Origin of the sequence: Streptomyces sp. NPDC020681, assembly GCF_044334895.1 — a bacterium.
Classification (GTDB): Bacteria; Actinomycetota; Actinomycetes; order Streptomycetales; family Streptomycetaceae; genus Streptomyces.
On record NZ_JBIRTX010000004.1, the window covers coordinates 504,802 to 620,144 of the forward strand.

Annotated in this window: 95 protein-coding genes and 1 pseudogene (1 of these 96 running past the window's edge); 53 read left to right on the forward strand and 43 right to left on the reverse strand. The window is 69.6% G+C overall.

Going from position 1 to position 115,343, the window contains the following annotated elements; genetic code table 11:
- Positions 1–138: 138 nt before the first annotated feature.
- Complete coding sequence (locus ACH4YL_RS12470; RefSeq protein WP_398507231.1) at positions 139–651, reverse strand: hypothetical protein; 513 nt, start codon at positions 649–651, stop codon at positions 139–141.
- A 494-nt stretch (positions 652–1,145) separates the two neighbouring features.
- Between ACH4YL_RS12470 and ACH4YL_RS12475 the strand changes: the two genes are divergently transcribed.
- The 3 genes from ACH4YL_RS12475 to ACH4YL_RS12485 all read left to right on the forward strand — a co-directional run bounded on the left by ACH4YL_RS12475 (position 1,146) and on the right by ACH4YL_RS12485 (position 5,333).
- On the forward strand, positions 1,146–2,141 hold the full coding sequence (locus tag ACH4YL_RS12475) for an SCO0930 family lipoprotein (protein WP_398507232.1): 996 nt from the start codon (positions 1,146–1,148) through the stop codon (positions 2,139–2,141).
- 220 nt (positions 2,142–2,361) lie between these two features.
- Complete coding sequence (locus ACH4YL_RS12480; protein ID WP_398507233.1) at positions 2,362–3,171, forward strand: SAM-dependent methyltransferase; 810 nt, start codon at positions 2,362–2,364, stop codon at positions 3,169–3,171.
- Positions 3,171–5,333: a putative bifunctional diguanylate cyclase/phosphodiesterase gene (locus tag ACH4YL_RS12485; protein WP_398507234.1), complete on the forward strand. Its 2,163-nt coding sequence runs from the start codon at positions 3,171–3,173 to the stop codon at positions 5,331–5,333. The genes ACH4YL_RS12480 and ACH4YL_RS12485 overlap by 1 nt, the downstream gene beginning before the upstream one ends.
- A 57-nt stretch (positions 5,334–5,390) precedes the next feature.
- Here ACH4YL_RS12485 and ACH4YL_RS12490 read toward each other — a convergent pair whose 3' ends face one another.
- The gene (locus ACH4YL_RS12490; RefSeq protein ID WP_398507235.1) at positions 5,391–6,281 is read right to left on the reverse strand and encodes a LysR family transcriptional regulator; all 891 of its coding nucleotides are present in this window, start codon (positions 6,279–6,281) and stop codon (positions 5,391–5,393) included.
- A 94-nt stretch (positions 6,282–6,375) separates the two neighbouring features.
- On the opposite strand from ACH4YL_RS12490, the gene ACH4YL_RS12495 reads away from it, so the two are divergent.
- From ACH4YL_RS12495 to ACH4YL_RS12520, 6 genes are all read left to right on the forward strand, one after another.
- The gene (locus ACH4YL_RS12495; protein WP_398507236.1) at positions 6,376–7,095 is read left to right on the forward strand and encodes a succinate dehydrogenase; all 720 of its coding nucleotides are present in this window, start codon (positions 6,376–6,378) and stop codon (positions 7,093–7,095) included.
- Position 7,096: 1 nt separating this feature from the next.
- Complete coding sequence (locus ACH4YL_RS12500; protein ID WP_398507237.1) at positions 7,097–9,040, forward strand: fumarate reductase/succinate dehydrogenase flavoprotein subunit; 1,944 nt, start codon at positions 7,097–7,099, stop codon at positions 9,038–9,040.
- Entirely contained in the window at positions 9,037–9,783 is a 747-nt protein-coding gene (locus ACH4YL_RS12505; protein WP_398507238.1) for a succinate dehydrogenase/fumarate reductase iron-sulfur subunit, read from the forward strand. Before ACH4YL_RS12500 ends, ACH4YL_RS12505 begins: the two co-directional genes overlap by 4 nt.
- 336 nt (positions 9,784–10,119) lie before the next feature.
- Positions 10,120–10,518 (forward strand): tyrosinase cofactor, encoded by a 399-nt coding sequence (locus ACH4YL_RS12510; RefSeq protein ID WP_398507239.1) that lies wholly within the window; start codon positions 10,120–10,122, stop codon positions 10,516–10,518.
- A 16-nt stretch (positions 10,519–10,534) separates the two neighbouring features.
- Positions 10,535–11,362, forward strand: coding sequence for a tyrosinase family protein (locus ACH4YL_RS12515; protein ID WP_398507240.1), 828 nt, complete (start codon positions 10,535–10,537; stop codon positions 11,360–11,362).
- A 49-nt stretch (positions 11,363–11,411) separates the two neighbouring features.
- Positions 11,412–11,813 carry a hypothetical protein gene (locus tag ACH4YL_RS12520; protein WP_398507241.1) on the forward strand — a complete coding sequence of 134 codons (402 nt, stop codon included), beginning with the start codon at positions 11,412–11,414 and terminating at the stop codon, positions 11,811–11,813.
- Positions 11,814–11,817: 4 nt separating this feature from the next.
- Here the strand turns inward: ACH4YL_RS12520 and ACH4YL_RS12525 are convergent, their stop codons facing one another.
- Both ACH4YL_RS12525 and ACH4YL_RS12530 read right to left on the reverse strand, forming a co-directional pair.
- The gene (locus ACH4YL_RS12525; protein WP_398507242.1) at positions 11,818–14,157 is read right to left on the reverse strand and encodes an ATP-binding cassette domain-containing protein; all 2,340 of its coding nucleotides are present in this window, start codon (positions 14,155–14,157) and stop codon (positions 11,818–11,820) included.
- A 59-nt stretch (positions 14,158–14,216) separates the two neighbouring features.
- The gene (locus tag ACH4YL_RS12530) at positions 14,217–15,236 is read right to left on the reverse strand and encodes an LLM class flavin-dependent oxidoreductase (RefSeq protein WP_398507243.1); all 1,020 of its coding nucleotides are present in this window, start codon (positions 15,234–15,236) and stop codon (positions 14,217–14,219) included.
- 77 nt (positions 15,237–15,313) lie between these two features.
- Between ACH4YL_RS12530 and ACH4YL_RS12535 the strand changes: the two genes are divergently transcribed.
- Positions 15,314–15,805, forward strand: coding sequence for a hypothetical protein (locus ACH4YL_RS12535; RefSeq protein WP_398507244.1), 492 nt, complete (start codon positions 15,314–15,316; stop codon positions 15,803–15,805).
- A gap of 36 nt (positions 15,806–15,841) precedes the next feature.
- On the opposite strand, the gene ACH4YL_RS12540 is transcribed toward ACH4YL_RS12535, so the two are convergent.
- The 3 genes from ACH4YL_RS12540 to ACH4YL_RS12550 are packed head-to-tail and all read right to left on the reverse strand — an operon-like array spanning position 15,842 to position 17,742.
- Complete coding sequence (locus ACH4YL_RS12540; RefSeq protein WP_398507245.1) at positions 15,842–16,054, reverse strand: dodecin; 213 nt, start codon at positions 16,052–16,054, stop codon at positions 15,842–15,844.
- A 25-nt stretch (positions 16,055–16,079) separates the two neighbouring features.
- Positions 16,080–16,868 carry a GntR family transcriptional regulator gene (locus ACH4YL_RS12545; RefSeq protein ID WP_398507246.1) on the reverse strand — a complete coding sequence of 263 codons (789 nt, stop codon included), beginning with the start codon at positions 16,866–16,868 and terminating at the stop codon, positions 16,080–16,082.
- Positions 16,869–16,914: 46 nt separating this feature from the next.
- Positions 16,915–17,742 carry a GntR family transcriptional regulator gene (locus ACH4YL_RS12550; protein WP_398507247.1) on the reverse strand — a complete coding sequence of 276 codons (828 nt, stop codon included), beginning with the start codon at positions 17,740–17,742 and terminating at the stop codon, positions 16,915–16,917.
- A gap of 207 nt (positions 17,743–17,949) precedes the next feature.
- Between ACH4YL_RS12550 and ACH4YL_RS12555 the strand changes: the two genes are divergently transcribed.
- From ACH4YL_RS12555 to ACH4YL_RS12590, 8 genes are all read left to right on the forward strand, one after another.
- Positions 17,950–19,206, forward strand: a complete 1,257-nt coding sequence (locus ACH4YL_RS12555) for an extracellular solute-binding protein (protein WP_398507248.1) — start codon at positions 17,950–17,952, stop codon at positions 19,204–19,206.
- Positions 19,203–20,171, forward strand: a complete 969-nt coding sequence (locus tag ACH4YL_RS12560) for a carbohydrate ABC transporter permease (RefSeq protein WP_398507249.1) — start codon at positions 19,203–19,205, stop codon at positions 20,169–20,171. The genes ACH4YL_RS12555 and ACH4YL_RS12560 overlap by 4 nt, the downstream gene beginning before the upstream one ends.
- Positions 20,168–21,016, forward strand: coding sequence for a carbohydrate ABC transporter permease (locus tag ACH4YL_RS12565; protein ID WP_398507250.1), 849 nt, complete (start codon positions 20,168–20,170; stop codon positions 21,014–21,016). The genes ACH4YL_RS12560 and ACH4YL_RS12565 overlap by 4 nt, the downstream gene beginning before the upstream one ends.
- An 11-nt stretch (positions 21,017–21,027) precedes the next feature.
- Positions 21,028–22,539, forward strand: a complete 1,512-nt coding sequence (locus ACH4YL_RS12570; protein WP_398507251.1) for a beta-N-acetylhexosaminidase — start codon at positions 21,028–21,030, stop codon at positions 22,537–22,539.
- Positions 22,536–23,936 (forward strand): cellulose binding domain-containing protein, encoded by a 1,401-nt coding sequence (locus ACH4YL_RS12575; RefSeq protein WP_398507252.1) that lies wholly within the window; start codon positions 22,536–22,538, stop codon positions 23,934–23,936. Before ACH4YL_RS12570 ends, ACH4YL_RS12575 begins: the two co-directional genes overlap by 4 nt.
- Before the next feature lie 153 nt (positions 23,937–24,089).
- Entirely contained in the window at positions 24,090–25,343 is a 1,254-nt protein-coding gene (locus ACH4YL_RS12580; protein ID WP_398507253.1) for an extracellular solute-binding protein, read from the forward strand.
- 161 nt (positions 25,344–25,504) lie between these two features.
- Positions 25,505–26,329 carry a GNAT family N-acetyltransferase gene (locus tag ACH4YL_RS12585; protein WP_398507254.1) on the forward strand — a complete coding sequence of 275 codons (825 nt, stop codon included), beginning with the start codon at positions 25,505–25,507 and terminating at the stop codon, positions 26,327–26,329.
- A complete protein-coding gene (locus ACH4YL_RS12590; RefSeq protein ID WP_398507255.1) occupies positions 26,329–27,198 on the forward strand; it encodes a lysophospholipid acyltransferase family protein in 870 nt (289 codons plus the stop codon). The genes ACH4YL_RS12585 and ACH4YL_RS12590 overlap by 1 nt, the downstream gene beginning before the upstream one ends.
- Here the strand turns inward: ACH4YL_RS12590 and egtD are convergent.
- Genes egtD through egtA form a run of 4 tightly spaced genes read right to left on the reverse strand, consistent with a single transcriptional unit; the run spans position 27,093 to position 31,391 of the window.
- Positions 27,093–28,055, reverse strand: a complete 963-nt coding sequence (gene egtD, locus ACH4YL_RS12595) for an L-histidine N(alpha)-methyltransferase (protein ID WP_398507256.1) — start codon at positions 28,053–28,055, stop codon at positions 27,093–27,095. The two genes, ACH4YL_RS12590 and egtD, sit on opposite strands and share 106 nt — an antisense overlap.
- Positions 28,052–28,807: an ergothioneine biosynthesis protein EgtC gene (gene egtC, locus ACH4YL_RS12600; RefSeq protein ID WP_398507257.1), complete on the reverse strand. Its 756-nt coding sequence runs from the start codon at positions 28,805–28,807 to the stop codon at positions 28,052–28,054. The genes egtD and egtC overlap by 4 nt, the downstream gene beginning before the upstream one ends.
- Positions 28,807–30,120, reverse strand: a complete 1,314-nt coding sequence (egtB, locus tag ACH4YL_RS12605; RefSeq protein WP_398507258.1) for an ergothioneine biosynthesis protein EgtB — start codon at positions 30,118–30,120, stop codon at positions 28,807–28,809. The genes egtC and egtB overlap by 1 nt, the downstream gene beginning before the upstream one ends.
- A complete protein-coding gene (gene egtA / locus ACH4YL_RS12610) occupies positions 30,117–31,391 on the reverse strand; it encodes an ergothioneine biosynthesis glutamate--cysteine ligase EgtA (protein WP_398507259.1) in 1,275 nt (424 codons plus the stop codon). The genes egtB and egtA overlap by 4 nt, the downstream gene beginning before the upstream one ends.
- Positions 31,392–31,526: 135 nt before the next feature.
- Here egtA and ACH4YL_RS12615 point away from each other — a divergent pair, with 135 nt between their 5' ends.
- On the forward strand, positions 31,527–32,369 hold the full coding sequence (locus tag ACH4YL_RS12615) for a TIGR02452 family protein (RefSeq protein WP_398507260.1): 843 nt from the start codon (positions 31,527–31,529) through the stop codon (positions 32,367–32,369).
- On the opposite strand, the gene ACH4YL_RS12620 is transcribed toward ACH4YL_RS12615, so the two are convergent.
- Positions 32,354–32,803, reverse strand: coding sequence for a type II toxin-antitoxin system PemK/MazF family toxin (locus ACH4YL_RS12620; RefSeq protein ID WP_398507261.1), 450 nt, complete (start codon positions 32,801–32,803; stop codon positions 32,354–32,356). The two genes, ACH4YL_RS12615 and ACH4YL_RS12620, sit on opposite strands and share 16 nt — an antisense overlap.
- A gap of 56 nt (positions 32,804–32,859) precedes the next feature.
- On the reverse strand, positions 32,860–33,558 hold the full coding sequence (locus tag ACH4YL_RS12625) for an alpha/beta fold hydrolase (RefSeq protein ID WP_398507262.1): 699 nt from the start codon (positions 33,556–33,558) through the stop codon (positions 32,860–32,862).
- Between the two features lie 214 nt (positions 33,559–33,772).
- On the opposite strand from ACH4YL_RS12625, the gene ACH4YL_RS12630 reads away from it, so the two are divergent.
- Together ACH4YL_RS12630 and ACH4YL_RS12635 are read left to right on the forward strand one after the other, a co-directional pair.
- Positions 33,773–34,795 (forward strand): LacI family DNA-binding transcriptional regulator, encoded by a 1,023-nt coding sequence (locus tag ACH4YL_RS12630; RefSeq protein ID WP_398507264.1) that lies wholly within the window; start codon positions 33,773–33,775, stop codon positions 34,793–34,795.
- A gap of 10 nt (positions 34,796–34,805) precedes the next feature.
- Positions 34,806–35,078 (forward strand): hypothetical protein, encoded by a 273-nt coding sequence (locus ACH4YL_RS12635; protein WP_398507266.1) that lies wholly within the window; start codon positions 34,806–34,808, stop codon positions 35,076–35,078.
- Positions 35,079–35,194: 116 nt separating this feature from the next.
- Here ACH4YL_RS12635 and trxA read toward each other — a convergent pair whose 3' ends face one another.
- The gene (trxA, locus tag ACH4YL_RS12640) at positions 35,195–35,590 is read right to left on the reverse strand and encodes a thioredoxin (RefSeq protein WP_398507267.1); all 396 of its coding nucleotides are present in this window, start codon (positions 35,588–35,590) and stop codon (positions 35,195–35,197) included.
- A 127-nt stretch (positions 35,591–35,717) separates the two neighbouring features.
- On the opposite strand from trxA, the gene ACH4YL_RS12645 reads away from it, so the two are divergent.
- The 3 genes from ACH4YL_RS12645 (at position 35,718) to ACH4YL_RS12655 (ending at position 38,593) form a co-directional block, all read left to right on the forward strand.
- Positions 35,718–37,148, forward strand: a complete 1,431-nt coding sequence (locus tag ACH4YL_RS12645; RefSeq protein ID WP_398507268.1) for a dihydrolipoyl dehydrogenase family protein — start codon at positions 35,718–35,720, stop codon at positions 37,146–37,148.
- A 95-nt stretch (positions 37,149–37,243) separates the two neighbouring features.
- Positions 37,244–37,603: a VOC family protein gene (locus ACH4YL_RS12650; RefSeq protein ID WP_398507269.1), complete on the forward strand. Its 360-nt coding sequence runs from the start codon at positions 37,244–37,246 to the stop codon at positions 37,601–37,603.
- Positions 37,604–37,669: 66 nt separating this feature from the next.
- On the forward strand, positions 37,670–38,593 hold the full coding sequence (locus ACH4YL_RS12655) for an AEC family transporter (RefSeq protein WP_398507270.1): 924 nt from the start codon (positions 37,670–37,672) through the stop codon (positions 38,591–38,593).
- A gap of 69 nt (positions 38,594–38,662) precedes the next feature.
- Here ACH4YL_RS12655 and ACH4YL_RS12660 read toward each other — a convergent pair whose 3' ends face one another.
- Positions 38,663–38,998, reverse strand: a complete 336-nt coding sequence (locus ACH4YL_RS12660; RefSeq protein ID WP_398507271.1) for a tetratricopeptide repeat protein — start codon at positions 38,996–38,998, stop codon at positions 38,663–38,665.
- A gap of 133 nt (positions 38,999–39,131) precedes the next feature.
- Between ACH4YL_RS12660 and ACH4YL_RS12665 the strand changes: the two genes are divergently transcribed.
- A complete protein-coding gene (locus tag ACH4YL_RS12665) occupies positions 39,132–40,097 on the forward strand; it encodes a pirin family protein (protein ID WP_398507272.1) in 966 nt (321 codons plus the stop codon).
- A 567-nt stretch (positions 40,098–40,664) separates the two neighbouring features.
- Here the strand turns inward: ACH4YL_RS12665 and ACH4YL_RS12670 are convergent.
- Genes ACH4YL_RS12670 through ACH4YL_RS12685 form a run of 4 tightly spaced genes read right to left on the reverse strand, consistent with a single transcriptional unit; the run spans position 40,665 to position 51,315 of the window.
- A complete protein-coding gene (locus ACH4YL_RS12670) occupies positions 40,665–42,230 on the reverse strand; it encodes an FHIPEP family type III secretion protein (protein WP_398507273.1) in 1,566 nt (521 codons plus the stop codon).
- Complete coding sequence (locus ACH4YL_RS12675) at positions 42,227–47,854, reverse strand: FHIPEP family type III secretion protein (RefSeq protein ID WP_398507274.1); 5,628 nt, start codon at positions 47,852–47,854, stop codon at positions 42,227–42,229. The genes ACH4YL_RS12670 and ACH4YL_RS12675 overlap by 4 nt, the downstream gene beginning before the upstream one ends.
- Before the next feature lie 3 nt (positions 47,855–47,857).
- Complete coding sequence (locus tag ACH4YL_RS12680; protein WP_398507275.1) at positions 47,858–50,998, reverse strand: SUMF1/EgtB/PvdO family nonheme iron enzyme; 3,141 nt, start codon at positions 50,996–50,998, stop codon at positions 47,858–47,860.
- A 14-nt stretch (positions 50,999–51,012) separates the two neighbouring features.
- Entirely contained in the window at positions 51,013–51,315 is a 303-nt protein-coding gene (locus ACH4YL_RS12685; RefSeq protein ID WP_398507276.1) for a trypco2 family protein, read from the reverse strand.
- 884 nt (positions 51,316–52,199) lie between these two features.
- Between ACH4YL_RS12685 and ACH4YL_RS12690 the strand changes: the two genes are divergently transcribed.
- Together ACH4YL_RS12690 and ACH4YL_RS12695 are read left to right on the forward strand one after the other, a co-directional pair.
- Positions 52,200–52,793, forward strand: a complete 594-nt coding sequence (locus tag ACH4YL_RS12690) for a carbonic anhydrase (RefSeq protein ID WP_398507277.1) — start codon at positions 52,200–52,202, stop codon at positions 52,791–52,793.
- Between the two features lie 62 nt (positions 52,794–52,855).
- On the forward strand, positions 52,856–54,334 hold the full coding sequence (locus ACH4YL_RS12695; RefSeq protein WP_398507342.1) for a SulP family inorganic anion transporter: 1,479 nt from the start codon (positions 52,856–52,858) through the stop codon (positions 54,332–54,334).
- Positions 54,335–54,435: 101 nt separating this feature from the next.
- On the opposite strand, the gene ACH4YL_RS12700 is transcribed toward ACH4YL_RS12695, so the two are convergent.
- On the reverse strand, positions 54,436–54,846 hold the full coding sequence (locus tag ACH4YL_RS12700) for a Fur family transcriptional regulator (protein WP_398507278.1): 411 nt from the start codon (positions 54,844–54,846) through the stop codon (positions 54,436–54,438).
- 182 nt (positions 54,847–55,028) lie between these two features.
- Between ACH4YL_RS12700 and ACH4YL_RS12705 the strand changes: the two are divergent.
- From ACH4YL_RS12705 to ACH4YL_RS12715, 3 genes and pseudogenes are all read left to right on the forward strand, one after another.
- Positions 55,029–55,137: pseudogene (locus ACH4YL_RS12705) on the forward strand (transcriptional repressor); the annotation flags it as partial.
- A gap of 106 nt (positions 55,138–55,243) precedes the next feature.
- The gene (gene katG, locus ACH4YL_RS12710; RefSeq protein WP_398507279.1) at positions 55,244–57,472 is read left to right on the forward strand and encodes a catalase/peroxidase HPI; all 2,229 of its coding nucleotides are present in this window, start codon (positions 55,244–55,246) and stop codon (positions 57,470–57,472) included.
- A 291-nt stretch (positions 57,473–57,763) separates the two neighbouring features.
- The gene (locus tag ACH4YL_RS12715) at positions 57,764–61,141 is read left to right on the forward strand and encodes a pyruvate carboxylase (protein WP_398507280.1); all 3,378 of its coding nucleotides are present in this window, start codon (positions 57,764–57,766) and stop codon (positions 61,139–61,141) included.
- Between the two features lie 81 nt (positions 61,142–61,222).
- On the opposite strand, the gene ACH4YL_RS12720 is transcribed toward ACH4YL_RS12715, so the two are convergent.
- From ACH4YL_RS12720 to ACH4YL_RS12730, 3 genes are read right to left on the reverse strand one after another with little or no spacing between them, the layout of a single operon-like run.
- Positions 61,223–63,532: an FtsX-like permease family protein gene (locus ACH4YL_RS12720; protein ID WP_398507281.1), complete on the reverse strand. Its 2,310-nt coding sequence runs from the start codon at positions 63,530–63,532 to the stop codon at positions 61,223–61,225.
- Positions 63,533–63,534: 2 nt separating this feature from the next.
- Entirely contained in the window at positions 63,535–64,326 is a 792-nt protein-coding gene (locus ACH4YL_RS12725) for an ABC transporter ATP-binding protein (RefSeq protein ID WP_398507282.1), read from the reverse strand.
- Positions 64,323–64,829, reverse strand: coding sequence for a PadR family transcriptional regulator (locus ACH4YL_RS12730; protein ID WP_398507283.1), 507 nt, complete (start codon positions 64,827–64,829; stop codon positions 64,323–64,325). The genes ACH4YL_RS12725 and ACH4YL_RS12730 overlap by 4 nt, the downstream gene beginning before the upstream one ends.
- Positions 64,830–64,997: 168 nt before the next feature.
- On the opposite strand from ACH4YL_RS12730, the gene ACH4YL_RS12735 reads away from it, so the two are divergent.
- From ACH4YL_RS12735 to ACH4YL_RS12755, 5 genes are all read left to right on the forward strand, one after another.
- A complete protein-coding gene (locus ACH4YL_RS12735; protein WP_398507284.1) occupies positions 64,998–66,266 on the forward strand; it encodes an ABC transporter substrate-binding protein in 1,269 nt (422 codons plus the stop codon).
- Positions 66,267–66,465: 199 nt separating this feature from the next.
- On the forward strand, positions 66,466–68,139 hold the full coding sequence (locus ACH4YL_RS12740; protein ID WP_398507285.1) for a glycoside hydrolase family 13 protein: 1,674 nt from the start codon (positions 66,466–66,468) through the stop codon (positions 68,137–68,139).
- Between the two features lie 39 nt (positions 68,140–68,178).
- The gene (locus ACH4YL_RS12745; RefSeq protein ID WP_398507286.1) at positions 68,179–69,507 is read left to right on the forward strand and encodes an ABC transporter substrate-binding protein; all 1,329 of its coding nucleotides are present in this window, start codon (positions 68,179–68,181) and stop codon (positions 69,505–69,507) included.
- A 10-nt stretch (positions 69,508–69,517) separates the two neighbouring features.
- On the forward strand, positions 69,518–70,855 hold the full coding sequence (locus tag ACH4YL_RS12750) for an ABC transporter permease subunit (protein WP_398507287.1): 1,338 nt from the start codon (positions 69,518–69,520) through the stop codon (positions 70,853–70,855).
- The gene (locus ACH4YL_RS12755; protein WP_398507288.1) at positions 70,852–71,796 is read left to right on the forward strand and encodes a carbohydrate ABC transporter permease; all 945 of its coding nucleotides are present in this window, start codon (positions 70,852–70,854) and stop codon (positions 71,794–71,796) included. Before ACH4YL_RS12750 ends, ACH4YL_RS12755 begins: the two co-directional genes overlap by 4 nt.
- 62 nt (positions 71,797–71,858) lie before the next feature.
- Here ACH4YL_RS12755 and ACH4YL_RS12760 read toward each other — a convergent pair whose 3' ends face one another.
- The 3 genes from ACH4YL_RS12760 to ACH4YL_RS12770 all read right to left on the reverse strand — a co-directional run bounded on the left by ACH4YL_RS12760 (position 71,859) and on the right by ACH4YL_RS12770 (position 77,199).
- Positions 71,859–74,132, reverse strand: coding sequence for a M9 family metallopeptidase (locus ACH4YL_RS12760; RefSeq protein ID WP_398507289.1), 2,274 nt, complete (start codon positions 74,130–74,132; stop codon positions 71,859–71,861).
- Positions 74,133–74,448: 316 nt separating this feature from the next.
- Positions 74,449–76,530, reverse strand: a complete 2,082-nt coding sequence (locus ACH4YL_RS12765; protein WP_398507290.1) for a SpoIIE family protein phosphatase — start codon at positions 76,528–76,530, stop codon at positions 74,449–74,451.
- 192 nt (positions 76,531–76,722) lie between these two features.
- Positions 76,723–77,199 (reverse strand): RrF2 family transcriptional regulator, encoded by a 477-nt coding sequence (locus ACH4YL_RS12770; protein ID WP_398507343.1) that lies wholly within the window; start codon positions 77,197–77,199, stop codon positions 76,723–76,725.
- A 153-nt stretch (positions 77,200–77,352) separates the two neighbouring features.
- Between ACH4YL_RS12770 and ACH4YL_RS12775 the strand changes: the two genes are divergently transcribed.
- Positions 77,353–78,084, forward strand: coding sequence for an SDR family oxidoreductase (locus ACH4YL_RS12775; protein WP_398507291.1), 732 nt, complete (start codon positions 77,353–77,355; stop codon positions 78,082–78,084).
- Here the strand turns inward: ACH4YL_RS12775 and ACH4YL_RS12780 are convergent.
- Positions 78,063–78,362, reverse strand: coding sequence for a YkvA family protein (locus ACH4YL_RS12780; RefSeq protein ID WP_398507292.1), 300 nt, complete (start codon positions 78,360–78,362; stop codon positions 78,063–78,065). The genes ACH4YL_RS12775 and ACH4YL_RS12780 overlap by 22 nt on opposite strands.
- A gap of 96 nt (positions 78,363–78,458) precedes the next feature.
- Entirely contained in the window at positions 78,459–78,794 is a 336-nt protein-coding gene (locus ACH4YL_RS12785; RefSeq protein ID WP_398507293.1) for a hypothetical protein, read from the reverse strand.
- Between the two features lie 328 nt (positions 78,795–79,122).
- On the opposite strand from ACH4YL_RS12785, the gene ACH4YL_RS12790 reads away from it, so the two are divergent.
- The 5 genes from ACH4YL_RS12790 (at position 79,123) to ACH4YL_RS12810 (ending at position 85,110) form a co-directional block, all read left to right on the forward strand.
- A complete protein-coding gene (locus ACH4YL_RS12790) occupies positions 79,123–80,565 on the forward strand; it encodes a PHB depolymerase family esterase (protein WP_398507294.1) in 1,443 nt (480 codons plus the stop codon).
- A gap of 213 nt (positions 80,566–80,778) precedes the next feature.
- Positions 80,779–82,107 (forward strand): ABC transporter substrate-binding protein, encoded by a 1,329-nt coding sequence (locus ACH4YL_RS12795; protein ID WP_398507295.1) that lies wholly within the window; start codon positions 80,779–80,781, stop codon positions 82,105–82,107.
- A complete protein-coding gene (locus ACH4YL_RS12800) occupies positions 82,104–83,048 on the forward strand; it encodes a carbohydrate ABC transporter permease (protein WP_398507296.1) in 945 nt (314 codons plus the stop codon). Before ACH4YL_RS12795 ends, ACH4YL_RS12800 begins: the two co-directional genes overlap by 4 nt.
- A complete protein-coding gene (locus ACH4YL_RS12805; RefSeq protein ID WP_398507297.1) occupies positions 83,048–83,881 on the forward strand; it encodes a carbohydrate ABC transporter permease in 834 nt (277 codons plus the stop codon). Before ACH4YL_RS12800 ends, ACH4YL_RS12805 begins: the two co-directional genes overlap by 1 nt.
- A 38-nt stretch (positions 83,882–83,919) precedes the next feature.
- Complete coding sequence (locus ACH4YL_RS12810; RefSeq protein ID WP_398507298.1) at positions 83,920–85,110, forward strand: ABC transporter ATP-binding protein; 1,191 nt, start codon at positions 83,920–83,922, stop codon at positions 85,108–85,110.
- Between the two features lie 19 nt (positions 85,111–85,129).
- Here the strand turns inward: ACH4YL_RS12810 and ACH4YL_RS12815 are convergent, their stop codons facing one another.
- From ACH4YL_RS12815 to ACH4YL_RS12845, 7 genes are all read right to left on the reverse strand, one after another.
- Positions 85,130–85,783: a DUF4389 domain-containing protein gene (locus ACH4YL_RS12815; RefSeq protein WP_398507299.1), complete on the reverse strand. Its 654-nt coding sequence runs from the start codon at positions 85,781–85,783 to the stop codon at positions 85,130–85,132.
- A gap of 513 nt (positions 85,784–86,296) precedes the next feature.
- Positions 86,297–86,923, reverse strand: coding sequence for a hypothetical protein (locus tag ACH4YL_RS12820; RefSeq protein WP_398507300.1), 627 nt, complete (start codon positions 86,921–86,923; stop codon positions 86,297–86,299).
- 30 nt (positions 86,924–86,953) lie between these two features.
- Positions 86,954–88,051, reverse strand: a complete 1,098-nt coding sequence (locus tag ACH4YL_RS12825) for a chemotaxis protein (RefSeq protein WP_398507301.1) — start codon at positions 88,049–88,051, stop codon at positions 86,954–86,956.
- A gap of 52 nt (positions 88,052–88,103) precedes the next feature.
- On the reverse strand, positions 88,104–88,595 hold the full coding sequence (locus ACH4YL_RS12830) for a DUF1269 domain-containing protein (RefSeq protein WP_398507302.1): 492 nt from the start codon (positions 88,593–88,595) through the stop codon (positions 88,104–88,106).
- A 38-nt stretch (positions 88,596–88,633) separates the two neighbouring features.
- Complete coding sequence (locus tag ACH4YL_RS12835; RefSeq protein ID WP_398507303.1) at positions 88,634–89,629, reverse strand: YhjD/YihY/BrkB family envelope integrity protein; 996 nt, start codon at positions 89,627–89,629, stop codon at positions 88,634–88,636.
- Positions 89,630–89,682: 53 nt separating this feature from the next.
- Positions 89,683–91,101: a DUF2252 domain-containing protein gene (locus ACH4YL_RS12840; protein ID WP_398507304.1), complete on the reverse strand. Its 1,419-nt coding sequence runs from the start codon at positions 91,099–91,101 to the stop codon at positions 89,683–89,685.
- A gap of 128 nt (positions 91,102–91,229) precedes the next feature.
- Positions 91,230–91,871 (reverse strand): GAP family protein, encoded by a 642-nt coding sequence (locus ACH4YL_RS12845; RefSeq protein ID WP_398507305.1) that lies wholly within the window; start codon positions 91,869–91,871, stop codon positions 91,230–91,232.
- Positions 91,872–92,073: 202 nt separating this feature from the next.
- On the opposite strand from ACH4YL_RS12845, the gene ACH4YL_RS12850 reads away from it, so the two are divergent.
- From ACH4YL_RS12850 to ACH4YL_RS12860, 3 genes are read left to right on the forward strand one after another with little or no spacing between them, the layout of a single operon-like run.
- Positions 92,074–92,526, forward strand: a complete 453-nt coding sequence (locus tag ACH4YL_RS12850; RefSeq protein ID WP_398507306.1) for a DUF6325 family protein — start codon at positions 92,074–92,076, stop codon at positions 92,524–92,526.
- A 41-nt stretch (positions 92,527–92,567) separates the two neighbouring features.
- Positions 92,568–92,846, forward strand: a complete 279-nt coding sequence (locus ACH4YL_RS12855) for an SHOCT domain-containing protein (RefSeq protein ID WP_398507307.1) — start codon at positions 92,568–92,570, stop codon at positions 92,844–92,846.
- A 24-nt stretch (positions 92,847–92,870) separates the two neighbouring features.
- Positions 92,871–94,718, forward strand: coding sequence for a glycoside hydrolase family 15 protein (locus tag ACH4YL_RS12860; protein WP_398507308.1), 1,848 nt, complete (start codon positions 92,871–92,873; stop codon positions 94,716–94,718).
- On the opposite strand, the gene ACH4YL_RS12865 is transcribed toward ACH4YL_RS12860, so the two are convergent.
- From ACH4YL_RS12865 to ACH4YL_RS12885, 5 genes are all read right to left on the reverse strand, one after another.
- Positions 94,696–96,048 (reverse strand): chloride channel protein, encoded by a 1,353-nt coding sequence (locus tag ACH4YL_RS12865; RefSeq protein WP_398507309.1) that lies wholly within the window; start codon positions 96,046–96,048, stop codon positions 94,696–94,698. The two genes, ACH4YL_RS12860 and ACH4YL_RS12865, sit on opposite strands and share 23 nt — an antisense overlap.
- A 37-nt stretch (positions 96,049–96,085) precedes the next feature.
- Positions 96,086–96,721 carry a potassium channel family protein gene (locus tag ACH4YL_RS12870; protein WP_398507310.1) on the reverse strand — a complete coding sequence of 212 codons (636 nt, stop codon included), beginning with the start codon at positions 96,719–96,721 and terminating at the stop codon, positions 96,086–96,088.
- Positions 96,708–98,114 carry a hypothetical protein gene (locus ACH4YL_RS12875; protein WP_398507311.1) on the reverse strand — a complete coding sequence of 469 codons (1,407 nt, stop codon included), beginning with the start codon at positions 98,112–98,114 and terminating at the stop codon, positions 96,708–96,710. Before ACH4YL_RS12875 ends, ACH4YL_RS12870 begins: the two co-directional genes overlap by 14 nt.
- A gap of 158 nt (positions 98,115–98,272) precedes the next feature.
- The gene (locus ACH4YL_RS12880) at positions 98,273–100,051 is read right to left on the reverse strand and encodes a VanW family protein (RefSeq protein ID WP_398507312.1); all 1,779 of its coding nucleotides are present in this window, start codon (positions 100,049–100,051) and stop codon (positions 98,273–98,275) included.
- 144 nt (positions 100,052–100,195) lie between these two features.
- The gene (locus ACH4YL_RS12885; RefSeq protein ID WP_398507313.1) at positions 100,196–100,666 is read right to left on the reverse strand and encodes a hypothetical protein; all 471 of its coding nucleotides are present in this window, start codon (positions 100,664–100,666) and stop codon (positions 100,196–100,198) included.
- 109 nt (positions 100,667–100,775) lie between these two features.
- Between ACH4YL_RS12885 and ACH4YL_RS12890 the strand changes: the two genes are divergently transcribed.
- From ACH4YL_RS12890 to ACH4YL_RS12900, 3 genes are all read left to right on the forward strand, one after another.
- Positions 100,776–101,321, forward strand: coding sequence for a hypothetical protein (locus ACH4YL_RS12890; protein ID WP_398507314.1), 546 nt, complete (start codon positions 100,776–100,778; stop codon positions 101,319–101,321).
- A 121-nt stretch (positions 101,322–101,442) separates the two neighbouring features.
- Positions 101,443–101,649 carry a hypothetical protein gene (locus ACH4YL_RS12895; protein ID WP_398507315.1) on the forward strand — a complete coding sequence of 69 codons (207 nt, stop codon included), beginning with the start codon at positions 101,443–101,445 and terminating at the stop codon, positions 101,647–101,649.
- A 23-nt stretch (positions 101,650–101,672) separates the two neighbouring features.
- Positions 101,673–103,070, forward strand: coding sequence for a protein kinase (locus tag ACH4YL_RS12900; protein WP_398507316.1), 1,398 nt, complete (start codon positions 101,673–101,675; stop codon positions 103,068–103,070).
- A gap of 29 nt (positions 103,071–103,099) precedes the next feature.
- Here the strand turns inward: ACH4YL_RS12900 and ACH4YL_RS12905 are convergent, their stop codons facing one another.
- The 3 genes from ACH4YL_RS12905 to ACH4YL_RS12915 form a co-directional block, all read right to left on the reverse strand.
- Complete coding sequence (locus ACH4YL_RS12905) at positions 103,100–103,753, reverse strand: hypothetical protein (RefSeq protein ID WP_398507317.1); 654 nt, start codon at positions 103,751–103,753, stop codon at positions 103,100–103,102.
- A gap of 173 nt (positions 103,754–103,926) precedes the next feature.
- On the reverse strand, positions 103,927–105,636 hold the full coding sequence (locus ACH4YL_RS12910) for a lysyl oxidase family protein (RefSeq protein ID WP_398507318.1): 1,710 nt from the start codon (positions 105,634–105,636) through the stop codon (positions 103,927–103,929).
- Between the two features lie 194 nt (positions 105,637–105,830).
- A complete protein-coding gene (locus ACH4YL_RS12915) occupies positions 105,831–106,355 on the reverse strand; it encodes a SixA phosphatase family protein (RefSeq protein ID WP_398507319.1) in 525 nt (174 codons plus the stop codon).
- 327 nt (positions 106,356–106,682) lie between these two features.
- Here ACH4YL_RS12915 and ACH4YL_RS12920 point away from each other — a divergent pair, with 327 nt between their 5' ends.
- The 6 genes from ACH4YL_RS12920 to ACH4YL_RS12945 all read left to right on the forward strand — a co-directional run.
- Entirely contained in the window at positions 106,683–107,669 is a 987-nt protein-coding gene (locus tag ACH4YL_RS12920) for a chitinase (RefSeq protein ID WP_398507344.1), read from the forward strand.
- A gap of 293 nt (positions 107,670–107,962) precedes the next feature.
- Complete coding sequence (locus tag ACH4YL_RS12925; RefSeq protein WP_398507345.1) at positions 107,963–109,948, forward strand: APC family permease; 1,986 nt, start codon at positions 107,963–107,965, stop codon at positions 109,946–109,948.
- A 204-nt stretch (positions 109,949–110,152) separates the two neighbouring features.
- A complete protein-coding gene (locus ACH4YL_RS12930; RefSeq protein ID WP_398507346.1) occupies positions 110,153–112,039 on the forward strand; it encodes a glycosyl hydrolase family 8 in 1,887 nt (628 codons plus the stop codon).
- A 161-nt stretch (positions 112,040–112,200) separates the two neighbouring features.
- Entirely contained in the window at positions 112,201–112,710 is a 510-nt protein-coding gene (locus tag ACH4YL_RS12935) for a DUF664 domain-containing protein (RefSeq protein ID WP_398507320.1), read from the forward strand.
- Positions 112,711–112,765: 55 nt separating this feature from the next.
- Complete coding sequence (locus tag ACH4YL_RS12940; protein WP_398507321.1) at positions 112,766–114,637, forward strand: DUF2264 domain-containing protein; 1,872 nt, start codon at positions 112,766–112,768, stop codon at positions 114,635–114,637.
- 201 nt (positions 114,638–114,838) lie between these two features.
- Positions 114,839–115,343, forward strand: the 5' portion of a protein-coding gene (locus ACH4YL_RS12945; RefSeq protein ID WP_398507347.1) for a family 20 glycosylhydrolase. 1,337 nt of this gene lie beyond the right edge of the window; the window shows 505 of its 1,842 coding nt (coding positions 1–505); the start codon lies at positions 114,839–114,841; the stop codon falls past the right edge of the window.

Sequence of the window (115,343 nt, forward strand, 5' to 3'; positions counted from 1 at the left end):
TGGCCTGCCCGCCCTACCCCCCGGGTCGGCAGTGGGGGGGCCCCCAACCGCCCGTCGCCCCGAGTCCTGGCCAGGACTCGGGGCGACGGGCGGTTGGGCGTTGCGGGGGCCGCGGGGCCGGAGCCCCGCGGCCTGGGATCAGTGCTGGCGGCTGCCGGAACGGCGGCGCAGCACATAGACGGTGGCGGTGGCCGCGGCCAGGACCAGTCCGGCACCGGCGGCGACCTCACTGGAGTTCAGCTCACCGACGCTGCCGCCGAAGCCGCCCCGGACGCCCGCCGGCGTGGTGGAGCTGGTGGTCGGCGTGGAGCGGCCGCCCGCGATGGTCAGGTTGAACGAGCCCTGCGCCTGTCCCGGGCAGTTGAACTGGACTCCGAACTGCGCGCCCGGCCTGGCGTCCGAGTCGACGATGGCGGTGGCGGTCCTGCCCGGACTGATGAACACCGTGTCGAAGACCCCTGACGAGGCCGTGGCCGTGGTGTTGCACCCGCTGGCGGACAGGGTGACGCGGCCGCCCGGCTGGACGGTCGAGGGGCTGACAGAGAAGACGGGTGTCGACTGTTTGGCGTCGTCGCCGGCCGCAACGGGCGCGGTCAGGGCGAGAGACGCAGCTGCCAGCAGAGCAGCGGATGCGGCAGGTATCGCGCGCATGGTGATTCCTCCGGTCCCCGAGGAGCAGCCGCGGAACCGATTTCCACACAAGGCAGAGAATGCCCCTCGATGTCCGAAACGCTATGAGGGGCCGTGGTGCCTCGCGATCCCTGTCGCGCGAATGGGGCATCGGTGTCCGCCGACCGGGTCATGCCGCCGTGTGCCGGGGGACTGCGCCCGGGTACTCCGAATGGCTGATGGAGATCCGGTGCGAGGCGATACGCCCGTCCGGGTGTTGCAGGGGTGCGGATCGCTTCATTCGCGTCCGGCCCGCGCACGCATGTGACGGGTGGAACCAGTTGGGGCGGATGAGATCAAGCCAATCCGGGGTGGGGCGAATTCCCCTGGTGGAAGCGGAAATTCAACCATTCGCGACTGCGACTCGGAAGAATTTTTCGGACGCGTTGAACACTCCACGCATCCCCGTCCGTACCTAGGGCCATGAACGGCGCACCCAGGCGCTGCAACAGTCTCGATGGACTTCAGGAGTGGACATGAACACCTGGCGGAACGCTTCGCTCGCGGTGACTGCGGCGGCCGTACTCGCGCTGACGACGGCGTGCGGTCAGGAGAAGGGCAACGAAACACCCAACGGTCAGGCGGTCGGCGCGGCCAATCCGGCCCAGCAGCCCGGCAGCGGAGGCTACGGCGCCGACTACGGCTCCGACACCGGCGCCCAGGGCGCTGCCGCCAAGCCCGCCGGACAGCTCGCCGTCTGGGACAGCAAGGACCTCGGCAAGGTCGTCACCGACAGCGCCGGCTTCACCCTCTACCGCTTCGACAAGGACACGGCCTCCCCGCCGAAGTCGAGTTGCGAAGGCGAGTGCGCGAAGACGTGGCCAGTGGTCGCCGCGGGCGGCGCGTCGGCGGCGCCCGGCATCGACGCCTCGCTCATCGGCGAGGTCACCCGCTCCGACGGCACGAAGCAGCTGACCATCGGCGGCTGGCCGATGTACCGCTACGCCAAGGACGCCAAGCCCGGTGACGCCAAGGGCCAGGGTGTGGGCGGCACGTGGTACGCCTCGGCCCCCGACGGCAAGAAGGCCGGCGGCGGTGCGGCCGGCGACGCCGGATCGGGCGACGGCTACGGCGACGGTGGCGAGGAGGCCGGCGGCGAGCAGGCCGACCTCGCGGGTCTCTCCACCCGGAAGGACGCCAAGCTCGGCGAGATCGTCATCGACAAGAACGGCATGACCGTCTACCGCTTCATGAAGGACTCGGCCTGGCCGATGAAGACGGCCTGCACCGGTGACTGCCTCAAGAAGTGGCCGGTTGTCGCTCCCGTGGACAAGAACGACACCGAAGGCGTTCTCAAGAAGGGCTTCGTCACCTTCAACCGTCCCGACGGAATCAAGCAGCAGACAATCGACTGCTGGCCGATCTACACGTTCGCGGGCGACTCCAAGCCCGGTGACACCAACGGGCAGGGTGTCGGCGGCACTTGGTACGCCGTCTCTCCGGAGGGCAAGCCGGTCGGAGCGCCCAAGTAGTCCCCACGCAGCGCACCGGCCCAACCGGCCCGTCTCACGCCCCCCGCGTGATGGCGGGCCGGTTGCTGTGACACCGGCCAGTAACCAAGATGTGTGACCAAGAACGGACCGCTAATTTCCGTTTGGGCTCGCTCTCTTGGCGGGCGATCAGTAGCCTCGGCTCGAACACTGGCCATGGACATGGCCGGACTTCCTCCGTGGCGACTTGTTGGAGACATCAATGGAGCGTCCCGCCTGGGCCCCGCAGGGCATCGACATATCGGTGCCGAGCGTGTCCCGCATTTACGACTACTACCTGGGCGGCTCGCACAATTTCGAGGTCGACCGGGAAGCAGCCCGCAAGGCCATGGAGTTCATCCCGGGCCTGCCCAAGATCATGCAGGCGAACCGGGCGTTCATGCGCCGGGCCGTGAACTACGCGGTGAACTCAGGCGTCACGCAGTTCCTCGACATCGGCTCCGGCATTCCGACCTTCGGCAATGTCCATGAAGTGGCGCAGAAGGCCAGCATCGAGTCCCGTGTCGTCTATGTCGACCACGACCCGGTGGCCGTCGCGCACGGCCGCGCCGTACTCGAAGGCGACGACACGGCCACCGTGGTCGCCGCCGATCTGCGCAAGCCGCAGCAGCTGCTCGACAGTCCCGAGGTCCAACTGCTCGACCTGGAGCGGCCGGTGGCCCTGCTCCTCGTCGCCGTGCTCCACTTCCTGGAGGACGAGGAAGACCCGTACGCCGCGGTCGCGGAGCTGCGGGACGCGCTCGCACCCGGCAGCCTGCTGGTCGTCACCCATGCCTCGTACGAGGGAGTACCGGTGGCCGAGGAACAGGCGGTCGGCGCAGTCGACGTGTACCGGGACATCCGCAACCCGCTGGTCATGCGCTCCCGCGAGGAGATCGCGCGGTTCTTCGAGGGGTACGAGATGGTGGAGCCGGGTCTGGTGTCCATGCCGAACTGGCGGCCCGACACCCCTGTCGAGCAGGAGGACCCATTCGCTTTTTCGGGCTTCGCCGGGGTGGGGCGCAAGGCGTGATGTCGCCGACACAGGAGGCGGGCTCCGCGGCGGACCCGGACGGCCTGGAGGACAGACTCCGCCGGTTCGCGACGATCTGGAGCCGGGCGGTCTTCCCGGTCACCGCCACGTCGCTGACCCGGCCCGAGATCGAACAGCTACTGCTGCCGCTGGCCCGGGAGTTGAGCCTGTCGCTGCAGGCGCGGCCCTTCGACCCGCAGGTCGCGCAGCGCATCGGCGCCGCGCTCGTCGACGCCCACTGCACCGACCCCGAGGCGCTCAGCCGTACGCTCGGCGTCATCGACGCCTATCTGGTGCTGTACTGCGGCGGCGACCCCGAGCAGAGCGCCGAGGAGAACCGGGCCCGCTGCGCCCGGCTGCAGCACGCGGTCGCCGCCGGGTTCGCGCAGGGACTGCGGGAACGGACGCTCGCCGAGCAGGAGGCCATCGCACGCTCCTCGCTGCTGGCCCGCACCGACGCGGTGCAGGCGCTGCACGCCACCGAGACCCGCTTCCGCGCGGTGTTCGAAGGCGCCGCGATCGGCATCGGCATCGCCGACCTCGAAGGCAATGTTCTTGAGGTGAACGAGACCCTGACACGGATGTTCGGCGGCCTGGAGCACCATGTGCGCGGCCGCAAGGTGACCGACTGGGCCCATCCCGAGGACCGGCCCCATGTCTGGCAGCTCTACCGCGAGTTGACCCGCGGAGAGCGTGAGCACTTCCGGGTCGAGAAGCCGTTCTTCCGCAACGACGGCACCGTGCTGTGGACCAATCTGACGGTCTCGCTGCTGCGTGACGCCGACGGGAACCCCGAGTACCAGCTGGCGCTCATGGAGGACACCACCGAGCGCCGGCTGCTCAACCTGCGGCTGCGCTACGAAGCCACGCACGACGCTCTCACCGGACTGCCCAACCGGACGCTGTTCTTCGAGCGTCTCGAGAAGGCGGTCTCGGGCCCCGAAGGCACCCGCTTCGGGCTCTGCTATCTCGACCTCGACGGCTTCAAGGCCATCAACGACAGCCTCGGACACGCCACCGGCGACCGGCTGCTGGTGGAGGTCGCCGACCGGCTGCAGAGCTGCGCCACCGCGCCCGGCGAGATGGTGGCGCGCCTCGGCGGCGACGAGTTCGTGGCGCTGACCACGGGGGAGGACACCAAGCGCGAGGTCGACGAGCTCGCCGCCCGGATCCTGATCGCGCTCGCCTCGCCGATCGCCGTGGACGGGCGGGAGTTCACGGTCCGCGGCAGCATCGGCATCGTCGAGGGGCCCGCGGGCGAGCGCACCACCGCCGAGGTGCTGCGCAGCGCCGACATCACGATGTACCGGGCCAAGTCGGCCGGCGGCAACCGCTTCGAGCTCGCCGACCCGGAGGCCGACGCCCGCGCCATCACCCGGCACGGACTGACGACCGCACTGCCCGCGGCACTTGAGCGCGGAGAGTTCTTCATCGAGTACCAGCCGCTGGTGCACCTCGGCGACGGGAGCGTGCACGGAGCGGAGGCGCTGGTGCGCTGGTGCCATCCGCAGCACGGAGTGCTCGGTCCCGACCAGTTCATTCCGCTCGCGGAGCACACCGGGCTGATCGTGCCGCTGGGCCGCTGGGTGCTCCAGGAGGCCGTACGCCAGGCCAGATACTGGCAGGAGCGCCACTCCGACGGCGGTCCGCTGCGGATCAATGTGAACCTCTCGCCGGCCCAGCTGCACCATCCCGGGCTGGTCACCGACACCGTGGACGTACTGGAGCGCTCCGGGCTCGAACCGGGCGCGCTGTGCCTGGAGGTGACCGAGTCGGCGCTGATCGGCGCGGACGAGGATGTGCTCAAGCCGCTGCGCCAACTCGCCGAGATGGGCGTGGACATAGCGCTGGACGACTTCGGCACCGGCTACTCCAACCTCGCCAATCTGCGCCGGCTGCCGGTGAGCGTCCTCAAGCTGGACCGCTCCTTCACGCAGGGCATGCAGCGGCACCCGGCCGACCCGGTGGACCTGAAGATCGTCGAGGGCATCGTCTCGCTGGCGCACAGCCTGTCGCTCGCGGTGACGGTCGAGGGAGTGGAGACCGGCGCGCAGGCGGAGCAGCTGCGGGAGCTGGGCTGCGACACGGCGCAGGGCTGGTACTACGCACGACCGGGCCCGCCGGACAAGCTCCACGCGCTGTCGCTGGCGGACGCGGTGTAATTTCCCGGGGCCTGAGCCCCGGGAACGCGCAGCGCGTCCGAAGGCCGCGCAGCCGCACTACAGCACGGCCGCCCGTGAGTCGAACAGCACCCGCTGGAGCTCGCGTGCGGCGCGCGGCGGGGCGACATCGCTGCGGTGCGCGAGGGCGATCGTACGGCGCAGTCCCGGCCGGGCCAGCGGTGTGACCCGCAGATCGTGCCCGGCCCGGTCGGCCACCATGCTCGGCACCACCGCGATGCCAAGACCCGCACGTACAAAGCCGAGAACCGCGTCCATCTCGCCGCCCTCCACCGTGAAGTCCGGCTCGAAGCCCTCCGCGCGGCAGGCCGCGACCGTCAGCTCGCGCAGGTCGTAGCCGTGCCGGAACATCACCAGCGGCTGGCCCCGCAGATCCGCGATCCGCACCGGCCGCCGCGGTCCTTCGGAGGCCGCAGAGGACACCACGACCAGGTCCTCGCGCAGCAGCTCGACGGTGGTCAGCGCGGGCGAGGCCGGCGGCAGCGGAAGCACGATCAGCGCCAGATCCAGGGCCCCGCGCGCCAGCTCCCGTACGAGATCGTGCGAGCCGCTCTCCTCGATCAGCAGCTGGATGCCCGGATGCAGATCGTGGAAGACGCGCAGCACATCGGGCAGCAGACCGGTGCAGAGACTGGGCGTCGCGCCGAGCCTGACCCGGCCGCGGCGCAGCTGGGCCAGCTCCTGGACCTCGTGCCGCGCCGTGTCGGTGTCGGCGAGGATCCGGCGGGCCAGCGGAAGCAGCGCCTCACCGGCCTCGGTGAGCGCGATATTGCCGCGCGCCCGGCTGAACAGCTCGGCCCCGAGCTCCTTCTCCAGTGCCCGGATCTGCTGCGAGAGCGAGGGCTGGGAGACATGGACGCGCTCGGCCGCATGCGTGAAATGCCGGGTCTCGGCGACCGCCACGAAGTAGAGAAGCTGCTGGAACTGCATGGATCCCAGGATACGTCACGATAGGCCATGACTATGGAGATCAGCCGGATCATGTCTTGGACCTCTGGAGGTCTCCGGCCCTAGCGTTCCTGACATGGCTCTGGCTACGCGGACGGATCGAAAACCCTCCCCCTCACGCACGTCCCCCTCGCGCACGTTCTGGGGATCGACGGTCGGCAAGAAGACGGTCATGGCCGTGAGTGGTCTGATCATGCTCGGCTATCTCGTCGCCCATGTGGTGGGCAACCTCAAGGTCTTCTTCGGGCCGGGGGAGTTCAACGCGTACGGCCACTGGCTGCGCACCATGGGCGAGCCCGTCCTGCACTACGGGTGGGCCCTGTGGATCGTCCGTGTCGTGCTGCTCGCGGCCGTCGTGGCGCACGCGGTCTCGGCGTACCAGCTCAGCAGGCGCGACCTGCGCGCGCGGCCCAGCAAGTACGTCCACAAACGCAAGCGCGCGAGCTATGCCACCCGCACCATGCGCTGGGGCGGCGTCATCCTCGTGCTGTTCATCGTCTGGCATCTGCTCGACCTGACGACGCTCACGGTCAACGAGAACGCGCAGCCGGGCCATCCGTACGAGAACGTCGTGGCGACCTTCTCCACCTGGTACGGCAACGTCATCTACATCGTCGCGATGCTCGCCGTCGGCCTGCACGTCCGGCACGGCTTCTGGAGCGCCGCCCAGACCCTCGGCGTGGGCAACGCGGCCCGCGACCGCGCACTGAAGGCGGTGGCCAACGGGCTCGCGCTGGTGCTGACCGCGGGCTTCATCTCCGTACCCGTCGCCGTCATGACCGGAGTGGTGAGCTGACATGAGCTTCAGTGAGTACGAGACCGGCGCACCGGTCGCCGACGCCAAAGCCCCCGAAGGGCCGATCGCCGAACGCTGGGACCGCCGCCGCTTCGAGGCCAAGCTGGTCAACCCCGCCAACCGCCGCAAGCACACCGTGATCGTGGTCGGCACCGGCCTCGCCGGCGGCGCCGCGGGCGCGACACTCGCCGAACAGGGCTACCACGTCGAGCAGTTCTGCTACCAGGACTCGCCGCGCCGGGCGCACTCCATCGCCGCGCAGGGCGGGATCAACGCGGCCAAGAACTACCGCAACGACGGCGATTCCATCCACCGTCTCTTCTACGACACCGTCAAGGGCGGCGACTTCCGGGCGCGCGAGTCGAATGTGCACCGGCTGGCGCAGATCTCCGTGGAGATCATCGACCAGTGTGTGGCGCAGGGCGTGCCGTTCGCCCGCGAGTACGGCGGCCTGCTCGACACCCGCTCCTTCGGCGGCGTGCAGGTCTCCCGTACCTTCTACGCCCGCGGGCAGACGGGCCAGCAACTCCTGCTCGGCGCCTACCAGGCGCTGTCCCGGCAGATCGCCGCCGGCCGTGTCAGCCTGCACGCCCGCACAGAGATGCTGGATCTGATCGTCGTCGACGGCCGGGCGCGCGGCATCGTCGCCCGCGATCTGATCACCGGGAAGATCTCCAGCCACTTCGCCGACGCGGTGGTCCTGGCCACCGGCGGCTACGGCAATGTCTTCTATCTGTCGACGAACGCCATGAACTCCAACGCGACCGCCGTCTGGCGGGCACACCGGCGCGGCGCGTACTTCGCCAATCCCTGCTTCACCCAGATCCATCCGACCTGCATCCCGCGCACCGGTGACCACCAGTCCAAGCTGACCCTGATGAGCGAGTCGCTGCGCAACGACGGCCGCATCTGGGTGCCCAAGGCCCGTGGCGACCGGCGCCCGGCGAACGAGATCCCCGAGGACGAGCGGGACTACTACCTGGAGCGGATCTATCCGTCCTTCGGCAATCTCGTGCCGCGCGACATCGCGTCCCGGGCCGCGAAGAACGTCTGCGACGAAGGACGGGGCGTGGGCCCCGGAGGGCAGGGCGTGTACCTCGACTTCGCCGACGCCATCCGGCGGATGGGCCGGGCGAAGGTCGAGGAGCAGTACGGCAACCTCTTCGAGATGTACGAGCGGATCACCGCGGAGAACCCGTACGAGGTGCCGATGCGGATCTATCCCGCCGTGCACTACACGATGGGCGGGCTCTGGGTCGACTACGACCTGCAGACCACCGTCCCCGGCCTGTTCGCGATCGGCGAGGCCAACTTCTCCGACCACGGCGCGAACCGGCTCGGCGCGTCCGCGCTGATGCAGGGCCTCGCCGACGGCTACTTCGTCCTGCCGTCCACGATCAACGACTATCTGGCGCGCACCCCGCTGACCGACACGGTGGACGGATCGCATCCGGCGGTGGCCGAGGCGCTCGCCGAGACCGAGGACCGCCTCCATCTGCTGCTCGCCGTCGACGGCGACCGTACGCCGGACTCCTTCCACCGCGAACTCGGCGAGCTGATGTGGGAGTTCTGCGGAATGGCCCGGACCGAGCAGGGCCTGCGCAAGGCACTCGACCGGATCCCGCAGATCCGTGCGGAGTTCTGGCGGCGGATCAAGGTGCCCGGCACCGGCGAGGAGTTCAACCAGTCGCTGGAGAAGGCCAACCGGATCGTCGACTATCTGGAGCTCGCCGAGCTGATGTGCCTCGACGCCCTGCATCGCGCCGAGTCCTGCGGGGGCCACTTCCGTGAGGAGTCGCAGACGCCGGACGGTGAGGCAGCGCGTAGGGACGAGCAGTTCTCCTACGCCGCGGCCTGGGAGTTCCGCGGGTCCGGGTCCCCGGTCCTGCACAAGGAAGACCTGGTCTTCGAGTACGTCCATCCCACTCAGCGGAGCTACGCATGAAGCTCACCTTGCGCGTCTGGCGGCAGAAGAACGCCGACGCATCCGGCGCGATGTCCACCTACGAAGTGGACGGAATCTCCCAGGACATGTCGTTCCTGGAGATGCTCGACACGCTCAACGAGGAGCTCATCGTCCGCGGTGAGGATCCCGTCGCCTTCGACCACGACTGCCGCGAGGGCATCTGCGGCGCGTGCAGCCTGGTCATCAACGGCGATGCGCACGGCCCCGAGCGCACCACCACCTGTCAGCTCCATATGCGGTCCTTCCAGGACGGCGACACCATCGATGTCGAGCCGTGGCGCGCCGCCGCGTTCCCGGTGGTGAAGGACCTGGTGGTGGACAGGTCGGCCTTCGACCGGATCATCCAGGCGGGCGGTTACATCACCGCGCCCACCGGCTCCGCGCCCGAGGCGCACGCCACGCCCGTCCCCAAGCCGGACGCCGACTTCGCCTTCGAGCACGCGGAGTGCATCGGCTGCGGTGCCTGTGTCGCGGCCTGCCCCAACGGCTCGGCGATGCTGTTCACTTCGGCGAAGGTCAACCACCTCAATGTGCTGCCGCAGGGCGCGCCCGAGCGCGAGACCCGGGTCCTCGACATGGTGGCGACGATGGACGAGGAAGGCTTCGGCGGCTGCACGCTGACCGGCGAGTGTGCGACGGCCTGCCCGAAGGGCATTCCGCTGCCGTCGATCGCGGCGATGAACAAGGAGTGGCTGCGGGCGACCCGCAAGGCCAGGCGCTAGGGCCTGATCCAGACGACAGGCCTAGGCGCGCCGGCCAGGCGCGGGCATATGTTCCGGACATGTTTCCGGTGTGAGGACGGGCACAACTCCCGCCCTCTCACCGGAGATTATTCACAGGATTGACACATTCGGCGCAAGATTTACGCCCGGCGCTCCGCCCGGCCCGCCGCACCGCAAGATCAACTTTGTTCAACTCTCCACTACGTATGCCGACATGTCCGCATCGCGGCCAACCACTTCTTCCTCCGGCATCCCTCCCTGTAGGCATGGCCATGGGCGGTCCGACCGACCACCGGAACGCCCATCGACCACAGCCACAACTTGGGGGGAACACCCATGTCCAGAATCACCCGACGGCACGCCATCGGCGCCGGTGCCGGAGCCCTCGCCGGAATCGCCGTCGCCGGCGTGGCAAGCACCGCCGGCGCCACCACCGCCGGATCCTCCGCCGCCCCCGCGCCGCAGGCAACTGCCGCCGGGCCCGCCGCCTTCGACGAGGTCCACCAGGGACGCCGCATCCAGGGCGCGCCCTCCCACCACGGCGGACACCACGACCACGGCACTGGCTACCAGGTGCGCATCGACGGCAAGGAGCTGCATGTGATGCGCAACGCCGACGGCACCTGGATCAGCGTCGTCAACCACTACGAGACCTTCGCCACTCCGCTCGCCGTGGCCCGCGCCGCCGTTGCCGAACTCCAGGGCGCCGCCCTCGTCCCTCTCACCCTCGTCTGAATCCGGAGCGCCGGCCATGACCGTACGCAAGAACCAGGCGGACCTCACCGCCACCGAGAAGAAGCGCTTCGTCGACGCCCTGCTGGAGCTCAAGCGCAGCGGCCGTTACGACACGTTCGTCACCACGCACAACGCCTTCATCATGAGCGACACGGACAGCGGTGACCGGGTCGGCCACCGCTCGCCGTCGTTCCTGCCGTGGCACCGCAGATTCCTCATACAGTTCGAGCAGGCACTGCAGGCCGTGGACGCGTCAGTCGCGCTCCCGTACTGGGACTGGGCCGCCGACCGCACCGCCGCGTCCTCGCTCTGGGCGGCCGACTTCCTCGGCGGCACCGGCCGCAGCAGAGACGGCCAGGTGATGGACGGACCGTTCGCGTTCGCCGGCGGCCGATGGCCCGTCGCCGTACGCGTGGACGGACGCGGCTTTCTCCGCCGCGACCTCGGGGCCGGCGGCCGGCAGCTGCCGACCCGGGCCGAGGTCGACTCCGTGCTCGCCATGAGCACGTACGACACCGCGCCGTGGAACAGCTCGTCGAGCGGCTTCCGCAACCATCTCGAAGGCTGGCGCGGCGTCAATCTGCACAACCGGGTTCATGTGTGGGTCGGCGGCCAGATGGGCACCGGAGTCTCGCCCAACGACCCGGTGTTCTGGCTGCACCACGCGTACATCGACAAGCTGTGGGCCGACTGGCAGGCGCTGCACCCGAACTCGCCGTATCTCCCGGCCGCGGGCACCGCCAATGTGGTGGATCTGCGCGACACCATGCGCCCGTGGAACGACGTGACGCCGGCCGACATGCTCGACCACACCCCGCACTACACCTACGACACGGCGGCCTGACCCGCCCGCCGGCGCGGAACCGAGGACACGGCTTCGGCGTCGAACGGCCATGACACAGAGAGCGGGACAGACCCTCTTCGCCCTCGCGCTGGCCGCGGCGGCACTCACCGGCTGCACCACGGCCGGTGCCGGCGGAGAGGCCGACAAGAAGAGCCCGTCCGCGACGGCGTCACCGTCGCTCAAGGCCGCACCGGCCGCGAAGCCGATTCCGTTCAAGCTCTACACGCACTGCGGAATCGACGAGGCCCGTATCGGCTCGACGTACTACGAGGCCGAGACCCCGCTCTCCAACGGCGCGGGAAGCCCACCGGAAGGCTGGGACAACCCGTACCAGAGCGGCACGATGACGGTGACGTCCGGGACCAGGGCCGTCTTCAAAGACGACGCGGGCCACGAAGTCACCTTCCGCGCCAGGCCGGGCGCGACGTCCTTCAAGCTCATCTGCCGCTAGCACGTCAGCGGCCCAGTGACCGGGCCAGATACGAGGCCGTACGGCTGCCCGGCGCGGCCGCCACGGCGGACGGGGTTCCGGCGGCGACGACGGTTCCGCCTTCGTCGCCGCCTCCCGGTCCGAGGTCGATGACCCAGTCCGCGCCAGCGACCACATCCATGTCGTGCTCCACGACGACCACCGAATGCCCGGCCTCCACCAGGCCGTGCAACTGCCGCATCAGCACTTCCACATCGGCGGGATGCAGCCCGGTCGTCGGCTCGTCGAGGACGTACAGGGTGTGGTCGCGGCGGCGGCGCTGGAGTTCGGTGGCGAGCTTGATCCGCTGTGCCTCGCCGCCCGACAGCTCGGTGGCCGGCTGGCCGAGCCGCAGATAGCCGAGCCCCACGTCGAGCAGGGCGTCCAGGCTGCGTACGGCCGCGGGCACGGCCGCGAAGAAATCCGCGGCCGACTCGACGGTCAGATCGAGCACCTCGGCGATGCTCAGCCCTTCGTGACGTACTTCCAAAGTCGCCGGGTTGTAGCGCGCGCCGTGGCAGTCCGGGCAGGCGGCGTACGTACTGGGCAGAAAGAGCAGCTCGACGGAGACGAAGCCCTCGCCCTGGCACGTCTCGCAGCGGCCGCCCGCCACATTGAAGGAGAACCGGCCCGCCTTGTAGCCGCGGGCCCTGGCCTCGTCGGTGGCCGTGAAGAGCTTGCGCACCACATCGAACAGACCGGTGTAGGTGGCGAGATTGGACCGCGGCGTACGGCCGATCGGTTTCTGGTCCACCGTCACCAGCCGTCCCACTCCCGGCAGTTCGACGGTCACCTCGCCGACCAGCGTGGACTTCCCAGACCCGGACACGCCCGTGACCGCGCTCAGCACTCCGAGCGGCACGCGCGCCCGCAGGCCGTGAAGATTGTGCCGGGTGACCGGGCCGAGCTCCAGCCACCCGGTCGGCTCCCGCACCGCACGGACGGGCACCGGGTCGCGGTCGAAGAGAAACCGGCGTGTCGCCGACTCCTCGACCTGCGCCAGCTCCGCGACCGGTCCGCTGTGCAGCACCAGCCCGCCGTGCTCGCCCGCCCGCGGTCCCACGTCGACGATCCAGTCCGCGCTGCGCACCACATCCAGATGGTGCTCCACCACGAACACCGAATTGCCCGCCGCCTTGAGCCGCTCGAGGACCACCAGCAGCGACTCCGTGTCCGCCGGATGCAGCCCGGCCGACGGCTCGTCCAGCACGTACACCACACCGAAGAGCCCGGATCGCAGCTGGGTGGCGAGCCGCAGCCGCTGCAACTCGCCGCTGGAGAGCGTCGGCGTGGCGCGGTCGAGGCCGAGATAGCCGAGGCCCAGCTCGGTGACCGTGGCGATACGGGCGAGCAGATCGGCCGTCAGCACCCGCGCCGTCGCGTCGCCGTCCACGGCCGAGAGGACTTCGGCGAGCGCGGTCAGCGGCAGCGCCGCGAGTTCGGCGATCGTACGGCCGGCGAACGTGACCGCCAGGGACTCGGGACGCAGCCTGCTGCCGCCGCACGACGGGCACGGCGCGCTCGCCAGGAACCGCTCGGCCCTGGCGCGCAGCGTCTGGCTCTTGGAGTCGGCGAAGGTGTGCAGCACATACCGCCGCGCGCTCATGTACGTGCCCTGGTACGGGCGTTGGATACGGCCCGCCTCCCGCACCGGATGCACGGTGACGACCGGCTGCTCGTCGGTGAACAGGATCCAGTCCCGGTCCTTCTGCTCCAGTTCGCGCCACGGCCGGTCGACGTCGTGGCCCAGCGTGTCCAGCACATCGCGCAGATTCTTGCCCTGCCAGGCACCGGGCCAGGCGGCGATCGCGCCGTCCCGGATCGACAGCGAAGGGTCGGGGACGAGCAACTCCTCGCTGGTGCGGTGGATCCGGCCCAGGCCGTGGCACTGCGGGCAGGCCCCGGCGGCGGTGTTCGGCGAGAAGGCGTCCGAGTCCAGCGGCGCCGCGCCCGCCGGATAGTCGCCGGCCCGCGAGAAGAGCATGCGCAGTGAGTTGGAGAGCGTGGTGACCGTGCCGACGGAGGAGCGTGAGGTCGGCGACGAACGGCGCTGCTCCAGCGATACCGCGGGCGGCAGCCCGGTGATCTCGCCGACCTTCGGCGCGCCGACCTGGTGGATCAGCCGCCGGGCGTAAGGCGCGACGGACTCGAAGTAGCGCCGCTGCGCCTCGGCGTAGACGGTGCCGAACGCGAGCGAGGACTTCCCCGACCCGGAGACTCCGGTGAAGACGACGATGGCATCGCGCGGGATGTCCACATCGACGCCGCGCAGATTGTGCTCCTGGGCGCCGCGGACGCGGACATACGGGTCGTGAGGGCTGTGCATGGCGGACGAGTCTAGGGCCTGTCTTTTGCGCGAGCCCGGCACGATCCGAACGACAGGCCCTAGGCGTCCGCGCTGGTCAGCCCCGCGATCCGGGCGAGCCTGCGGTACGAGTCCAGCAGCGCGTCGCGGTCGTAGGTGCTCGTCGTGACCAGCACCTCGTCCGCGGCGCTGTCCTTGATCACCGACTCCAGCGCGTCCGTCACCTGCTCCTCGGTCCCCGCGACATGACCGCTCAGCCCCGACGCGTAGAACTCCCGCTCCTTCGCGGTCATCGTCAGCGCGGCGATCCGCTCCGGCGGAGCGAGCGGCGGGAACACGCCATGGGTGCGGGAGTACGCCATCGACCAGGCCTCCGGCATCAGCAGCCGGCGGGCCTCCGTCTCCGTGCCGGCGACCGCGACCGTGCCGGAGACGACCACATAGGGCCGCTCGGACCAGGACGAGGGCCGGAACTCGCGGCGGTAGCGGTCGACGGCCGCCAGCATCCGGTCGCGGCCCCGCAGATCGCCGACGACCAGCGGCAGCCCGGCCTCGGCGGCGATGCGTGCGCCTTCGCCGGTGGCCAGGATGTACGGCGGCACTCGCAGGCCCTCCGCCGGACGGGCATGCACCTGAGGATGCGCCGGCTGCCGGCCTTCGAACCAGCCGAGCAGCTCCCTCAGCTGTCCGGCGAAGTCGTCCGCGTCCTTCTTGTCCCGGCCGAGCGCCTTGCGTATGCCGTCCGTGAAGCCGACCGAACGGCCGAGGCCCATGTCGATCCGGCCGGGGAACAGCGACTCCAGCACCCCGAACTGCTCGGCGACGACGAGTGGTTGGTGGTTCGGCAGCATCACCCCGCCCGTGCCGACCCGGATCGTCGAGGTGGCGGCCGCGACGGCCGCCGCGAGGACGGTCGGCGCCGAGCCCGCGACTCCCGGCACGCTGTGATGCTCGGAGACCCAGAACCGGTGGTATCCGAGCGCCTGAAGCTGCTGGGCGAAACGGACGGTGTCGCGCAGCGCCGCGGGACCGTCGTGCCCCTCGCGGGTGCGGGAGCGGTCGAGGACGGAGAAGCGGGTGGACGCGATCACTGAGCTCACACAGGGTTCAACGCACCGGCCGCGCCAGGATTCCCGAGCCCGGCATTCCCCGGCAGACACCGCCATAGGGTGGGGGCGTGACTCGAAGCAGCAGGCCACTGGCGATTTTCGACCTCGACGGGACGCTCGCGGACTCCGGACACCGGCAGCACTTCCTGGAGCGCAAGCCGCGTGACTGGGACGCCTTCTTCGCTGCCGCGCCCGACGACCCGCCGCTGGCCAAGGGCATCGAGCTGTGTCTGGAGGCCGCCGAGGAGTGCGAGGTCGTCTATCTGACCGGCAGGCCGGAGCGCTGCCGCAAGGACACGCTCGACTGGCTGGCCGCGCAGGAGCTGCCCGAGGGCAAGGTCCACATGCGGCGCAACGACGATCGCAGGCCCGCCCGCACGACCAAGCTCGGGATCCTGCGGCGGCTGGGCAGCGACCGGGAGATCCGGATGCTGGTGGACGACGACGAGCTGGTGTGCGACGAGGCCGAGCGGGCCGGGTTCCGGGTCGTACGGGCGAGGTGGGCGACCGGGACGACGGAGGCGATGAAGGACGCGCAGGAGCGGGAGGGCCGCACCTGAGCCGGTCGGCCTCGATGCTCCGTACGGCCCCGGTGGTCAGCTCTCCTCGAGCCGGAATCCGACCTTGAGACCGACCTGCCAGTGCTGGATCTCGCCGTCGACGATCTGGCCGCGGACCTCGGTCATCTCGAACCAGTCGAGGCCCCGGAGGGTCTGGGACGCCCGGTGGATGCCGTTGCGGATGGCCTGGTCGATGCCGTCGGGCGAGGTGCCGACGATCTCGGTGACCCGGTAGGTGTGATTCGACATGTGTGTCGCACTCCTCTCGATGCGTTCACTCCACCGTGCCCCACCAGGACGCGGTGCGCGAGACATCGGGCGCCGGACGGTCGTCGGCCGTGGGCCCGAGCGCGAGACGGGAGACGATGCGGTACCGGTCGCCGCGGTAGAGCGACCGGACGTACTCCACCGGCCGGCCCGCACCGTCCGAGGTGACACGGTCGAACAGCAGGGCGGGGGAGAGGACCGGCACGCCCAGCAGCTCGGCCTCGTCCTCGCTGAGCACGGTCGGCTCGATGGACTGCACGGCCTGCGCGGTCGCGACCCCGCGTTCCTCGCGCAGATGGGCGTAGAACCCTCTCTCCATCTGCTGCGGCGTGAGTCCGGGCACGAGGGCGGCCGGGATGTGCAGATACTCCAGCGCGATGGGCGAGCCGTCGACCAGCCGCAGCCGGGCCACGTACACGAGCTCTGCGGCCGGGGAGATCCTGAGCCGCCGGCCGATCCTCGCTCCGGCCGTGATGGTGCGGAACTCCAGCACCTGGCTGGCCCAGGCCCCCGGCGCCCGCGGGGCCGCGGCCGGATGGCTCTCGGCCACCAGCTCCTGGGTGATTTTGGCGGGGGCGACGAACATGCCGCGGCCGTGTTCGCGTACGAGCTGTCCGGTGGCGACGAGTTCGTCGACGGCGGCGCGCAAGGTCGGGCGGGAGACGCCGAGTTCGGCGCTGAGGGTGCGCTCGGAGGGAATGGCGTCGCCGGGGCGGCGGTCCTCGACCAGTGCCAGCAGGAACGCCCTGACCCGCTCCCGCTTGAGCACGGTTTTGGGAGAGCGGTCGTCGTCCACGCGTCCTCCCCCGAATCGTGCACCCCTGGCTCAGGGCCGTCGCAGGTCAGTATGCATCTCCCGTGGTCGACGAGGTGATGATGTCGCCGTGCGCGAAGTCGCCGGGCGGGATGCCGGGGTGGTGGCCCTCCGGGCGCGGATGGGGCACGGACGTGCCGAGGGCGAGCCGGGAGACGATGCGGTAGCGGTCGCCGCGGTAGACGGAGTGGACGTACTCGACGGGGTGGCCACCGGTGTCGGTGGTCAGCCGCTCCACCAGCAGGGCGGGAGAGAGGACCGGGACGTCGAGGACGGCGGCCTCGGCCTCGTTGACGACGGTCGGTTCGATCGACTGCACGGCCTCGTTCACGTACACGCTGTGGTGCTCGCGCAGATGGTCGTAGAGATCGCCGGCCTCCAGCTCCTGCGGGGTGAGGGCCGGCACCAGTTCGGCCGGGATGTGCAGATGCTCGATGGCCATCGGGGCGCCGTCGACCAGCCGCAGCCGTGCGATGTAGACGAGTTCCGCGGCGGGCGACACCCGCAGCTTGCGGCCGATGCGCGCGCCCGCCCGGATGGTGGCGAGCTCAAGGACGGTGCTGGACCAGGCTCCCGCCGCGCGGGGCACGACGAACGCCGCGTCGTCGGAGACGAGTTCCTGGGTGATTTTGGCCGGGGCGACGAACATGCCGCGGCCATGTTCGCGTACGAGCTGTCCGGTGGCGACGAGTTCGTCGACGGCGGCGCGCAAGGTCGGGCGGGAGACGCCGAGTTCGGCGCTGAGGGTGCGCTCGGAGGGGATGGCGTCGCCGGGGCGGCGGTCCTCGACCAGTGCGAGCAGGAACTCCCTGACCCGCTCCCGCTTCAGTACGGCACCTGAAGAGCTGCTCTCCATGGACCCGGCCTCTCTGTTCACTCCGTCGACAACTGGTCAGATGGTAAAGGACATCCAGGGCGTTGGCCCATCCAGTGGCATATCCGGCTGACTCCGTGAACAGCCCATGTTTTCAGGGCCCTTGACGACAACATTGGTCCATGCCACCTTCTAGCCACGCCGTTGGCCAGTTGACCAATTGGTCAACTTATCTTCGAGGTGACTCCATTGAAGGTCCGCTTCATCGCCGCTGCCGGTGCGCTCGCGGCAGCCACCGCCCTCACCGCCTGCGGCGGCTCGTCGTCCGGCTCCGACGCGGCCGGAGGCCCGGAGAAACTCACCGTCTGGATCATGAAGGACAGCGTCTCCGACGCCTATCTCGCCCGGTTCAAGAAGGACTTCGAGCAGCAGCACAAGGACACCGCCCTGGACATCCAGATCCAGGAGTGGGACGGCATCGGCGAGAAGGTCACCGCCGCACTGGCCAGCAAGGACGCGCCGGACGTGATCGAGGTCGGCAACACCCAGGTCGCGCAGTACGCGGCGAGCGGGGGAGTCACCGACCTCGGCGGCAAGGTCGGCGAACTGAAGGGCGAGGACTGGCTGCCCGGCCTCGCGGAACCGGGCAAGGTCGACGGCAAGCAGTACGGCATCCCCTGGTACGCGGCCAACCGCGTCGTCATCTACAACAAGGACCTCTTCACCAAGGCCGGCATCACCGGTCCGCCCAAGACCCGCGACGAGTGGCTGCAGATCACCGGCAAGCTCAACAAGGGGACGAGGCAGGGCATTTACCTGCCGGGGCAGAACTGGTACACCCTCGCCGGCTTCATCTGGGAGGACGGCGGCGAGCTCGCCGAGGAGAGCGGCGGCACCTGGAAGGGAACCCTCGACAGCCCCGAAGCCCTCAGCGGGATGGACTTCTACCGGAGCCTCCAGGCGCTCGGCAAGGGCCCCAAGGACTCCGACGAGGCCAAGCCGCCGCAGGCGGACGTCTTCGCCAAGGGCGATGTCGCGCAGATCATCTCCGTACCGGGCGGCGCGAAGATCGTCGAGCAGGCCAATCCCGCACTCGCCGGCAAACTCGGCTTCTTCCCGATCCCGGGCCGGACCGCGGGCAAGCCCGGTGCCACCTTCACCGGCGGCTCGGACCTGATCGTCCCGGCCGCCTCCGCCCACCAGGACGCCGCGTACCAGGTGGTCAAGGCGCTGGCCGGCGAGAAGTGGCAGACGGACCTCGCCAGGACCATGAGTTACGTCCCGAACCGCACCTCGCTCGCCAAGGTCATCGAAAACAACGAAGGCACCGCCGCCATGGCCGCGGCGGCGGCCCAGGGCCGCGCCACGCCCAACTCCCCGCAGTGGGCCGCCGTCGAGGCCTCCAACCCGATCAAGCAGTACATGACCGCCGTGCTGACCGGCAGCGATCCGAAGAAGGCGGCCAAGGACGCGTCCGAGTCCATCGGCAAGACCCTCAACTCGTGAGGACTGCGCCCCCGGCCGCTCGCCGCGTCGCCCCTCGCGCGACGCCCCGAGCGGCCCCGCCCCCGGCACCGCGTGCGTCTCCCCGTGCGCTCTGGCCGTATCTCCTCATCGCGCCGACCGTCGTCGCCGCGGTCCTGCTGCTCGCCTATCCGCTGGCCCGCAATCTGCTGATGTCCTTCCAGCACTACGGAATGGCCGAGCTGATCCGCGGCGACGCGGGCTTCGCCGGTCTGGAGAACTACCGGGAGATCCTGAGCGACGCGGAGTTCTGGGTGGTGGTCCGCCGCACCCTGTGGTGGACCGCGCTCAACGTCGTACTGATCATGGTCATCGGCACCGCGGTCGCGCTGATGCTCCAGCGGCTCGGCAAGCGGATGCGGATCCTGGTCATGAGCGGCCTGGTGCTCGCCTGGGCCAGCCCGGTGATCGCCACCACCACCGTCTTCCAGTGGCTCTTCTCCTCCCGTCTGGGAGTGGTCAACTGGCTGCTGGTGGAGCTGGGGTTCGAGTCGTACGAGGGCTACTCCTGGCTGGCGCACGGGCCCGCGGCCTTCGCCATCCTGGTGCTGCTGGTCGTCTGGCAGTCCGTGCCGTTCGTCGCCATCACTCTGCATGCCGCACTGACCACCGTTCCCGCCGAGCTCTTCGAGTCGGCGAGGATCGACGGCGCGGGCGGCTGGCGGATCTTCCGCTCCATCACGCTGCCCGTCCTCAGACCGGTCTTCGGCCTTGTCCTGTGCCTCGAAGTGATCTGGGTCTTCCGGTGCTTCGCCCAGATCTGGGCGATCACCAGGGGCGGACCCGGCGGCGCGACCACGACCCTGCCGGTCTACGCCTACCAGGTGGCCCAGTCGCTGCACCGCTACGACCTCGGCGCGGCCGCCGCGACCCTCACCGTGCTGATCCTGATCGCCGCGCTGATCCTCTACTTCCGTCAGATGTTCCGGCAGGAGGCCGAGCTGTGAGACCACCACGCCCCGGACCCGTCGCACTGCGCCGGCTGCCGCTGAACGCGGGCGCGCTGATCGTCTTCGTGCTCTGTGTCTTTCCCGTCTACTGGATGATCCTGACCGCGTTCAAACCGACCGCGGACATCCAGGCCGAGACGCCCGTTTTCCTGCCCGCCTCGCTCACCCTGGAGCACTTCGCCACCGCCGTGCAGGCCGACGGCTTCTGGTCCTTCTGGCGCAACAGCCTGATCGTCACCGGCGGTTGTGTGCTGCTGGCCCTGGTGGTGGCGCTCGGCTCGGCGTTCGCCGTGGCGCGGCTGCGCTTCAGGGGCCGGCGCGGATTTGTGCTGATGGTCTTCATCGCACAGGTCGCGCCCTGGGAGGCGCTGCTCATCCCGATGTATGTCATCGCCCGCGACACCGACATGCTCGACCGGCTCGCCACGCTGACGCTCGTCTACTTCATGATCACACTGCCGTTCACCATCGTGACGCTGCGCAGCTTTCTCACCGCGATCCCGGTGGAGCTGGAGGAGGCCGCGCAGGTCGACGGCTGTACCCGCGCGGCCGCCTTCCGCCGGATCACCTTCCCGCTGCTCGCGCCCGGCCTGCTCGCGACCTCGCTGTTCGGCTTCATCACCGCCTGGAACGAGTTCGCCTTCGCCAACATGCTGATCATCAAGAACCAGGACGACCGCACCCTTCCGGTCTGGCTCTCCTCGTTCTCCAATGTCTTCGGCACCGACTGGGGCGCGACCATGGCCGCCTCCACCCTCTTCGCACTGCCGGTCCTCATCCTCTTCCTGGTGCTCCAGAGCCGGGTCGCCGCCGGGATGACCGGCGGAGCGGTCAAGGGATAGGGGCCGCCGCCATGCGCATGCTCCGCAGCCCCGCTCTCGTACCGCGTCCGTCCCAACTCACCGCGCTGCCCGGCCGGTTCACCTTCGACGACCGCACGGCGATCCGTGCCACACCCGGCGCGGAGCCCGCGGTCTCCCTGCTGCGCACCCTGCTCGCACCGGCGACCGGGCTGCCGCTGCCAGTCGCGGCGGACGGCCGGATCGTGCTGGCCGTCGACCCCGGCCTGAGCGGTCTGGGTGAGGAGGGATACGGACTGACCGTCGGCCCCGACGCGGTTCTGCTGCGCGCCGCCCGTCCCGGCGGGCTCCTGCACGGCGTGCAGACACTCCGTCAGCTGCTGCCTCCGGCCGTGCTGTCCGCCGCGCCGGTCCGCGACGCCGAGTGGTCCATGCCCTGTGTGCAGATCACCGATGTGCCGCGGTTCGGCTGGCGCGGCGCGATGCTCGATGTGGCCCGCCACTTCCGGCCGGTGTCCTTCCTACGGCGCTTCACCGATCTGCTGGCCCTGCACAAGCTGAACGTCCTGCATCTGCATCTCACCGACGACCAGGGCTGGCGGATGCCCGTCGCCGCCTACCCCAAGCTCACCGAGGTGGGCGGTGTGCCGCACGGCGGCGCGTACACCCGCCGGGAGCTGGCCGAGCTGGTCGCCTACGCGGCCGGACGCGGTGTCACGGTCGTCCCGGAGATCGAGATGCCCGGCCATGTGCGCGCCGCGCTCGCCGCCTATCCGCACCTCGGGAACCGTCCGGAGCGGCAGCTCGACGTCTGGCGGCGGTGGGGTGTGTGCGACACCGTCCTCGGCGTCCACGACGAGGTGCTCGACTTCTGCCGCACCGTACTGGACGAGGTCATGGAGACCTTTCCGTCGCCGTACGTCCATGTCGGCGGGGAGGAGTGCCCGACGACCGAGTGGCAGCGGTCGCCGGCCGCCCGTGCACGCGTCGCGGAGCAGGGGCTCGACGGCCCGCAGGCGCTGCACGGCTGGTTCATGCGCAGCATCGGCGACTTCCTCGTCGAGCGCGGCCGCCGGCCGCTCGCCTGGACCGAGACCGGCCGCGACCTGCCTGACGCGTTCACGGTGGTGCCGTGGCGCGACGCCGAGCACGGACTGGCCGCGGCCGGCCGCGGCCATCAGGTGGTCATGGCCCCGTACCGCTCCACCTATCTCGACTATCCGCAGTCGGCCCGGCCCGGTGAGCCGCCCGGCCAGCCGGGACAGGTCGTCGATCTGCGGACCGTGTACGGAACCGACCCCGCACCCGCCCACTGGCAGCCGGCTGCGGCTGCCCAAGTCCTCGGCACCCAGGCCCAGTTGTGGACCGAGTACGTCCCCACCGCCGAGCACGCCGAATATCTCGCCTTCCCGCGGCTGTGCGCCCTGGCCGACACCGCCTGGTCCGGCGGCCGCGACTGGCCGGGATTCCAGCACCGCATGCACCTCCACAGAGCCCGGCTCGACGCGCTCGGCGTGCCGGGCCGTCCCCCCACGCACCAACCCCCCGGAGAGGAAACCCCATGAGCCACAGCCCCCTGCGCATACGCGCCGCCGTCGCCGCAGCAGCGGTGACGGGCCTCGGCTGCGCGATGCTGACCGCGCTGCCCGCCGCTGCCGCCGGAGAGCAGATCAAGGTGCAGTACCGGCAGAGCGCCACCGGCAGCGACCAGGCCGAGCCCTGGTTCAAGGTCGTCAACACCGGCAGCAGCTCCGTCGCGTTGAACCAGGTGAAGATCCGGTACTACTTCAAGGCCGACGCGGGCGCCTCTTACACCTTCGCCTGCTCCTGGGCGGTCAAGGGCTGCGCCAACATCACCGGCACCTTCGGCACGCTCGCGCAGTCCACTCCCACCGCCGACCGCTATCTGGAGATCGGCTTCACGGCGGGCGCGGGCTCACTCGCGCCCGGCGCGGACACCGGCGACATGCAGCTGCGCTTCCACCGGTCCAACTGGCAGCCGCTGAACCAGAGCGACGACTACTCGTTCTCCGCGACACAGACGGCGTACGGAGACTGGGCCAAGGTCACCGCGACCGTCGGCGGTACGACGGTCTGGGGCACGGGCCCGGTGGGCGGCGACCCCGACCCGGACCCGACCGACCCGCCCGCCGACGGGCCGCGGCTGTTCGACGACTTCAACTACACCTCGCACACCGACCCGGCGATCGGCTCGCACGGGTGGAACGTGCGCTCCAACTCCGGCGGCCCCGGGGTGCCGGGCGCGACCTGGGCACCGCAGAACGTCACCTTCGCCAAGGAGGGGACCAACTCGATCATGAATCTGGAGACCTCCACGGCGGGCACCGGCGAGTCGACTCGGCACACCGAAGTCCTCACCAAGTCAATGAAGTTCAAGAACGGCACCTACGCCGCACGCGTGAGGTTCTCCGACGCGCCGAAGTCGGGACCCGACGGCGACCACCTCGTCCAGACGTTCTTCACCATCAACGATCTCACGGCGCCGATGGCGGACGACTACGCGGAGTACGACTTCGAGTATCTGCCCAACGGCGGCTGGGGCGAGCCCGCCAACATCCTCTACACCACCTCCTGGGAGACCTACCGGCCCGACCCCTGGGAGGCGGTCAACCAGCACTCCGAGGTGCGCGCGAGCTACGCGGGCTGGCACGACCTCGTCGTCACGATCGACAACAGCAACATCACGTACTACGTCGACGGGCAGGAGTTCGGCCGGCACGACGCCCGCTATCTGCCGGAACGTCCCATGTCCATCAACTTCAACCAGTGGCTGATCGACCTGGCCGGACAGACCAGCACCACGCCGCGCGCATACGACCAGAAGGTCGACTACGTCCTGCACGTCAAGGACCAGGTGCTGACTCCCGCGCAGGTCAGCACCATCGTCGCCGGCTACCGGACGGCCGGGACGACCTTCGAGGACACCGTTCCCGGTCAGTGATCCCGTGCTGAGGGGCGGACGCGGATCGCGCGTCCGCCCCTTGACCTGTCGATTGGTACAGACCAAACTCCGGTCACACACCCGTGCGAGCGCGGAGCGCGCTTCCCCCCATGTCGGGTCCACGCTCCTGCCCCCGTGCCGAAGGTGGCCGCTGTGACGAACCGCTCGCTCGCCCTGTCCGTCGTGCTCGTCTCCGCACTCGCGCTCAGCGGCTGCGGAGTCATCCCGGGCACCGGGTCCGAGACCCGCACCGTCAGCATCTGGCTGATGAAGGACAGCGTCTCCGACGACTTCCTCGAGCGGTTCACCACCGCCTACGAGAACGACAACCCGTCCGTGAACCTCGAGGTGACCTTCCAGGAGTGGACCGGCATCGGGAAGAAGGTCACCGCCGCGCTGGAGGGCGAGGACGGACCGGACATCATCGAGGTCGGCAACACCCAGGTCGCCCAGTACGCCGAGAGCAACGCCCTGATGGACCTGACCCTCGAATCCGTGCGCGACCTCGGCAACGAGCAGTGGCTGCCCGGCCTCGCGGAACCCGGCAGCATCAACGGCTCGCAGTACGGCATCCCGTGGTACGCGGCCAACCGCGTCGTCATCTACAACAAGCAGCTCTTCGCCGACGCCGGGATCAAGCAGCCGCCGAAGAACAGGGCCCAGTGGCTCAGCGCCTGCGAACGGCTCAACCGAGGCGGAGTGCAGGGCATTTATCTCTCCGGCCAGGACTGGTACACCCTGTCGGGCTTCATCTGGGACGAGGGCGGCGACCTGGCCGTGGACAGCGGCGGCGAGTGGCGGGGCGCGCTCGACACCCCGGCCGCGCTGCGTGGCATGGCCTTCTACAAGACCCTGCAGTCGTACGGCGAAGGGCCCAAGAACGCCGACGAGCAGACACCGCCGCAGGCCGAGGTCTTCGCCAAGGGCGACGTCGCCCAGATCATCGCCGTGCCCAGCGCCGCGACCGTGATCGAGAAGGCCAACCCCGAGCTCAAGGGCCTGCTCGGCTTCTTTCCCGTGCCGGGCAAATCGGCGAACAGACCCGGCGCCGTCTTCACCGGCGGCTCCGACCTGATCATCCCGGAGAACGCGCGCGAGAGATCCGCCGCGATCGAGGTTGTCAAGGCTCTCGCCGGTGAACAGTGGCAGACCGACCTTGCGCGTACGATGCACTACGTGCCCAACAAGACGACCCTCGCGGGCGTCATCGAAGGCGAGGAGAGCACGGCGGCCATGGCCGCCGGCGCCGCCCGAGGCCGGGCCACACCGAACTCCCCGCAGTGGGCCGAGGTCGAGCTCGACAACCCGATCAAGCCCTATATGACGGCCGTGCTCCAGGGCAGGGAACCTGCTCGCGCGGCACGCCAGGCGTCCGAGCGCATCACCGCGGCGCTCGCGCCCCACTAGTGAACCGGCCCTTCCGTCCCGGCGAGCCCCCGGCATTCAGCCGTCGCTAATCCGCTCTCCGCCGTGCGGTCATGTCAAATCCAGCCTGCCAAGGAAGAAGTAAGGAGCCGGACCGCCGCACCCGCGGTCCGTCCCCCAACCGTCCGGCACAGGAGACCGCCATGCCCGCATCGCCAGCAGTCGTTCCCGCCCCGATCGCCGCACCGGCCGCACCCGCCGTCGTCCCTGCACAGCTCCCCGCGGCGAACGCCGGGGACGACCAGCGATACGTAGTCTGCCTCGCCCGCAATGAGGAGGACGTAAGGGCGGCGCAGCGACTGCGTCACCAGGTGTTCGCCGGCGAGATGGGCGCACGGCTCGACGGACCCGAGCCCGGCCTGGACATCGACGCCTTCGACGCGTACTGCGACCACCTGCTGGTGCGCGAGGCCGAGACCGGCGAGGTCGTCGGCACCTACCGGCTGCTGCCGCCGGAGCGCGCCCGCGCCGCCGGCCGGCTCTACTCCGAGACCGAGTTCGACCTGACCCGGCTCGGGCCGATCCGTGACGACCTCGTCGAGGTCGGCCGCTCCTGCGTCCACCCGCTGCACCGCAACGGCGCCGTCATCGCGCTGATCTGGGCCGGGCTCGCCCGCTACATGGCCCGCACCGGCCACAACTGGCTGGCCGGCTGCTGCTCCATCCCGCTCGCCGACGGCGGCACCCTCGCCGCGGCCACCTGGGACACGGTCAAGGCCAAGAACCTCGCGCCCGAGGAGTACTGGGTCAGCCCGCACAAGCTCTGGAACGCGGACACCGTCGCACGACCCGAGGGCCGCACCGAGCTGCCCCCGCTGCTCCGCGGCTATCTGCGTCTCGGCGCCTGGGTGTGCGGAGCGCCGGCCCACGACCCCGACTTCGGCTGCGCCGACCTCTATGTGCTGCTCTCGCTGCGCCGCACCAACCCTCGCTACCTGAAGCACTTCCTCTCGCTGGCGCCGGTCTGATGAGCGTCTGGCTGCCCAGCGCGCCCTGCACGCCGAGCGGCTGCGCGACCCACCACAGCACGGTCGCCGGGCGGGCCACCGCCGTCGTCCGGCTGGTGGCGGGCATCGTCACCGTGCTCGCGGGCCTCCTCATCGGGCCGGTGGTCGCGCTGCTCGCGACGGTCTTCGGCACCCGGTTCCGGCATTTCATGACCCGCCTCTGGGCGCGCGCTGTGGTGCGTGCCTTCGGCGTACGCATACGCATCGTCGGCCGGCCGTACGCCCCCCGGGGCTCGCTGGTGGTCGCCAACCACATCTCGTGGCTCGACATACCGCTGATCGCCGCGGCGCTCCCCGGGCGGATGCTCGCCAAGACCGAAGTCAGACACTGGCCGCTGCTCGGCCCGCTGGCCGCCCGCGGCGGCACCTTCTTCGTGGAGCGCGACCGGCTCCGTACGCTGCCCGGCACGGTGCGCGAGATGGCGTCCGCGCTCGAAGGCGGCGCGCGGGTCATCGCCTTCCCGGAGGGCTCCACGTGGTGCGGCCGCGAGCAGGGCAGGTTCCGGCACGCGGTCTTCCAGTCCGCGCTGGACGCGGGCGCGAGCGTGCAGCCCCTGCGCATCACCTATCTGCCCACCGGCGCCGCCGCGTTCGTCGGAGAGGACTCGCTGCCCGCCTCGCTGTGGCGGGTGGTGACGGCCGGCGAGCTCACCGCGGAGATCCGGCTGCTGCCGGCGATCCCCGCGGGGAGCCACCCCGACCGTCGCTCACTGGCCCGCGCGGCTCAGCGCGCCGTCGAGAGGGACAGTGCGAATCTGCCCTCCGTGTCCGTCCACCAGTTCGTCAACTCCAGCCCGGCATCGGCCAGTTCGGTGCGCACACCTTCCTGACGGAACTTCGCCGACACCTCCGTACGCATCTCCTCGCCCTTGTCGAACGTCACCACGAGATCCAGCTCCGGGATCTTCACGGTCAGCGCGGAGCGCGCCCGCAGGCGCATCTCGATCCACTCCTCCTGCGGGTCCCACAGCGCCACATGCTCGAAGTCGGCGGGGTCGACGTCCGCGCCCAGTTCCCGCGCGATGACGCTCAGCACGTTCTTGTTGAACGCGGCCGTCACCCCTGCCGCGTCGTCGTACGCGCGCACCAGCACCGACTCGTCCTTGACCAGGTCCGTGCCCAGCAGCAGCGCGTCACCCGGGTCGAGCAGCGCCCGCACGGAGCGCAGGAACGCCGAGCGCTCGGCGGGCAGCAGATTTCCGATCGTGCCGCCGAGGAAGGCGACCAGCCGCGGCCCCGGAGTACCGGGCAGCGCCAGACCACGGGTGAAGTCGGCGATCAGGGCATGGACATGGAGCCCCGGATGGTCCTTCAGCAGGCCCTCGGCCGCGCCGGTCAGCGCGCTCTCGCTCACGTCGACGGGCACATAGCTGTGCAGTGCGGTCAGTGCGTCGAGCAGCAGCCGGGTCTTCTCCGACGAGCCGGAGCCCAGCTCCACCAAGGTCTGCGCCTGGGTGGCCGCGGCGATCTCGGGCGCGCGGGCGGCGAGGATCTCCCGCTCGGCGCGGGTCGGGTAGTACTCGGGCAGCCGGGTGATCTCCTCGAACAGCTCGCTGCCGCGGGCGTCGTAGAACCACTTGGGCGGCAGTGTCTTGGGTGTACGGGTCAGCCCGTGCAGCACGTCACCGCGCAGCGCGGCGTCCGTGGCGTCCTCGGGCAGGGTGCGGGTCAGCTGGAACGGGCTCACGAAGTGGGCTCCTTGAGCGGTGTGAGGAGTACATCGGTGCGGGTTGCGGCGAGCAGGGTGCGGTCGGGCACCTCTCGCCAGTGCGGATCGTCGTCGTACGGCTCCGAGGCGACGACCGTGCGGCGGCCGGGCTCGGCGAGGTACCACAGCGTGTCGCCCCAGGCGGTCGCCGCGATCGTCTCGCCGTCGGTGAGCAGCAGGTTGAGCCGGGAGCCCGGCACGGCCTCCGCGGCCTCGCGGACGGTTTCGGCGAGTGCCTGACCCGGCTCGTCGCCGTCGCGCAGCCGGTGCAGCACCAGGGCCCACACCAGCGCGGAGTCGCAACGCGCCTCCAGCGACAGCAGTTCGACGGCAGGCAGCGTGAGCGCGAGCCGGGCCATCGTGCCGGGCCAGCCCTTGACCGCGCCGTTGTGACTGAACAGCCACGGCCCGGCGGCGAACGGAGCCGCCGCGGCCTCGCCGTCCGCGCCCGGCTCGGTGGCATCGCGCACGGCGGCGAGCAGCGCGCCGCTGCTGACCACCCGGGCGAGATCGGCGAAGGAAGGATCGGCCCAGATGGGGCCGGCGCGCCGGTAGCGCGCGGGCACGGGATCACCCTCGGCGTACCAGCCGACGCCGAACCCGTCGGCGTTGACGGTCCCGTGGCGCTGGCGGCGCGGCGCCCACGACTGCCGGAGCAGTCCGTGCGCCGGCTCGACCAGCAGCTGCCCGAGCGGCAGCGGCGGGCCGAGATAGGCGATATGGCGGCACATCAGGCCACGTCCTGGTTCGGCCGGGCGTCCCGCGCGGTGCGGAACCCGGAGAAGATCTGCCGACGCACCGGCAGGTCCCAGTTGCGGAAGGTGCCGCGGCAGGCCACCGCGTCCACGCCGAAGGAACCGCCGCGCAGCACCTTGTGGGCCGGGCCGAAGAACACCTCGGAGTACTCGCGGTACGGGAAGGCGGCAAAGCCCGGATACGGCAGGAAGTCGCTCGCCGTCCACTCCCACACGTCACCGATCAACTGCCGTACACCGAGCGGCGACTCACCGTCCGGATAGCTGCCGGCCGGAGCGGGCCGCAGATGGCGCTGGCCGAGATTGGCGTGTGACGGCGTCGGATCGTCGTCGCCCCACGGGAAGCGGCGCGAGCGGTCGGAGTCCTGGTCGTGCCGGGCCGCCTTCTCCCACTCGGCCTCGGTCGGCAGCCGCCGGCCGGCCCAGCGGGCGTATGCGTCGGCCTCGTACCAGCTCACATGCAGCACCGGCTCGTCGGCCGGCACCGGCTCGGTCACTCCGAAGCGGCGGCGCAGCCACTGGCCGCCGTCCCGCCGCCAGAACAGCGGCGCGCCGATGTCGTGCTGCCGGATCTGGTCCCAGCCCTCGGCCGCCCACCACTGGGGATCGTTGTAACCGCCGTCCTTGATGAACGCCTGGTACGCGCCGCAGGTGACCGGGACCGTGTCGATGAAGAACGCCGGTACGACCCGCTGGTGTGCCGGGCGTTCGTTGTCCAGCGCCCACGGCTCGGTCGAAGTGCCCATGGTGAACGGGCCGCCGGGCACGAGGACTTCGGCCGGCAGACCCTGTGTGCTGCCGGCGGGCGGCTCCGGAGCCGTCAGTGCCACAGGGCCCTTGCGCAGCTGGTGCGTGATCAGCATCGTCTCGTCGTGCTGCTGCTCGTGCTGCGCGATCATGCCGAAGGCGAACCCGGCGTCGATGAGCGGACCGCCCTCCAGCGGGGTGCGCTCCAGGATGTCCAGCACCCGGCCGCGTACGTCGGAGGCGTAGACACGGGCCTCGGCCGGTGCCAGCAGCGGCAGCGTGGGCCGCGCGGCGCGCGGATGCTCGAAGGCGTCGTAGACGGAGTCGATCTCGGGCCGCAGCGCCTCACGGCCGCCCACCGTACGCAGCAGCCACTGCTCCTCCTGGTTGCCGATGTGCGCGAGGTCCCAGACCAGCGGCGACATCAACGGGGAGTGCTGGGCGGTCAGTTCATGGTCGTCGACGCACGTGGTGAGCGTGGCTGTACGGGCTCGTGCGGCGGTCAGCGCGTCGACGGCGCGGCGCCGGAGTTCGTCGGTCATGTGCTCGGTTCCTTCCCGAGTGACGGGATGCGCAGATCGTCGGCGGGACATCGGCCCCGCTGGACATGGCGCTCGTTGAAGTCCGCGACCGCGTCCTGGACCGCCTTGGACGCGCCGATCCGGGGGAGCGCCTCCAGAGCGACGTCGAAGCAGGTGACGGCGGCGGCGTGCAGCTCGGAGTCGGCGAGGCCGTGCCGGGCCGCGCTGATCCACAGCGGATTGCGCGGCGCGGGCAGCGAACCGGCGTACTCCGCCAGCGGCTTCACGGCGCGGTACACCGTCTCCGCCGCCTCGGCGTCGTCGAACAGGGCCGTGGTGACCGCGAGCGGCACCATCCAGCCGTCCTCGCCGGACTGGGCGTCCATCATGCGCAGTTCGAGATGGCCACGCGGCCGCACCGGCGGGAACAGCGTGGTCAGGTGGTAGTCGAGATCCTGCCGGGTCGGCGGGCGCGGCAGGCCCGAGCGCATCCACTGGCGGAAGGTGAGTCCGTCCGGCAGCTCCCACGGCTCGTCGTCCATCCGCACGCACATCACCGGTGAGTCCAGCACATGTGCGGTCCACGCCGCCCGCGGCTCCAGATCCATCGGCGGCGCGAGGGGCCGAAAGGCGTCCAGCTCGGCCCACACGGCCTGCCGGCGCGAGCGCCAACCGGTGTCACGGCCTTCCTGCACCGGTGAGTTGGCGAACGCGGCCAGCAGCACCGCGCCCAGCAGATGCGCGAGCTGCCAGCGCCGGCCGTGGCCGAGCGGCCCCGGTTCCTCGACGCCCGCGTCGAGGCACACCTGTATCGAGGCGGAGCTGCACATCATGGCTCGGCCGGCGGGACCCGTCCGGTCGAAATAAGCCTCCATGGCGTCGTATCGGGGTTCGTGCAGCACCCGGCGCGGCGGATTGAAGGGGTCGAGTCCGATTCCGGTAAGTGTGAGGCCTGCCTGCCGGAGCGCGGTGCGTACGGCGTCCAGATCGGCGGCGACGGAGTCGATGCACTCCATCAGGGAGTTGGCGGGAGGCGAGCTGAGCTCCAGCTGCCCGCCGGGTTCGAAGGTCAGGGCCGAGACCAGTGGCAGTTTGCGCACCAGGTCGTGAGCCGCGATCAGGCGGTCGGCCGGTACGGGTCGGTCGGGTCGGTGCTGTTCATGCACGAGCCATTCCAGTTCCACACCCACGGAACGGGGTGGACCGTTCTTGAAGCAGATACATCGGAGAAGATCTTCTGCCTCTGATTCCTCGATGGGAGGGCCGAAGCCGCCGGGATCGGGTGGGTGCATGTCTGGTTCCTCTTTCGAAGGCACCCTGCCAACCTAAGGCCACGGCCGCCGCTTCGCACAAGAGTGCCCGTGGTGTTCGTGGGACGTAAGAAATCCGATTGCCGCGGTCACCGCTGGTCACGGACGATGTCGGGCATGAGTGCACGACTGCGGGGGATCGCACGCCATACCGAGGACATCGTTGACGCGGGCTACTACCAGGCGCCCGACGGGCGGACGGTGGAGATCGCGGCGGATCTGACCGCCGCACTGGCCGGGACCAGGAGGTACGGCCCCGACGCCGTCCCCGTCACTCCGGACACCGACCGTAGGACCGCCTTCGAGGTCACCGGCGAGAGCAGCACGGCCGCCGCCCGACGGCTCACCGCGGCCGGCCCGGCGCCGGTCGCGGTCCTGAACTTCGCCTCGGCACGGAACCCGGGCGGCGGCTATCTCAACGGCGCACAGGCCCAGGAGGAGGCGCTGTGCCGCGCCTCCGCCCTGTACGCCACCCTGCTGCGCGCACCCGAGTTCTACGCTCACCACCGCGCCGACCGCAGCCCGTTCTACTCGGACCGCGTCATCCACTCGCCCGGCGTCCCGGTCTTCCGCGACGACCGCGGACGGCTGCTCGACGCGCCGTACACCGTCGGCTTCCTCACCGCGGCGGCACCGAACGCCGGAGTGATCACGCAGCGGAGCCCCGACCAGGCACACCGCATCCCGGCCGCGCTCGCGTCCCGCGCCGAGCGGGTCCTGGAGACGGCGGCCGAGCGCGGATACCGCCGTCTGGTGCTCGGCGCCTGGGGCTGCGGCGTCTTCCGCAACGACCCGGAAGCGGTCGCCGGCGCGTTCCGCACGCTGCTCACCGCGGGCGGTGACGGCGGCCGGTTCGCCGGCCACTTCGAGCAGATCGTCTTCGGCGTGCTGGACCGTACGGCCGACGGTGCCACGCTCGGGGCCTTCCGCCGGGCCTTCGCGGCTCAGCTCCAGCCGTAGCGCTCCCGCAGCCGCTGCACCACGACGTCGAACCGCGGCCGGTCCAGCGCGCACGCCTCACGGCGCATGCCGTCCTCGTGCACGCGCAGCACCCGGTCCAGATCGACCCAGGACTCGCGTCCCGCCCGGTCCCAGGGCCCGGTGCCGATCGGCACCCACTCGCGGTCCTGGTCGTGCCGCTTGCTGGACAGCTGCACGGCGAGCAGCGTGCCCGCCTTCTCACGGGCCACCACGAGCACGGGACGGTCCTTGCCGCGACCGTCGTTCTCCTCGAAAGGCACCCAGGTCCAGACGATCTCGCCGGGGTCGGGATCGCCGTCGCGGTCCGGTGCGTAGGAGGTGCGGACCGGACCCACGTGCTGGGGATCGGCCTCGGTCGTGGCCGAGGGGCCGCTCTGGCCGGGCAGATCGGAGAAGATCGTCACCCGCCCCACGGTAGGGCCTGCTGCGGTCCGCGGGCGGGGCGGGTGCCAAGTAGCGACGCGACGCGTCAGATCCAGCCGTCGAGCGCGGCCATGAAACCGTCGAAGTCGTCGCGGTGGATGGTGTGGCCCGCACCGGCGACCGTACGGACCTCGAAGCCGCGCTCCGTGAGCAGCGCGGCCCGCTCCTTGTTGACCAGGAAACTCGGATCGGCGATCGGCACCAGCGACGGCACGAGAGGCTTCACCGGCAGCAGATCCCTGCCCGCGATGTCCACCAGGTCGTACGCCGTCGCCTCGTCCCACAGCCGCAGCGTCTCCAGCTCGATCCCGACGTCGACCGCCTCCCAGCGCGGGTTCATCGTCTGGATCTGCTCCCGCTTCAGCGACTTGGCCTGCGTGAACATCTCGGGCCGGTAGCCGTCGTCGCCGGCCGGCAGATGCCAGGCCGGATCGGAGTAGACCGCGCGCCGGGGAGCCAGCCGCCGCACCGCCAACCCGAGCGCGAGCCCGCCGAGGGAGTGCCCGATCGCCAACTCGGCGTCGGCAGGCAGCGTCTCGACGAGATCGTCGGCGTAGTCCTCGGGAGTGTACGAGCCCGCGCGGCCGCTGGCACCGTGGCCTCGCAGGTCGACGGCGAGCACGCGATAGCCCCGGCCGGCGAGCGCCGGACCGACCCGCCGCCAGGTGCGGTGGTCGGCCATGATGCCGTGGATCAAAAGCGCGACGCGGTCGCCCTCGCCCCAAGTGGTCGTGTGCAGCTGCACGTTGGTGCCTTTCGGGTGTGGTGCGCGGAAGTATCTCCGATGCGAGGACGGGGCCGGCGATCCGTACGGATCGCGAGGTGCGGCCGGCGCGCCCCGATCAAGCCGAAGTTCGTGTTTACACGCGCCAAGTGGCACGTGTAAACACAATGCGGAGTTGATTTCCGGCCATCCGCGAAAACCCCGGCGGAACCGTTCTGGAAGGATGCCGAGGGCGATGAGCCAGACACCCAAGCAGTCCACTGAACGCCCCGTCCCCACCAGCGCCGACGTCGCCCGGCTGGCCGGAGTTTCCAGGGCGACCGTCTCTTACGTGCTCAACAACACCTCGGCCGTGCGCATCAGCGAGCCCACCCGACGCCGGGTCCGCGAGGCCGCCGAAGAGCTCGGCTATGTGCCCCACGCCGCCGCCCGCAGCCTGCGCGCCGGACACACCCGCATGGTTCTGCTGCCCACCGCCCATGTGCCGGTCGGCCCCCTCTACAGCGAGTTCTTCAACGAGCTCCAGTGGGCCCTGCGCCGCCTCGACTACACCGTGGTGCAGTACGGCAGCCTCGGCCTCGACGGCGACGAGGCCGCCCGCGCCTGGGCCGAACTGCGGCCCGTCGCCGTCGTGTCGCTCGGCGAGGTGGCGCTCACCCCGCACGGCGTCGGCGTGCTCAAGCGCTCCGGCGCGAAGGCCGTCATAACGCTCGGCCCGCGCCGCGTCGAAGGCGCCCACTCGCTCGTCATGGACCAGAGCGAGATCGGCAGCCGCGCGGTGACACACCTGGTCGAGCGCGGGCGGCGCGCCATCGGCGTCGTCGTGCCGCAGGAGCCGGGACTGGAACTCTTCTCCGAGCCCCGCGTCGAGGGCGCGCGCAGGGCCGCGGCGGCACTCGGCGCGCGGATCCAGCCGCTGCCGCTGTCGTACGACGAGGAGTCGGCGCGCGCGCTCGCCGCAAGCTGGCGCGAACTCGGCCTCGACGCCGTCTACGCCTACAACGACGAGTACGCCATGCTCCTCATGCGCGCCCTGCAGGACCAGGACGTCGATGTCCCGGGCGGCACCGCGGTGATCGGCGCCGACGATCTGCTGCTCGGCAGACTGCTGCGGCCGCGGCTCAGCACGGTCCACATCGACATGGTCACCGGTCAGCGGCTCGCCGAACTCGTCGACAGCGTCGTCCGCGACCCGGGTATCGAGCCCGAACGGCACGATCTGATGGGAGCGCGGGCGGTCCACCGCGAGTCGAGCTAGCGTCACGTCCATGAGCACAGACCCGCAGCGTTTCGAGATTCTGCTGGTGCCCGAGCATGTCGAGGACAGCGACGCCACGTCCCTGGCCGATGCCGCCATCCGCTCGGCCGTCGTGGAGGCGACGGGGCGGCGCGGCTCGTCCGGTTATCCGCGCTATGTCGGCCATGGCCTGGAGGCCGATATCGACCCTGCGACGCGGACGGTGGAAGCGCTGCTGGTCGACGGAGCGGAACTGGACTACGGGCTCTCGGCGCGGGTCGTCGAACCGCCGGCCGATCGCTGACGTCCCGCCCTGCCGTCCCGCTCTCACCGCCCGCATCCCGAGGGTGAGACGCCGGACGCCGCACATCTGAGACAGAGACGGGCCCGCCATGCCGGATGGCGGGCCCGTCGACGTCGTCAGCTCTCGGTCGAGGAATCCGCTCCGGCCGCCTTGGCCTCGGCTTCCTTGATCGACTTGCGTACCTCGTCCATGTCCAGACTGCGCGCCTGACCGATGACGTCCTCCAGCGCGGCCTCGGGCAGCGCGCCGGGCTGGGCGAAGACCGCGACATTGTCGCGGACGATCATCAGCGTCGGGATGGAACGGATCTCGAACGCGGCGGCCAGCTCCTGCTGGGCCTCCGTGTCGACCTTCGCGAAGACCAGGTCGGGGTGGCGCTCGGCGGCACCCTCGTACACCGGGGCGAACTGTCGGCAAGGGCCGCACCAGGAAGCCCAGAAATCGATCAGAACGAAGTCGTTGTCACTGACGACCTGATCGAAGTTCTCCTTGGTGAGCTCAACAGTGCTCATGGCGTGCAACCTCTCCCTGATGTCCGGTGTGTCCGAAGGACTCGCCCCCGACAACGGTGCCCGGGGCCGTGCTATTCCTGCCCCTGCCCATGTGGCCAAGGCGCACACCCGGGACCAGACTGGCTCTATGACGGAAGCTGTGGAGTACGACGTGGTTGTGCTGGGCGCGGGCCCGACCGGCGAGAATGTGGTGGACCGGCTGAGGGCGGCGGGCCTGAGCACCGCGGTGGTGGAGAGCGAACTGGTCGGCGGTGAATGTTCGTACTGGGCCTGCATGCCCAGCAAAGCGCTGCTGCGCCCGGTGATCGCCCGCGCGGACGCCCGCCGCGTGCCGGGACTGCGTCAATCCGTACAGGGTGCCCTTGACGCACCGGCCGTACTGGCCCATCGCGACCAGTTCGCCTCGCACTGGAAGGACGACGGCCAGGTCGCGTGGATGGATTCGACGGGCGCGCGCCTCTACCGCGGCCAGGCCAGGCTGCACGGCCCCAAGAAGGTCGTCGTCGAGGGACCCGAGGGCGAGCGCCACGTACTGACCGCGCGGCACGCTGTCGCCGTGTGCACCGGCAGCCGTGCGGTACTGCCGAATCTGCCGGGTCTGGCCGGCGCGAAGGCCTGGACCAGCCGCGAGGCCACCAGCGGCCAGCACGTCCCCGGACGGCTCGCGGTCGTCGGCGGCGGCGTGGTCGGCGTGGAGATGGCCACCGCCTGGCAGGCGCTCGGCTCCCAGGTCACCCTGCTGGTCCGCGGCGACGGGCTGCTGCCGCGGATGGAAGCCTTCGTCGGCGAGCATGTCGCCGATGCCCTGACCGAGGCCGGGGCCAAGATCCGTACCAACACCGATGTCGCATCCGTCGAACGCGCCGACGGCACCGGCCCCGTCACGCTGGTGCTCCAGAACGGCGAGCGGATCGAGGCCGACGAGGTCCTCTTCGCCACCGGCCGGGCGCCGCGCACCGAGGACATCGGTCTGGAGACGGTGGGCCTGGAGCCGGGCTCCTGGCTGCCGGTCGACGAGAGCTGCCGCGTGCAGGGCAGCGACTGGCTGTATGCCGTGGGCGACGTCAACCACCGCGCGCTCCTGACCCATCAGGGCAAGTACCAGGCCCGCATCGCCGGGGCCGCCATCGCGGCCAGGGCACGGCGGGTCCCGCTGCTGGAGACCGACCGCTGGGGCGCGCACTCAGCGACCGCCGACATCGCCGGCGCCCCGCAGGTCGTTTTCACCGACCCGGAGGCCGCGGCCGTGGGCCTGTCGCTCGCGGAGGCCGAGACGGCGGGTCACCGGGTCCGCGCGGTGGACTACGACATCGCCTCCGTCTCGGGCGCGGGACTGTACGGCGACGGCTACCGCGGCCGCGCCCGGATGGTGGTCGACCTGGACCGCGAGGTCGTGCTCGGCGTCACCTTCGTCGGTCCCGGCGTCGGCGAGCTGCTGCACTCGGCGACCGTGGCGGTCGTCGGCGAGGTGCCGATCGACCGGCTGTGGCATGCCGTGCCCGCGTATCCCACGGTCAGCGAGATCTGGCTGCGGCTGCTGGAGACGTACCGCGGCTGACTCCCTTACGTTGTGCGGGCGGCGGGCTCCGGCGGTGTGGTGCCGGGACCGCCGTCCGCGGCATGTGCGAACGATTCCGCGGAGAGGAACTGCCCATGTCTGTACGCCGTGTCGTGCCCGACATCCGGACCGCGTCGGCCGAGTCCATGGCCGAGAGCCGGGAGTTCTACGGTCTCATCGGTCTCGAGGAGGTCATGAACCTCGGCTGGGTCATGACGCTGGCTTCGCCGTCCAACCCGACGGCCCAGCTCACGCTCGCCACCCATGACGCGAGCGCGCCCGTGTGGGCCGACCTGAGCATCGAGGTGGAGGACGCCGACACGGTGTACGCGGCGATGCTGGAGCGCGGCGCGGAGATCGTGCACCCGCTGCAGGACGAGGAGTGGGGCGTGCGCCGGTTCTTCGTACGCGACCCCAACGGCCGTGTCGTCAACGTCGTGAGCCACCGGATCTGACGATTCCGGGGCCCGGGCGGCGGGGCCGGCCCGGATGTGGTGATCGTTGTCGGGCATGCTGGCGCGGTGACCGTACTCTCCGGCTTTCTGCCCATCTGGGCCATCACCGCCCTCGGTTGGGCAGCGGGCCGGTTCAATGTGCTCGGAAGCCAGGCGCAGCATGTACTGGGCCGGTTCGCCTTCGCGTTCGCCATGCCCGCGCTGCTGTTCCTGACCCTCTCCCGCTCACGTGTCTCCGAACTGGTCAGTCCGGGCGTGGCGGTGTTCGCGGTGAGCCTGCTCATCGTGTTCACGGTCGGTCTGCTGCTCGGCCGCTGGGTCTTCCGGCGGCGACGGGCCGACCGCGCCATAGGGGCGATGGCCGGCGCGTATGTCAACTCCGCCAATCTCGGCATTCCCATCGCCGTCCATGTCCTCGACGATGCCTCGTTCATGATCGCCGCGGCGCTGTTCCAGACGCTGTTCGTCACGCCGCTGATACTGATCCTGATAGACCTCGACGTACGGCGCGAAGCCCGCGACCGCCGGCGCCGGATCCTTCAACTCCCGCTGCGGAACCCGATCATCGCGGCCTCCGCCGCCGGTGTGACGGTGGCCGCCGCGGGCTGGCGGCTGCCGGACGGGCTGACCGCTCCGGTGCAGATGCTCGGCGGTGCGGCCGTGCCCGCGGCGCTGTTCGCGCTCGGGATGTCGCTCAGCGCCCGCGGCCGCCGGGCCACGGCGGACGGCCGCACCGAGCGGCGGGTGCTGGTCGGCCTCAAGATCATGGTCCAGCCGCTGCTGGCCTACGCGCTGGCGAGGTGGGCGTTCGGCCTCGGAGGTCACGAGCTGTACGCGGTGGTGCTCTGCGCGGGCCTTCCGACGGCGCAGAACGCGTTCATCTTCGCGTCCGAGTACCAGCTGAACACCGACCTCGCGAGAGATGCGGTGCTGTTGTCCACGCTGCTGTCGATGGCATCGCTGTCGGCGATCACCTGGCTGCTCGCCTGACCGCCCCGCCGTACGGCGCGGCGGTCAGGCTCACGGGTCGGGCTGCTCCCGCATCGGACCGCTCACACGTCAGATGCCGGACATCGCCTCCGCCATCCGCAGATGCGGCGCGGCGTCCTCGGGCCGGCCCTGCCGCTCCAGCGTGCGGCCCAGCATCAGCCGCGCGTAGTGCTCCACCGGGCTGAGCTCCAGAACGGCGAGCAACTCGGTCTCGGCGCGGCGCAGTTGCGCGGAGTGGTAGTAGGCGCGGGCCAGCAGCAGCCGCGGCGCGACCTGCTCCGGAACCTCGTCCACCAGGCCACGCAGAATGCGGGCGGCGATCAGGTACTCCTTGGCGTCGAAGAACATCTGCGCACGGCCCCAGCGCTCGGCGGCGGTGCCGAACTCGTAGTAGGTGTCGATCATTCGTCCTCCTCTTCCTCGGAGCCTCGTCCGGTCGGCTGCGTACGCGTCAACACAGGATTATGGTTGAACATTCCACTATTGTTTCGGGCGTGGGGCTGACGGCTCACGCCCGTACAGGAATAGGTTGAGCGCCATGAGCAATCTCGATCGTCAGGCCGCCCTCTCCGTGTGCGGCGGTCGTGGTTTTGTCGTAGCCGAACCCGTCCGTGAACTCCTCAGCCCCCGCCGGGTCCAGCTCGGCGAGTCCACCGAGGTGCGCCGCCTGCTGCCCAACCTCGGCCGGCGCATGGTCGGCGCCTGGGCCTTCGTCGACCACTACGGTCCGGACGACATCGCGGACGAGCCCGGAATGCAGGTGCCGCCGCATCCGCACATGGGCCTGCAGACCGTCAGCTGGCTCCACGACGGCGAGGTGCTGCACCGCGACAGCACGGGCAGCCTGGCGACGATCCGGCCGCGCGAACTCGGCCTGATGACCTCCGGCAGAGCGATCGCCCACTCCGAGGAGAGCCCCAAACCGCACGCCCGCATGCTGCACGGTGCGCAGCTCTGGGTCGCGCTGCCCGACGGGCACCGCGACGTCGAACCGGACTTCCAGCACCACAGCGAACTGCCGACGGTCACCGCGCCCGGCCTGACGGCCACGGTCATCCTCGGCACCCTCGACGGCGCGGCCTCGCCCGGCACGACGTACACGCCCCTGGTCGGCGCGGACCTGGCACTCACCAGCGGCACCGAGACGAGCCTGCCGCTGGACCCGGACTTCGAGTACGCCGTACTCGCCATGTCCGGCGAGTCCCATGTCGACGGCGTACCGGTCCTGCCCGGCTCGATGCTCTACCTGGGCTGCGGCCGCACCGAACTCCCGCTGCGCGCCGAGTCCGACGCGGGTCTGATGCTGCTCGGCGGGGAGCCGTTCGAGGAGGAGATCGTGATGTGGTGGAACTTCATCGGGCGGTCTCATGAGGAGATCGAACAGGCGCGGCAGGACTGGATGGTGGGCTCCCGTTTCGGCGAGGTGAAGGGGTTCGACGGCGATCGGCTGTCCGCTCCGGAACTGCCGCCGGTGGCGCTGAAGGCACGGGGACGGGTGCGCTGAAATGGGGTGAACACCCCGCACGACGAGCTGCCCTTCTTGATGAACCCGGTGTCGATGATCAACACACCGTCCGGTCCGAGCTGTTCGGCAAAGTAGTCCCAGACATCAGATCCACCCGCCCGAACCGCCCCGCCACGGCGCGAAGGCAGACTCCAATTCCGTAGCCCAACCCGCGACTTCCGCACGAAGTCTCACTGGAGTACCGGACGGTGTCCTACAGTTCGGGCGCATCCGCTCAGGGTCGTGTCCGCAGGCGGCAGGGACCTGGTCGGTGATTGACGGACCACTGGCCGGGGCCTACTTTGCATCCCAGGACATGGATGTGGTGTCAGAGCGCCTGCGCCAAGTGGGGCGAGGTAGGTGTATGGCAGTGGAGTTTGGCATCTGCTCATGTGGTGGGCGGTACTCCCCGCGGAGCACCCCGATATCGATGTGCGTTCAGGGCAAGACCGTCGTGCTGTCGAGGAGTCCACAAGGGGTATGCCTGTTTTGTGGTAGCAGGGTCTACAAGCCGATGACGCTTGAAATCATCGAGGGCTGCTTCAACAACACGTCCAAGTAAGCACGTCAACCGATCCGCGCGATCGGCTGGACATTGAACTCAGGGTCGACGTCCCGGTACGAGAGGACGGGCACCTGTGGCAGTTCGGCCCGGATGAGCTCGCGCAGTCTCCGGCGCGCACCGACCCGGGTGAGGATTCCGGGCGCCAGTGCGGTAGGTGGCAAGAATCGGATTTCCTCCATTATGAGGCCAATCAGATCGTCACGTTCGGCCTCCGAGTACGGTGTGGGATCACCCAGCCGGACCTCGATCTGTGCTGCCAGCAGGTACACCACCAGGGTCTTGGTAGTGCCTGCGACCTTGGACGAGACAGCCGGCGCCAAGGCCATGCGTACGGCCTCCACAGAGGACGCCAGCCCGGTGTTCCGCAGTTCCGGAGCGTCGGGCAGCCCCGGCCGGTAGGACGCCGGCGCGATGACCACACGCTCGTTCACCCAAGCGGGCATTGTGGGCGTGCGGTACAGCGATCCTACGATACCGGTCAGATCACGTACATTTACGCCCTCCGACGCAAGGTCCCGCATGACGGGCGTGAGTGCGTCGGGGCCGCCCAGCGACGCAGCCATGGCGGCGGCGGTGGCGGACACCGTGCCCAGCTGGCATTCGACGATGTCACGGCTGAGCAGGGCGCCCGCATGGCGCCGGACCTTTTCCGCAGCCACCAGGATGACAGTGCCCAACACCGTCCACGTCGTGTGGCCGGCCGCCTCGAGCATGGCCACATGCCTGGTGGCGACTACGGCGGCAGGCTGCCCCGTCGCGGGGTTCGTCACCGGCTCCGCGTGCACGTCCATTTCCCTGAGTCTTTCCGCGGTGTTGTTGACCAAGGCTGTGCCGGGGCGGATCCCAGGCTGTGTGTTCAGTCGGCAGTCGTTGATTCTCACCGTGAAGTGGTACGGCGGAAGACTCTCGTCGAGGCCGACGCGCGGCCGTCCGAGCACGATCCCGAGTTCCACGAACACCCCTTCGGCCAACCATGCGGTGTTCGCGCTTACCTGCTCCTCATCCTTGTTGATTTCGATATGCGTCAGCGGGTCGACCATGATGCTCAAGGGCGCGCTCGCCTCACACAAGGCATCCTCGAATGCCCGGCCGGCCTGGTCGTCGGACCACATGGCCGTGGCAGTGGCCAACCGGTCGGGGCGCACACGATGGCGAACAAGCGAGCGCAGCGTGGCGGCGAACGCCTCCGGTGGCCGACTCGTCTTCCCACCCCACCGGGACCACAGCGCCGCGATCACCGCCGGGGTGAGCAACAGCTCCGGGCTTGTGTCCACCGCGTGGGCGAGCCGGGCGGGCAACGACTGGTCGAGCGATGCGAAGTACTGTCGTTCGACCATGCGGCACCGGCGTCCGTTGATGTGCATCAGGAGCCGTTCCGAGGTACTGACAGCCACCTCCACGTCAGGTGAGAGTGGCAGGGCGAGGTCGGTGACCAGTCGCTGTACGGTGCTTCGCACCGCGGCTTCGATCGGCGCGGTCCCGGATGGATCAACAGGTCCCGGCAACCCGATCTCGACTGTGATCGTGTCGGCGGATTCGGCCTGGTCGGTGGCGCCGTTTTCCATCATGGTCGATCCCGGGCATCGGTCGATGTCGCTGTGCGGCCAGCCCCACGCCGGCCGAGGAGTTCGGCATCCGCGATGACGTGCAGCCAGGGAAACTCGGTTCTGACCAGGAGTCGTAGGTAGCGGCGCACCAGCGGATCCGTGGTGAGCAGAGTTCGCCTCTCATCGGGTCGGCGATCCTCGAATTCTTGGCGGAGCACATCGAGAACCGTGTACGCGTCCCGTGCGTTGAGTACTACAACGTGCTGGTCACCCGCATCGACGAGAGCGGATCGCAGAATCCGTTCGAGGTCATCGCCAAGGCGCACGAGTTCACCGCGGGGCGAGTTCCCCGGCAACTGCGGCCGGACGCCTGGCAGCACGCGGAGACTCTGAATCGCCTCGTCGATGTTCTCGCCCCGGTCCCGGGCCACCCGGTATGCGTCGAGCAGTACCTCCATCGCCACCACCGGTACCCCGTCGTCCAGCATGGCCCGCACGACCGTGGTGAAGTCGGCCAGAATTGGGAGATCCGCGACCGGGTTGAGCGGGTCCGCCCAGCGTTCCTCGAGTGTCGCGGCGATGTCCGCCTCGTGAAGCCACGAGGTGTCCGCCAGCACCGCTTGGCGGAGATGGCGCAGAAGGAAGTCGTACGGGCTCAACGCGCCCTCGGGCAGGGCCGCGTTGTGCGTGGTGGTCTTCCACCCGCCGGATGCGCCATCCAGCGGATCCCGCGCGTCACCGTCGGACCGGACGAAGACCGCGCTCGGCACAGTGACTCCCGGGACGCGTCGTACCTCGTTGATCACGATGACGTAGTGGCCGGCAGCCAGCGCGTCATTGTCGCGGTACCGGACGGGTGGCAGCGTCACACCGACGGTCGCCGCGATCTCACCGCGCACGTCGTCGGTCCGCTTCACCAGCCCTTCCGTATCGTCCTGCAGGGCTTGGGAGAGTTCGACCACGACCCGGGCGACGATGCTGGCCCGGGTTTCCGCTTCGTCCTTCGCGCCACGCCGCGCCATCCCGCGGACCCAGAGGTCGAGCCGAGCCAGTTCGCCCTCCAGATCGGACTTGTCCGTGCACCGGTCCAAACCGAGGCGAATCACCTCGATCGCCTTGCGCGCTCCGGCGGCCGAGCCCAGTTTCTTCTGCCACGCCCCGGCGAGGTTGGTGTAGTACACCGGCCTGGTCGGGTCCTTCCCGATGGCAGCCTCGTAACTGGCGATCGCGGGGTCGTAGTCCCCATTGGCGTACTTCCGGTTCCCGTTCTCGTTGTGTGACTGCGCGGCCGCTTCGGCGCCAGTGTCGCCGTATGTGTCCCGCAGCATGTCGAAATCGAGATAGGCGAGCGTGGCCAGGGGATTGTCGGTCTGGGCGTCGACATGGGCGAGATGGAAGGCTTCGACGGTTTCACCGCGGGTATCGAGCTCCTCCGCGAGCCGGACCATGGCCGCGCCGCACACCTGGTGTTCCAGACCGTCCCACCAGGCGCGTGCCGGACTGCTCGCCACGCCGTAGCCGATGCGGTTCTTCAACTGGCCTAGGCGTCGCGTGATCCGGTCGGCCCGCCACGCCGATGTGTCGGTGAAGCTGGGCGACCTGGTGTCGTACGGCCACCGGGTCGCGGCGTTGCTGTCGGACCAGGGCTCCTCGCCCACCGGCGCGGACTTCGCCCGCTGGTAGTCGAGGAAGCACAGGATCGCTTGAATGTTCTCTGTGCCCCCGCTGAGCCACGCGTTGTGGTAGTCGGTGAGCGAAGCGCCCTCCCGCAGCGCGATCTCTTCCGCCAGGTGCAGGACCCGGTCCAGCCGCGAGTCGTCGGGGTGGGTCCGCCGCCGCCAGAAGTCCCGTACCTCGGGTGAGGCCGACGGCCAGTCGAGCCGGTACAGGACGGCCTGCAGCCGGAGGAGGATTCGCCAGCGCGGCCAGCCGTCGACCCTGGACACCCATGTGATCTGCGGCTGTTCGGTGGACCGTGCCACGTCGAGTGCGCGGAAGGCGTACTCGATCCCTTCGGCCCCGCGCAGGGAGATCGCGTCGACGAACTGCCCGAGCGTGCCCGGGATCGACTGCACACAGTCGGCGATGACCAGCATGTCGCGCAGGCCGTTCGGCCCGCTCAGGCCGCGGCGTTGTTCGGCCTGGTGCCACCATCGGCGGGCGTGATCCGGAGCGTTCGCGAAGTCGATGCGCCGGAGGCCGTCGTCGAGGAACACCCGCATGCCTCTCTCGTCGAGACCATGGTCGTCGAATGCACGAGCCGCGTCCTTTGCGCGCTCGCCGCTGAGGAACGCTTCGAGCTGGACATCCTGTGCCGCGGTGTCGGCAAGCCACGACTCGCGCTGCTCTGCCGACGCGTCGGCGGCCTGCCTGGGCTCCTCGGGATGCAGGACCCGCATCGCCCACAGCTCGTGATACAGCACCTCGATCGATCGGTGGGCGCTCTGCTCGAAGCGCGCCCGAGCATCCGCGAGGGTGAGCCCAAGTTCGACCATGGTCTTTCCGAGTAGAAGCGTGATCGTCGAGTGGTCGCCGGTGACGTCGGACCACCAGCGCTGGTCGTCGTCGGTCGCGGCGCGGGCCATCCGGTCCACACGCAGGATCATCGCGCTGGTGTCCCCGCTCCGCCCGGCGGGCCGACGGGGCTGCCGACGAGTGACCAGCGCGTCGCTCCGTTCCGCCTCCCGCTGTTCCGCCTCCCGGCAGACCTGTTCGCTCAGCACCGTCGCCCACTCCGGTGGTAGCTCCGCGTCCACCCTGGGCACCGATTCGCCGAGGGATGTGAGCAGGGCACGGGCGCGGATGAGCCCGTCCCGGTAGACGAACGGCGGTCCGTCACAGGCGGCACGCTCGTACGACTTCCGCGCGTCGGTGACCGCCCGCTCGATGTCCCCTCGCCTCCGGGCGCACTCTGCGCGAATCCGGTAGGCATCGGAAGCGGTGAGTCGGTAGCGGCCCTTCGGATCCACGAGGAAGTACTTGTCGACGAGGTCGGCCGCGGCCTGCACGCTGTCCTGGTCGAGCCGGATCTGCGCCAGCGCGGTGAGGGCGAAGCACTGGACAATCGCGTACTCGGTGCCCCGCGCGGTACTCAGCGCAGTGGCGACGTCGTCGTACGCCTCAGTCAGCCCTTCCGGCGAGTCGGCGCCGGCACGGTACTTCGCCACGCCCCTGGTCAGATACTCCCATGCGAGCTGGTTGTACCCTTCCGAAGCGTCCGTACCCTGCTCGGTCAGGTAGTCGAGCAGCCACAGCGCTTCAGTGGGCCGGTTCGCGTATAGAAGCCCCTCGGCCGTCGTCTGCTTGCGCCACCGTTCGGAGTCGAAGCTGCCCATGGGGTTGCCGAGTCGAGCGAGGCCCTCCGACTCCTCGCCGCGGAGCGCGAGGACGATGCCGATCCACAGGTCGATCGGCCCCACCATGTCAAATGCGCCGACACCCACGCTCAGCGAGCGCAGACGTCGTAGCTTGATCTCCGTCTCGTAGAGCCGACCCTCGTAGAGCGACATCCATGTGCGGCTGTGGTGGGAACTCAGGAACATGAAGACATCGCCGAGGCGCAGTGAGATCGCGCCACTCCATCGGAGCAGCACATCGCCGAGTCCGTCCCGGTCGATACCACTGTCGCCCATCTGGACCAGGAGATCGGCGAGAGCGCCGGTCGCGATCGCCTGTTGCCGCCGGGACGTCAGCGGGGGCAGCTGGTACAGATCCCCCGCGGGCAGCAGCAGGCAAAGGAGGTCCAGTAACTCGCGGGTGGCACCTTGGGATTCGAGCGGATACCAGAGCCGGTAGTAGAAGAGTTCCCAGGCACGGTCGAACTGCTCCGCACGGGCGTACATGCCGTACACCTTGATGGCGCGTTGCAGATGGTGCAGATCCAGCGGGCGCTGCGGGTCGGGAATCGCGGTCAGTTCCGACAGCGCGTGATCGAGGAACCGGTCGCGTCCAGTCCCGGTCTCCGTGAGCGCCTCCCACATCTGCCCCCGTACGACCGGATGCACGTCGTACTCCCAGGTCTCCTCCGCCCTCACCCGGCCGACCAGCCCGCGTTCGATCAGGTGGTCGAGGACTTCGGCGACACGATCTGGCTCGGCCCACCGCTCCCCGTCGTCGGAGATCGAGCCGAACCGCAGCGTCTCCGTCACCTCCCGGTGCAGCATGGGCCGACCGGTCATGGTCAGTACGAACAACACCTCGAGCCGGTCCTCCCCGAGGTCGCGCACACAGGTGCCGATGATGTACGCCTGTGCCCGGGCGGGCGGGCCCTCGGGGGCGAAGTCGGGGTGCGCGGTCAGCCAGGCTATCCAGCCCCCGCTCTTGGCGACCGCCCGGGCCAGAACGCCGACGGTGAGCGGATGGTCGCCGCACTGGTCGAACAGGGCGTCCAGGACATCGTCGGACGGGCTGTCCCGGACGATGCTGTCCCACAACTCGAATGTCTCGTCCCTGTTCAGCCCTTCGAGGTCATGGAAGGCTGCCACCGCACCCGCGTTCTGGCCGTCCTTGGGCTCCAGTTCGGTAGGCCGGAGCCGGGTTGTGATGAGCACCCTCGTGCCGCTGCCGGTCCCGGCCAGACGGCGCAGGAATTCGCCGTCGCGCGGGTCGGACATGCTGCGCTGGGCGGGGGATGCGTAGGTGAAATCGTTGGCGGCACGTGCACCTTCCTCGTCGATCGCGCGGTCGGCGGCGCGTGCGTAGGCCGTCATCAGGCGCTCCAAGCCGTCGATCACCAGCACAAAACGATCACCTGCCAGCGCCTCAAGAAGCATCTCTTCCACCCGGGCGCGCGGCAGGGCCCGGACCGCGGCCTCCTTCATGCCCCCGCAGAACACCAGTGCCCGGCGCAGGAAGTCTTCGAAGGCGAATCCCTTGTCGTAGAAACTGCACCAGAACGCGCCGCGGTAGCCGCTGTTGTGCCATTCGGTCAGGACGCGGTTGATCCACTGCCATGCGATCGCGGACTTGCCGCCCCCGCCGAGGGCGCAAAGACAGAGGACGGTGCTCCCCTCTGGGTCGGAGGCCCACTGCTTGAGTGCTCGCAGATCGTCCTCGCGTCCGATGAATTCGTCCGTCAGTGAGTAGGAGTGAACACACTCGAAGTTGGCCCGGCGACGGTAGGTGTCGAGGTCCGTGTCCTGTTCATGACCGATCGTCCGGCGGCGATGTGCCGTACGGAGGCGCTCCAGCGTTGCGACGAGGTCCTCCCATTGTTCGCGTTCGTGTTGGGGCAGCACATGGACGGCTCGGTGAGCCAGGCGGACCGCCGCGTCGAGATGATCGGCCATCGCTAGCTGGCGCAGGAGCGCGTCGGCGAAGACCCGGTCCGAGGTGAAATCCCGCGCGGCGTGGTGGGCGCGCGAAACATGCGCGAGGTCCTCCCGACGGCCTTCTGTCGCGGTGCTGTCGGCGGTGAGCGCGCTGTGTTCGGCCGTGATGCCGGCAGACCCATGGGTGTCCGGGCCCTTATCACTGTCCCTGCTCCCCGGCTCGGTCTGCCGTGCCTCGTCCGGATCGGCCAGGCGAAGGCTCGCACGCAGCCTGGTGCGGTCGTCGGCGGTGCCCAGCAGCGATCGGGCCTGGCGCAGCAGCTCGCGGAAACGTGTGGTGGGAAAGCCCGCAACGGGCTCTTGCGGCTGCGTCATGGCCTACCCCTCGGGGTCGGTTGGTACGGCGGCGAGTCGAAAACCGATCCAGTCCGCACGGGCGGCCCTGTCGTCGCCGAAGCGCGCAGAGACGCGGAGGTCCATGGGGAAGGAGCGGAACCCGCCGCCCTTGACCACATGCCCGTGTCTGTAGTCCGTCACCGCGGGATTGACGTCGGAGGTCTCCGCCTCGCAGTGTCCGACGAAGCCGTCGCGACAGCGCTCGGCGACATTGCCGGCCATGTCCCAGATCCGGTAAGGGCCGGGGGGAAACAGCATCACCGGGCAGATACCGACGTTCGACCGGCGGCAGTTCGCCCGGTCGTCGAGCCATTCGTCGCCCCACGGAAACCGCTCCGCACGGGGCTCCGTCTCGACTGCAGGGCTTCGGGCTGCCTTCTCCCACTGTGCCTCGGTGGGGAGTGCCGCGACATGGCCTTCGGGGACGGGGCCGCATCGGGAGAGCCACCGTGCATAGGCGGTCGCCTCCCAGAAGGAGACGCCGGTCACCGGGCGGTTGGTGTGGACACGCTGGGCGTCCCAGCCGAGTGGCGTCACGGCGTCTTCGCGGTCACGCCACGCGCATCCTTCCCCGTCCCACCATCTGTTGTCGTGCTGGCCTCGGTCGGCGAGGAAACGTGCGTAGTCGCCGACGGTCACGGGCCACCGCTGAATCATGTATCGGTCGAGCCGGATCGGCTTCGCCGGTCGTTCGTGGTCCCAGGCGTCGAGGTCGTCCGACCCGCGGATGAACACCCCGGCCGGTATCTCCGCCCAGCGCTCCGGCACTTTGAAGTCGCTGTCGAGGACCCTGCAGAATCCCGCGGCGATACGGCGCCGGTCTTGGAGCTGAAGAGACGCCCACACCGGCTTGATGTCCCTCTGTACGGCGTGTACGGGTGCGAGCAGGTCCGCCTTCCGGTCTTCGGGCAGGAAGGCGTCGACCTCTTCGAGTGCCACCGTCACAGCCGCCAGCCTCGGTGCCCACTCGATCCATGTGTCCCGGCTCGCAGCGTCGCTGCCGGGCAGGATCCCGGGCGGTCGTAGGAGTGCGGTGAAGAAGGCGGGCAGTCTGTCGGGATCACTGCGTGCACGGATGCCTGCGGCCAGCGCGATGGTCTCAACCCAGGCGGCATCGGTGAGATGCTCGGCCAGCTCTTTGGGCCGGGTTGCGAAGTGACCGGCCGCGAGAAACTCCTGGAACGTCTGATGCGCGAAGGCGACGGTGCAGTCGAAGGGCGAGGGTCTCTTGACCGCGAGCAGGCCCGTGTGCAGAACAAGGCTGTCGAGGAGGGATCTGGCGGTATCGGCCGGCTCCGTGGCGGCGATTCGCTCGGCGAGAATTCGGTGTGCGGCCTCGATGCGCAGGTAACCGGTCGACGAGGTGGGTCGGGAGCGTTCTCGCTGCAAAACGACCGCCATTGCTTCGAGATGACCGCGCAACACCGTCGGCGAGATGCCCAACTTTCTCACGGCCGGCTTGGCCAGGACGTTTTCGATGAACGCCTCGTACAGAGGAACGCGCTGATGCGGGATCGGTCCACTCGCGATCTGCACGAGCATTGCGGCGAACTGCGGATTCGTGGCGAGGTTGGCGAGGCCGCTGGATCCCCTGATGGCATCGTCGATGAATCTCCGCGCCCGCTCCGGGTCTGGCGTCCGGACCCCCTCACACCATTTCTGGAGGTACTGGTCCCTCTTGTCCTCGGTCATCGGCAGCAAGTGCACCCGGGTGGCGTTCGGGAGTGCGGGCGTCCATGCCCCTGGACGGGAACTGATGACCAAGTGCACCGCGCTGGGCGAGAGCATGTGGTGGAGCACGTGGATCGCCTCGACCAGGCCGATGCGTGCGTCCGCGTCCGGGATTTCGTCGAGACCGTCGAGGACGACGATCAGATCGCCGTCGTCGAGCAGCCTCCGGGCCTGTTCAGGCTGGAGGTTCAGTTGACGGGAAAGCGCCTTCGTCCAGCTGTCCCCGATGTTCCTCGGGCTCGCTGCGCGGCCACTGCCGGACCCGCTCAACGATTCCAGAGCGTCCACCGCCGGCATCCAGACAGGCAGACGCGCACGGGGCCCGGAAACCGCGGGTGCGCTGCCCGCCGTCGGATGCTGCTGCTCCAGCCGCTTCTTGGCGAGCCATATCGTCAGCCACCTCAAGAACGTGGACTTGCCGGAACCCGCATCGCCGATGACGACGGCGACCTTGGCCTGGAGCAGGTCCTCGGCGGTTACGGTGCCGTGCCCGTCACCGGGGCTGAGGTCCAGCGGCAGGTAGACGCGCTCGAGGGCCACGGACTGGTCCTCGGACGACAGTGGAACCGTCACCCCCGCGTGCTTGTCGCGAAGCATTCCGAGATACCCGCGTTCCCAGCCGCGTTGTGGGCGGGGAGCAGAACCGCGCCGCGGCTGCGGCAGCACCGGGAGGCCGTCCGGTTCGCCCACTCCGAGGTACTCCCACCACTGTCTCGCCCTGTCCGGATCGATGATGGCGTTGACCGGTTCGACGGTGAGAGTCGATTCTCCCTCAGACGTGTGATGCTCGATGACGACCCCGACGGCATGCTGAGGGCCGCCCGGGCTACCGGCAAAGGCGACGGCACCGGACATTCCCTGCCATGCCGAGTCACGGAGCGGGAGTGGGGCGTCATTCACGCGCAGGGCCAGCGTGCCGGCGCGCTGTCTCCCCCCGGGGGGTATCTCGCCGTGGACATGCCATGTGTCCCTGGGGCTGCCTTCAGGCAGAACCGGACCGGCCTCCACGAACTTCGGGAAGCCGACGGCCCAGCAGCCCGTTACCGCCTCGGGGCTGTCCCGGTTCACCTGGGCGAAGGAGACCGCAGACATGTCTGGGAACGCGGGATCGTCGATCACCAGAAGGGCGAGGTCCTCGTCGGAGCTTCGGTCGCAGACGAGCAGGACCTTCGCCATGTACTCGGAACCGTTGATGTCGCGCACCAACAGCTTTTCATCACGGCTGAGTTCCTGCCGGTAGTCGAGGTTGTGCGCGGCGGTCAGTACCAGGTGACCGCCGATGAGATAGCCCGAACCGGCGCTCCACCGAAGCAGCGGTGGTGGAGCGTCCTTGCCACGGTCATAGAGCACCTCGACTGCCCGGCCAGTCCCGGTGCCGTACGCGTCGTCCATAGAGCTGCGCCGACTCAAGGCTTCCCGGCGGAACCACGGTGAATCTTGACCGGGAGGCCGTCCGGACCCACAGGCGCACCCAGGGTCACCGTTACGGTCTGAATCTCCTCTCGCGCGTAGCCGCCCGCGCCGCCCAGCTCCACCACCCAGAACTTCACCCCGGCGCTTCCCTCGGCAGTCCGGGTCACTGCCACATGGAACTCCAGCTGTACCCCCGTCAGCGGGAACTGGAACCCGGACCCCGCCCCCGCGGCCGCCGCCCGGGCCAACTCGGCGCGCAGCGCCTCCACCGTCTCCGCCAGTCCCAGCGCATCCATCGCGCGCGGCCCCCCTGTACTGGACGATCGTGCCCGGAGCACCTACCGACACGACGGCCCTGATCACTGCTCGGACGCAATGGACCGACTATCCCACCAGGGACCCTTTGTCGTGCTGAAGTTGGCGAAAGTAATGACCTGCTGCCGGCAGGGAACCCTCTGGTCCCACTCGCCGTCCAGGAGAGCAACATCACTGGCGGGACGCCGTCCGCGGCGGTTTCGCGCGACGCCCGCTCATCGCGGGTGCCAGGGCGCGCCCCGGGCACGTCCGCCGGCGTATGAAGCCGTCCTACGGCGGTCCTGGCGTCATCGGCGCCTCAACTGGGGTGACCCGCGGTAGCCCTGCTGCCTGGCGACTGTCAAGTGGTGTGACGCTCACGAATGTTTAACGAATCGCTGACTTTTGCGACCTCGTGGTGTCACAGTGACTCAAGAGGCTGGAGTTACTGACCAGTTGGACCAATTGTTGTCGGCCGAAGTCGGGAGGCACCGTGACGCGGCGAAAAGCAGCACTCCCGACCGAGGGACCCGGCTTACGCGGCTCAACCGCCAACTCCTCCCGGGACGATCCGAATCCCTTGGACAAGGCATCCCCTTCTTGCAACGGCAGCCGGCCCAACACACCGCAGGCCGCCCGGAATCCGCCCACAGGCGATCGCCCCGCATCGGCCCCCACAGATGACGGCGGCTCCGCCGCCTCCCCGGTGCACGGGGCACCACCTCTCGGTCCACCCGGACAGCGCCCGGCACGGCCCGCCGTGCCGCTGGTGTTCCGCCTCTGATCGACGCGTCGAATCCCGCACGGACCCCCACCAAGTACCTGCGATCCGATCCGATATGACGACTCACCACCGCGCGCTCCGGCGCGCTGGAGGCACACCCCCATGCACATGCTCATGAAGAATGCCCGCGCCTTCCGGCACCGGGCCGCCGCCCAGGCCGAGGAGTTCGGCCGCCTCGCGGACGGCCAGTCCCCGGAAGCGATGTTCATCACCTGCTCCGATTCGCGGGTGATCCCTTCGCTGATCACCGGCGCCCGCCCCGGCGAGCTCTTCGAGCTCCGCACGGCCGGCAGCATCATCCCCGAACACGATCCCGACCGGCACTCGAGCGAGGCAGCCACCATCGAGTACGCCGTAGAAGTGCTGGGCGTCGCCGACATCGTCGTCTGCGGCCACTCCCACTGCGGTGCCGTCGGCGCGATGGTGCGCGGCGAAGACCTCTCCGCCGTCCCCGCGGTCCGCGGCTGGCTCGAAAGTGCCACACCCCCGCCCCTCTTCGCGGACGCTTCGTCCCCCGCCATCGCCGAGGCCGTCCAGCACCATGTGCTGCGCCAGCTCAGCCGGTTGTACGACTACCCCTGCGTCGCCCGCCGTGCCGCGGACGGACGGCTGAGGCTGCACGGCTGGTTCTACGAGATAGACACCGGCTCGGTGCTCGTACACCGGCCGCACGACGACGCGTTCCTTCCGCTGTGAGCGCCGACGAAACCCGCGAGCGCGGGAACCGCGGACGCCACCGGCGGGCCGCGCAGCAGCGCGTGGAGCGACCCTCCGCCTCGACGCTGCGAGCCGATCTCACCGCGTCCGTCGTCGTCTTCCTGGTCGCCCTGCCGCTGTGCGTGGGCGTGGCCGTCGCTTCCGGTGTCCCGGCCGAACTCGGCCTGGTGACCGGCATCGTCGGCGGGCTCGTCACCGGGCTGCTCCCCGGAAGCAGCCTCCAAGTCAGCGGACCCGCCGCGGGGTTGACGGTTCTCGTCCTCGAAGCCGTCAACGAATTCGGACTCGGGGCCCTCGGCGTCTTCGTCCTCACGGCGGGCGTTCTCCAACTGGTCATGGGAGCCCTGCGGCTCGGCCGCTGGTTCCGCGCCATCTCCATCGCCGTGGTGGAAGGGATGCTGGCCGGGATCGGTCTCGTGCTGATCGCCGGTCAGTTCTACGCCATGGCCGACGCGAAGGCGCCCGGCTCGGGCCCGGCCAACCTGCTGGGCCTGCCCGGGATGCTCATCAGTACGACCCGCTCGCCCGAAGCGCTGACCGCCTTCGGCCTCGGCGCGGTCACCGTGGTGCTGATGGCACTGTGGAAGCATCTGCCGCCGAAGGTCCGGGTGGTCCCCGCACCGCTGGCAGCCGTCGCTCTGACCACGTCCGTCGTCGCGCTGTTCGGACTGTCCGTGAAGCGGGTCGACGTGCAGGGGCTGCTGGGCGCGATCCGGCCACCGTCCCCCGACGACCTCGGCGGCATCATGGATGCCGGACTGATCGGTGCGATCGGCACGGTCGTCGCCATCACGCTTATCGCCTCGGCGGAGAGTCTGTTCAGCGCCGCCGCCGTGGACCGGCTGCACAGCGGACCCGGTACCGACTACGACAAGGAGCTGATGGCGCAGGGCGCGGGCAACACCTTGTGCGGAGCCCTCGGGGCGCTGCCGATGACCGCCGTCATCGTGCGCAGCGCGGCCAATGTGCAAGCGGGTGCCCGAACCAAGGCGTCACGGGTGCTGCACGGTGTGTGGCTGCTGCTCTTCGCGGCGCTCGTACCGGCTGCGCTCGGTCTCATACCGGTCGCCGCGCTCGCCGGCATCCTGGTCTACTCCGGCTGGAAGCTCATCCCGCTGAAGGAACTCGGGCCGCTGTGGCGCGAGCACCGCGGAGAAGCGCTGATCCTGGTGGCGACCGCGGTCGCGATCGTCGCCACCAGCATGTTCGAGGGCGTGCTGGCCGGGCTGCTGCTCGCCGTCGCCAAGACGGCCTGGGAGACGTCGCACGTCCACGTGCAGGTGGACGAAGGCTCCGACCGGAACGCCCCCCTGCGCGTGGTCCTCTCCGGCAACGCGACGTTCCTGCGGCTGCCCCGGATCCTCGACACCCTCGAAGGGCTGCCGAAGGACCGGCGCATCGAGCTCGACCTGCTCGATCTGCGGCATGTCGATCACGCGTGCAGCACGGCCCTCACCACCTGGGCCGACCGGCACAACAAGGAGAAAGGAGCGGCGCGGGTGCTGATGCCGTCGGCCTGAAGCGCCTGCGCATGTGACACGGCGAGGGTGCCCCGCGAAGACGGGGCACCCTTGGCGGCGGCCAGGGGCCTTGATCGAGCACTCGGCCCAGTCGTCTTCGCCTAGGCACAGGACGGGCAGAGCCCGCGGTAGGTGACCTCGACGTCGGACACCGTGAAACCGAACCGTTCCTCCGCCGGGAGGGCGGCCATGGGATCGCCGACCGGGTGGACATCGCGGATGGTGCCGCAGTTGGAGCACACTAGGTGCTGATGCGGGTGGTGTGCGTTGGGGTCGTAGCGCTTGGCGCGGCCTTCGGTGGAAACCTCGATGACCTCGCCGAGAGAGACCAGCTCGCCCAGGGCGTTGTAGACGGTCGCCCGGGAGATCTCCGGCAGCCGTTCTACTGCACGGGCGTGCACCTCGTCGGCGGTGAGATGCACATGATCGCCGTCGAGGACCTCAGCAACGACACGCCGCTGGGAGGTCATCCGCCAGCCACGCCCTCGCAGTCGCTCCAGCAGGTCACTCATATCTGTGCACCTATTCAAGTTCGGTGGTATACACGGAGTTTACCAGTGGTTGTCCGGGTTCCGATCGGATATGGGTTTGACGCGCTTCTTGACTTAGATCCTGTCCATCGTAGGATCGGTTCCGGCGATAGCCAAGGGGCAGGAAGACTCCAGTACGGCAGGAGACAGAGACGTGACGGGACACCGCCGAGGAGTGGCGCGGTGCCGGTCAGCTCGGTGACAGCCGCCCGCGTCGCGCTGCTCGAGACCGCCCGCGACGGTGATCGCCTCGGCGTCGAGGCGACCGCCTCACAGGCGTGCGTACGCCGCACGGAACCGGTCGACAGCCCTGCCGCCCCGACTTTTTTCCTCCCGTATTTCCTGAGCACCGTGATGCAACAAGTCCGGAAGGATTGTCATGTCTGAGAACCCTGACGCAATCGTCACAGACGCCAAGACGGAGGGCGCAGGCGGCTGCCCGGTCGCGCACGGGCGCGCGCCGCACCCGACTCAGGGGGGCGGAAACCGCCAGTGGTGGCCGGAGCAGCTCAACCTGAAGATCCTCGCCAAGAACCCCGCCGTGGCCAACCCCCTCGGTGAGGAGTTCGACTACGCCGCGGCGTTCAAGACCCTCGACCTCCCGGCAGTCAAGCAGGACATCGCGGAGGTGCTGACGACCTCGCAGGACTGGTGGCCCGCCGACTTCGGCCACTACGGCCCGTTCATGATCCGGATGGCGTGGCACAGCGCCGGTACCTACCGCATCAGCGACGGCCGCGGCGGCGCCGGGGCCGGCCAGCAGCGCTTCGCGCCCCTCAACAGCTGGCCGGACAACGGCAACCTCGACAAGGCCCGCCGCCTGCTGTGGCCGGTCAAGAAGAAGTACGGCAAGAGCCTCTCGTGGGCCGACCTCATGATCCTCACCGGCAACGTCGCCCTGGAGCAGATGGGCTTCGAGACCTTCGGCTTCGGCGGCGGTCGTCCGGACGTGTGGGAGCCCGACGAGGACGTCTACTGGGGTCCCGAGACCACCTGGCTCGACGACGAGCGCTACACCGGCGACCGTGAGCTGGAGAACCCGCTCGGCGCGGTCCAGATGGGCCTCATCTACGTCAACCCGGAGGGCCCCAACGGCAATCCGGACCCGATCGCCGCGGCGCGCGACATCCGTGAGACGTTCCGCCGGATGGCGATGAACGACGAGGAGACGGTCGCCCTGATCGCGGGCGGTCACACCTTCGGCAAGACCCACGGCGCGGGCCCGGCGGAGAGCGTCGGCGCCGACCCCGAGGCCGCCCCGCTCGAGGCGCAGGGCCTCGGCTGGGCGAGCTCCTTCGGGACCGGCAAGGGCGGCGACGCGATCACCAGCGGCCTCGAGGGCATCTGGACGAACACGCCGACCACGTGGGACAACAGCTTCTTCGAGATCCTGTTCGGCTACGAGTGGGAGCAGTTCAAGAGCCCCGCCGGCGCCCACCAGTGGCGGCCGAAGGGCGGCGCCGGTGCGGGCACCGTGCCCGACGCCCACGACGCGTCGAAGACCCACGCCCCGACGATGCTGACGACCGACCTCTCGCTCCGGGTCGACCCGGCCTACGAGCAGATCTCGCGTCGCTTCAAGGACAACCCCGCCGAGTTCGCGGACGCGTTCGCCCGCGCGTGGTTCAAGCTGACCCACCGCGACATGGGCCCGATCGTGCGCTACCTCGGCCCGGAGGTCCCGTCCGAGATGCTGCTGTGGCAGGACCCGCTCCCCGCCGTGACGCACGAGCTCGTCAACGCCGAGGACATCGCCTCCCTCAAGAGCCAGATCCTCGCCTCGGGCCTGTCGGTGTCCCAGCTCGTGTCCGCCGCGTGGGCGTCGGCCTCGTCCTTCCGCGGCAGCGACAAGCGCGGCGGCGCCAACGGTGCGCGCCTCCGCCTCCAGCCGCAGAGCGGGTGGGAGGTCAACGACCCCGACCAGCTGGCGACCGTGCTGCGCACCCTGGAGGGAATCCAGGCGGTGTTCAACGCGGCCCAGACCGGCGGCAAGCAGGTCTCGCTCGCCGATCTGATCGTGCTCGCCGGTGGCGTTGGCGTCGAGAAGGCTGCCAAGGACGCCGGATTCGACGTCGAGGTTCCCTTCTCGCCGGGCCGCGCGGACGCGACCCAGGAGCAGACGGACGTGGAGTCGTTCGCCGCGCTCGAGCCGACCGCCGACGGGTTCCGCAACTACCTCGGGAAGGGCAACCGGCTGCCGGCCGAGTACCTGCTGCTCGACAAGGCGAACCTGCTGACGCTGAGCGCCCCCGAGCTGACGGTCCTCGTCGGTGGCCTGCGCGTCATCGGTGCGAACCACCAGCAGTCGCCGCACGGCGTCTTCACCACGACGCCCGGGTCGCTGACCAACGACTTCTTCGTCAACCTGCTCGACCTGGGTACGACGTGGAAGGCGACGTCCGAGGACGCGAACACCTTCGAGGGCAGCGACGCCGCCGGCGAGGTCAAGTGGACCGGCAGCCGTGCCGACCTGGTCTTCGGGTCGAACTCCGAGCTGCGTGCGGTCGCGGAGGTCTACGCGAGCGATGACGCGAAGGAGAAGTTCGTGAACGACTTCGTCGCGGCGTGGACCAAGGTGATGAACCTGGACCGCTTCGACCTCGTCTGATCCTTACGTCCAGGTCGGCCCTCGCGGGCCGACCTGGACTTTTTTGTCGCCCTGCCTTCAGCGAGTCGCGGCAGGGACCCTCGCTCCGTCCTGCGGTTCAAACCGGAGCAATCGCGCTCGCGTACCGGGTTCGAGCGCAAGCGCGGAGTGACGTAACTCCCGTCGGCGGGAGATCGACGCAGTCGATACTGATCGGTACCGTCCACGGGAACAGCGGATGCCGATCCCGGCAGCCGGAATGACGTCGTCAGTCCTTGAGGCCGCGCGCCCGCAACACGACAGGGGACATTGATGTTCCGCAAGGTATTGGTCGCCAACCGGGGCGAGATCGCGATCCGCGCCTTCCGCGCGGCGTTCGAACTCGGTATCTCCACCGTGGCCGTGTTCCCCTACGAAGACCGCAACTCGCTCCACCGGGCCAAGGCGGACGAGGCCTACCAGATCGGCGAAAAGGGCCACCCGGTGCGGGCCTATCTCTCGGTCGACGAGGTCATCAAGGCCGCTCGCAAGGCCGGTGCCGACGCCATCTACCCCGGATACGGGTTCCTGTCGGAGAACCCCCACCTCGCCGCCGCGTGCGCCGAGGCCGGGATCACCTTTGTCGGACCGCCCGCTTCCGTACTGCACCTCACCGGCAACAAGTCCCGCGCCGTGGCGGCCGCCCGCGAGGCCGGGGTTCCCGTACTGAAGTCGTCGGAGCCGTCCACCGACGTGGACGCGCTGCTGGGTGCCGCCGACTCCATCGGGTTCCCCGTGTTCGTCAAGGCCGTCGCCGGCGGCGGCGGGCGAGGAATGCGGCGCGTCGCCCAGCCCTCCGAGCTGCGGGAGGCGATCGACGCGGCGATGCGTGAAGCGGAGTCGGCGTTCGGAGACGCCACCGTGTTCCTGGAGCAGGCCGTCGTCAACCCGCGCCATATCGAAGTGCAGATCCTGGCCGACGCCCACGGCAATGTCGTCCACCTGTACGAGCGGGACTGTTCGCTGCAGCGGCGTCACCAGAAGGTCGTCGAGATCGCCCCGGCGCCGAATCTCGACCCGGAGCTGCGCGCGCGCATCTGCGCCGACGCCGTCGCGTTCGCCCGGCACATCGGGTATGTCAACGCGGGCACCGTGGAGTTCCTGGTCGACGAGCGCGGCAATCACGTCTTCATCGAGATGAACCCCCGTATCCAGGTCGAGCACACGGTCACCGAGCAGGTCACCGGCCGGGACCTGGTGATCGGACAGCTGCGGATCGCCGCGGGACGCACGCTTCCCGAACTGAACCTGACGCAGGACGACATCGTCCTCACGGGCACCGCCCTGCAGTGCCGTATCACCACTGAGGACCCCGCCAACGGTTTCCGCCCCGACACCGGCACCATCTCCGCGTACCGTTCCCCGGGCGGCCCCGGCGTCCGGCTCGACGGCGGCACCGTGCACACCGGCGCCGAAGTGTCCGCCCACTTCGACTCGATGCTGGTCAAGCTGACCTGCCACGGCCACGACTTCTCCAACGCCGCCCGCCGCGCACGGCGTGCGATCGCCGAGTTCCGGATCCGCGGAGTCGCCACCAACCTGCCCTTCCTCGGCGCAGTGCTCGACCACCCGGTGTTCCGCGAGGGCCGGATCACAACGAGCTTCATCGACGAGCATCCGGAGCTGGTCCGAGCGCGGCCGTCCGCCGACCGCGGAAGCCGCATGCTCACCTATCTCGCCGAGACGACCGTCAACCGTCCCCACGGCCCGCGCCCCCAGGTCATCGACCCGGCCGTCAAGCTCCCTCCCGTCTCGCTGGGCAGTCCGCCGGCCGAAGGCTCCCGGCAGCGCCTCGCAGCACTGGGGCCGGAGGCGTTCGCGGCGGAGCTGCGCGCGCAGCGTGCCGTCGCGGTGACGGACACGACCTTCCGCGACGCGCACCAGTCCCTGCTGGCCACCCGGGTGAGGACGCGCGATCTGCTGGCCGTCGCCCCTCATGTCGCCCGCACAGCACCGGAGTTGCTGAGCCTGGAGTGCTGGGGCGGCGCCACCTACGACGTGGCCCTGCGGTTCCTCGCCGAGGATCCCTGGGAGCGTCTCGCGGCCCTGCGCGAGGCGGTGCCCAACATCTGTACGCAGATGCTGCTGCGCGGGCGCAACACCGTCGGCTACACGCCCTACCCCGTCGAGGTGACCGAGGCCTTCGTCGCCGAGGCGGCGGCGACCGGCATGGACATCTTCCGGATCTTCGACGCGCTCAACGACGTCTCGCAGATGCGTCCCGCCATCGACGCCGTACGGTCCACCGGCACCGCGCTGGCCGAGGTCGCGCTCTGCTACACCGCGGACCTGTCCGACCCGGCCGAACAGCTCTACACGCTCGACTACTACCTGCGCCTCGCGGAGCAGATCGTCGAGGCCGGCGCGCACGTACTGGCCATCAAGGACATGGCCGGGCTGCTGCGCCCGCCCGCCGCCCGCACCCTGGTGACCGCGCTGCGCGAGCGCTTCGACCTGCCGGTGCATCTGCACACCCATGACACGGCGGGCGGCCAGCTCGCGACGCTGATCGCCGCGATCGACGCGGGCGTCGACGCCGTCGACGCGGCCGTCGCCTCGATGGCGGGCACCACCAGTCAGCCGTCCCTGTCGGCGCTCGTCGCGGCCACCGACCACACCGAGCGTGCGACCGGCCTCTCGCTCGACGCGGTCGGGGGCCTCGAGCCGTACTGGGAAGCGATGCGCAAGGTCTACGCGCCCTTCGAGTCGGGGCTCGCCTCGCCCACCGGTCGCGTCTACCACCACGAGATCCCCGGCGGACAGCTGTCGAACCTGCGTCAGCAGGCCATCGCGCTCGGCCTCGGCGACCGCTTCGAACTGATCGAGGACTGCTACGCGGCCGCCGACCGGATGCTGGGCCGCCTGGTCAAGGTGACCCCCTCATCGAAGGTGGTCGGCGACCTCGCCCTGCACCTGGTCGGAGCCGGCGTCGAGGCAGCCGACTTCGAGTCCGACCCCGGCAAGTTCGACGTACCGGACTCGGTGATCGGATTCCTCCGCGGCGAACTGGGCGACCCGCCCGGCGGCTGGCCCGAGCCGTTCCGTACGCGCGCGCTCCAGGGCCGTCCCGGGCAGGCCGAGACCCCGACCCTGTCGGACGAGGACCGCGAGGGACTCGACAAGGGCCGGCGTGCGACGCTGAACCGGCTGCTGTTCCCCGGCCCGACCAAGGAGTTCGACGCTCACCGCGAGGCGTACGGCGACACGTCCGTACTGCCCACGCAGGACTTCTTCTACGGCCTGGAGCCGGACACCGAGCACACGGTCACCCTCGGTGCCGGAGTCACGCTGCTGATCGAGCTGGAGGCGATCTCCGAGGCCGACGAGCGGGGCTTCCGTACGGTGATGGCCACGCTCAACGGTCAGCTGCGCCCGGTGCCGGTGCGGGACAAGTCCGTCGCCACCGAGGTCAAGGCCGCGGAGAAGGCCGAGCGCGGCAACGACCGGCATGTCGCCGCGCCGTTCGCGGGAGTGGTGACGCTCCAGGTGGAGGAGGGCTCCTCGGTGTCGGCCGGTCAGACGGTGGCCACCATCGAGGCGATGAAGATGGAGGCCTCCATCACCGCCCAGTGCGCGGGCACGGTCGGGCGGCTGGCGATCGGGAAGATCCAGCAGGTCGAGGCGGGCGATCTGCTCATCGAGCTCGGCTGACGCCTGCATGGTGCGTGCGTACGCGGCCGGCCCGGGTGAGGTTCCCGGGCCGGCCGTCCGCGTAGAGGTGCGGGCGGGCCGTCAGAGCGTCTCGGCCAGGGAGTCGGCCAGCCGGCGTCGAGCCGCGCGGGTGGCGGGCACCGCCGCGGCAACGACCGCGCCCAGCACCGCCCCGGCCGCGACCGAGGCCAGCAGCAGCGCGGGCGGGACATGGGCGATTCCGGCACCCATGCCGCTGGAGCGGCCCTGGATGTTCACCAGCCAGCTGCCGGACAGCACCCCGAGCCCCGTTCCCAGCACGGCGGCCAGCAACGCGGTGAAACCGGCGGCCGTGATGATCGCGGCGCTGATCTGGCGGGGGGTCAGCCCGATCGCCTTGAGCGCGAGCAGGTCGCGGCCGCGCTCGCGCACAGAGGATCCGATGAGCGTCAGCAGTTCGGTGAATCCGATCAGCGCCAGCACTCCGATCAGGGTGGCGATCACTCCCCGCGCCGGTTCCAGCCGGTCGGCCGGATTCGGCGTCTCCCGGATCTCCAGGGCGCTCCCCGCCGTGTCGGCGAGATCGTCGCTCACCGTACGGGCGTCGGCGCCCGGCCGCAGGACGAGATGGTAGAAGTCGGGCAGCAGCGCCGGATCGCGCTCCGCCAGGGTGTCGATCGTCGTCGAGAGCACCCGGCCGCCGGCTTCCGGTTCGATGCTGCGCCCGACGATGTGCAGGATCTGCGGCCGTCCTTCCACCGTCATCCGCACCCAGTCACCGACCTGTACGTCCAGCAGGTCGAGCAGGCCCTGGCCCGCGACCGCCTCGTCGAGGCCGTGGGCCGGACGCCCTTCGACCACGGTGAAGGGGTAGGGGGCCCGAGCGGTGCCGAGTCCGCGCAGGGTGATGGTGCCGGTCTGCCCCGGCATCAGGGCCGCGACCTCCACGCCCGGGTGGACCGCGGCGACGTCCGGCGGCGCGGCCAGCAGACGATCGAGGTTCTGACCGGAGAGACCGCCAGGCTGTCCGGCCCGTACGGTCAGCGCCGCGGGCACTCCCATGTCCGCGGGGCGGCTGCGGAACGTGTCCAGCGTGGACCAGGCGACCAGTGCGACGGTGATCAGGAGGAGCGGCAGCGCCAGCCTGAGCACGGTGACCGCGCTGCGCGGCCGGCGCGGGAACGCGGCACGCCACCCGAGCACCAGCGCCGGCGGTACCCGCATTCCGAGCGCCCGCCGGCCCAGTCCGGTCATCGGAGGTGCCGACGGCAGGGCCGCCCGCGCGATCGGCACCGGCGGGACCCGGCCCGCCCGCCAGGCGGCGAGGGACGTGGCGGTCGCGATCAGCAGCACCGCGCCGCTCGAGACGCCGATCATGAGGGCGGTGTGTCCGGGCAGGTCCTGCCACACCCCGGCCGCCTCGCCGATCCGGCCCGGTATCAGGCTCCCCAGCAGCTCGATCGCCGCCGTTCCCAGGGCGACCCCGAACAGGGCGAAGGCGAGGTGCTGCACGAGAAAGCCGCGTACCACCTGGCCAGGCGTGAAACCGATCGCCTTGAGGATGGAGATGTCCCGCAGCTGTCCGCGGATACGGGCGCTGATCGCTCCGGACGCGGCGAGCGCGGCGGAGAGCAGGGCGCCCAGCCCGAACACCGCGAACAGCTGGCCGAGCAGCCGGTCGTCGCTGCCGGCCTCGGCCCGCGCCTGCTGCCACTTGGTCACCTCGGCGACGCGGTCCGCGCCGAGGAGCGTGACGGCCTGCTGGACGGTGAAGTCGAGATCGGCCGGATCCTCCAGGCGCAGCCCGATGCTCTGTCCGGTGCTCCGTGGGGCGACCTGGTCGAGCGTGCCGGGCAGCACCCAGCCGATTCCGGGATCGCCCCCGGGCCGGTAGCGGGGTTCCGCGGCCTCGGCCACACCGGTCACACGCAGAGTGCGCGGCATGCCGTCGGGTCCCTTGACGGTCAGGGTGTCGCCGGGCTCCGCCCACAGGACGCGGGCGACGGAGCTCTCCAGGACGATGCCGCCGGCTTGCGTGTTGAGCCAGTGGCCGGCGGTGACGAGCGGCCGGGCGATCTCCGGCTGCTGGGTGCTGGACGCCCGCAGGGACACGCTCGCACGGACACCGCGCGACTCGAGAGTGGCCTGGCTCGTGCGGTACGGACCCGAGACCCCGGCGACCGAGTCGAGGCCCGACAGTATGTCCGTGTCCGCGGCGGCCCGGGTGTGGAGCCAGACATGGGCACCCTTGGACTGGGTGAAGATGCGCTGCCAGGGGTTGGCCGCGTAGCTGAACAGGGCCACGGCCAGCAGCAGGGAGCCGATGATCCCGGCGCTGGCGAGGACGACGAAGACCGACTGCCCGCGGTGGGCCCGCAGATCGGCGTGCGCCCAGCGAAGAGTGGCCCGCACCGTCACTCCTTCAGTTCGAGCACGCCGGAGACTCCGCGGCCCGTGGTGCGCTGCCCCGCGCCGAGGGTCGCGTCGTCGGCTATGCGCCCGTCGAAGAAGCTGATGACCCGGTCGGCCGCGCTGGCCATCCTGGCGTCGTGGGTGACCAGCAGGATCGTCTGGCCGCGCTGGTGGAAGCGGGACAGCAGCCGGAGCACCTCCCGGGTTCCCTTGCTGTCCAGGCTGCCGGCGGGCTCGTCGGCGAGCAGCAGCGCCGGATGGTTCACCAGCGCCCTGGCGAGAGCGACGCGCTGCTGCTCACCGCCGGAGAGTTCGCCCGGCATGGACCGTTCCCTGCCTTCGAGGCCGAGTTCGGAGAGCAGCTCGGCCCGGCTCTCCCGGGCGGCCCTGGGGGATGCGCCCGCGAGCAGCGCGGGCAGTTCCACGTTGTCGGCGACCGTGAGGTCGGAGACCAGGTTGAAGAACTGGAAGACGATGCCGATGCTCTTGCGGCGCAGCATCGCCCAGCGCGCCTCGCGATAGGCGTCGACCTGGCGGCCGTCGAGCCAGAGACTGCCGCTGTCGGGCCGCTGGAGCCCGCCGATCAGATGGAGCAGCGTGGACTTGCCGGCACCGGACGGCCCGGTGACGGCGACGAACTCGCCGGGCTGGACGGTCAGGTCCACCCCGCGTACGGCGTGCACCGGCGCGCCTTCGCCGTGATGGGTCTTGGTCAGCCCTTCGGCGCGCACGATCGGTACGACGCCCGGCGCACCGGGTGCGCCCGAGTCGGCGGGAGCGGCGGCGTCGCTCATTCCAGCTCCTCCTGACAGCGTTCGAGCCAGTCGAGGTCGGCCTGCAGGTGCAGCATCGCGCCTTCGATCAGCAGCTGGGAGATCCTGTTGTCCCGGTCCTCGGTGGCCGCGAGCTTCGACAGATCACGCATGGTGTTCAGATACTGCCGACGCTGCTTGTTGATCAGCACGACCGGATCGGCCAGGCCGGACTCGGGAGCGAGGGCGATCTTCATGAAGAACTCGTCCCGGACCCGTGCCTCGTCGGTGGTCTCCTCGAACCAGGCCAGAACGGCCTCGTGCCCGGCATCGGTGAGCCGGTAGGTTCGTTTGTTGGGCCTGCCCGCCTGTGCGACGTCTTCGCCGGCGATCAGACCGGCCTTTTCCAACCGCCCGAGGGTGACGTAGATCTGGCCGACGTTCGGCTGAGGGTACGCGGCGCCCAGGAGCTTCTCAAGGTCCTGCTTGAGCTCGTAACCGTGGGCCGGGCCACGGGTGAGAAGTGCCAGGAGCGGCAGCCGCACGCGCTCCCCTCCCTCCCGGTCCGTTAGTTTCTTGTTGGCTCGGACGCGGGGTGTGGCTCGCGCCACCCGCCTTCTCTGCCTGGACGTCTAGTATCGCCCATGCCTAACGGGTATACATAGGCCACATTGAACGGCGGCGCGGCCGGATCGGTGCACTGGGAGGAACCTATGCGGTGGATGCATGCCGCGGGTAGGGGCTTCCTCGTGGCTGCCGTGCTGCTGGCCGGATATGCCGGTTTCGGCACTCAGCCCGGTGTGGTCCCCAAGGGGCGCGGACCGATGACTCTGGTGACCGCGGGCGATCTGACCGACTATCTCGGTCCACTGCTCGACGACTGGAACAACAACCACCCGCGGGAACGGGTCACGGTGCTCGAACTGCCGGACTCGGCCGACGAGACCCATGCACAGATGAGCAGCGAACTGCGTTCCGGCGGCGACCGGTTCGACGTGCTGAACATCGATGTGGCCTGGACCTCGGAGTTCGCCGCCGCGGGCTGGATCTCTCCCTTGCAGCGCGACCGGTTCCCGCTGGACAGCTTCCTGGCGCCGGTGGTGAACACGGCCACCTTTGACGACCGTCTGTACGCCGTCCCGTATGTCACCAACGCCGGACTGCTGTACTACCGCAAGGACATCCTCGACAAGGCGGGCGAACAGCCGCCGCGCACCTGGGCGGAGCTGGCCCGGCAGGCCAGGAAGCTCGCTCCGGAGTACGGCGTGGACGGCTATGCCGGCCAGTTCCTCCCGTACGAGGGGCTGACGGTCAACGCCACCGAGGTGGTGCATTCGGCCGGCGGTTCGATCCTGCGCGACGACGGCGCCCGGGTCACGGTGGACTCGGCGGCCGCCCGCACCGGACTGGAGTTCCTGGCCGGCGGGGTACGGGAGGGCTGGATCTCCCCGGAGGCGCGCAGCTACAAGGAGGAGGAGTCCCGGCAGGCCTTCCAGGACGGCCGGCTGCTCTTCCTGCGGAACTGGCCCTATGTGTACTCGGTGGCCAACGGGCCGGGATCGAAGGTGGCCGGCAAGTTCGGCGCGGTGCCGCTCCCGGGTCCTTCCGGTCCGGGTACGAGCGTGCTGGGCGGCTCCAACCTCGCCGTCAGCAGTCACTCCCGGCACCCGGAGTCGGCCGCCGACTTGATCGCCTATCTCACCAGCGAGCGTGTCCAGCGGCAGGTGCTGACCGAGGGTTCGCTGCCGCCGGTGCGTGCGGACCTGTACGAGGACCCCGACCTGATCCGGACCTATCCGTATCTGCCGACCCTGCGGCAGAGCGTGCTGTCGGCCGAGCCGCGCCCCAAGAGCCCGCGCTACGACCAGGTGAGCCTCGTCGTGCAGGCCGTCGTCCAGGACGTCATGGCGCTGCGGCAGACGCCCGAACAGGCCGCGGTGCGGATGTCCCGGGAGCTGGGACCGATCGCCCGCAGAGGCTGAGACTGCCTGCCCTTCCAACGGCTTGCTACTTACATGTTAAGTAGCAAGCCGTTCTGCTGTATGCGGAGATAATCGGGCAAATCCGGGCTGTTTTGGTCGACATCGTTGACACCCCGCCGTCACCTCTACTTAACATGCATGCATAACAGCGCACCCGATCGGGGCGCCCTCGCATCCAGCAGGAACAGGTCGACGCGAGATGCTCACAGCCCTTCCGGCCACCCCAGGCCACCCCTCCCGCACGGCCACCGCCTGGTGGCGCGACGCGGTGATCTACCAGGTGTACGTCCGCAGCTTCCTCGACAGCACGGGCGACGGCATCGGAGACCTCGCCGGCGTGCGCGCCGGGCTCCCGTACCTCAGGAAACTCGGTGTCGACGGCATCTGGCTCAGCCCGTTCTATCCCTCGCCGCAGCACGATCACGGCTACGACGTCGCCGACTACCGCGACGTCGACCCCGTCTACGGCGACCTCGCCGAATTCGACCTGCTGATGGGCGACGCCCGTCGCCTCGGGCTCAAGCTCCTGCTGGACATCGTCCCCAACCACTGCTCCAGCGAGCATCCGTGGTTCCGCGAGGCGCTCGCCGCCGCACCCGGCAGCGCCTCCCGCGCCCGCTTCCACTTCGCCGACGGGCGCGGCCCGGACGGCGACGAGCCCCCCAACAACTGGCGGGCGATGTTCGGAGGTCCCGCCTGGAGCCGGATCACCGAGTCCGACGGAACCCCGGGACAGTGGTACCTGCACCTGTTCACTCCGCAGCAGCCCGATCTGAACTGGCGGAACCCGGAGGTCGGCGACTCCTTCGAGCAGGTGCTCCGCTTCTGGCTGGACCGAGGCGTCGACGGTTTCCGCATCGATGTCGCCGCCGGTCTGTTCAAGCACCCGCAGCTGCCGGACTCGCCCGACCCGGACGCCGACGAACGCTCCCGGGACTCGGTGAACCCGCTGGCCTGGAACCAGCCAGAGGTCCACCAGGTGTGGCGCCGCTGGCGATCGGTGTGCGAGGAGTACGCGGCCCGGGACGGCAGCGAGCGCCTGCTCGTCGGTGAGGTCTCCGTACCGACCGCGCGCGAACACGCCGAGTACGTCCGGTCCGACGAGCTCCACCAGGCGTTCTTCTTCGACCTCCTCAGCGCCCCCTGGGACGCCGACGCCTTCCGCGAGACCATAACGGAGGCGATACGCGACATCGCAGGGACCGGCTCCACCGTCACCTGGGTCCTCAACAACCACGACCAGGTCCGCACGGTCACGCGTTACGCGGGTGAGCCGGGTGTGGAGGCCAGCGGGCTCGGCGCCGCCCGCGCCCGCGCCGCCGCGCTGCTGATGCTGGCCCTGCCCGGCGCGGCGTACGTCTACCAGGGCGAGGAGCTCGGCCTCCCCGAGGTCCTGGACCTGCCGGACGAAGTGCTCACCGATCCGATCTTCCACCGGACCGGCAGCCGGGCCCGCATCCGCGACGGCTGCCGGGTCCCGCTGCCCTGGTCGGGCCATGCCTCCCCGTTCGGCTTCAGCCAGGGCGCGGCCGGTGCCCGGCCGTGGCTGCCGCAGCCCGAGTGGTTCGCCGCGCACGCCACCGACCGCGCGCTCGCCGACACCCGTTCGTTCTGGCACCTGTATCGCGAAGGACTCCAACTGCGGCGCAGCCTGCCTCAGTTGGGCGAAGGAACGCTGCGCTGGCTGGAGGCGCCTCCACAGGTCCTGGCCATGGTCCGTGGCGACGGGCTGATCTGCGCCGTCAACTTCGGCATCGAGCCCGTGCCCGCCCCCGTGATCGGGACGCCCCTTCTGTCCAGCGGCCCCTGCCCGGACGGTGTGCTCCCCGGAGCCACCGCCGCGTGGTGGACGGGCGACTGCCCCACTCCCTGAACTCCGCTCCTCACACAAACCCTCGGAAGGACTCCCACCATGCGACGACTCTCTATAAACCGGCGGACGGCCGCGGCCGCGTCTGCAGTGCTCTCCCTCGTCATCGGCGCCACGGCCTGCGGCGGCAATGCGGGCCCGGCGAGCGGCAAGGAACTCGACGGCCAGACCGTGACCGTGGCTGGAGTGTGGACCGGCAGCGAGCAGAAGAACTTCCGCAAGGTGCTCGACGCCTTCACCGCGAAGACCGGCGCGAAGACCGTCTTCGTACCCACCGGCGACAACGTCTCCACCTTCGTCGGCAGCAAGATCGAGGGCGGGAACGCCCCGGACGTCGCCATGGTCCCGCAGGTGGGTGTGCTCCAGCAGTTCGCCAAGGAGGGCTGGCTCGCACCGCTGTCGGAGAAGGCAGCCACGACCGCCGAGGCCAACCTCGCTGCCGTCTGGAAGAACTACGGCACGGTCGACAAGACCTACTACGGCCTCTACTTCAAGGCCGCCCACAAGTCCACCGTCTGGTACAGCCCGAGCGCCTTCGAGCAGGCCGGAGTGGCGGAGCCCAAGAGCTACGAGGACATGCTCAAGACCGGCCGGGCGATCGCCGACTCCGGGCTTCCCGCCTTCTCCGTCGCCGGCGAGGACGGCTGGACGCTCACCGACTGGTTCGAGAACATCTACCTCTCTCAGGCCGGGCCCGAGAAGTACGACCAGCTGGCCGCCCACACTCTGCCGTGGACCGACGCCAGTGTCGTCAAGGCGCTGACCACCCTCGGAGAGGTGTTCAAGGACAAGCAGCTCGTCGCCGGCGGCGCGAAGGGCGCCCTGCGCACCGACTTCCCCCACTCCGTAGAGCAGGTCTTCGGACCCGAGCCCAAGGCCGGCATGGTCTACGAGGGCGACTTCGTCGGCGGCGTGGCCAAGGACGACTTCGGCAAGAAGCTCGGCGAGGACGCCAAGTTCTTCCCGTTCCCCGCCGTAGCGGGCGGCAAGGCCCCTGTGGTGAGCGGCGGTGACGCGGCCGTTGTCCTCAAGGACGGCAAGAACGCGAAGGGCGCGCAGCGGTTCCTCGAGTTCCTGGCCACTCCCGAAGCGGCTTCCGTGTGGGCCGGCGCGGGCGGTTTCCTGTCGCCCAACAAGGACGTCGACCTCGCCTCGTACGCCGACGACACCACACGCGCCACGGCCAAGTCCCTTGTCGACGCCGGTGACTCGGTCCGCTTCGACATGTCCGACCAGGCGCCGGCCGCGTTCGGCGGGACCAAGGGAGCGGGGGAGTGGAAGCTCCTGCAGGACTTCCTCGGCGACCCCTCCGACCCCAAGGCCACCGCTGCCGCACTCGAAGCCGCGGCCGCCAAGGCGTACCAGAGCTGAGGCAGCGACCATGGCAGTCATCCCGTCCGCCCGCGCCGCGAATCCGCGGCGCCGGGCCCAGCTCAAAAAGCGGTACGCGGCGGTGTTGTTCGTCCTCCCCGCGCTGCTGCTGCTCGGCGCCCTGGTCGTCTATCCGGTGCTGTTCTCCGCGGGCCGCTCCCTGTTCGACGCCACCGGCGACCGGTTCGTCGGCGGCGAGAACTACGCCGAGATATTCAGCGACCCGGCGACGCTCAAGGCGATCCGCAACAGCACCATCTGGGTGGTCGTGGCACCGGTTCTGCTGACCGGTCTCGGGCTCGTCCTCGCGGTGCTCACCGAGAAGGTGCGCTGGGCGACCGCATTCAAGCTCGTCCTCTTCCTGCCGATGGCGGTGTCGTTCCTGGCCGCCGGCATCATCTTCCGGCTCGCGTACGAGGAGGACCCGAACCGGGGCGTACTCAACGCCGTCGCCGTCGGCGTACACGACGTCTTCGACGACCGGTCCGCGTATCCGACGGCACGCGCCCGGCAGGGCCACGGCCTGGCCGCGGCCGACGGCGGCTCGTACCGGACGACCGACGCGGTGGCTCCTGGGCAGTCCCTCAGCCTCGGCTTCGTGGGCGTCGCACCCGACAAGATGCCCTCCGAGGCACGGTTCGCCCGGGCGGCGGCCACCGCGAAGCCTGCCGCCGACGAGGTCAGGGGCGTGGTCTACCTGGACTTCACGGCCGGCGGCGGCGGTAAGCCCGGCAAGGTCGACCCGGCCGAGAGGGGGCTGCCGGGGATGTCGGTCGAGGCGGTACGCGACGGACAGGTGGCCGCGAAGGCCACCACCGCCGCGGACGGCTCGTTCACCTTCCCCGGCCTGGAAGCGGGTTCGTACACCGTCCGGCTTCCGGCGTCGAACTTCGCCGCGCCCTACCAGGGCATCTCCTGGCTCGGGCCCGCTCTTGTCACCCCGGCGATCATCGGTGCCTATCTGTGGATCTGGACCGGCTTCGCGATGGTGCTGATCGGGGCGGGACTGGCCGCCCTGCCGCGGGACGCACTCGAGGCGGCCCGGATGGACGGCGCCACCGAGTGGCAGATCTTCCGGAAGATCACGGTGCCGCTGCTCGCGCCGGTGCTGACGGTGGTCTTCGTGACCCTCGTCATCAATGTGATGAAGGTCTTCGACCTCGTCTACATCATCGCTCCGGGACCCGTCCAGGAAGAGGCCAACGTCCTGGCGACCCGGATGTGGCTGGTGTCCTTCGGCGGCGGCAACAACCAAGGACTCGGCAGCGCGATCAGCGTGCTCCTCCTCCTGCTGGTCGTACCCGCCATGATCTTCAACGTCCGGCGCTTCCGAAGGAGCGGAGCATGAGCGGCCACGCGACCGTCGAGCCCAAGTCGTTCCCGAGGATGGCCAAGCCCTCCCTCCAGGTGCCCGTCCCGCCGTCGCCGGCACGCCCGCGCCGACGGCCTCTTGCCCGGGTGACCTCATGGCTGGGCAAGGGGGTGGTCCAGGCCGTCCTGCTCGTCGTGGCTCTCATCTGGATCACGCCGCTGGCCGGGCTGTTCCTGTCCTCGATGCGCTCCGACGGGGACAACGCGGCCGAGGGCTGGTGGACGGCGCTGACCGACCCCGGGCAGCTGTCCCTGGACAACTACACTGCCCTCTTCGAGAACTCCGGAATCACCCAGGCCTTCTGGAACACGGTTCTGATCTCGGTGCCCGCCACCGCGCTGGTCGTCGCCATCGCCGCACTGGCCGGATACGCCTTCGCCTGGCTGGAGTTCCCCGGCCGCAACGCCATCTTCCTCGTTGTCGTCGGCCTCCTCGTGGTGCCCGTCCAGGTCGGGCTGCTGCCCGTCGCCAAACTGTTCGGCGCCATCGGACTCTTTGGCACCATCCCGGGCGTGATCCTCTTCCATGTCGCCTACGGGCTGCCGTTCGCGATCTTCCTGCTCCGCAACTACTTCGCGGAGATCCCTCGCGAGATGCTGGAGGCGGCCCGGATGGACGGTGGCACGGAGTGGCGGATCTTCAGCCAACTGATCCTGCCCCTGGGCCGGCCCGCCCTGGCCAGTCTGGCCATCTTCCAGTTCCTGTGGGTCTGGAACGACATGCTGGTGGCCCTGCTTTTCGCGGACAGCGAGTCCCAGCCGCTGACGGTCGCGCTCCAGTCGGAGATGCGGCAGTTCGGGAGCAACATCGGGGTGCTGGCGCCGGGTGCGTTCCTGTCCGTCGTGGTGCCGCTGGTCGTGTTCTTCGCCTTCCAACGGCACTTCGTGCAGGGGGTGATGGCGGGTTCTGTCAAGTAGCCGCCGTGCACGGTTGGTGCCCCATTCGCCGGTCGCGAATGGGGCACCGGTATCGCCCGGGGTCAGTACTCGGTGGTGACCGAGACCTGGTCGAAGCCCTTGGTGGCGTACAGGCTGAGGTAGACGTAGCCGGACGGTGGCTGCCGGATCGTCAGCGTCTCCGCGTTGCCGGTGTGCACCGAGCGGGCGGTGTTGTCGCGGACGGTGGCCCAGCCCTTGGGGTTGTAGTAGAGGTCGGCGTCGCCGGTGCCCCCAGAGACGGTGACCGTGAGTGAGCCGGTGCCGGCCGGGATCTTCAGGTACAGGTACGCATGGTTCCCGGTGGTGGCCGAGACGTTGGAGCGGCGGCAGTTCTTGCCGAGCTCACGGGAGTCGGCCGAGGAGCACTCCGGCAGACCTGGGGCAGCGCCGCAGTCGCCGGCGGCGCACTTGCTCAGCCAGCGGGCGAAGTCGGCGTCGTACCGGGTGCCGATGGTGCTGGTGAGCAGCGTGCGTGCGGCGGCCCAGTTGCCGGTGCGGTAGTGGCCGAGCAGGGTGGAAACGTCCTGCGGATGGGACTGGATCAGGTAGCGGACTGCCAGATAGCCCCACTGGTAGATCCGGGTGGTGTCGGAGTTGGCGTAGGTGGTGTCGAAGAGCCGGCTGAGCGGGTAGGTGTTCTTGCCGGCCTCGGTGATCGCCTTGTCGTAGGTGACGTTGCGGTACGAGTAGGAGATGTACTCGGCCAGGCCCTCCACCCACATCACGGTCGGCGTGGACTCCCCTTCTTCGAAGTCGCCGTACATGTCGTAGCGGCCGTCGAGGTAGTGGGTGTACTCGTGGTTGAGATTCCAGATCTGGAAGTCGGGGCGCAGCCACTCCGCCTCGTACGCGATGAAGCGCGGCAGGTTGCCGGCCTGGGCGGGGTCGCCTTCCAGGTACATGCCGCCGTTGTCGGTGCTGATGCCGAAGACGACCCCGGCGTAGGTCTTGTAGTCGGTACTGGAGTCGAACACCACCACTTCGAGGGTGGTGTTGTGGTCGTCGGCGACCGGCCCGTTGTCCTTCACCACGCCGTGGAAGTAGGCGTCCTGGTTGAGCAGGCTGGTGCAGGTGGCCGACAGTTCGGCGGCCGTCACCTGCTGGGCGACGATCCGCAGGCTCGCACCACAGGTGTGCTTGACCGTCAGCACGGCGTTACGTACCCGGTTCTGCAGGTCACAGGTGCCGAAGTAGGCGCAGTTGGCCTTGTCGTACTCGTCCGTCATCTCGGCCACGCCGACCCAGAGCGGGGCGGTGCGGCCGGTGATCGCGCTGCGGTCGAGCAGTTGCTTGACCAGCGGGCGGACGGTGGTCCGGAGCGCCGAGTGCTGCAGGAAGCGGCTCAGTTCACGCCCGGCGTTGGAGGTCAGGTAGGCCTTGTCGGTGCCAAGCAGGCCGTCGTGGGCGACGGCGAAGTCGCGCAGCACCGTCAGAACGCTCGGGTCGCTCTGCACGGCGGACACGAAATCCGGCAGGTAGTGGCCGCGGAACAGCACGGTGTAGGTGTTGTTGACCGCCGCCACCATCCACCAGTGGCTGTTGTAGGAGGAGTTGTAGGCCTTCAGCAGCCGCTTGACCACGCTGAGGTAGCGGGCGTTCTCCCTGGAGCTGTCGATCAGAGTGACCGACTCGGCCAGGATCTGGCCGTTGGCGTCGTTCACGTCGAAAGCGCGGGGCGAGGCGAAGAAGGCGTCCAGGCCGCCCTGGACGGCGCTTTTCAGCGCCGGGCCGTACGAGCCAACGGTGTCCGGCTGATTCCACTGCACGAAGTACCCGGCGCGCAGGTAGAGCACCACTTGGCCGGCCGACGTGCTGTTGTTGCCCGGGTAGGTGGCGGCGGTGTCGCGGAGCGCGTTCGCCACGGTGACCATCTGCGCCTCACGGAAAAGCGCACGGGAGTCCGAACCGGTCACACCGAACAGTGTGTTGATGCAGGAGACCTCCGACACCTTGATCTGCTGGACCAGGGCACTGCCGGTCTTCGAGGCGAAGTCGCTGACCTGGCAGGCCTTCGTCGGTGCGGCCTCGGCCGGTTCACGCTGGAGGGCGGCCGTTGTGCTGCTCAGCGGGGGGCGCTGCGACAGATCCGTGGTCTGCCCGTCTGTTCGCGCGGCGTCGGGGGCGAGTTCGGCGGCGGCCGCGGCGGGAGTGGCGGGTTGTGGAGCGGGGCTCGAACTCGGCGTCGGCACGGGAGCGGCGGCGGCCGCGGCCGCGGCCGTCCGGCCGGCGGGGGCGAGCAGAGTGAGCCCCAGGCTCAGTAAGAGGGCGGCTGTCAGCAGCCGGGCGAGCGCTCTGACATTGGGGGAACTACGCATCGTGGTGGCCTCCGGCCGGTCGGCGGCCGTGCCTTGGCACGGCGAGGGGGGCGGACCTTGGTGGCGACGGGAGTCGGTCATCCCGCCGTCGTTGTCATGAACACGGAGTAGCGTGTGACATGTACCATTGCACAGCCCCTCGGGGCAGGGGAAGGCCTCGTTCAAGGCAGGTTTTGGATCACGCGACGGTGGTCACTGGCGAACGTCGGGGTGTTCCCGCAAGGTCACGGTGCCTTGGTAGGCGGGGAGTTGAGCGCCGGGGGTGATGTGCGCGGCGACGGCGAGGCCCGACGCGTCGCGCTCACGATGAACGGCGTCAGCCCGTCGGGTCGAGCGGCTGTTCCGTCCACAGGGTCTTGCCGTCCCCGGCGTAGCGGGTGCCCCATTGGGCGGCGAGTTGGGAGACGATGAACAGTCCGCGACCGCCCTCGTCGACCGTCCGCGCATGGCGCAGATGAGGGGCGGCCGCGCTGCTGTCGTGGACTTCGCAGGTGAGCGCGTGGCCGAGGACGAGACGCAGCGACACCGGCGGTGCGCCGTAGCGGACGGCATTGGTGACCAGCTCGCTGACGATCAGCTCGGCGGCGAATACCGTCTCCGCGGAAAGGTCCCAGGCCGTCAGCCGGTCGCGGGCGAAGGAGCGGGCGATGGCGGGGGACGTCGGCTCGTTGCCGAGTTCCAGGGTGGCGACGTGGTCCTGGGGAACGGTGCCGACGCGTGCAAGGAGGAGCGCCGCGCCGTCCGGGCCGGGCGCGGTGGAAAGTGTGTAGGCGGCGGCGTCGCACAGATCCTGCAGCCGGCGTCCGGGATGGGCGAGCGTGTCTCTGACGGGGTCGCTGATCGTTTCCCCGTCGCGCAGAAACCCGCCGGTGCAGAAGGCGAGGAGGCTGCCCTCGTCGAGGGTCAGGGTGACGCTGGGGAATGGCGCGGTGTCGTCGGAACTCAGGTGAGGCCCTTCGGGCACGTCGGGGATGGCCGTACTCCCGTCGGGATGTACGACGAGCGGCACCGCGTGACCGGCGCGCGCGACGGTGCAGGTGCGGGAGAAGGGGTCGTACACCCCGTACGTACAGGTGGCTGTCAGCGGCTGCCGGTGCATGAGATCGCCGGTCGGGAGGGCCGCACGCTCACGCGCCAGCCGGGTGGCGGTGTCGTTGAGGCGGGCCAGGAGTTCGTCGGGCTCGAGGTCGAGCGCGGCCAGCGCGTGGATGACCGTACGCAACTGCCCCATGGCCGCCGCGGTTTCGATGCCCACGCCTGCGACGTTGCCGACGACCAGGGCGGTTCGCTCGCCGGACAGCGCAAAGGTGTCGAACCAGCAGCCGCTGTTGGCGCCGGGCAGGTGCAGATGGGCCGTCTCAAGACCGAGCCGGGCAGAGTCGTGCTGGGGCAGCAGGTGGCGCTGGACCGTCGAGGCGATGGTGTGGTCCCGGGCGTAGCAGCGCGCGTTGTCGATGCTGAGGGCGGTCTGAGCCGCCGCGGTGAGGACGAGGGTGACATCGGACTCGTCGTACGGATCGGATTTCCCGCAGCGGTAGAGGCTGATCAGCCCGAGGACGGTGCCACGCAGGGTCAGCGGGGCCACGATCAGCGAGTGCGCCCCGGACGCTTCGATCGCCCGGGCGCGAGAGGGATCTGCCGCCAGCCACGGTGTGTCCGTGCCGAGCGCGACCAGCCGCGGCTGCAGATCGGACAGTGCAAGGGCGTAGGGGCTGGGGTAGGGCAAGTCGCGGACGTCACCCACCGGATGGGCCTGGTTCGCGTCGGCGCCGGGGCCCTGGAACGCGGCGCGCCGGAGCGGAACGCCACGGCCCAGCGGCCCCAAAGGGGGATCTGCGCCCCGCAGTACGTAGTCCACGACCTCCACGACCGCGATGTCGGCGAATCCCGGCACCAGGGCCTCCGCGAGCTCTCGGCAGGTCGCCGCGACATCGAGGGTCCGCCCCACGGTCTCCCGCACCGCCGTGAGGGCCGCTTCCCGGTTGCGTGCCTTCTCGTGCTCGGTGACATCGACCACCGCGGCCAGCAGACCAAGCGTGCTTCCACCCGGATCGTCGAGGCGGTAGCAGGAAAGGGTGAGGCTGTGATCCGGGCCCGGGTCGTCCGCGAGGCTGCCGCGGAACGGTCGCTCACGGGTGGGAACGCCGGTGCGGAGCACTGCGCGGAGCGTTTCCTCAACGCCGTCCGGTTCGTCGATGCGATAGACCTCGGTGAGTGAACGACCGGGAACGTCCTGCGCGACGGCCCCGTCGGAAGGTGTGTTGGCGCGCACCACCTGGAGGTTCGTATCGAGTACGAGCAGGGTGGACCTGGCGTGCGTGAAGAGAGTTTCGAGTAGTGCCGTCGGCATGCCCGCCGTTGTCAGCCCGCCGTGGCTCGGCACATCGGCGTCCGACACGCGTTTCACCACCTTCAAGGGCAGTCGGTCCGATGCCTCGAACGCGCCTGACTCAAACCAGCATCTTCCCTGCCCTCCCGCACCGCCACTCAGTGGGCCTGGGCACCTGCCGGGCTGGTTTGAGCACGATGCCAACGAGGGGGATCAATGGGTCGGCGGCGGAGAGGTGGCGGGGTCGCGGGACGGGAGCGCCTACGCGTCCGCTGCCGTCAGCCAGGAACTGATGCCGGCCAGTGCGTCGGGGCCGTTGTCCGAGCCGACGCTCCGCGCCAGGTCGGCGATCGAGACCGATCGCAGCGCTCCTCGCCAGGCGGCGTCGGCCCCGGCCATCGCGCGGGCAATGGCGCAGGGAGCGGTGCAGGACTCGGCAGGCGCCGCCAGCGGGCCGCGCTGCCGGATTTCCGTGCAGGTGAACGCCGGGCCGGGGCCGTCGACCGCTTCGACGACATCGAGCACCGTGATCGAGGCGGGTTCCCGGGTGAGGACGTAGCCGCCCGACTTTCCCTGCACCGAGCGCACCAGGCCGGCGCGGGAGAGCGCCTGCAGTTGCTTGGCGAGGTAGCTGGGCGACACGTCGTGCAGCAGCGCCAGTCGCGTGGCGGGCACCGGCTCCTCGACCGAGGTCAGGACAACGCAGCAGTGCAGCGCCCACTCGACCCCACCAGACATCTTCACTCGATCACTCTAACCGCACTCCGCTTGACTCGGACACATGATGTCCGAGTAGTATCCCGGATAGAAAGTGTCCGAGTTTCCGCGTGCGATGCACTCTAGACGCATAGGGCATATACCGGACACGTCTCCTCAGTGGAAGGGCATGTCATGAAGTTTGCGGTCATCGGCGGCACCGGGCTCATCGGGTCGCAGGTCGTGAAGAAGCTGAACGCTGCCGGGCACGAGGCGGTGCCACACTCGCAGTCCACCGGGGTCGACGTCATTACGGGCCAGGGCGTGGAGCAGGCGGTGGCGGGCGCCGACGTCGTCGTCAACCTGACGAACTCCCCGACCTTCGACGAAGCCTCCCCGGCCTTTTTCCAGACCTCGATGGACAACCTCCTGGCCGCAGCCGACAAGGGCGGAGTCCGCCACTTCGTCATCCTGTCGATCGTCGGCGTGGACCAGGTGCCCGCCCTGGACTACTACCGGGCCAAGGCCCTCCAGGAGGACATCCTCAAGGCCGGGCCGGTCCCGTATTCGATCGTCCGCGCCACCCAGTTCATGGAGTTCGTCGACGCGGTCCTGTCCTGGACCACCGACGGCGACACCGTCCGCCTGCCCGCCACTCCGATCCAGCCGATCGCCGCGAAGGACGTTGCCGACGCGGTCGCCGAAGTCGCAGTGGGCGCGCCGCTCAACGGCACCCGCAACATCGCCGGGCCCGACGTCTTCAACCTCGACGAACTCGGCAGGGTCACCCTGGCCGCCCACCCCGACGGCCGTACGGTCACCACCGACGACACCGCCGGCATGTTCGCCGCCGTCGAGGGCGACGTCCTCGTTGCCAAGGGCGACGTCCGCATCGCTCCCACCGGCTACACCGACTGGCTCTCCTGAGCCACTCCGGCGCGTGCCGCCGCGCTGTGGAGGGAGCGCAGCGCGAGGAGCAGGACGCCGATGTCGTCGAGGAGGACCGGGTCGGGCAGCAGGTCGACCGGACTCGCCAGGTAGATCAGAGCGCCCCAGAAGGCGACCTTGTTCTCCACGGGAATTCCGGCGTCTCGCAGTCGCCGCCGTGCCCTCACCAGTCTGACCAGGAGCGCGACGGCCAGCGCCGCGGTCGTGGCGATCAGCGCGGCCGCGACCGCTGCCACCCACCACAGTTCGGTACTCATGGCGTATCCCTTCTCCTGAGAGAAGGGATACCCCGTCAGGGAGACATGGCTCGCAGTGGTGCCGCCGGACGGGTGGCGTACTCGCCCGGTGACGCCTCAGCGAGGGCTGGTGATCCATCGCAGCACGGTGGCGAGCGTCCGCTCGTCCAGCGTGCACAGGGCCTTGATCGCGTCGAGGTCGCCGGGCAGCGGCGGGACACCCGTGGTGGTCAGCGCCGCGTGCAGATCGAGGCGGCGCTTGTCGGCGGCGGGAAGCGCGAAGGGAAGCCGCTGCTTGGGGTCGGGGGCCGGGAGGAAGTAGTCATCCTCCGACGCGTCCACGGGCGGGAAGACGGTGTGCGCATCGAGGTCCCGGATACCGGGGAAGCGATAGGGGTCGACCTCCGACTCCTGCTGCGCCGACGAGAGAGGAGAAATCTGCCAAGCGTGCATGGGGTCCTCCTGAGGTGGTTGCGTTGCGTCACTGACTGTCAGGAGCCGTGCTGCGCCCGTTCAGTTGCAGCGCACGTTGCAGATCACTCGAATGTCCCCAAGAGCATCATTTCGTCACAACGCGGCGCGAGGGCCGTCCCACAGTCGGCGACGTCCACAACACCGGCCCCGACCACAGTGGAGGCGGCCGACACCTGAGGTGATCGGGAAGTGTGGTCCGCTCCCGCTGGCGCGCGGCCACCGCGGTTCTACGGTGCACCGGACCGCCCGCTCCGGAGGGACCCGGCGCGGCGGTCCGCTCCTCATCCCCTCACCACGGGAGGACCGCATGTCGGTTCGCGACCGCGCCCGTACCACCTGCTGGGCAGCGCTACTTGCCCTGCTTCTCGCCCTGTTCACCGTGCCGCAGAGCGCATCGGCGGCATCGCTCACCCAGGTGACCGGCTTCGGCTCCAACCCCGGCAACCTGTCGATGTACGCGTACGTGCCCGACAACCTGCCGCCCGGCGCACCGGTGGTGGTGGCCATGCACGGCTGCACCCAGAGTGCGAGCGACTACTACAGCCACTCCGGCTGGCCCAAGTACGCCGACGCGTACGGCTTCGCGCTGGTCTTCCCGCAGACCTCCAGCGCCAACAATCTCAAGTCGTGTTTCAACTGGTTCCAGCCCCAGGACTACACGCGCGGTCAGGGCGAGGCGCTGTCCGTCAAGCAGATGGTGGACTACACCAAGGCGCAGTACGGCAGCGACCCGAGCCGGGTGTATGTCACCGGACTGTCCGCCGGCGGTGCCATGACCTCCGTGATGCTCGCCGACTACCCCGATGTCTTCGCCGGCGGATCCATTGACTCCGGCATCCCCGTCGGCTGCGCCACTGATCTCAGCAGCGGCCTCACCTGCATGAACAACGCCGTCAGCAAGACCCCGCAGCAGTGGGGCGACCTCGTGCGCAGCCGCTCCGGCGGCTGGACCGGGCCGTGGCCGCGCGTCGCCGTCTGGCACGGCAGCGGCGACGCCACCGTCACCCCGGCCAACGCGACCGAGTCCCGCGACCAGTGGACCAACGTCTGGGGCCTGAGCCAGACCCCGTCCTCGACCAGCACCCTGCCCGGCGGGACCGCGCAGGCCTCGTACAACGATGCGAACGGCAAGCCCGCCGTCGAGACGTTCACTGTTTCCGGGATGGCCCACGGCCTCGCCGTGAGCCCCGGCTCGGGAACCGACCAGTGCGGCACCACCGGCACGTACTACCTCAACTACATCTGCTCCAGCTACTACGCGGCGAAGTTCTGGGGCCTGGATCGCTCCGGCGGCGGCGAGGACAGCCTGCCCGCGCCCGGCGGTCTGACGGTCACCGGCACGACGGACACCAGCGTCGCGCTGTCGTGGGGCGCCGTCGACGGCGCCGCGTCGTACCAGGTCTACCGCGGAGGTACGAAGGTCGGCTCAACGGCGTCCACTTCCTACAGCGACACGGGCCTCGCCTCGGGCACCGCGTACAGCTACACGGTCGCCGCCCTCGACGCCTCGGACCGTGCGGGAGCATCCTCCGCAGCCGTGACGGCGACCACCACCGGCCATCAACCGCAGTGTTTCACCGCCAGCAACTACAACCACGTCGCCGCCGGCCGCGCCCATCAGAGCCTCGGAAACGTCTACGCCAACGGCTCCAACCAGAGCATTGGCCTGTACAACACCTTCGTCACCCACACCCTCAAGGAGACCTCGGCCGGCTACTTCGTGATCGCCGACTCCGGCTGCTCCGCCTGACGAAGCCCGGTCCCTGCGGCACGGCACCCGCCCCACCCCGGGGCCGGGTCCGGTGACCGGCCGTGCCGCAGGGGGGTGGCCATCCGGGGGATCTCCGTCTTCGACGCGACGCGTTGCACAGGCGGCGGCCGCGGGAGCGGCTACGTTCGCCCGACGGCGGCGTTGCGCGAGGTGACCAGGCACCCGGTGACCGCCTGGTCCGGGAGGTGAACGGTGGGGCGCTCGAACGGACAGGCCCGCCCGGTGCGGGCACGCCGCAAGGCGTCGCTGCCATTCGCCTCCCGTGGCACCGCGCGGCGGCTGCGGTTCCTCACCGTGCTGCCCCTGCTGGCCGGACTGCTCGCCTCCTGCGACTCAGGTGAATCCGGCCCGGTCACCATCAACTGGTACAACTTCCCGGACGATTCGGGTGCCCTGGCCGGCGCGGCGACAAACTGCACCCGCGCCTCGGGCGGGCGGTACCGCATCGAGTACAACAAGCTCCCGCGCGGCGCGGACGGCCAGCGTCAGCAGCTCGTCCGCCGCCTCGCCGCGGAGGACAACACCATGGACATCCTCGGACTCGATGTCACCTGGGCCGCAGAGTTCGCCGAGGCCAAGTGGATCCTGCCGTGGACGGGCGCCAACCGCCGCAACGCCACTGCGGGCACCCTCGAAGTGCCGCTGCAGACGGCGACGTGGAAGGGCCGGCTGTACGCCGTCCCGTACAACACCAACACCCAGTTGCTGTGGTACCGAAGCGACCTCGTGCCCAAGCCCCCCACGACCTGGGCCGAGATGCTGACCATGGCACGCGACCTCGCCAGGCAGGGCAAGCCCCACTACGTCGAGATCCAGGGCGCCCAGTACGAGGGGCTGACGGTCTGGTTCAACACGCTCGTCGCGAGCGCCGGCGGCTCCATCCTCAACCCCACGGCCACGGCGCCCTCGCTCGGCCCGCCCGCGGTCCGGGCCGCCACGATCATGCGCAACCTGGCCAACTCGCCCGCCGCCGACCCGTCCCTGTCGAACCAGATGGAGGATCAGAACCGGCTGGCCATGGAGTCGGGAACCGCGGCCTTCGAGCTGAACTACCCGTTCGTCTACCCGTCGATGAAGGCGAACGAGCCCGAGCTGTTCAAGAGCTTCAAGTGGGCGCCGTACCCCGGAGTGGAGCCCGGCCGGCCCTCGAAACCCACCATCGGCGGCATCGACCTCGCCATCGGGGCCTACTCGCGCCACCCGGACCTCTCCTTCGAGGCCGCCCTGTGCCTGCGCAATCGTCAGAACCAGATGGCCGCCGCGCTTCAAGGCGGACTGCCGCCCACCCTGCGCGCGCTCTACTCCGACCAGGAACTGATCAAGAGCTACCCGTTCGCCGCGGAGGTCCTGTCGGCACTGGAGAACGCCAGTGTGCGCCCCCAGACCCCCGCCTATCAGAACGTGTCCATCGCGATCTCGCACACGCTCTCCCCGCCCTCGGCGATCCAGCCCCGGAGCGACATCGAGAGCATCAGCAGCCAGATCGAGGACGCCCTCGAGTCCAAGGGGCTGATCCCGTGAACACCCCGACCTCCGCACCGTCGACGGCGCAGGCGCCGGCCCCCGGCCAGACCGCGGCACTCTCCGAGGGCGCACGCGAGGAGCGGCGGCTGGGCTGGCTGCTGTGCGCTCCCGCGGTGGTCGTGATGCTCGCCGTCACGGCCTACCCCATCGGCTACGCGATCTATCTGTCGCTGCAGCGCTACGACCTGCGCTTTCCGAACCAGGCAAAGTTCGTGGGCTTCAGCAACTACGGGGCCGTGCTCTCCTCCGACTTCTGGTGGGAGGCGTTCTGGGTCACGCTGTTCATCACCACGGTCTCCGTGGCGGTGGAACTCGTCCTCGGCTTCGCACTGGCCCTGGTCATGCACCGCACCATCTTCGGCCGGGGGAGCGTTCGTACGGCGATCCTGATCCCGTACGGCATCGTCACCGTGGTCGCCGCCTACTCCTGGCAGTACGCCTGGACGCCGGACACCGGCTACCTCGCCGCGCTACTGCCGTCCGGTGAGGCCCCGTTGACCGAGCAGTGGCCGGCCATCGGGCTGATCATCCTCGCCGAGGTCTGGAAGACCACCCCGTTCATGGCACTGCTCCTGCTGGCCGGACTCGCCCTGGTGCCCGAGGAGACGCTGCGTGCGGCCATGGTCGACGGTGCGTCCGCCTGGCAGCGCTTCATCCGGGTCACCGTGCCGCTGATGAAGCCGGCCATCCTGGTGGCCCTGTTGTTCCGCACCCTGGACGCGTTCCGGATCTTCGACAACATCTACATCCTGACCTCGGGCGCCCACGGCACCGGCTCGGTGTCGATCCTCGGTTACGACAACCTGTTCACCGCGCTCAACCTCGGCATCGGATCGGCAATCTCCGTGCTCATCTTCATCTGCGTCGGCGTGATCGCCTTCGCCTTCATCAAACTCTTCGGGGCTGCCGCTCCCGGTTCAGAGGAGGCGGGACGCTGATGGCCAGCGCTGGCAAGAGGCACATGACCGGCTGGGCCGTCGCCAACATCGTGGTGATCGCCTATGCGCTGTTCCCGGTCTGGTGGATCGCGGCCCTGTCGTTCAAGGAGCCCAGCACCCTCACCGACGGCAACTTCATCCCGGAGAAGTGGACGCTGGACAACTACCGCGGCATCTTCGAGACCTCGGAGTTCACCCGTGCCCTGATCAACTCGATCGGTATCGCCCTGATCTCCACAGTGATCGCGGTCGCGCTGGGCACCATGGCCGCCTACGCCGTGGCGAGGCTGCGCTTTCCCGGCAAGAAGCTGCTGATCGGCATGTCCCTGCTGATCGCGATGTTCCCGCCGATCTCCCTGGTGTCCCCGCTGTTCAACATCGAGCGCATCCTGGGGATCTTCGACACCTGGCCCGGGCTGATCATCCCGTACATGACCTTCTCCCTGCCACTGGCGATCTACGTGCTCTCGGCGTTCTTCCGGGAGATCCCGTGGGACCTGGAGAAGGCGGCCAAGGTCGACGGAGCCACGCCCGCCCAGGCCTTCCGGCTGGTGATCGCGCCGCTGGCGGCGCCGGGCGTGTTCACCACCGCGATCCTCGTCTTCATCTTCTGCTGGAACGACTTCCTGTTCGCGATCTCCCTCACCTCGACGACCGCGGCCCGCACCGTGCCTGCGGCGATCGCCTTCTTCACCGGGAGCAGCCAGTTCGCGCAGCCCACCGGATCGATCGCCGCCGCAGCGGTCGTCATCACCATTCCGATCATCGCCTTCGTGCTGCTGTTCCAGCGGCGCATCGTCGCCGGACTCACCTCCGGGGCCGTCAAGGGCTGACCGGCAGCAGCCGACCGTCAGGACAAGGAGCACCGACCGTGGCCGAGATTGTTCTCGAGGGCATCACCAAGAGGTATCCCGACGGCGCCCTGGCCGTACGGGACGTCAACCTCGCTGTGGGCGACGGGGAGTTCGTCATCCTGGTCGGGCCCTCCGGCTGCGGCAAGTCCACGACGCTGAACATGATCGCCGGCCTCGAGGACATCACCGAGGGCACCCTCCGCATCGGCGACCGGGTCGTCAACGACAAGGCGCCCAAGGACCGCGACATCGCCATGGTCTTCCAGAGTTACGCCCTCTATCCGCACATGACCGTGCGCGAGAACATGGGCTTCGCCCTGCGCCTGGCCAAGGTCGACAAGGCCACCATCAAGAACAAGGTGGAGGAAGCCGCGCGCATCCTCGACCTGACGGATCATCTGGACCGCAAACCCGCGAACCTCTCGGGTGGCCAGCGACAGCGCGTCGCCATGGGCCGCGCCATCGTCCGCAGTCCCAAGGCGTTCCTGATGGACGAGCCGCTGTCCAACCTCGACGCCAAGCTCCGGGTACAGATGCGCACCCAGATCTCCCGCCTCCAGCAGAGGCTGGGCACCACCACCGTCTATGTCACCCATGACCAGACCGAGGCGATGACGCTCGGGGACCGCGTGGTCGTCATGCGCAGCGGAGTCGTGCAGCAGGTCGGTACGCCCCAGCATCTCTACGACGAGCCGCTGAACCTGTTCGTCGCCGGATTCATCGGCTCACCCGCCATGAACTTCATCCACGCCACGCTGGAGGAGAACAGGCTGCTCACCGCCATCGGTGAGCTGCCGCTGACCGACGAGTTCCGTCGCAGCCTGGAGCGCCAGGACGCACCGCGCGATCTCATCGTCGGACTGCGACCGGAAGCGTTCGAGGACGCCTCGCTGGTCGATCCGGGACGAGAGGGGACTCGGTTCACCGCCACTGTGGACGTCGTCGAGTCCCTCGGCTCGGACGTCTACGCCTACATCACCGAGGAGGGCTGGGAGGCGACCATCACCTCGGAACTGGAGGAGCTGGCAGCCGATTCCGGCCTGACCGAGACCGGCGGCGAAGCCAACAAGATGGTCACCCGGCTGGACACCGCCACGCGCATCAGCGAGGGAGGCCGGGCCGAACTGTGGGTCGACACCTCGCGGATGCACATCTTCGACCCACGCACCGGTACGAACCTCACGCACCGGGCGAACAACGGCGGCTGAGCTCGACCAGGGGTTCGGCTCACGCCCGCCCGGCCGGGTCCGAGCCGCCCATGTCCAGCCGGAACGGCGGGTATTCGTCGGTCATCAGGGTCGCGTACGCGACAACCCGCAGCACCCACCTGTTCAGCCCCACGATCAGGTCGAACAGATCGCGCGGATACTTCTCCCGGAACGCGACGACGAAGGCCGCGACGATGGCGAACAGGGCGATCAGCCCGCCGCTCCACCAGCCGCTGTGATAGCCGCCCATGAAGAACCCGAGCACGATGTAGTGCGGGATGGCGAGCAGCCACCACTTCACCAGCACCAGACCGCGGGAGAGCCGCTCCGGGTAGGCGATGTGGAGCCGCGCCGGATAACCGGGCTCCTCGCCGAGGCTGAAGGGTGGATAGCGGTCCGTGGCCAGCGCGCCGTACGCGTAGTACGAGACCCGCCAGGACCAGCGCAGGACCCCGGTGTTGAAGTCGAAGAGCGGTCTCGGATAGCGCTCGGTGAACAGGATCGCAAAGAACGCGACCACGCTGACCAGGAAAAAGGCGATCCACAGGAAGGCCAGCACGATGTAGTGCGGGATGATCAGGATCCACTTCACCAGCCACAGCCAGCGCGACAGCGGCGCATCGAGCACCGCCTCCACGCTGACCGGCCGGTATGCCGCCTCAGACGTCGTCATGGCGGTCAGCTCCTTTGATCAGGTGCCGGTCACCTCTTCAGGTTGATCCCGTACGGCCGTCGGCGCGACTGCAGGGCGGGGGGCGCGCGCGGGCGGGCGCGGTGGCGGTCGGGCGGGTGACGGTTCGGTTGCAGGCCCGGGAGCCGCCGTTGCCTCGGCCGGTGGTGCGTCGTTTGTCCAGGCATGGATGCCCCAGGCAATGACTCGATGCCGGTTCCCGATGCCGGGCTTCTGGGTGCCTATTGGCTCGACTCCCGGGTGCATGAAGATGAGAGCTGCACGCGGTGTGTGCAGCTGCGGGAGACCGGGACCCGGGTACTTCGCGCAAGTGGGGAGGAAGAGCCATCCGTCAGGGCGTGGGTGGTGCCCCCGGGCCTGCCGCCTCGTCCTTCAGGGCCCGACGCGTGATCGGGCCCCGGAGGTGGACAGCATCTCGCCGGAACCGCAGGCGAGATCGAGCATGCGCGTCCCCGCCGGCGGGCCGGCCGTCTCCACGCCTTTCGCCTCCTGCTTTCAGTTGTACCGCTGGGCTTTGGCAACCCTGGGGGTGAGGTTCAGGTCGGCGGGCTTGCGGCTGATGGCCAGCGGCTGGGCCTTCCCGCCCGGATCGAGGTTCTCGACGCCGACGGTTCTGCTTTCCACCGCCTTGCCGGACGAGTCGGTGAAGTCGACCTGCACGGCGTATGAGGACACTTGGTCCGTGCTGTTGGTGACGTTGACCACAACGGCGGTCAGCCCGCCGGTCTGGGCCCGCGGTTTCCCGGTCAGTACGACGTCGGCCGTGGCGTTGCCGCTGCCCTGCACGTTCTTCAGCTTCTCGGCGGCTGCCGCGTTCGCGCGGGCCACCTCGGCCGAGACGGATGCCTCGAAGGCGGAGGCGGCGGCAGACGCGGACGACGCCGCGGCGGATGCCACGGCGCGGGCGGACTCCGCGGCCGAAGCCAAGGCTGACGGTGGCGTGCCTGAGAAGGACTCGGTGGCGGGCGGCGTCGGCCGGGGGGTGAACGTAGTGCTCCCGGAGTCGCCGTTGTCGGTGCTGCACGACACCAGGGCGCTCACGCTGGAGGCCGCGGCGACCAGGGTCAGTGCGACGGTGGCCCATCGTTGCGTGCTCGACCGGCCCTTCACACGTGGGGTCATCGGGGTTGTCCTTTCACTGCCGAATGGCGCTCAGTAGCGCAGGGCGCTCGCGATGCCGCCCATTTCGGCGAGCGTTCCGTCAGGGACGATGCGTACCTCTGCGCCCGTGTCCAGGGACCGTTCGACGATCTCGTCGACGATGTCGTCGACGGCGTCCAGGTCACCCGGTTCGGCCGGTACCAGATGGCCACCGGAGTCGCGCACGGTCTCCCGGTAGTCCTCTTCCACGGCCAGCAGCGCGACCCGGCCGGACGTCACGTTCTGCCAGATCTCGTCGACTCCGGCGGCGAACGCCCGTCGTCCGCGGGCCTTGTCCAGTTCCTCAAGGACACCGGCGACCGCCTTCTCCTGCTGGGCCTCGACGAAGGGCCGCACGGCCTGCCACACGGCGGCGGCAGGTCCGGTCGCCAGCCCTCCCTGCGGGACATGGGTGGCAGTTCCCTTGGCCACGGTGCCCACATCGCTCAGCAGGGACAGCGCCGCCGCTTCGCCGGCCACGTACAGGGGTCGGGGTTCGGACTTGAGTACGGCACCCAGCGCGGCGTCCGCGTCCCGCAGGAACTGACGGGTCTGCTCGTCGCTGAAGGTGCTCGGCACGTCTCCGATCCGTTCCTTGCGCTCGGCGTCGGGGTCCTCCAGGCTCCGGGTCAGTGGGAACGGTCCCGTGCTTGCCTCCGTGACCTGCTCCGTTCCGCCGTTCCACAGGCTGACCCGGTCGGCGGAGAGCGCCAGTACCCAGAAGGGCCGCTCGGCGGCCTGCGCCGCGACGAGGTTGCGGGTCAGGAACGTGTCCGAGAGCACCACTCGCTCGGGCACGGTCCGGCCCAGCGACCACACCTGGTGCTCTCCCGGCGCGGCGAAGACGGCCAGTCCGTCCTCGGCGTGCACCAGGTCGACCTCTGCCAGCGCCAGGTCCAACTGCTCGATGACATCGATCCGCGTGTCCCGGGTGACGGCCGGATCGCTGTGAATCTGATCCTTGGCCTGGGCGATCAGATTGCGCAGCCGGAGGGGGTCCTGTGCGTTGTCCGGTTCACGACGATGCGTGGGCATCAGAACCGACACCGCTGGATAGGGACGCTGCTGTCGCAGGTCGGAGAGGGCAGCGGAGTTGAGCGAGCGATGCATGGGAACCCTTTCGAAAGGTGCGGTGGCAGGGCGTACTCAGCAGGCAGGTGTCCTACGAGGTGCCGGCGAGCTGCTCGGCGAACTCCTTCTCGGCCTGCTCCGCGAGCGACGTCTTGAGGACGGTGCCGCCGAACTGCTGCATCGCCGTACCGAACGTGTCATCGGTGATGTTCGTAGCCATGATCACGACAGCTGCGGAGCCGGGCTGGAGGAGGGCGTGGACCTTCCCACGGAACTTTTCGTCGATTCCCATCTGGCTCAGCTTCCCGATGAGCCCGCCGGCGGCGGCGCCCACCACGCCCATCGCGGGCGTGAGGATGACGATCCCCAGGACCATGGCCCACAGGGCGCCCGCGGTGGCCGCCTTGGCCACCTTCTCGCTCTTGCCGGGTGTGTCGACATGAGTCTCGCCGTCCTGGTCGACCGAGACCACGGCGAGCCCGGTCAGGTCGACCACGGAGTCCTTCTGCAGCTCCTGAACCGCCTTGAAGGCCTTCTTCGCGACTGAATGGCTGTCGTAGCCGATGACGATCATCTCCGACATCCCACGCCTCCTTGGTCACGAAGAATCCAATGTGCACCTTATGTCGGATTTCTCGGTGGGGCAGGAGATGCCAGCGGGGCTGGGGCAGGCTCGGGTGGTCCCAGGTGGCGGGCCAGCCACGGTTCCTGCGCGAGGACCGCGCCAACCGTGATGGTGATGGCAATGGCGGCGCAGACCACGATCAGCCACGAGAGCATGGTGAACACCGATCCCACCGATCCGTACTCCGCCAGGCTGCGGTTGAGCGCACGCGGCATGTAGAGACGTGCGGTGGCCGACAGGACGGTCAACGCCACCGCCGTGAGAAAGGCGCCGGGCAGCAGCGGAGGCCAGCGGACGGCGCCGCCCAGCAACAGGTGCTGCGTCCACCACCAGGCGAGGGTCAGGCAGACCGTGGTCAGCGGCACGCCCAGCCACAGCCCGAGGCCGAAGCCGTCGCGCAGTGGTCCTTGCACCAGAAGGATGAGCAGCCAGGCGGCGATCCAGGCCAGCCACCGCCAAGGGGCGAGCTTGGAGGCTGTCTTCGGCATGTCCCAGGCCCGTCGGCAGAGCCGCTGGATCGCACGGCTGCAGGCCGTCGCGGAGATGAGCACCGTGAGAGCGCCCACCGCGCCGACGGTGTCTCGCGTGGCGCCGTCGTGCGGTTGGAGGAGCTGCTCCACCTGTGACTCTGCGTTTCCGGTGAGGCCGAAGACCGAGCGTAGGGAACTCAGAAGCTGGTCCCGCACCCCGCTCGGAGCGAAGGAGGCGACCACGAAGAGCAGCGGGATCGCGGTCAGGAACGACTGGGCCGCCAGACGGGTCGCCGCGTCCAGGACGCTGACGGCGTGCATCCGCGACAGGACGCGAATGATGACGGGGAAGAGCGTCTGTGTCTCGGCGAGCCGAAGCTTCAGCCGGGCGCTCAGGGCCGCGGACCACGCTCGCCAGCGCGCCGCGCTGAGGATCCGCCGACGTCCGCCGGCGGGTTCCGGGTGCTCCTGCGCACGGCCCTTGGGATCCGGCCCGGAACCGTCGGCATTGCGGCGTCGCATGGTGGGCGGCCTCGCGTTCGTTCCGGGGTGGGCGGACCCGCCCGACTCCGCCGTCAGCCCTGCTGAGCGGTGACCCGTCCGTCCTTGACCGCGTCGAGGAGGGCCTGGTGGTCCCGTTCGTTCTGGTCGGCGTAGCTCTCGGCGAAGCTGGTCAGAGCGCGGTCGAAGACATCGCTCTTGCCCAGATAGGCGGCGATGGCGATGCGGTCGCCCGACCTCGCGTGGGCGCGGGCGAGCGTCTGGCCGCACTGCTCGGCGAACAGCCCCATGCCTCGCGGCACCATCAACGACGAGTCGACGACGAACTTCCAGTCCCGCAACTGGCGTACGTAGAAGTCCCGCTCCTTACCGTCGATTCCATGCACCCGCTGCCAGCCGAGAAATATGTCGCTCGCGGCCTGCATCATCCGCTGACCGGCCACCACCCGCTCGCCCTGCGTGGCGAACTCGCTGCTCCCGACATGCGGAGCCAGCACGGAGGAGTCGGCCTCCTTGGCCTGGAGGAACAGCGGATCGTTCCCGTCGCGGCCCTGCATCAGCACGATCCAGCAACGGGTGCCGACGCTGCCGACGCCCACCACCTTGCGCGCCATGTCCACCGGGGTGAACTGGTGGATCAGGTGCTGCCGGTCCGTCTGGAGGGTCGACCCGTATCCCTGGATCAGGCTCCGGATCTGTGTCTCGAGTGCGCTTCGTTCCACGTCCGGCAGAAGATCGGCGAGCGGCATGATGAACGGCGGGTCGGCGGCGATCCGGCGCTTCCCGCCGACGTCCTGGGTGAGCTTCTCGAAAGCCTGGAGGCTGGTATGAGTGCGGGCCTTGGCCAAGGACCGTGACAGCTGCTTCTGCCCTCGCTTGTGCAACCGCTCGGATGCCAGTGCCGTCAACTGATCAGCGTCGGAACGGGAGTACCAGACCTCGATGTGCCGCATGGCGGCGAACCGGTGCATCTGTTCCCGGTACGACCGCACGGCCGAGCCGGCGATCATGCTGCGTTCCGCATCCGTGTAGCCGTTCTCCCGGCCCGCGATGACGAGACTGGCTGCCAGCCGCTTCAGGTCCCATTCCCACGGCCCCGGCAGCGTCTCGTCGAAGTCGTTGATGTCGAAGAGCAGATTCCGCTCGGGGGAGGCCAGCAGACGGAAGTTCAGCATGTGGGCGTCGCCGCACAGCTGGACCCGCAGACCGGAGTCCGCGGTCGTGGCCAGATCACCGGCCATGATCGCCGCAGCGCCCCGGTAGAAGCGGAAGGGGGATTCCGACATCCGCCCGTAGCGGATCGGGACGAGCTCCGGCACGCGCGTCGCGGACTGTTCCTCGATGACGTCCACGGGGTCGGGCCGGGTCCGTGAGGGCGTGAATTCGGCGTGGCTGGACCTCGGAACCCGCGCTCGCGCCGCCTTGCCCAGGGCCACACGCTCCAGAGGAGTCAGGTGCGCCGGGTACGTGGCCGTCGTCGGTTTGTGGTTCATCTCGTGACCCTCCTGAGCGGGTGCATCGTCGGCCCCGACGCCCGAAGGTGCTCACAACAGCAAACCGCAGTCCTGACCGGGCGGCATCCCGGCCAGGAAAGGCGGGGCCGCCACACGGACGCGGTTCCTCAGACGAGTTCTGCGAGGCTTCTGCCGACCAGCCAGAAGCCGAGCACCAGGGACAGCGTGACGATGGCCTGGTCCTTGTGATCCGTCATCCACGTGCGCAGCGCGTCGAGCCTGACCCCGGCGGCGTCCGGCCGGAATGTCGCGTACAGCTCCATCGTCAGCAGGCTGGAGGTGGCCAGGATGCAGTACAGCATCAGCGCCACCCACGAGCCGGCGTGGGAGAGATCCGCCTTCACCACGGTGGCGGCCCCCGCGGCGACAAGGCCCCAGGGCTGGAGAAGGACCGCCAGGCCGGCCGCCGTCCACGCCGAGACCGCTCGCTTCGCCGGCGGTGTCGGGTCCCGTCGGGGGCGGCCGGTTCCGCCGCGGCGCCTGTGCACCCCGTAGGCGATGAGCCCGACGCCGACGGCCAGTTTGACGGCGAGGGCCGCGGTCGACGGGGTGGTGTGGGCCCTGGGCGGCGTACCGCCGGTGAAGAGCAGCAAGGAGGCGATCACCACGACCAGGCACGCGAGCCAGGCCAGAATGAAGGCCAGGCCCTTGCGTACGCCCTTCTCCGCCGACAGCACCACGATGAATGCCATGACCGGAAACGGTTCGAGGGTGACGGCCAAGCCGATGAGGATGAGGTCGAGAGTCATCCGTCTCCTCCGGCCTCTTCCGTAGTCCGCCAGCAGAATCCAGCCAGACACGGATCCGGTGGAAAGGCGAAACTTCTGCGCCATTGGGACGACGTCCGAAGGGCGCCGGCCCGGCTCCGGCGGCGCGCGATCCGAAGTGCAGACGGTTCCGTGCGGTGATGCAATGGCTGGGGCGGGTGTGAAAGCCAGATGAGGAGCGGGCATGAGCGACGACGAATTCAGCGAAATGGGTCCTGTCGACTATCTGGTGGTTGAGTTTCCCGGCAACCGAATGACCGGCGAGGGCATGCCGCTGCTCGTCGACCTGGTGGAGCGCGGAATCATCCGGATCCTCGACCTCTCCTTCGTGAGAAAAGAACTGGACGGTTCGGTCTCCGGCCTGCAGATTGCCGACTTCGACGCCGACGGCGAACTCGACCTGAAGGTTTTCGAGGGCGCGTCGTCGGGCCTCCTCGGTGAGGACGATCTTCAGGACGCGGCGGCCGCGCTCGAGCCGGGGAACTCCGCGGGGATCATCGTGTACGAGAACGTGTGGGCCGGGCCGCTTGCGGCTGCCCTGCGGCGCGGCGGCGCCCAAATGGTGGCGAGCGGACGCATTCCGGTGCCGGCTCTCCTGGCCTCACTCGAAGCCGCCGAAAGCCGGTCCGATTCCTGAGGCAGTCCTGAGCGGCTGCTCACGAGACAAGGACAAAGCGCATGCCTGGTCTACTCCGCGGGGTCGCCCGCACCGCTGTGGTCGCCGGGACGGCGACCGCGGTCTCCAACCGTGTATCGCGACGTCAGGCCGGCCGGTGGGCCGACCAGAGTGCACAGCAGCCCGAGCAGCAGGCGGCCCCTGCCCCGCCTGCGCCCCCGCCCGTGCCGTCGATGGAGACCAAGATTTCCCAATTGAAGGAACTCGGGGAGCTCAAGTCACAGGGCGTCCTGACCGAAGCCGAATTCGAGACCCAGAAGAGCAGGATTCTCAACTCCTGAACGACTGGGCGATCGGAGTCAGGCATGGACCGATATCCCCCCATCGCCGACCATGGTCTGATCGGGAATCTTCAGACCGCTGCTCTGGTCTCCTCCCAAGGCGTCATCGACTGGTTCGCGGCTCCGCGGTTCGACTCGCCGAGTGTTTTCGCCGCCCTGCTCGACCATGACCGCGGTGGATACTTCCTCTTAGCTCCGGACGATCCCAACTCGGTCTGCAGACAGCTCTATTACCCGGACACGGCAATCCTGGTGACCCGGTTCATGTCGCCCGACGGCGTCGGTGAGGTTCTCGACTTCATGCCGCCGGACCAGACGCTCGTGGCGACCGACCGGCACTCGCTGATGCGTGTCGTACGGGCCGTACGCGGCACTGTGCGGTTCTCCCTGAAGTGCGCACCGCGGTTCGACTACGGGCGCGCCACTCATGACCTCGAAATGCGCCCGGACGCAGCGGTGTTCCGGGCACCGGCGCAGGCCGGCCATCTCCAGGCCACGTTCCCGCTGGAACGCGAGGGGCAGGACGTCCGGGGTGAGGTCACCCTCTCCGGAGGCCAGATGGCCGCCGCCGTGTTCACTGTCTGTGACCCGGACGGTGAGCGGCCCCCTCCCATCACCAAGGAGGGGCTCACCGACCAGCTCTTCGCCGTAGGCATGTTCTGGCACGACTGGCTGCTCACCTCCCGGTACCGCGGCCGGTGGCTGGACATGGTCAACCGCTCCGCCATCACCCTCAAGCTGCTCACCTACGCTCCGACAGGCGCTCCGGTCGCCGCGGCGACCATGGGCCTTCCCGAACAGGTCGGGGGCGAGCGCAACTGGGACTACCGGTACACGTGGGTCCGCGACGGGTCGCTCTCGGTGCGGGCTCTGCTGGACCTGGGCTTCGTCGACGAGGCGACCCGGTTCACGCGCTGGCTCGGTGAGCGGCTGCGCGATCGCGCCGACTCACCCGGCGAACGTCTGCAGATCATGTACCGGGTCGACGGAGATCCCGACATCCCCGAAGAGATCCTCGATCACTTCGAGGGCTACCGCGGCTCGTCCCCGGTACGGGCCGGGAACGCCGCGATGGACCAGCTCCAGCTCGACATCTACGGTGAGGCGATCTACGCCCTGTCCGAAGGCCGCGACGTGGGAGTCCAGACCGGATACCACGGCTGGAAGGGGCTCGCCGCGACGCTCGACTGGCTCGCCGACTCCTGGGACCGTCCGGACGAGGGCATCTGGGAAACGCGCGGCGGCCGCAAGGACTTCACCTACAGCAGGGTGATGTGCTGGGTCGCCTTCGACCGCGGACTGCGCCTGGCACGGGAGTTCAGCCGGCCCGCCGACACCGCCCGCTGGACCGCCGCACGCGACGCCATCCTCAATCAGGTGATGGAGCGGGCGTGGAGCGTCAAGGAGCAGGCCCTCGTCCAGCACTACGACGGCGACGTCCTGGATGCCTCTCTGCTGCTCATACCGCGGGTCGGATTCATGGCCCGGAAGAGCCCCGGATGGCTGTCCACGCTCGACGCGATGGACCGCAAACTCGTCTCGGACAGCCTGGTCTACCGCTACGACCCGGCGGCTTCCCCGGACGGGCTGCGCGGCTCGGAGGGCACCTTCAGCCTCTGCACGTTTCTCTATGTCGACGCGCTCGCCAGGGCCGGCCGGATGCCTCAGGCGCGGTACGCCTTCGAGAAGATGCACACCTACGCCAACCATGTGGGGCTGTTCGCCGAGGAGATCGGGCCGAGCGGCGAGCAACTCGGCAATTTCCCCCAGGCGTTCACCCATCTCTCGCTCATCATGGCCGCCACCACGCTGGACGAGGCCCTCGACGGACAACGGATCAGCGGACCGTTCACTGGCTGGGCGACGCGGTAGCACCTGTCGCCGGACCGGGGGGCAGCAGCTCCGTCACGACGAACGCGGTCACCGCTGACAGGATCACCACGGGAATCGTGTCGGAACTACCGAGGATCAGGACGACCAGCACCACGCTGCAGACCGGCAGCCGCAGCGCGGCGGTGGCGGCTGCCGCCATGCCCGCGGCCATGCCCGGTACCACCCCGAGGCCGGGAAGCGGCGACAGCAGCACTCCCATCGCCGCGCCCAGGAACAGAGCGGGGAAGATCGGTCCGCCGCGCAGGCTGCCCAGGCAGATGGCGTAGGCGGCGGACTTGAAGAGCAGCACCGCCAACAGGGCGCCTACCCCCCAGGCATGGGGATGGGAGGCCAGCTCGGTGAGCGTGGCCTGGCCGGACGAGGCGACTTCCTCCGGCGAGCGGCCGGTGATGGCCGCGTACAGGGCGGCGCAGCCCCCGGCAGCCACCGCACAGACCACCGTCCTGCCGAACGTGTTCGCCGCCACGAACGCCGCTGTCAGCCGTCCACCCGCGTGTACCAGATGCACAAGTGCGCCCAGGACCACGGCCATCAGGATCGACCAGACGACGTCTCCGGTGTCCAGACGCGGGGACGACTGAGCGAACTTCAGAGCGAGGCTGCCCGTGTCCAGACCGGTCCAGCGCCCGAATCCGGTGAACACCAGGGCACCCACCCCGCTCGACAGCAGAGCGGGGAGCATGATCGCGAACAGCTGCGGACCTCCCACTCCTGCCGCCTCTATGAGGAGCACCGCGCCCACGAGCGGATTGCCGAAGATCGCCGAGATCGCCGCCGCGGAGCCGGCCGCGCCCAGCAGGACGGTGCTCTGCGCAGTGGCGGGGGCGCGGACGAGATTCCTGAAGGCCAGCGCCAGCCCGCCGCCGAGGGCGATCAGCGGAGCCTCCGGCCCCAGGACCGCACCGAACGGGAGACTTGCCGCCGCCGCGATCACCACTCCGGGCAGTGCGGCCGCCGACGGGCCCCCGGCGCGCAGACCCGCAATGGGGATGTGGCCGCCCGCGCCGGGCAGATGCGTGACGACCAGCCCCACGATGACTCCGGCGACCAGCAGCAGCGGCAGGGGCCACCACCATGGCGGGGTGTCCCAGTCCAGGGCCTGCGGAAGATCAGACCACAGCACGTGCTCGAGCTCGTGCAGGCCGGCGAGGAACCAGAAGGCGGCGAGGGAGATCGGAATGCCGATCAGGCCGCTCAGCACCAGTGCTTTGAGGTAGCCGGGGGAGCGCACCATGTCGCGCAGCCGGTCGGGCTCCTGCGGCTGCGTCGTGCCGTCGGATGCGGCGGGCCGATCGCTCGACTCCGTCATCGAACCCGTCCTTCCCCGTCACTGCTGCGGTCCGCGGTCATGATTCACGCTCGGTGGAGCCGGAGCCGGAGCCGGAGCCGGAACCGGAACCGGAACCGGAACCGGAACCGGGGCCCGAGCCCGAGTCGGAGCCCGAGCCGGATTGCCGCCGTTTCAGCCCTATCTGAACCGCTCCAAAGATGATCTTGGCGATCAGGCCCACCAGCATCAGATCCAGGATCATCTGCACGGTGACCAGCAGACGGGTGTCGGATGACGTGGGCACGATGTCGCCGAACCCGACCGTGGCGAACACCGTGACCGTGAAGTACAGCGCGTCGGTACGGCTCAACGGTTCGTTGAAGGACGCTGCCTGATCCCTGGCCACCAGGAAGTACGCGGTGGCGAACAGCAGTAGAAACATGGGCACAACGGTGGCCAGCGTCTCGATCGCGCGCACCCCGGGATGCTGTGAGCGGACGATGGTCACCGTCTGCCAGGCGAGCAGGGCCGCAAAAGCCACCAGCCCCAGGACCAGAGTCGTCACCCCGCCGACGCCGAGCTTGCGGTCCAGCGGCAGCAGGTAGAAGAGGGCGGTGAGCAGCACCACTATGACCGTCGAGCGCAGCAGCGGAACGAGCAGCAGGCGGCGCCACTCCCGTCTGCTGTGCGTGACGTCCTCATCCCCCGTCACGACGATCGGAACCGGATGTCGGCACCGGGTGCTCCCGGCGGCTCTCGGAAGCGGCTCCGTCCTCTGGGCCGGCGTCGTCCAGGAACTCGCGGATTGCGAAGGCCGCCAGGACGACGACAGCAATCCAGAGCACGACCTGCGTGGTCGGGTACGACCAGGTTGCCAGGACAACCGCCGCGGCCAGCAGGACGGCCCAGCCGATCCAGCGCTTGTAGCGGTGGACGAACGATCCCACCGGGCCCAGGTGCCCGCCCGCACCGGTGGCTCCCCGCATGGCGCCGATCCCGTTGACACAGGTACTGCGTACCGTGACCGCGGCCCGGGACGGCCCGATGAGGAAGGCGCCGATGGCGGTCACCAACGCCACTGCGGCCACGGCACGCACCGTGGCGCGCAGGAATCTGACGAGTGTGTCGAAGACCGAGGCCGCGGCCGGCTCGTACGCGCTCGGCGGGAGCCGGTCGAGGTAGATGCCCCGGAAGACGGTGAGGATGACGCCGAGCAGGAGCATCGCGAAGGCGATCGACAGCGTGACCGTGATGAGGATGCGCCGGCGGTGGGCCGACAGGAACACCGCGGCGGCGGCGATGAGCACGGTGAGGATCGGGAGCCAGTTGCCGAGGATCTGCAGGATCCGCACGTACGTCTTGATCTTGCCGAGATCGTCCGAACGGAACACGACGAAGTTCGTGTGCACCTCAGGGATGCTCGCGGCGCGCTCGAAACCGGCTTTCACCAGCTCGTCCTTGGCTCTTTCGACGATGGGACCCACATCGACGGCGACCTCGTTGTCCTTCAGGACGACGGCACCGCCGCCCTTGCCGGTCAGAGCCTTGTTCAGCGTGGAGTGAGCCGCTCTGTTCGCGTTGATCCACAGGGTGTCGAACGCCTCGCTGGACACGATCCGGCGAACCGTGCTGCTGACCAGTTCTTTCAAGCCGCTCTCGATCGGTCCCGTCAGGCCGTCGATCAGCTGGGCAGCCCTGGGCGGCACACCGCGCTCGGCCGCGGCCGCCGAGAGTTCCTGCACCAGCGCCTCCACGTCGATCTGGGCCAGGATCGCGGTCGTTGCCCGGTTGGTCACCGCTGTCTGCACCGCCGGATCCTCCGCGAGCGGCGCGACCGTCGCCACGTAGCGGTCCGTGTCCCCGACGATGCTGTTCGCCCAGACGGCGACGACCGAAAGGATGGACAGAAGAGCCGCCAGGACGACCAGGACGGCTGAGAGCACGGACCGGACCCGGTGGTGCTGCTTCTGCCGGCCCTTGCCCTCCAGTTCCGCGATGCGGCGCTGCAGGTCGTCCCACTGGGCCTGATCGTGTGCCGGCGGCTGTCCACCGCCGGCCGCACGGGACTCTTCCGGGGGATTCGGCTCGGATGCGTGGGGTGCCATGGAGCGCTCCTGCGTCGGGTCCCGTGGGGCCGTGAGCAGCGGGTCGACCCGCCGTTCGTCCAGGAAAAGCGCTCTGTGCGGATACCGCGACCGGAGGTGTCCGATCGGCCTAGTGCAGGTTCCACCTCTCAGCGGTGGCGGCTACGCCCCGTGGAGGCTCAAGGCGTACTGGCCGCTGTGCCGGCCGCTGAGGGGGCCGGCGTGGGTGCGGCCGGCGTCTCGGGCGTGCACGTGACCTTGTCGCGCGGCGTGTAGTGCGTCTTGTAGTCCTCGCGCCTGACTTCCCGGCCGTCCTGCACGAAGACGCGGCCGACGGCGACCTCGAAGCCTTCGAGCGGGGTCTGGACCTCGCACTTCGGGCCGCTGCCCGTGCGTGTGGCCGGCTCCTTGATGTTGGTGCGAGGGCCCTTGGTCGCGCGTATCTCGTCGTACTTCTTCGTGCCGAGGAAGGTGATGGTCACCGAGGTGTCGGTGGACTTGGCCTGGATGTAGAGGGCATGGCCCGAGTCGTTGATCCAGCGCAGGTCGAGAGTGCCCCACGCGACCGTGGCTTCGCGGCCTTCGGGGTAGCGCTCGATGTAGAAGGAGTGCGCGCCGTACTCCACCGGCTTGACGCCCGCGAAGAACATGGCGTTGAACATGGTGGTGGCGACCGCGGAGACACCGCCGCCGGGAGACTTCTCGTACTGACCGTTGTTGATCATGAGACCGTCGACGAAGCCGTTCTCCTTGGTGCGCTGGCCGACGGTCCGGTTGAAGCTCCACTCCTGCCCGGGCATGACGACCGAGCCGTTGATGAGCTCCACGGCGCGGCCGATGTTGGTGCTGCGGTACGGGGCGGCCGGGAAGTTCACGGTGAAGGAGGAGACCTTCTCCGTGATGCCGAGCCGCTGGGCCGATGCGCTCGTGAGCTGCGGCTGGATCGCCGTGGTGGCGATCTCGCCGATACGGCCCGCGCCGGTGCGGGTCAGCAGGGGTACGACGGCCTCGCGAAGTGCCTTCTCGGTGACCGGCCGCCCCACGCGGGCCTCCTGCGCCACCACCACGCGGTCGGCGCTGTCGAGCCGGAACGTCGCGTCTCGGGGGCTCTGGGAGGCTTCCTGCACCGGGCGGGAGACGGCGGAGTCGGCGAGCAGGCCCTTGGAGTCGAGGGCCGGCACGAGTCGGTTCTGGCTGTCGGGCTTCATCGACAGATGCCTGCTGAGGACGGGGGTGCCGATGGGTATGCGCTTCTCGGCAAGAGTGAGGGTGACCGGGCCGGACATCGCGGGCCGGGCGAACTCCCGCATGGCCCGCTCGGTCTCCTGGGGACCGATCCGCGGCTGCGTCTGCTTGACCGGCAGGACGACAGGACCGGCATGGGGTGTGGCGAGGTAGGCGTCGCGAACGACGTCCAGAGCCCGGTCCGGGATCAGTGCGACGCCGGTGACGGCAGCGGCGGCCTTCGCCTCGCCCTTCTCGAACGAGATCGCCCCGTCACGTACCTGCTGCTCGGCGGCCGCGCCGAGGCGGTCGATTTCCGCCCGGCTCTTCTGCTCGTCCATGCGTATGACCGGATCGAGGTCCCGGCCGTCGGAGGCGAAGAGCCTGCCGATCACGGTGACCGGATCGGATCCTGCGTTCGCGGCACGGTCGGCGGTCGCGGCGGCGTCCAGGGACAGCCCGAGCGTGCCGGGATCGGCCTTCTCGACGCGGTCACCGATCTTCAACGAGACCGGAGCCGCGAAGGCCGGCCCGAGCTTTCGCTCCAGGACCTGCTGGGCCTCCGTCCGGCTCATCCCGCCGATGTCGACCCCGCGCACCCGCGTGCCCTCGGAGATGTCGTCGCCGGCGGCCAGCCCGGTGACGTAGAGACCGCCCAGCCCTAGCACGACGGCCCCGCCCGCGACGGACAGAGCGATCCGCCAGTTGACCGTACGGCTGGGTATGAGTCCCATGTCTCTCCCTGTGGCACCGCCCGGCCGGACAGTGCTTTTGGCCGCCAGAACGGCCCGGTGTACGTGGATTCGCAGGCCATCATTCAACAAAACGGGCGAAATGTGGCAGAAATGTAATCATCCTCACGCTGGACGATGAGCTGCTCAGTGCCAGTTCTCGGCGTCGTAGACATAGAGCAGCACGGTGTCGCCTTGGTGCGAGGCGTCGGCGGCCATGGCAAGGGCCCCGGTGGCGTCGTAGGCGTCCTCGGGCTCGGCGACGGCGTTCGGCGCGGTCATCACCAGGTAGCCGCAGACGCTGCGCCGCCAGTTGTCCAGGTACAGCGTGGTGCCCGGAGCGGGGTCCGGCGGATCGACGCGGAGATTGCGGTACACCACCGGCCACTGCCGCACGACGTCGCCGTTCCGCAGGAAGGCCACCTTCTGTGCCATCCGCAGGATCTTGTAGCCCATCGGAATCCACTCGGACAGGTGCCCGTCGTAGACCTTGGAGGGATCGGTGAACGCGTAGGTGGGCCGGTGCCCGCCAAAGATCACGTACTGCGTCTCGACTCGCTCACTGTCGAACAGGTCGATCCTGTCCGCCTCGACCGGCGGGTACGGCAGGTAGTCCATACGGCCGATCCTGCCAGACCCCTTTCCCGGCCCGGAGTACGCATGCTGATGGTGCGTCACTTTCGCCCCGGCTGGGGTTCGCACAGCTTCGTCGGCCATACTGCTCGCCGTGGAGCAGCAGCGCATAGGTTCAAAGATCCCGCCGGTGGTCGGCGCCGGGCTCGACCCGGCCTTCATTCCCGGTCTTGTGCCCCCGCGCCCCGAGGCGGCGGACGAGACTGACGACACGGCTCCGGAGGAGAGCGGCGAAGCCGCGCCGACGGACGCCGTCCCTGCGGACGACGCACCAGAGGCGGAAGACGCCCCGGAGGCGGAAGCGCCGGACGACCCTGCCGACGAACCGGACGACCCTGCCGACGAAGAGGACGACGGTCCCGTCTTCGAGGTGTCCGACCGGCGGGGCGCCATCGTCGCCGACCGTGCAGGCATCACCTTCCGGCTGGACGAGGAGGAAGCCGAGTTCGGCTGGGACGAGATCGGGGCGGTGGAGATCGACACCCCACGGTTCGGGCGGCGGTTCGGCGTCACGGTCTACTTGTCCAACCGGCGTTGGTTCCAGACCGATGTCGAGGCCCCGTCCAAAGGGGTGCTCAAGGAGTGGGCGGCGGAACTCGACACGGTTCTGGACGCCCGGTTCGAGGAGTCCGAGGCGTAGTCCCGCCTTCAGGGACCCCGGTGCAGCCGTCCGGCTCAGGCACCGGGGCCCCCGGTCACGGTAGGGCCTGATGGCGCTCGTGCGAGGATGTGGCCGCCCGAGCTGCCGTTGGAGGGTCGCCGTGCAACCTCTGTCACCCGAGGACCCGCGCGAGGTCGGCGCCTTCCGTCTGCTGTTCGTGCTCGGCGAGGGCGGCATGGGCCGTGTCTATCTCGCCCGGTCGCCGGGCGGGCGGACCGTGGCGCTGAAGAGGGTGCGCGCGGGCATGGCCGGCGCCGCGGGGTTCCGCGCGCGCTTCGCCCTGAAGTGCGCGCCTGCCAGTCGGTGACGGGCCGCGGCACCGCCCCTGTGGTGGCGGCGGAGCCGCACGCCGCGGTCCCGTGGCTGGCCACCGCCTACGTGCCGGGCCCTTCCTTGGCCGAGGCCGTCCACGAGCACGGGCCGCTGGACGGACCCGCCCTGTGGCGGCTGCTCGGCGGTCTGGCGGAGGCGCTGACCGACGTACACCGCGCGGGCCTCGTCCACCGGGATCTCAAGCCGTCCAATGTCCTCCTCGCGCTCGACGGCCCCCGTCTCATCGACTTCGGCATCGCACGCGCGGCCGACGACATCGGCCTCACCGGCACGGGACTGGTCGTCGGCTCTCCCGGCTTCATGTCCCCCGAGCAGGTCGCGGGCAAGGACGTGGACCAACGCAGCGATGTCTTCGCGCTCGGCGTCCTCCTCGCGTACGCGGCGACCGGGAGCAACCCCTTCGGCTCCGCCGCGGGACCCGAACTCGGCTACCGCCTCGTCCATCACGAGCCCGATCTGACGGCACTGCCGACGGCCTTCGCGGAGGCAATACGAGACTGCTTCGCGAAGGACCCGGCCGAGCGCCCGTCTCTCGCACAGCTCGTCGCCCGGGCCGAGGCGCACGCCGCCGCCGGACCCGACTGGCTGCCTGCGCCACTGACCGCGGCCTTGGCGCGGCAGGCCGCTTGGGTGCTGGACCTGGAGTCGCGCCAGGAGTTCGGCCCGCCGCCGATACCGTTCCGCGGGGTGCCGGTGCCGGTGCCCGTGCCGTCAGGTCCGATGTCCGCACCGGCCGGTGGCGTACCGGCGGCCCCGTCCGTCCGGCCGCCTGCGCAGCGCCCCGCGCCCGCCGGTCCGCAAGGCCAGTGGCCCCCGGCGCCGTACCGGCCCGCCGGTCCGCAAGGCCGCCGGTCCGCGCCGCAGCTGACCGGTGCCGCCTGGGCGACGCGCGGCCTGCTGGGCAAACCGCTCCTCGGACTCGTCGCCATCGTTCCGCTTTTCGTGATGGCGGCGGGCCGGGACGTCGTCGACGCTCAACTGCGCCGTCCCGACGCGGACCTGACCCCGGCCAGCCCGGGCTGGGACGACTACCAGTGGGCCCTCCACACCACCTGGCACTTCGACCTCGTCGGGCCGCTCTTCGTTGCCGCCGTCGCCCTGCACCTACTGCGCCGCCGGCTGCAGCGGCGGCCGGCCGCGGCGGTCCGCAGATGGGCCGGCTTCTCGGCCGCCTACTGGATGCTGCTCTCGCTCACCGTGCTGGTGTCCGCCGGCTGGCTGCGCGCCGCCCTGTGGGCGGTGGACGACAGCAACAAGCCACCCGCGCTCGAACTGACCCTCGGCTTCGGCCTGCTCCCGCTGGCGCTGCTGGTGCCGGTGGCGCTCGTCGTGATCGTCCTCGCAGTGGTACGGGCTTTTCGCGTCCGGCAGCGCATCCCCGGCCGTCCTGCCTGAGTCGCGTCGCAAGGCGATCGGCGTCCGTCTCATCGCCGCAGCGGGAGTTCCCACAGGACGTGTTCGCGGTACTCCTCGGTGACATGGGTCTCGAAGGTCAGTACGTCTGCCTCCGCCGCAACGTTGAACCGGAGAGGTACGGTCACGCGCTCGCCCGGTGCGAGGTTCTCGGGGAACCAGTCGTCGTCCGTGCGCGGGTCCTTGGCGTTGACGGCGAGCACCGCCATGGCTCCGGTACCGCCGTGCCCGACGTTGACTTCGTCGAAGCTGATCACCTCGACGGTTTTGTCGCTGCCGTTGACATAGGTCACCGCGAACTCATAGGTCAGCTCACCGGGCTGAAGGCGTTCGTCGTTGGGTACGGGCGCGATCCGTCGTGCCTCGCCCGCCGTCGCGCTGACCCCGTCCTCGTACTTCGCCGTCTGCCCCGCAGCCAGCGGACTGCCGTAACTGCCGCCCGTGGTCAGCTCGATGCCCGCCTTTGCGTCCGCCTCCTTCTGCCCCGCCTGCGCCAGGACGACGAGGGCCGCCAGGAACAGGCCGACGACCGTGAGCGCGAGCGCGCCACCGACCCAGGCGAGGATCACGAGCGGCGAGCGCTGTTGCGAGTGGGACCCGGCGACGGCCGGGACGTCGCCCAGGTCGTCGCCCAGGTCGTCGCGGAGGAGCTGATCACGGTTCATGTCACGGACGCTATCCCCGGCCCGAGCCGCTGACCCGCGTAGGACTGCTCACCTGCGCATAGGTGCCGCTACTCAAATCCCGGCGGACGACAAGCGGACGGCAGGCGGACGACAAAGGGCCCGGTCACGCAAGAGCGCGACCGGGCCGTCTCTGTGTCCCGACAGCCGGGATATCAGGGGGCGTTGATCAGGTCATGCGGAGGGACGGTCACCTTACGGGCGCCCGTCGTGCCACTCAGGACGACCTTGCGAAGAGCGACGTTGTTGTTCAGGTTGGTCTCGTGGAGCCGCTTCTCGGGGTTGGCGATCACCTGGATGTAGTAGGTGCCGTTCGGCAGGTCGGTCACGTCGAAGGACTGGCCGGGACGGTACTGGGTGTACGTGTCGCCGGAGCCGACATCGAGCACTTCCCGTACGGACAGTGAGTTCTGCTGGCCGCAGGCGGTGGACAGATCGGTGTTGTTCGGGTGCCAGTTGGCGCCCTTGACCGTGTAGTCGACGGCGTCGGTGTTGGCGAGGCAGAAGGCTTCCTTGCCGCTGCGCACGATCACCTTCTGGTCCGCGCTGAGCAGCCGGTAGCTGGCGAAGTCGGTGAAGTGCCAGTGCTCGTGGCCCACCCGCGGGTCCCACTCCATGGTGCCGGTCGGGGAGTAGCCGACCTGCTTCCCGTTCGCGTCGTAGAAGTACTGGTAGGCGTCCATCAGGTCCTTGCCCGGGCTGCGGAAGCCGTCCACGACCAGCGGTGCGGGGCCCGCGTTCCAGACGTTGGCGCTGAAGACCATGTAGTCCTTGCCCGGGATGTCTCCGTCCTCACCGTCGGAGATGCCGATGTCCCAGGCCGGCAGCGAACGCAGGTCGGGCTTGGGCACGTTCGGCACGGCCGCCCGGCCGGTGGGGCGCTGTGCGTTGGGCTTCAGCGCGGGCGCGATCCGCGAGCCGTCGGTGTGGCCCGGGCCGTCACCCAGGTGCGCGCCCGCGCCGGCGGCCTTGAGCGCGTACGGAAGTGCCGGCGGCGCGGGCGCGTCGGCGCCACGGCCCTCGTGGTAGGCGTGGCCCGTTCCCTGGGGCGCCTGTCCGCCAGCGCCGTGGCCGGAGTGTCCGGACGCCTTGGAGCCGTGCGAGCCGTGCGAGCCCTGCGCCGACGATCGCGCGCCAACGCCGGCCCCGGGCTTCTCGGGGTCGCGTTCACGCACGGTCACCTTGAGCGTCTTCGACTCGTCCGGCAGGTTGAACAGCGCGCGGTACAGCTTTGTCACGGACACCGTGGCGGTGTACTCACCGACCGGCACATCCACCGGCTCGGAGTAATAGCCCGCATAGGTGTTCGACGCCCAGCCGTTCTCCACGCCCCATACCGAGCCGAGCGTGAAGGGGTTCGTGGGACAGCTCTCGGGATACTTGGAGTTCGCCGGAGCGTCGGGGCGGACCCGCCCGGAAGCGTTGTTCGGACAGAAGGCCTCCGTCCGGTCCACCACCTTCTTGCCGTTCTTGTCGGTGAGAGTGACTTGAACGAAGCCGGGCAGGCCGGAGAAGTCCTTCACCAGGCCGGCGGGGAGAGTCCTGGTCCTGGTCGTCTTCCCGTCGCGGATGACCTGCTTGGCGACGATGCCGTCCTTGTAGGACTTGCGGGTCACGTTGAATTCAAGGGGACCGCCCTCGGCGGTGAGATAGGTGCCAAGGTCCAGATAGACGCCCGTTTCGCCTTCCCACTTGTCGAGCGTGACGGAATTGGACGCGGCGATCAGCCGGAGCTTGGGAGCGGGCTCGGCCTTTGCGCTCTTTTCGCCGAAGGGCGCGGCAGCGGCCACACCGGCGATCACAGTGATTGCTGCGGAGGCGGCGAGCGCCGAACGCCAGAAACGATTGAGGCTGGGTCTGGTCATCAGTTCCTCGTCATGCGAGTGCCACTGGGACCTGTGAGATCGAGAGACGTGACCAGGGGTTGCCTGCCGACTCGCAAGTGTCCGATCGTTGGCCGGAAACGGATCGCCGATGGCGAATCAGGCCGTCTTCCAGCCGTCCCATGGGCATTTCCGCCACAAGGAGCGCCGCGCCGTGCTAGCGCGGTCCCGCCGGTCTACTTCTTCTTGTGTCCGCGCGGGACGGCCAGGTCGGTCAGCAGGGCGCTGCCGGGAGCGAGGGCCGACCAGGTGCCGCGCCAGGTCAGAACCGCGACGGCCGAGGTGGGGAACTTGGTCTGCGCGCGCCGGAGAGAGTCACCGAGCGAATCACCGGTGAGCAGCAGCACCAGATCCTGGAGGCCGGGGTTGTGGCCGATCAGCAGCGTGGTCTCGATCGGGTTGGACACTTCGCGTACGACATCGATCAGTTCCCGCTCGTCCGCGCCGTAGAGCCGCCGTTCGAATCGCACCGGTGGGATGCTGCCCAGTTCCGCGGCAGCCAGCTCCCACGTCTGGCGGGTACGGCGGGCGGTGGAGCAGAGGACGAGATCGGGCAGGCAGTCGGCCGTGGCCAGCCAGCGGCCGGCGGCGGGGGCATCACGCAGGCCGCGCGGACCGAGGGGGCGGGCATGGTCGGCGACGCCCTCGGGCCAGGCGGACTTCGCGTGCCGCAGGACGACCAGCCGCCGCAGCGGGCTCATGCCGGTGCCCCGAGGGAGTACGGGCGGCTTGCCGGTGTGTCATCGATGCGCAGCACAGGATGAGCCTAGGCCTGCCGGGCATGCCCCGCACCAGCTGCGCGCGCGGGCGGGTGCATGCCGCGGAGCCGACCTCGTCGGGGGCCTTGACAAAGAACAATGGTCTGGACCAGCTTGTACATTCAGCGGTGGCCACCGTTTCGAATCGCAATCCCCCCACGCACGCCGCGAGTTCACGCAGCGCACCCGGCTGCCTGCTGCGGCGTGCTCTCCCCCCACGGAGGCCATGCAGTGCAGCACAGGAAAGTACGCCCCCGCACGCTGAAAGCCATGCTCGCCGTCGGCGTTCTCGCGGTCGCCGGCATCGCCATACCCGCGGCCAACGCCGCACAGGACTCGACGCCGACCGGCGGCTCGGCCGCCCCCGCCGCCGTACCCGCGCACGCCGTGACCGGCTACTGGCAGAACTTCAACAACGGGGCGACCGTCCAGACGCTCGCCGACGTGCAGGACCAGTACGACATCATCGCGGTCTCGTTCGCTGACGCGACGGGCACGCCCGGTCAGGTCACCTTCAACCTCGACTCGGCCGGCCTCGGCGGTTACACCGTCGAGCAGTTCAAGGCGGATGTCGCCGCGAAGAAGGCCGCCGGAAAGTCCGTGGTCATCTCCATCGGTGGCGAGAAGGGCACGGTCGCCGTCAACGACGACGCCTCCGCGAATGCCTTCGCCGACTCGGTGCACGGGCTGATGCAGGAGTACGGGTTCGACGGAGTCGACATCGACCTGGAGAACGGACTCAACTCGACCTATATGACGAAGGCGCTGAAGTCGCTTGCCGCGAAGGCGGGTTCGGGGCTCGTGGTGACGATGGCGCCGCAGACCATCGACATGCAGTCGACATCCAACGAGTACTTCAAGACGGCGCTCAACGTGAAGGACATCCTCACCGTCGTCAACATGCAGTACTACAACAGCGGTTCGATGCTGGGCTGCGACGGCAAGGTCTACTCCCAGGGGTCGGTCGACTTCCTCACCGCACTCGCCTGTATCCAGCTCGAAGGCGGCCTCGACCCGTCCCAGGTCGGTATCGGCGTGCCCGCCTCCACGCGTGGCGCGGGCAGCGGCTATGTCGATCCGTCGGTGGTGAACAATGCCCTCGACTGTCTGACCCGCGGCACCAACTGCGGCTCGTTCAAGCCTTCGAAGACCTACCCGGGCCTGCGCGGCGCGATGACCTGGTCCACGAACTGGGACGCGGCCGCGGGCAACGCCTGGTCGAACGCGGTCGGACCGCACGTGCACGGCCTCCCGTAGCCGACAGCCTCACGCAGCAGGACGGCAGCGCCGCCGGTTGCCGGCGGCGCTGCCGCGGAGTGTGATGTCGCCGGGACACTGCGTCCGGCGGGCGGGGCCGGACGCGCCCACCACAGAGTCGGGTCCGGCCGAGAGGACCCTTACGCCATATGTACGAACGCTCGTTGAACCCTAACGAGTTCTTGACGGCCCCTGAGGTGTCTCGGTCGTGCGGTTGACCAGGTGGCGCCGCATACGCTCGCGCCGTGCTGAACGTGACCGGGATACTCAAGCGGCTGGTGATCGGCCGGGCCATGCGCAGCGAGGAACTGGGCGGAACGCTGCTGCCCAAGCGCCTCGCCCTGCCGATCTTCGCTTCCGACCCGCTCTCCTCGGTGGCCTATGCCACCCAGGAGATTCTCCTGGTCCTCACCCTGGGCGGCCTGGCGTACCTGCATTTCACGCCGTGGATCGCGGGCGCGGTCGTGGCGCTCATGACCGTGGTGGTGCTTTCGTACCGTCAGGTCGTGCACGCCTACCCGAGCGGCGGCGGATCCTACGAAGTGGCCTCGACGAACCTGGGGCCGTCCGCCGGACTCGTGGTCGCCGCCTCACTGCTCGTCGACTACGTGATGACCGTGGCGGTCTCGGTCGCCTCGGGCGTGGACAACATCATCTCGGCGGTGCCCTCGCTGGTGGACTACCGGGTGCTGATGGCGCTCCTCTTCGTCGCGCTGCTGACCGCGATCAATCTGCGCGGCGTACGCGAGTCCGGCCAGGCGTTCGCCGCCCCCACCTATCTGTTCATCGCCGGCGTGCTGATCATGGTCGGCACCGGTCTGTTCCGCTATCTGGTCGGCGACGCGCCGGTGGCCGAGAGCGCCAAGTACGGCATCGAGCCGGATCCCGGTGACGTGGACCTGGCGGGCCTGGCCCTGGTGATGCTGGTGCTGCGCGCGTTCTCCAGCGGCTGTACGGCGCTGACCGGCGTGGAGGCGATCTCCAACGGGGTACCGGCCTTCCGCAAGCCCAAGTCCCGTAACGCCGCGACCACCATGGCCGCGATGGGCATCATCGCCATCACCATGTTCGCCGGCGTCACCACGCTCGCGATCGTCGCCAAGGTCCATATCGTCGAGGACGCCTGCCGGCTGACCGGCCTCACGGGCGACTGCGACGACTACACCCAGCGCACCGTGATCGCCCAGCTCGCCGCCTCCGTCTTCGGCGGCGAGAACAGCGTCGGCTTCTACTACATCCAGGCGGCCACCGCCCTCGTGCTGATCCTCGCGGCGAACACGGCCTACAACGGCTTCCCGCTGCTCGCCTCGATCCTCGCCCAGCACCGCTATCTGCCGCGGCAGCTGCACAACCGCGGCGACCGGCTCGCGTTCTCCAACGGCATCCTGGCCCTGGCGATCGTGGCCGGGCTGCTGCTGTGGGCCTACAAAGCCAACGTCACCAGCCTCATCCACCTGTACATCCTGGGCGTGTTCACCTCCTTCACGCTGTCCCAGACGGGCATGGTCCGGCACTGGAACCGTGAGCTGCGCACCGAGACCGACCCGGAGGTCCGCCGCCGGCACCACCTCGCCCGCGTCATCAACGCCACCGGAGCGGTCGTCACCTGTCTGGTGCTGGTCATCGTGCTGGCCACCAAGTTCACCCAGGGAGCCTGGCTGGCGGTGCTCGCCGCGACCGTGCTGTGGCTGATGATGCGCGGCATCCGCCGTCACTACGACAACACCTCGGCCGAACTCGCGGTCACCGACCCGCGCAGCGATCTCGTGCCGCCCTCCCGCGTGCTGGCGATCGTGCTGGTCTCCACCGTCCACAAGCCGACGCTGCGGGCGCTGGCCTACGCCCGGGCCTTCCGGCCCGACCGGCTCGAAGCCCTCACCGTCGCGGTCGACCGCGACGCGGCCGTGGCGCTCCAGCGGCAGTGGCACGACTTCGGCATCCAGGTGCCGCTCAAGGTCCTCGACTCCCCGTACCGCGAAATCACCGGCTCCGTCCTGGAGTACGTCCGCTCCATCCGACGGGAAAGCCCGCGTGATGTGGTCGCGGTCTTCATCCCCGAGTACGTCGTCGGCCACTGGTGGGAGAACCTGCTGCACAACCAGTCCGCGCTCTGGCTCAAGAGCCGCCTGCTGTTCACCCCGGGCGTCATGGTGACAAGCGTGCCCTGGCAGCTGAGCTCCTCGGCCCGCGCCGACCACCCGGCGGCCCGCGCACCCGGCTCCGTCCGCCGCGGGGAACCCACGAAGAAACGCGACGGCGAGGACGTCCCGCTCCCGTAGCCGAGCGGCATCGGCTCGGCCGAGCAAGGCACTCTCTCGGCAAGGTTAGGAAAGTTTCCTAACTGAATCCCTTGACGGAGAACGGCCTTCTTCAGGAAGCTGTCGAGCCATCCCCCCCGCGGGCCCGGCACTCTCCAATTCCCCTCCCTGGGAGGCCCCGTGCGTTTCCGATCACGCTTGCTCGCCCTGGCAGGCGCGACCTTGATGGGAGCGGCCGCCGTGCTGACCGCGCCCGGCTCGGCGCAAGCCGCCAATCTCCTGACGAATCCGGGTTTCGAGAGCGGCTCACTGTCCGGCTGGTCCTGCTCCGGCGGACTCGGCTCGGTCGTCAGCAGCCCCGTGCGCAGCGGTACGAAGGCGCTGGCCGGAGCGGCCGGCGCGAGCGACAACGCCAAGTGCACCCAGACCGTCGCCGTGCAGCCCAACACCGCCTACACGCTGTCCGGTTGGGTGCGCGGCAACTACGTCTACCTTGGAGTCACCGGCGGATCCTCCACCTGGACGGCCTCCGCGAGCGAGTACACCCGGCTGACCGTGTCCTTCACCACGGGCGCCTCGCAGACCAGCGCGGAGATCTACCTCAACGGCTGGTACGGCCAGGGCACTTACTATGCCGACGACGTGGCTCTGGACGGTCCCGGCGGCCCCGGCGGCGACACCGAGGCGCCCTCGGCCCCGGGCAGTGTGCGCTCGACGGCCAAGACGTCCTCCAGTGTGACGCTGGCCTGGAACGCCGCCACCGACAATGTCGGCGTCACCGGCTACGACGTCTACCGCGGGTCGACCAACGTGACCACGGTGACCGGAACCAGCGCCACCGTCGGGAGCCTCGCGGCGAACACCCCGTACAGCTTCACCGTCCGGGCACGCGACGCCGCGGGCAACACCTCCCAGGCCTCCACGGCGGTGAGCGTCACCACCGACCCGGTCAGCACGACCGGCCCCAATGTGCCGTTCGGCAGCCACACCTTCCCGTACGCGGCCGGCACCATCAAGGTCTCCGGTGACCAGGCGGCCAACGACGCCAAGGTGGTGGCCTACTACCAGCAGTGGAAGGCCGCGTTCGTCCGCTCCGACTGCGGCAACGGCTGGTCGGCCATCGCGTCCCCGGACGCCGACCACCCCTATGTCGCCGAGGGGCAGGGATACGGGCTGACCATTCTGGCGACGATGGCGGGAGCCGATCCGAACGCGCGCACGACATTCGACGCCGTACTCAAGTACGTCCTCGACCACCCGTCGTCCATCGACCCGGATCTGCACGCGGCCGAGCAGAACACCGCCTGCCAGAGCGTCAACGGCGGCGACTCCGCGACGGACGGCGACCTGGAGATCGCGTACGCACTGCTCCTCGCCGACAAGCAGTGGGGGAGCACCGGCACGTACGACTACAAGGCGCTGGGGGTCAAGCGCATCAACGCCATCAAGCGCAGCGAGGTCGTCGCGGCGACCAACCTGACGAACCTCGGTGACTGGGCCCTGGGCGAGGCGCAGTGGGAGACCCTGTCCCGTACCTCCGACTGGCTGCCCGGCCACTTCCGTGCCTTCAAGAAGGCCACCGGTGACACCGCCTGGGACACCATCCGCGACAAGCACCAGACCCTCGTGGCCAACCTCCAGTCCCAGTACGCCCCTTCCACTGGGCTGCTGCCGGACTTCGTCATCAACACCACGACCAGCCCCAGGCCCGCCACCGGTCAGGTCCTGGAGTCGCCGCTCGACGGCGCGTACTCCTGGAACGCCTGCCGCGACCCCTGGCGGATCGGCGTGGACGCGCTGACCAGCGGGGACAGCCGCTCGCTGGCCGCGGTCCGCACGATGAACGGCTGGATCAAGCAGACGACCGGCGGCAACCCGGACAACATCCAGCAGGGTTACCGGCTCGACGGCACGGTCGCCGAATCGGGTTCCTCGGTAGCCTTCATCGCTCCGTTCGCCGTGGCCGCCGCGACGGATCCGGGCAGCCAGGCGTGGCTGGACGCGCTGTGGAACAAGCTCAACGCGACCCCGCTCGACACGAGCAGCTACTACGGCTCCTCCATCCAGCTCCAGGTAATGATCGCCATCACCGGCAACCACTGGCTGGCCTGACGGCCCGCACCCCGCCGCTGCCCGCCTGCGTTCCCTGTCGCAGGCGGGCAGCGGTCCGTTCCGCGGGTGTGCTCCTCGACGACGGCGCGTGTCGAACGCGCAGCGGGGACGGCAGGCGGTCCATGGTGTCCGGAAGGCACACCGATCCAAGGGAGGAACGCATGAACAGCGCGGACTTGCTGACAGACGCCTTCCAGCGCATCCAGGAAGCCGTACACGGAGCGGTTCAGGGGCTTTCGGCGGACGATCTCAACGCGCGGCTCGACGAGGGCGCGAACTCTATCGCCTGGCTGGTCTGGCATCTCACGCGGATCCAGGACGACCATGTCGCCGGGGCGCTCGGCGCGGAGCAGGTGTGGTTCGCGCAGGACTGGTCGGGCCGCTTCGAGCTGCCTTTTCCTCGCGGGGCCACGGGGTACGGCCACTCGAGCAGGCAGGTCGAGGCCGTGCGGGTCGACTCGGCCGAGCTGTTGCTCGGCTATCACGATGCCGTGCACGAGCAGACCCTGCGGCTCATCGGCGGTCTCGACGACGGCGCGCTGGACCGTGTGGTGGACGAGTCGTGGTCGCCGCCGGTGACGCTGGGCGTGCGCTTGATCAGCGTCATCTCCGACGACCTCCAGCATGCCGGTCAGGCTGCCTTCGTACGGGGGTCCCTGGAGCGGCGATGAGCCGCAGGGACTGGTCGACCTTTCGACCGGCACCACGGCCGGGCAGACTGATCCGATGCCGAATCCGCCGGAGAACCGTGAGCTCAGCCCCTGCACCGGGTGGACCCGCGCGCACTGGGAGGAGTCCGCCGACCGGCTTCTGCTGGCCGTACGTCCGTACGCGTCGCCCCGCCACGGTCTCGTCAACCTCCCAGGGGCCCGGCCCAGTTGGTCGGGTCCGCGCTCGGACGGTCTCGAAGGCTACGCCCGCACCTTTCTCCTCGCGGCCTTCCGGGTCGCGGGCGCGGACGGCCACGATCCGCACAGCATGCTGCCCTGGTACGGCGACGGCCTGGCGGCCGGCACGCAGAACCCGGTCCCGACCGGCGAGTTGTCCCGCGCGGCGCCCGATTCATGGCCGCTCATGGCCGATGTACGCCAGGCGGTCGTCGAGTCCGCCTCCGTCGCCCTGAGCCTGCGCCTGACCCGGCCCTGGCTGTGGGACACCCTCGACGACCGCACCCGCCAACAGGCCGTCGACTGGCTGCTGCCCGCACTCGACCCTTCTCCGGTCGACAACAACTGGTGGCTGTTCGGTCTGACCGTCGCCGGGTTCCTCCTCGACGCGGGCATCGAGACCGACCGCGCCGCACGGACCGTCGACCGCTCGCTCGCCAGGATCGAGGACTGGTACGTCGGCGACGGCTGGTACAGCGACGGACCCAACGGCGCCTTCGACCACTACAACGGCTGGGCCCTGCACTTCTACCCCGTACTCCACGCCCACCTCAGCGGCGACCAGGCACTTCTGGCCCACTACGGACCCCGGCTGCACGCCCAACTCGACGCGCTCACCCGGATGTTCGGCTCCGACGGCGCGCCCATGCCGTACGGCCGCTCGCTCACCTACCGGTTCGCCGCGGCCGCCGCACCCTGGCTCGGTGCGCTCACCGGCCACACGCCGTTGAGCCCGGGGGCCACCCGCCGCCTCGCCTCCGGGACGCTGCGCCACTTCCTCGACCGGGGCGCCGTCGACGAGCGCGGACTGCTCACGCTCGGCTGGCACGGGCCGTACGAACCGGTCCTCCAGGGCTACTCGGGTCCCGCGTCGCCCTACTGGGCGTCCAAGGGTTTCGTCGGACTGCTGCTGCCGCCCGGCCATCCCGGCTGGACCGACACCGAAGAGCCGCTGCCCGCCGAGACGGCCGACGCCGTCACCACACTCGGCCCGCCGGGTCTGCTCGTCCAGTCGACCGCCGCCGACGGCATCGTCCGCCTCCACAACCACGGCACCAGCAACGTCGGCGGCGAGGACGATCCCGGCTATGCGCGCTTCGCGTACTCCACCCGCACCGGTCCGACCGCACCCGGCGAAACGGCCGACAACCACTTCGCTCTGCTGCTCGGAGAGTTGCAGGGGAAGGCGACCGCCCGTGGGCCCGCTGTTCCGCGCGGCGCGGGACCCGGCTGGGTGTCGTCGGCCCATACCCCGCACCCCGGGATCCTGGTGGAATCCACCACCCTTGCCCATGGCCGCGCCGAGGTGCGAGTGCATCTGGTGACAGGAGCGCCGCCCGGCACACCCGTACGCCAGACGGGCTGGGCCACCGGCCGTCCGGACGGCGGAGACGCGGTCCTGACCGCTCAACTCCACCCCGTCCACGGCTATTCGGCGTCCGACGAGTGCGAGACGGGAGCCACGCCGGCCGCATCGGCCACCCGCACGGCGGGCCTCGTGGGCGTGACCAACGGTGACGCGTCCGGTTCCCTGTTCGTCGCGCTCGCCTCGCTGACCGCCGAACCCGGCCCGGCACCCGTCCGTACCCTCGCCAGGGTCGACATCGACACGGAGACCGACGGCGCGATCCCGGCCGTCACCGTCAGCTGGCCGGACGGCAGCCGTCACACGCTCAAGGTGGCCCGTACGTCCGGCCTCTCCTGGGCCTGAGCCGCCCATTGGTCGGATCTATCTCCGATCAAATGTCCAAGCGGTCTTGGATGTTTTCGCGTTGTGCGACACAAACCTTGACCCGCTCCGTCGTTGCTGGGTTGGATCGGCGCGGTAGATCCGATGACTCCGCCATCTATACCCACTCCGACAGGAGTTGCAGTGCTGCGCAGACGACCCTTCTCCCGGCTGCTGGGCGCCATGGCGGCTGCCCTGCTGATGCTCGCCGGAACCGTATCGGCCACCCGGGCCTCGGCCGCGGCGGCGGCCGAACCGCCCGTCACCGTCCCGGCCCTCGCCAACTGGACACCGCAGTCCGGCAGTTATCACTTCGGCCCGAGCACCCGCCTGGTGGTCGACCCGCGCGACAAGGACGCCCGGCGGGCCGCCGCGACACTCAGCGGCGACCTGCACGCCGCGGGCCACGGAACCGTACCCGTCGTGAACGGCAGTGCCCGCCCAGGCGACATCGTGATCGACGTGGAACCCGGACGGAAGAAGAGCCTGGGCAACGAAGGATACGAGCTCACCGCGGGACACCGGCTCAGCATCACCGGTGCCACGGAGACCGGCACCTTCTACGGCACCCGCACCCTGCTCCAGCTCCTCACCGCCGGCGACCGGATCCCCGCGGGCCGCACCGTCGACCTACCGCAGTACGCCGAGCGCGGCGTCGGCGTGTGCGCCTGCTACATCCACATCACGC

Coding starts and splice junctions, on each gene's coding strand:
- ACH4YL_RS12470 (WP_398507231.1), bottom strand. CDS start 651: ATGCGCGCGATACCTGCCGCATCCGCTGCTCTGCTGGCAGCTGCGTCT.
- ACH4YL_RS12475 (WP_398507232.1), top strand. CDS start 1,146: ATGAACACCTGGCGGAACGCTTCGCTCGCGGTGACTGCGGCGGCCGTA.
- ACH4YL_RS12480 (WP_398507233.1), top strand. CDS start 2,362: ATGGAGCGTCCCGCCTGGGCCCCGCAGGGCATCGACATATCGGTGCCG.
- ACH4YL_RS12485 (WP_398507234.1), top strand. CDS start 3,171: ATGTCGCCGACACAGGAGGCGGGCTCCGCGGCGGACCCGGACGGCCTG.
- ACH4YL_RS12490 (WP_398507235.1), bottom strand. CDS start 6,281: ATGCAGTTCCAGCAGCTTCTCTACTTCGTGGCGGTCGCCGAGACCCGG.
- ACH4YL_RS12495 (WP_398507236.1), top strand. CDS start 6,376: ATGGCTCTGGCTACGCGGACGGATCGAAAACCCTCCCCCTCACGCACG.
- ACH4YL_RS12500 (WP_398507237.1), top strand. CDS start 7,097: ATGAGCTTCAGTGAGTACGAGACCGGCGCACCGGTCGCCGACGCCAAA.
- ACH4YL_RS12505 (WP_398507238.1), top strand. CDS start 9,037: ATGAAGCTCACCTTGCGCGTCTGGCGGCAGAAGAACGCCGACGCATCC.
- ACH4YL_RS12510 (WP_398507239.1), top strand. CDS start 10,120: ATGTCCAGAATCACCCGACGGCACGCCATCGGCGCCGGTGCCGGAGCC.
- ACH4YL_RS12515 (WP_398507240.1), top strand. CDS start 10,535: ATGACCGTACGCAAGAACCAGGCGGACCTCACCGCCACCGAGAAGAAG.
- ACH4YL_RS12520 (WP_398507241.1), top strand. CDS start 11,412: ATGACACAGAGAGCGGGACAGACCCTCTTCGCCCTCGCGCTGGCCGCG.
- ACH4YL_RS12525 (WP_398507242.1), bottom strand. CDS start 14,157: ATGCACAGCCCTCACGACCCGTATGTCCGCGTCCGCGGCGCCCAGGAG.
- ACH4YL_RS12540 (WP_398507245.1), bottom strand. CDS start 16,054: ATGTCGAATCACACCTACCGGGTCACCGAGATCGTCGGCACCTCGCCC.
- ACH4YL_RS12550 (WP_398507247.1), bottom strand. CDS start 17,742: ATGGAGAGCAGCTCTTCAGGTGCCGTACTGAAGCGGGAGCGGGTCAGG.
- ACH4YL_RS12570 (WP_398507251.1), top strand. CDS start 21,028: ATGCGCATGCTCCGCAGCCCCGCTCTCGTACCGCGTCCGTCCCAACTC.
- ACH4YL_RS12575 (WP_398507252.1), top strand. CDS start 22,536: ATGAGCCACAGCCCCCTGCGCATACGCGCCGCCGTCGCCGCAGCAGCG.
- ACH4YL_RS12585 (WP_398507254.1), top strand. CDS start 25,505: ATGCCCGCATCGCCAGCAGTCGTTCCCGCCCCGATCGCCGCACCGGCC.
- ACH4YL_RS12590 (WP_398507255.1), top strand. CDS start 26,329: ATGAGCGTCTGGCTGCCCAGCGCGCCCTGCACGCCGAGCGGCTGCGCG.
- egtC (WP_398507257.1), bottom strand. CDS start 28,807: ATGTGCCGCCATATCGCCTATCTCGGCCCGCCGCTGCCGCTCGGGCAG.
- egtB (WP_398507258.1), bottom strand. CDS start 30,120: ATGACCGACGAACTCCGGCGCCGCGCCGTCGACGCGCTGACCGCCGCA.
- egtA (WP_398507259.1), bottom strand. CDS start 31,391: ATGCACCCACCCGATCCCGGCGGCTTCGGCCCTCCCATCGAGGAATCA.
- ACH4YL_RS12615 (WP_398507260.1), top strand. CDS start 31,527: ATGAGTGCACGACTGCGGGGGATCGCACGCCATACCGAGGACATCGTT.
- ACH4YL_RS12630 (WP_398507264.1), top strand. CDS start 33,773: ATGAGCCAGACACCCAAGCAGTCCACTGAACGCCCCGTCCCCACCAGC.
- ACH4YL_RS12635 (WP_398507266.1), top strand. CDS start 34,806: ATGAGCACAGACCCGCAGCGTTTCGAGATTCTGCTGGTGCCCGAGCAT.
- trxA (WP_398507267.1), bottom strand. CDS start 35,590: ATGAGCACTGTTGAGCTCACCAAGGAGAACTTCGATCAGGTCGTCAGT.
- ACH4YL_RS12645 (WP_398507268.1), top strand. CDS start 35,718: ATGACGGAAGCTGTGGAGTACGACGTGGTTGTGCTGGGCGCGGGCCCG.
- ACH4YL_RS12650 (WP_398507269.1), top strand. CDS start 37,244: ATGTCTGTACGCCGTGTCGTGCCCGACATCCGGACCGCGTCGGCCGAG.
- ACH4YL_RS12660 (WP_398507271.1), bottom strand. CDS start 38,998: ATGATCGACACCTACTACGAGTTCGGCACCGCCGCCGAGCGCTGGGGC.
- ACH4YL_RS12665 (WP_398507272.1), top strand. CDS start 39,132: ATGAGCAATCTCGATCGTCAGGCCGCCCTCTCCGTGTGCGGCGGTCGT.
- ACH4YL_RS12670 (WP_398507273.1), bottom strand. CDS start 42,230: ATGATGGAAAACGGCGCCACCGACCAGGCCGAATCCGCCGACACGATC.
- ACH4YL_RS12675 (WP_398507274.1), bottom strand. CDS start 47,854: ATGACGCAGCCGCAAGAGCCCGTTGCGGGCTTTCCCACCACACGTTTC.
- ACH4YL_RS12680 (WP_398507275.1), bottom strand. CDS start 50,998: ATGGACGACGCGTACGGCACCGGGACTGGCCGGGCAGTCGAGGTGCTC.
- ACH4YL_RS12685 (WP_398507276.1), bottom strand. CDS start 51,315: ATGGATGCGCTGGGACTGGCGGAGACGGTGGAGGCGCTGCGCGCCGAG.
- ACH4YL_RS12690 (WP_398507277.1), top strand. CDS start 52,200: ATGCACATGCTCATGAAGAATGCCCGCGCCTTCCGGCACCGGGCCGCC.
- ACH4YL_RS12700 (WP_398507278.1), bottom strand. CDS start 54,846: ATGAGTGACCTGCTGGAGCGACTGCGAGGGCGTGGCTGGCGGATGACC.
- katG (WP_398507279.1), top strand. CDS start 55,244: ATGTCTGAGAACCCTGACGCAATCGTCACAGACGCCAAGACGGAGGGC.
- ACH4YL_RS12715 (WP_398507280.1), top strand. CDS start 57,764: ATGTTCCGCAAGGTATTGGTCGCCAACCGGGGCGAGATCGCGATCCGC.
- ACH4YL_RS12725 (WP_398507282.1), bottom strand. CDS start 64,326: ATGAGCGACGCCGCCGCTCCCGCCGACTCGGGCGCACCCGGTGCGCCG.
- ACH4YL_RS12735 (WP_398507284.1), top strand. CDS start 64,998: ATGCGGTGGATGCATGCCGCGGGTAGGGGCTTCCTCGTGGCTGCCGTG.
- ACH4YL_RS12740 (WP_398507285.1), top strand. CDS start 66,466: ATGCTCACAGCCCTTCCGGCCACCCCAGGCCACCCCTCCCGCACGGCC.
- ACH4YL_RS12745 (WP_398507286.1), top strand. CDS start 68,179: ATGCGACGACTCTCTATAAACCGGCGGACGGCCGCGGCCGCGTCTGCA.
- ACH4YL_RS12750 (WP_398507287.1), top strand. CDS start 69,518: ATGGCAGTCATCCCGTCCGCCCGCGCCGCGAATCCGCGGCGCCGGGCC.
- ACH4YL_RS12755 (WP_398507288.1), top strand. CDS start 70,852: ATGAGCGGCCACGCGACCGTCGAGCCCAAGTCGTTCCCGAGGATGGCC.
- ACH4YL_RS12760 (WP_398507289.1), bottom strand. CDS start 74,132: ATGCGTAGTTCCCCCAATGTCAGAGCGCTCGCCCGGCTGCTGACAGCC.
- ACH4YL_RS12770 (WP_398507343.1), bottom strand. CDS start 77,199: ATGTCTGGTGGGGTCGAGTGGGCGCTGCACTGCTGCGTTGTCCTGACC.
- ACH4YL_RS12775 (WP_398507291.1), top strand. CDS start 77,353: ATGAAGTTTGCGGTCATCGGCGGCACCGGGCTCATCGGGTCGCAGGTC.
- ACH4YL_RS12780 (WP_398507292.1), bottom strand. CDS start 78,362: ATGAGTACCGAACTGTGGTGGGTGGCAGCGGTCGCGGCCGCGCTGATC.
- ACH4YL_RS12785 (WP_398507293.1), bottom strand. CDS start 78,794: ATGCACGCTTGGCAGATTTCTCCTCTCTCGTCGGCGCAGCAGGAGTCG.
- ACH4YL_RS12790 (WP_398507294.1), top strand. CDS start 79,123: ATGTCGGTTCGCGACCGCGCCCGTACCACCTGCTGGGCAGCGCTACTT.
- ACH4YL_RS12805 (WP_398507297.1), top strand. CDS start 83,048: ATGGCCAGCGCTGGCAAGAGGCACATGACCGGCTGGGCCGTCGCCAAC.
- ACH4YL_RS12815 (WP_398507299.1), bottom strand. CDS start 85,783: ATGACGACGTCTGAGGCGGCATACCGGCCGGTCAGCGTGGAGGCGGTG.
- ACH4YL_RS12820 (WP_398507300.1), bottom strand. CDS start 86,923: ATGACCCCACGTGTGAAGGGCCGGTCGAGCACGCAACGATGGGCCACC.
- ACH4YL_RS12825 (WP_398507301.1), bottom strand. CDS start 88,051: ATGCATCGCTCGCTCAACTCCGCTGCCCTCTCCGACCTGCGACAGCAG.
- ACH4YL_RS12830 (WP_398507302.1), bottom strand. CDS start 88,595: ATGTCGGAGATGATCGTCATCGGCTACGACAGCCATTCAGTCGCGAAG.
- ACH4YL_RS12835 (WP_398507303.1), bottom strand. CDS start 89,629: ATGCGACGCCGCAATGCCGACGGTTCCGGGCCGGATCCCAAGGGCCGT.
- ACH4YL_RS12840 (WP_398507304.1), bottom strand. CDS start 91,101: ATGAACCACAAACCGACGACGGCCACGTACCCGGCGCACCTGACTCCT.
- ACH4YL_RS12845 (WP_398507305.1), bottom strand. CDS start 91,871: ATGACTCTCGACCTCATCCTCATCGGCTTGGCCGTCACCCTCGAACCG.
- ACH4YL_RS12850 (WP_398507306.1), top strand. CDS start 92,074: ATGAGCGACGACGAATTCAGCGAAATGGGTCCTGTCGACTATCTGGTG.
- ACH4YL_RS12855 (WP_398507307.1), top strand. CDS start 92,568: ATGCCTGGTCTACTCCGCGGGGTCGCCCGCACCGCTGTGGTCGCCGGG.
- ACH4YL_RS12860 (WP_398507308.1), top strand. CDS start 92,871: ATGGACCGATATCCCCCCATCGCCGACCATGGTCTGATCGGGAATCTT.
- ACH4YL_RS12865 (WP_398507309.1), bottom strand. CDS start 96,048: ATGACGGAGTCGAGCGATCGGCCCGCCGCATCCGACGGCACGACGCAG.
- ACH4YL_RS12875 (WP_398507311.1), bottom strand. CDS start 98,114: ATGGCACCCCACGCATCCGAGCCGAATCCCCCGGAAGAGTCCCGTGCG.
- ACH4YL_RS12880 (WP_398507312.1), bottom strand. CDS start 100,051: ATGGGACTCATACCCAGCCGTACGGTCAACTGGCGGATCGCTCTGTCC.
- ACH4YL_RS12885 (WP_398507313.1), bottom strand. CDS start 100,666: ATGGACTACCTGCCGTACCCGCCGGTCGAGGCGGACAGGATCGACCTG.
- ACH4YL_RS12905 (WP_398507317.1), bottom strand. CDS start 103,753: ATGAACCGTGATCAGCTCCTCCGCGACGACCTGGGCGACGACCTGGGC.
- ACH4YL_RS12910 (WP_398507318.1), bottom strand. CDS start 105,636: ATGACCAGACCCAGCCTCAATCGTTTCTGGCGTTCGGCGCTCGCCGCC.
- ACH4YL_RS12915 (WP_398507319.1), bottom strand. CDS start 106,355: ATGAGCCCGCTGCGGCGGCTGGTCGTCCTGCGGCACGCGAAGTCCGCC.
- ACH4YL_RS12920 (WP_398507344.1), top strand. CDS start 106,683: ATGCTCGCCGTCGGCGTTCTCGCGGTCGCCGGCATCGCCATACCCGCG.
- ACH4YL_RS12925 (WP_398507345.1), top strand. CDS start 107,963: ATGCGCAGCGAGGAACTGGGCGGAACGCTGCTGCCCAAGCGCCTCGCC.
- ACH4YL_RS12930 (WP_398507346.1), top strand. CDS start 110,153: ATGGGAGCGGCCGCCGTGCTGACCGCGCCCGGCTCGGCGCAAGCCGCC.
- ACH4YL_RS12935 (WP_398507320.1), top strand. CDS start 112,201: ATGAACAGCGCGGACTTGCTGACAGACGCCTTCCAGCGCATCCAGGAA.
- ACH4YL_RS12940 (WP_398507321.1), top strand. CDS start 112,766: ATGCCGAATCCGCCGGAGAACCGTGAGCTCAGCCCCTGCACCGGGTGG.